The following is a 114,932-nucleotide window of genomic DNA, read 5'->3' on the forward strand; positions in this document are numbered from 1 at the left end:
TGGGGGGCTGCGACGTGGGCGACAGGCTGCACTCGCAGACTATCAGGCTTCCGAAGCGGGCGTTGCCGCAACCCGTCTTGCCGTCGCGGCGCAGACTGCCGATATCTATATCACCCTGCGCGGATTACAGACACGGCTGTCCATTGCGGAGAAACAGGTCAGTACGCAGCAGGAACTGCTGGAAAAGGTACAACTCCTGAACGCTAAAGGACTGGCGCCCGGGTATCAGGTTCGCCAGACCGAAGGGGAACTGGCGCAGGTTCAGGCAACCGTACCGGTTCTCCGTACGGGGCTTGATGCGGCCATAAATGCATTAGACGTTATGCTTGGCACGCCGCCCGGCACCCATCGCGCTGAGTTAGCGTTGCCGGGGGCCATTCCGCAGGCTCCGCAAATCGTCTCAACGGGCACACCTGCCGACCTGCTGCGCCGCAGGCCTGACATTATCGTGGCGGAACGTCGTCTCGCCGCCTCAAGTGCACGCATCGGCGTGGCCATCAGTGAGTATTATCCGAAGTTTTCACTCAGTGCACTGCTCGGCAGCGCAACCGCCGTGTCGGGGAATAACCTGTTCTCCGGCGGAGCCAGCCAGTCGGCAGGCGTGCTGGGACTGCGCTGGCGGATCTTCGATTTCGGTCGTATCAACGCCCAGATAAACCAGGCAAAGGGCCAGGAACAGGAGGCGCTCGCCGCTTATCGTCTGTCGGTATTACGCGCTACTGAAGACGTCGAAAATGCCTTCTCCGCTCTGATCAATCGCGAAACACAGGCAGCCACGCTGACACGGGGTGAAACCGCGCTGGCCAGCGCGCGCGAATCGTCATTCATTGCCTTCCAGCAGGGAACAGCCAGCCTGATTGACGTCCTGCATAACGATGAAACCCTGTTGCAGGCTTCCGATGCCAGAGTACAGGCCCAGACAGAATCCGCACGCGCCGCTGTCGCTACGTTCAGGGCGCTCGGAGGGGGTTGGCAGCCCCCGGAAGCGGCCCCAAAGCGTTCATAAATCGCGTGTCCGGGGACACACGGGCAAAGACATGACGAACCTTCTACCGCGGATAGCATCAGGTAACCGTACTGATAACCGGTGGTATGGATGAAAAAAACAGGTACTCCTGGCGTTAATACGTTAACCGAAGAACGGATCTGAGCACGTTTACCCGCCGGTGGTTGTGATGAGGAAATCAATCAATGTCTTTACTCGTTTCGTTTTACCCGCGCTTTTCGGGTAATAGACATAAACCGGTGGGTATGTTTTCCAGTAGCGCTCCATCACGGGGATCAGTTTTTCCCGATCCGGTTGTAAGCGGTGAATGGGTTCAAATAACCTTCCAATCCCCAGCCCGTTACGTATTCCGTCAGCCATCACCTCAATATCATTGCTGATTAACTGGCCGGGCATCTCAACGGTCAACTGCTCCCCGTGGTCATCCAGGATCAGGGGCAGAATTCGGTTGTTGGTGATGAAGCGATACCCGATAAGCTTGTGCTGATAGAGATCGGCGGGTGCCTCAGGCGTACCGTACTCGGCAAGATAGGCAGATGAGGCATACAGCCCTTCCCTGAAGGGCTTCATTAACGGGCGTGCCACTACGCCGCCATCCAAAATATCGCCAAAGCGGATCCCCAGGTCGAAGCGATCGTCAATGATATTCACTGTGCCGTCGTAAACTGAAATCTCTAGCTGGATACCCGGATACTGCTGACAAAACGCGGCCATCACGGGTTTGAGTATCAGCAAATACGCGAAGCGAGAGAGGGTAATCCTCACCAGACCTGACGGTTCCTGATTCTGATCGCGGATGCTTTGCAACGATTGCTCAAGCGAATCCATCGCTACTGCGGTTCGCTCAAGCAACTGCTGCCCGATATCGGTCAGCTCAATGCGCCGCGTGGTTCGTACAAAAAGCGGATGCCCAATGTGTTGCTCCAGCAACTTCAGGGCATGGCTTACTGAGGGAGGGGTAATTTCATGCTTACGAGCGGCCGCTGAGATACTGCCTTCCCGGGCAATACTTTGAAAAATACGTATCTGGTTATAAATGGCGTTATTCATAGCGTCACCCTCAAACAATAGCCACCTGATTGTTAGATACAGACTAAATATCCTTAAGTCAATGATGGCCTAATCTTCCCGAAAAAGTGAACTTATACTTCTCATCTGTTCAATCTGAGAGTCAGTTCGGGAGACTGAAATGCAAGTTCTATGTTTGGATAATTGGGGGCTGATATGCGGGATTATCGTGACAACCAGGATGCGCAACGCATTATCGGTGAGGTGTACAAAAGCGAATGAATAATATTCTGATCATTTCCAGCCATCCTGACCTGAGTTCATCCATCGGTAATGCAACCATTCTGCGAGAAGTGGCTGCTGCCAGGTAGGCAGTTTATCGCACGACTGAAAAAGTGATTTTCCGTTATATGAATATTAACCCTCGATGATAAAGGTTATCTGTGAAAAACATTGGCGTAATGACCCTCAGTCTGATGATGAGCAGTTCCGTCATCGCGAAAGCAACGAATTCTCCGCACAGCCCGGTAATGAGCATTTTTGAGCTCAGCGTGAAACCCGATAAAAACCCGCAATATGATGAAATGGCAAGGGACACGATTTCCACGTCACTCGACGAGGAAGCGGGGACGCTGGCGATGTACGCCCTCAAGCATAAGGATCATCCGCAACAGGCTTACATGGTTGAAATATATAAAAACATAGAGGCTTATCACCATCACCTTAATTCTGCGCAATATAAGAAATTTATTGCCCATGCCCCTGAAATAATCAACCAAAAGCATCAGATAAAGTTAACACCACAATTTCTCAGCGATAAGCCCGTGATACAAAATTCAGGAACCATCAATAATCTGGTGGTTGTCGATGTGAAACCTGAATTTCAGGAGGCATTTAAACGTATTGTTCTTCCTGAAATGGCGGAGTCCATCAGAATTGAGCAAGGCGTTCTTGCTATGTATGCCGCAACGGATGTGAACAATAAGTACCGCTGGTATTTTTATGAAATTTACGCCAGCGAGGCGGCTTATCAGCAACACAGGCAGACGCCGCACTTTCGGGACTACATCGCGCAGACAGCACACATGGCCGTCAGCAAAGAATCCCTCCCTGTCGCCCCGCTCTCTCTGCGAAATAAAGGCGAAATACGGTTTGTTGAGTGAGGCTTCAGCTTAGCCGTTCAGACAACAGGAGAGGCGCTAACATGAAAAAGGTCATTGCGGCAGCGGCAATGTCGCTTGTACTTGCAGATGTGACGAATGCAAATGAAAAAAGAGGATTAATACGCCTTACATGAGGGGTGGAGGGTTGTAGTACAACAATGAATTGATTCAACTAAAAATTAACCGTCAGAAACATTTCATGTAACCTAAGCGCACTTTTTTCAAATGGATAGCGGATACCCCCTACCGGAGAAATGCTCAGTGATTGATGATTCTGCACGGCGCTGGTTGCTCGCGCTTTCAGCCCCGATGGTGGCGATAAATGCCGGAGCGGGTGCCGCCTACGACTGCGATCAGTTTTATCCGTTTGATACCGGCGTGGATCTGAGTGACAGCTGGGGCATTGATTCCCGTGAAGAGCTGTTTGAGATGATTGTCAGGATGAGCGACAACGGCCACGCGGACGATCTGGCCCATTACTTCAGGCTCTGGCACCGCCTGAGCCTGAGCGAGTGGCAGGATTATGCGGCGCATCAGGCGCCGGACGTACAGCCCCTGCTGGCACTCGTGGCTGACAGCGCCGTGATGTGCGGTGACGGCGGGATCCGCGCCTGGGATTTGGCAAGAATGGGCTTCCTTTGCCGTATCGCGCTGCTTAACGGCTGGATAACGCCTGAAGAAAACCTGTGGTTGCACAGCCGTCTGGCAGCGCGAGCCCGTTACTATTACACCAGCTGGCAGCGCTATAATGCCGGGTTTATCATCGGAAGGCTCTACTGGCAGTCACTCAACGCTTCCAACGCCGATGCCCGGCGTTATGCCTTGAGCGCAGACGCCGGTAGCACCACCAATATTGAATTAATGCGCCAGCTTTACACGCATCCGGATAGCCCGGTATCCCAACTGCCGTGGCACATCGCGATGAATGAAATTGAGAAACCCGCATCATTGCCGGAGATGGATCTATGAGTAACCCGTCATGTTGGGAAACCCTGGGCATTGAACCGACGCAGGATCAGCAGGTGATTCGCCAGGCCTACCGCGACCTGCTGCCCACCTGCCACCCGGAAAGCAATCCGGAAGGATTTAAGCGTCTGCGTGAAGCCTATGAACAGGCGCGGAAAGGCGTGGATGAACCCGCCGCCCTGATGCCATTTGAACCACCAGCGCCCCCGCCAGAAGCGCCAGCCGCCGATCCCACGGGCTTGCTTGATACCTTCAGCCAACTGCTCACCTCCCCCGCTGAGCGTTATCTGCCGATCAACTGGCTGCGCTTTATCAGCCAGCTCGACGCTCACCCGGTTGCCACCATCGACCAGCTCCGCTGGCCGTTACTGGAGGCCGTTTTGCAGGTGAACTTTGTCTCTGCCGACTGCCTGTTACTGCTGGCTAACCGCCTGCAATGGCGGATGCGTCTGCCGGAACTTGATCAGGACATGGGCGCACGAGCGGACGGACTGCTGAACTTTGCCGAGGGTGGCGACATTTTCGACCTTTCCACGCTGGCCCCTCTCAGTCTGGCAGCGCAGGACGAAACGCTGGGTTATTTCCATCAGATTCGTCACTTTTACTGGGAACAACCGGCGGGCTGGTTGCGATATCTGCTGCAAGAACCGCGTGTGATTTACTGGCCCTCGTGCCCACGTCTGATGAAACAGATAGCTCGCTGGTTTAATGTCGCTGCCGAGTCCAACGCGGAGGTGCGTGACTACTGCCTGCAGCAACAGGAACGGCATCCCGATGACCCGGAGTGGCTCTATCTGAGCGCCAGCCACTGCGGCATGATGGGCGATAATGAAACAGCCTTGCCGCTGTGGGTCATCCTGCATGAACAGTACCAGCATGCCGAAGCCGAACAGTGGCTGCTGGCGTGGTGTGCCAGCGATTCTCCGGATTACCTGCCCCTGCTGATTCAGGCCTTTGACCGCCCGGATGTTCCGCCAGCGGCCTCCGCCACCGGCGAGGAGGAAACCGCTTATCGGCCGCAGGCACAATCACCTCAAACGCTGGTGCGCTGGGCCGAAACGATACCTGTGGATGTGTCCCCTGTCGCCACTGACTTCATCAGCTGGAAATCAGGCCGCTATCGCGCGCAGGTGATGTTCCCGCATCTTTTGCAGGTCGATGGCTCGGATACACTGCTGCACCTCTACTGGCAGGCCAGCATGTTAACGATGGGCAATGAAGCCTTATTACAGGCGATCCTTGACCAGCCGCTTCCCACGGCACCGCTGGAAGCGCTGATCTTACGCGGTCTGCAGCGCCAGGCCGCACAGCGCCTGGCGTGGCTTCAGGATTCACCGGTGCTGGCAGCGTTCAGCGCGTGGTTATCTGCGCCAGAAGAGACGCCGCTGCCTGAGATTTTCGCCGACGGCGAGGGTGCCGCCTGGAAACAGAGCATCGCCTGGTTGTGGCACTGGCGCCCGCTTCCCCCTCACAGCCTGTCCAGGCTGGCGCAACATCCGGCGTATGGCGAGAGCGTGTTGCCAGCGCATACCAGCTGGCTGTGCTATCTCCTCGGTCATGCCAATATTGCCTTGCCGGAAGAGGACCAGACGCCGCCGCACGATGCGCTGCGTCAGGTGATGCTGCTGGAGACAATGCTCGAACTGGATATCGGCAACATTTCCCTGCTCAGCCAGCTGAAGAATTTCCCGCTGGATGAACAGCACCCCTTCTGGTCGATGTATCAGGTATTTACCCAAATTGACCCGGCTCAGGGTGATGAAGTTGGCCAGCTCAAAAGCCATCTGGACCTGAACAACTCGCTGCATTTCAACTGCTGGACCCGGCTGCCCGTCAGTATCGAAGAGTATATTGCGCGGCGTGAAGAGATCTCCTCCAACTCGGCCCACTACTTCTATCGGTATCAAGCCGAGTGGCAACCACGGCTGGCGCAATCCCCCTTCGCATATCAGGCCCTGTACCACGCGGTTTTCCTGTCGCATGACAATGCGCAGTATGCACAGGAAAATCTGGATGCTCTGGAGGCCCTCACCGCCAGCTCGCCAGAAGAAGCCGCGTTTAAGCAGCAATTGCTGTTACGCCAGTTGCCGGTATTCCCGACAGACGACACGGTTGCCAGCGGGGCAAGCAACGCGTCGGCGATCGCCCTGGGGATCCATCAGCTTGGCAGCAATCCGGAATATTTGCTGGACGCCAAACTGAGTGCCGCTGCCGGGCACTGTGCTGACGATCCCGCAATGGATATTGCGTTGCGCTTAGCGGCAGCGACGATGCTGCAAGTCAATACCCGCCGTCAGAATGCGTTCGAGCAGTACCCGCAGCGCCGCAGTTATTTCTGGCAGTTCTGGCGGGTTAATTCACGCCTGGGTCGGGTGGGGTTGATATTGCAGATTGTGCTGGGGAGCGAGCTCGCTATCCTGCTGGTAAACGCGATTGTCGCTGAAGGGCAGCTGGCGAATACCGCGCTGTCAGCGCTGCTGGTGGTGATGAACGTTTACAGCGCGATCGTGCGCCGTGGACGAGATTTGGGCCTGGCCTCTGCGGATAAACTGAAAGAGATTAAAATTCCGGTGCTGAAACTGCTGGGGATGTATCTGTTCAAACGCGGGATGCCTGAGCCAAACCGCTTTGGCCCTCCGCCCGGCTGGCGGCGAAAGAAATAGTCGGAAAGGTGTGTATGCCGCCCTGGTTCACGGGCGGCATATTTTTTTGGTTTTACAGCGTCATGTCCTTGAGCATGCCTTCCAGTTGCTGACGCAATGGCGCGATACGGCTTTCCTGTTGGCTGGCTAACGCCATTTCAAACTCTTCTAACCACAGGCCAATCTGTCCACGGGTATCGCCCAGCGATTGCGCCCAGGATTTCTCCAGACGCGCCAGCAAGTTGCGGTTCACCAGCGTGTCGCGGGGATGAATTTTCACCGCTGTTAACCGTTCACGGCTGCGCTGCTGCTGTTCCGGGCTGAGGCCAATCGGGCTGTGGTCGATCACTTTACTTAGTGACTCACCGCTTTCGGGCAAATGCACATCCACTTCCAGCAATCCGTTAATGTCATAACTGAAGCGCACGTCGATATTCTGTAACGCGCCGTTGGGTTTGACCGGCACCTGTAATTCATCGATAAAAATGTTGTTGGCGACCAGGGGATTCTCACCCTGATAGATAGCAATGCGGATAAACGTCTGTTCGACGTGACGGGTCGTGAACGTCTCCACCCGTGACGCCGGTACAACGGTATTACGCTCAAGGATCGGGGAAAATATCCCGCTCCTTTGCTCGCTGGCGGTGGCAATACCGAGCGTATAAGGGCAGACATCGGTGAGGATCACCTCTTCAATATCTTCATTACGCAAGCGACAGGCGGCCTGTGCGGCGGCACCGAGCGCAACAATGGTGGCAGGGTCCAGATGCTGGTGAGGCAACTTCCCGAACAGTTTCACCACCAGCTTCTGAATCACTGGCATACGCGATGCACCGCCGACCAGGACCAGATGATCAAGCTGCTCCGGCCGCAGACGGGCATCGTGCAGCGCCTGTTCTATCGGGGCTCGCAGACGCGTCATCAGCGGCAACCAGATCTGTTCAAGTTTCTCTTCATCAAACAAGAGCGTCCACGCCTTATCCTGCCACTGCCAGCTCAACTGATTCGGGGCATTATGCTGACCGAGCTGGCATTTTAGCTGTTCAGCACAATCGGAGAGGCGCGCCAGTTCGGTCGCGGGGATTGTCTCCGCGTTGAGCTTCCACTCACGGAGACAGGCATCAATCATCGCCTGGGTAAAATCTTCACCGCCCAGATAATTGTCGCCAGCCGAACCATGCACCTCGATCAGCGGCAGATCGTATTCCAGCACCGTGACGTCAAAGGTTCCCCCGCCGAGATCAAAGACCAGCGTGCGGCCGGTATTTTGGGTATGCAACCCGTAGGCCATGGAGGCGGCGGTCGGTTCGTTAATCAGCCTGACAGCATTGAGCCCTGCCAGTTCTGCGGCAAAGCGGGTCTGTTTGCGTTGTTCGTCGCTGAAATAGGCAGGCACCGAGATCACCACGTCGGAAATGTCATGACCAAGGTAAGCCTGAGCATCCGCTTTCAGGGATTTCAGCACCAGCGCCGATAACTCGGGCGCATCAAAGGTTTGTGTCTCAAGCCGAAACTGTTTCTTACTGCCCATAAAGCGCTTAAACAGCGCCGCTGAGCGCTGCGGATGGGTGGTCAGACGCGACAGTGCCGGGCGGCCAATCAGCATTTGTCCATCGTCATCCAGGCTCACCACCGACGGTGTTAAATATTCATTCAGCGCATTGGGGATCAGCCGTGCCTGGCCGTCCTGCCAGACGCTGATCAAACTGTTGGTGGTGCCTAAATCAATACCGATCGCCGGGACAGCCATCTTCAGTTCCGTCATGATTCTTTCTCATCAATGATGTGTTCCATCGATTTTATTCAATCATATTGAATTATAGAAGCCTTTGTCACACAGCAGAAGCACCATACTGTATCAAGCCGAGTGAAATTACCGGTGCTCGCTAGCCATCTGATGTTAGGTTCAGGGAGGTAACAGGGTGACAGTGGCCCACAAGAACGTGGACCCGGGGGTTTATCTGGCGTTATGCTCATCACGCTTTTGTTTCAGAGTACAGGAAAGCCATTCCAGGAAGCCAAGAAGTGTTGGTATGTGATATCTCGTATCCCCCACAGACCCGTCGGTAAGTTCATTCAGGGCAACAACTGCGGATTCATTATCCGGGTAACATTGGCGGAAGTCGTCAATATTGGTAATCAGGTTATCGAGATAATGACCACCATCTTCAACATAAATCTTAAAAGCAGAATCGACAATCTCTTGATAAGTTTCGCCATATTCATCGCTATCCTGTCCAAAAAAAAAGATAAAAAAGGTACTGATAGTTTTGAATTTTTTTAATTTTTAAAGCACCGGGTAAGCTGTTGCTATGTAGTAGGGTTTATTATTATATCGTTGTTTCTTCATTACCGATTCATTCTCCATGACTGCGGCCAGTTGCACCGGGGTCATGGCAATACAAAAACCGTTTTCCATCACATTTCCCTGTTATTAAACAATCCAGGGCTGAGGGTAAATAAGTGGGAGGACGCGGTAAATATTATCCTGTGCGCCATCCTCTTTTTCATAAAAACACTGACACGGCACTGTCAGGTCACACGTTCCCAGGGGTGAGCAAAAAGCCACGGCGCTCGCTGGCGGCGTTTATTTTCCTGATGCTGCGGGTCGGCAAAAGGAATGCTGTCGATCAGCGATCGCGTATAGTCACTGGCAGGCCGGGAGAACAACTCACTGACCCGCCCCTGCTCAACCACATGACCGTCTTTCAATACCAGCGCCGACTGGCACAGGCTGCGCACCACCGCCAGGTCGTGGCTGATAAACAGGCAGGCAAACTGATACTCCTTTTGCAGATTGCGCAGCAGTGTGAGGATGCTTTCCTGGATAGAGACATCCAGTGCCGAGGTGGGTTCGTCAGCAATTAATAGCTGCGGGTTCAGTGCCAGCGCGCGGGCAATCGCAATGCGCTGGCACTGCCCGCCTGAAATCTCATACGGATATTTCTGCTGCCATTCGGCGGGAAGCCCAACCTCCGTGATTAATGACGTCACCCGCTTGAGGATCGCCGCCTCTTTTAACGTGGTGTGCGTGCGCAAGGGTTCAGCAATCGACTGGCCGAGCGTCATGCGGGGATTCAGCGAGCTAAGCGGGTTCTGGAAAATAGCCCCAACCTGCGATTTAATCGCTTTGCTGCGCGTGCGGCTGGGATGATAAATCGCCTCGCCCGCCAGCGTCAGCGTTCCCTGGTGCGGTTTAATGATGCCCAGCAGGCTGCGACCCAGGGTGGTCTTCCCCGATCCGGACTCCCCCAGCAGGCCGAGGAACTCGCCTTTGCCGATGTTAAAAGAGACGCCATTAACAATATTATGGCGCTTGCCAAACCCTGCCGGATAACTGATGTGCACGTCATCCACCCGCACCAGTGCCTCAAACGTTTCCTCAACGGCGACCGGTGTTGATGTGGATGATGGGATCGCCGCCAGCAGCTGGCGGGTATAGGCACTTTCAGGCGCGCGGAACAGGGTTTTTGCCGCACTGTTTTCCTCTATTTTCCCGTGCCGCATTACAATCACCCGCTGTGCAATATCAGCGACCACGCCCATGTCGTGGGTGATCAGCAGCAGCGCCATACCGGACTGCTGGTTCAGGCTGAACAGCAGGTCGAGTATTTCCTGCTGAGTGGTCACGTCCAGCGCAGTGGTCGGCTCATCGGCAATCAGCATCTTCGGGCGTCCGGCCAGCGCCATCGCGATCATGATGCGCTGGATCTGGCCACCTGAGAATTGATGAGGGTAGTTCTTCAGGCGTTTATCCGCCTGCGGAATGCCCACCTGCGACAGCAGCTCAATGGCACGCGCCTTGCGCTGTGCAGCCTTGAGTGACGGATCGCACAGGGCAATCGACTCATCCAGCTGGGTGCCGACGGAGAAAACCGGGTCGAGCGATGACGTCGGGTCCTGAAATACCATCGCGATCTCCCGCCCTCTGAGGGTGGAAAGTTCAGTACGATTTAACCTCAGCAGATCGATACCCTGAAACAGGATCTTGCCGGAAACGATGGCATTCGCCGGTAATAATCCCGGGATCGCCTGCGCAATGGCCGATTTTCCAGCCCCCGACTCGCCGATGACGGCCAGTATTTCTCCGGCAGCGAGACTCAGGCTGACCTGATCCACTGCGGTCACGCCTGCGTCCTGCCCCGGATAGCACACGGACAGCCCTTCAATGCGGAGTAACGGTGTGTTATCCGGCATTGTCGATTAATCCCTGCGCCAGCCAGCTGTCTAACCGCGGAATGGCGATCGCATAGACTTTAAACGCGCGCTTCAGGTTTTCAATCGACACAAACTCGTCAGGGCCGTGCGGAGAGCCATGCCCATCAGGGATAAAGTCAGGGCGCTCGCTGACGTTTTCACCGTTAAACAACGCCGATGCACCCCGGCCAAATCCCGGGCCAAAGGTGATGGCGTTCGGCAATACCCGCGCATGGGTGCCGCCGCCCATGGTGTAAGGGTCGGTTTTGGCGTCCGCTATCGCGTCATAGGTTTGCTGCAAGCGCTGCACCAGCAGGCTGTCTTTATCCACATGCATCGGCACGTCGTCACGCAGGATCGTTAAGCTGCCGTTCAGCGGCGCAATGGTCTGTTTCAGCGTCGCCAGCAAACCGTCTTTATCGGTCAAAATCGGATAGCGAATATCCAGATAGATCGCCACACCGTGCGCATTCGGCATCGCTAATCCCCCGTTCAACGTCAGCTTACCGGTCTGCTCATCTTCAAAGGCAATACCCGCTCCGTGCCCCCAGGGATCGGCCAGCAGCTGCGCAATCAGCGTGGCCGCATTGAGATCTGCATCAACCAGCAGCCCGGCACCCACGGCGGCATTCAGCAGCAGCGGGATGGCATTTTGCGTGTTTTCAGGAAAGGCGGCGTGCCCGGATTTGCCATGCGATACCAGCAGCACATCGCTGCCGTCAGGCGTAATCGACAGCGATTCGCGCAGCCCGGCCGGTAATCGGGCAAGCGCGCTGTCAACGGTGGCAATGTCCGTCGCGGTCAAACGCAGTGTCGCACTGGCCGGAACGGCATTTTCCGCCACGCCCGCCGACAGACGGGATAACACCGGGCCGGTCGGGATCTGTAAAATCAGGTTCAGACCGCCTTTTTGCGCATAGTTGACGGGGAATGCGCCATCGGTGATCACGGAAAAGCGCGGAACCGGCCCGTTTTTCGCGAAGTATTTCATGTCGCCCATACCAATTTCTTCTGCGCCCCCGTAGATCACGCGCAGCTTGTGATGCAGGGAGACGCCGAGATCGCGGAAGGCACGCAGCAGGTAGAGGTCCAGCAGCGCCGGGCCTTTGTTATCCGATGCCCCGCGGCCAATAACGAAACCCTGTTTGTGGAACGGTTCGAACGGCGCAAAGGTCCAGTTATCGCCAGGTGGCACAACATCAAGATGCGAGATCAGCCCCAAATCCTGGGTCGCGTTGCGGTTATCCGCCAGCACAGACAGCGCGTGCCCCTGATGCGCTTCGGTGGCAAAGCCCAGCTTCTCCGCCTGCGCTTTAACGTGCTGGAAAATCGCTTCCACCTCGTTACCATAGGGTTTGCCGTCCTGCGCTAATTTCTCATCGGCAATGCTCGGATAAGCCACCCATTGCAGCAGGTCCTGAATGAATTCTTCACGGTGTTGCTCAAACCACTGTTCAATTTTTTCCGAAAAAGCGGTCTCCTCTGCGGAGAGATTTCCGGTAAAGCCTTTTTCCTGCAGTGACTGACTCATGCGCTTTTCCTTTTTTGGGAGAGTTTCAGCGAGTGAAGGTGGATATCTTTCACCGGGACCGCAGGCCGTGGATTTAACACCCGGGCAAGCCCCTCGCCGATAAAGTTGATCGCCAATACCATCAACACAATGGTTAAGCCGGGGGGGATCCACAGCCACCATTCGTCATCAATGACTCTGATACTTTGCGCCGCCGACAGCATGTTGCCCCATGACGGCTGCGGCTGTTTGACGCCCAGCCCAATAAAGCTCAGCGCGGCTTCGGCAAGAATCGCATTCGCCACCGCGAGGGTAAGATTTACGACGATGGGCGCGCAGGCATTCCTCAGCAAATGCCGCCAGACAATCGTGAAGCTGCTCACGCCCATGGATTTTGCGGCCTGAACATAGCCGCTTTCGCGCAGCGACAGCAGTTCAGCGCGCACCAGCCGGGCGATGCCCGTCCAGTGAAGCACGCCGATGATCAGAATCACGTTCCAGACGCTGGCACCCAGCAGGGCGGCGAGAGTTATCGCCATCGCGTAAAAGGGAAAACACATGATGATGTCGGTGATGCGCATAATGATCATATCGGCCACACCGCTTTTATAGCCCGCGATGCTGCCGAGTACGATGCCGATCGCCGCCTGAAAGAGCACCGCGGCCAGCGCGACCATGATGGATACGCGGCCGCCGTAGAGCAGCCGCGAGAAGACATCGCGGCCAATCTCATCGGTACCCAGCCAGTGTTCGCTGCCGGGCGGTGCCTCAATATTGTAGAGGTCCATATCATCGGGGTTGTAGGGTGTCAGCCAGGGCGCGAAGAGGGAAAAAGCAGCAAGCAGCGTCAGTAGAATCAATCCACTGACGAAATAGTGATCCTTCAGCAGGGGATGCAGCCGGGTTCGCGGCCGCAGAGCCGCGTCATCATGGTTCAGCATCATCGGGTCAGCCTTACTCGCGGGTCGGCGAGTGCATAGAGAATATCCGCGAGGATATTGATGGCTAAAGTGATCACCGCCAGAAAGAGCACAATGCCCATCAACAGGGGAAAATCGCGTGACTGGATAGCATCAAAACTCAGACGTCCGATGCCCGGCCAGTTAAAGATAATCTCGGTCAGCAGCGTTGCCGAGAGCAGCGCCGGGATCTCCATCCCCACCACGGTAATCAGCGGTTTGGCGGCATTTTTCAGCAAATGCGGATAGATCACGCCCGATCGCCTCATTCCCCTGGCGAACAGCGCCTTGATAAAGTTCTGGTTAATTAACTCGCTGATGCTGGAACGCAGGTAACGGCTAAAAATAGCGATGTTGCCTAACGCCAGCGTGACTGCGGGCAAAACAAGGTGTTTAGCCACATCGACAATATGATCAAAACCGGTAAGGTGACTGCCCAGCGTAGAGACGCCCGAAACGGGAAACCAGCGCAGATTCATGTCAAAGACTTTCACCAGTAAAATGGCAATAAAAAATACCGGAATGGAGAGGATGACAAAAGACAACAGCGAGACCGCGATATCCACCGTAGTACCACGACGCAGACCGAGATAAATCCCCAGCGGCAGCGCCACGATTAAGGTGATCAACAGCGAACTCCCCGCCAGCAGCAGTGTATTGAAGACCCGTTCACCGATAAGCGTGAGTACCGGTGCCCCACTCTGCAGGGAGTAACCGAAGTCACCCACCATCGCTCGCGAGGCCCAGCGCAAATATTGCACCCATATCGGGTCGAGGTAGCCGGCCTGACGCAGCATATCCTGTTTCTGCTCTGGCGTTGTTTCGGGCGAGATCATGCCGACCAGCGGATCGCCGGGCTGTAATTGTATGAGGAAGAAGACCAGCAGCGAGATGCCGAAAAGCACCGGAACAGCGATCAGTAACCTGTGAAAAATAACCCTGAACATAAAAAATCCCGTACTGAAGTGAACGGGTTTTACAGAAGTGGTGCTCTGTAAAACCCTCTACCGTGCAATGCGTTACTGTTTTACGCTCCAGTCAGCGACATCGGCGAAAGGTTCATAAGGGTAAGAGTGGTAGCTTGTTACCCGCTTACTCAGGGCGTAGCCGATATTGGGAATGTAGAGCCAGACGTGCGGCACTTCTTCATTAATCCCGGTTAACCACCCGCCAACGCTGGTCTTGAGGGCGTCACGGTCGATGGTGGCATTAAACTGACTGGCGAAAGCGTCCAGCTGTGGGGTGGAAAATCGTTCCCACCAGAAGTTGTTATCATATTCGCCAGGCCTGAAAGTCCCGCCCATCAACACGCCATCGTAGACTTTCGCTTTGTCCTGCAAAATGGAGAGCGTGGCGTTGAAGTCGGCGACGTTAAGCAGCACGTTGATACCGATTTTTTTCAGGTTTTGCTGAATAATGGGTGCGGTGAGTTCGCGGGTGCGGTTCCCTGTCGGGTAGTTAATGGTCAGGGTGAAATCTTTGCCGTCTTTATCCACAATGCCATCACCGTTGGTGTCTGCCCAGCCGGCTTCTTTTAATAACGCCTTCGCCTTTTCAGGGTTATAGGCATAATTATCTAACGCTTTAGGGTAGTAAGGGCTGTGCGGATTATCTTTGGTATTGAATATCTGAGCGTGACCGTAGAGTAATTTATCGACAATCGCCTGTCGGTCAATGCCATACACCAGCGCCTGTCTGACCCGGCGATCGGACAGATTTTTATTGCGCGTATCCAGTGATAAATACTGTGCACCTACGCCCGGCTGCTCAATAATCTGAATGCCGGCATTTTTATACGTCTGTAAATCGCGGCCATTCCATGATGAGAGTTCAGCAATATCAACGTCGCCATTGATCAGCTCATTCTGTACCGTCTGTGCGTTAGAGACTTTAAATATCAGCGTTTTGGTTTTCGGTTTTCCGCCGTAATAGTCGTCGTTGCGTTCCAGCTTGACGTACTGATCCGGGAGAAACTCGACAAACTTGTAAGGGCCGGTGCCGACCGGGTTGCGCAGCAGGTCAGTCGCTTTATTCCACTCTTTAACCGGGACTTTGCTCCAGATATGTTGGGCCAGCACGGGACGGTCGGCAAAGTGAGAGAAGGCCGCAGCATACGGGGCGACAAAGGTGAAGCTCAGGGTTTGTGCATCAATCACCTTGATGCCCGCTAAACGCTCCGTTTTACCCGTATGGTAATCCTCGTAACCCGCCAGATGTTTGACAAAGCCAGGGGTGTCTTTCGGGAAGCCCGCATCGGCTTCGGTGGCATAGGTAAAATAGACATCTTCCGCGGTAAATGCGGTGCCATCATGCCATTTCACGCCCGGTTTTAAATGCAGCGTCAGCGTTTTTCCGTCAGCCGAGTAGTCATATTTTTCAGCGAGAGACGGTTTTGGGTTTTGCTGTTCATCGAGGGTAAACAAGCGGCCAAACAGAGTGAATATAACCGCGCGATCGTAGTCAGTAAAATAAAGCGTGGGATGGAAGTTACCGCTGGGATTGCTCCATATTGCGTAGCGAATAATATTATTACTGTTGTTATTCTCTGCCGCTGCAACGTTAAACGCCGTCAGGCTCATTGCCGCAAAAGCAATGGCTTTTGAAAATCCCTTCATTCCCACCCCAGATAAAGTTGTCATAATTCACCCCGTCATTTCACTTCCAGAGGTAAATTAATAATAAGACCATCGTTAATACGCTATTTTTAACAACGTTACTGTTTGAAACAAACACAAGCAAATAGAATGATTGGTAATGGTTATCTGATTATGTTCCAAGTGAGATGACGGCACACTGACGCCCACGGGCGCACAGCCAGATTCGCCAGTTGGCTGAAAATTCGTTATTATCCGCTCCCACTCGCTACCGGGGCAGTCTGATGTCTGTGATTTTCGATACCTTTATTGCCCCACCCTGCCATGACAAGATTGAAGTCCTGTATCAGGACGATCACCTGGTGCTGATCAATAAACCCGCCGGGCTGCTCAGCCTCTCGGGGAAAAATCCGCTCAATCTCGATTCAGTGCATCACCGGCTGGTACAGATTTTCCCCGGCTGCACCCTGATCCACCGGCTTGATTTCGGCACTTCCGGGCTGATGGTGATTGCGCGCAATAAGGCGATCAATGCCGCCCTTTGCCAGCAGTTCAGCCAGCGTACGGTAACCAAGGTGTACAGTGCACTGTTGTGCGGGCATCTGGATAATGATGAAGGGATCATTGATGCGGCGATTGCCCGCGATCCGGCGCTGTTCCCGCTGATGTCGATTTGTGCCATCCACGGTAAACCCGCCCGCTCCCGCTATCGGGTCGTTGAGCGCATTGTTCAGGAGCAGGAAGACGGGACGTTACTGCCTGTGACGCGGGTACAGCTCACCCCGGAGACCGGGCGCACCCACCAGCTACGCATTCACTGCCAGCAGCTGGGCCACCCGATTCTGGGCTGCGATCTGTATGGCGGTCGCCTGTTGCCAGGCACCGAACTGACGCCGCGGATGATGCTGCACGCCAGTGAATTACATTTTGTTCATCCGATCAGCGAAGCGCCGATCAACGCCTGCAATGCCTCGCCGTTCTGATTTACCACATCAAATCATCAGGTACTTTGAAATCAGCATACGGATCGTCTTCGTTTTGCTCTTCCAGGCTCAGGGCGCTATTTAACACAATGCTGCCTGCATCGCGCTGCGCAATCTTATCGGCGACCACGGCGGGAATGATGACGTATTCGCTTTCGCCGCTGTTGCCCAGTAAACGTGCAATGGCGAGGCGACCGCTGATAAGCTGAGCTTGCGTGGCCTTATCGACGGCGATTTTCTTAATCAGGTTGTTATCGGTGAAATTAAAATCAATGTTGCCTTTGGCAATGTCGACTTTGTTCATCTCAATCAGCTGCTTCACCTGCGCTTTATACTCTTTCGATAACGCCGCCTGCTTCTGCTGTTCACTGAGCAACTTATCCCGCTCAATCTGCGCTTTTTTATTCTCTTCTACCGCTTCTCTGGCCTCACGGGCCTGAGCCTTAGATTTTTTGACCGTTCTCTGAACTTTGGCCATTTTTTTGCTGCTGACTAATCCCGCTTTCAGCATCTGCTCTTGTAAGGTGAGTTTTGTCATGTTCGCTTCTAAATCCGGTGAATAATGCGGGGGATTATACCTTTAATTTTTAGAGCTGTACCAGGTTGCGCCAAAATAGCCAGCCTTGCCGGATGGCCCCACAGGCTGTTTACTCTGCTACTGCGCCCTCTCTGCAAACGGCACTTTCACTTCCCGACTGACGGTGGTCGTTATCTCAGACTTATCGGTAAACGACGGCCAGTCGGAAGATTTGGTGATGAACTCCCAGGCATAGTACGCCTTCCCCTGGTCCAGTATTTTCAACTGCAAAACACGCCAGCTCTCATCGTGACAATGGGACTTGCGGGCATAATCCTGTTCAGAGAAACAGGCCCGGATCATTTCACGGGAGGAAAACAGAATATCTTTGAAGGCGGCGTTGTAACTTCCGTCATCATTCAACTGCATAAAGTCGGCGTAATTTTCTTCACGCCCGCCGCCCGAATACCCCGTCGACCATTGCGACACCAGGGCCACCGCCTGCTGGCTTTTACTCAGGGGATATAACGCGGGGTAGAGTGTGACACCGTTTGCAGACAGCTCATCATCACCCTCGTTCTTATCACTGTGACTGTGATGATACGGGCTAAAATCCCACGTTCCTTTCACGAGCCAGGTGCTGCCCGTTTTCTCAATCTTCATCAACTCGGGGGAGGAATTGATTAAATAGACGGTGTTCGCATCGGCCTTGCTGTTCCATAAGGTGGTTTCTTTCCCGGCGTTACAGCGATCTTTTAAAGCGGCACACAAACTGTTGTACTGATCGCTGCCGCTTTTCACCGCCGTCAATGCCAGCGGCCTGATGGAAGGTGGCACCTCAGCCGCCAGGACGGATGCCGATGCCACGGCCAGAAACGGAACCCAAAACCTGATCATAGTGCTCTCAAATAATGATGGCGTATCAAGGGATTATGAAGAATACGCCAGGCAATGCAAAGCAGTAATCAACGCAGGCGCGTCAGATGTCGATATAACGCAGTCGCCTGCGCGTGCGTGAGGGGGGCTCCAGGGCCGCCTTCGCTATCGCCGCACCAATGTCCGCACTGACAGTAATACCCTGCACAAACGGCCGATCGTGCATTAAATAAGGCAAGGCACCGAATGCAATGCGCCCCCGAGCACTCTCCGGCGACAGCAATGTGTAATCGTTACCGACGTCAGGAATATCATCCCCACAGGACTGCAACTGGGCGCGCAACGTCGGAAATGGCAGGTCACGGGTCTTCAGCGGTTTTTGCCCGCGGGCATCAATAAAGACATCAAACACCCGCGTTTGCCCTTCAGCGGAAATCACGGTCTGGTTGTCATCTTCGTGCAGATGATAATCCTGCCCGAGGGCCTGGATGCTGATGATCCCGGCCTCGCGCAGCGCCAGCAGTCGACGGATCGACTGTGATGGAATAGCGGCATAATTATCGATAAACACACGGGCCAGACCACCGTTGAATCTTTTCGCGTCTTTGTCATTGAGAAAAGGGACGATTTCTTCAACGGCTTCGTGTAAACGCAGCACGGTATAACGCCAGGCCACCGTGTGTTTTTCGCGCTTATTGCGCTCGACTTCATTAAGATTGGCGCAGGCCCAGTGAAAAGGGTCATGCTGATGCCGATCGGCGAACCAGGCTGCGGAAAAACCGTCGACGTCCAGCGTCCGCAGTGAGATATGTTGGCTCCAGGCCGGATCGCTTTGTGCCATCTCCTCAACCATCAGCCCGAACACCCGGTCAAGCAGGCCGTCCGCTCCCTCCGCAATGGCGTTTTCGATGGCCTCTGGCGTGACGATGCTCAACGGTTCATAAGGGATCGGGCAATAAAAATCGGCCTCCGGCAGGATGCCTGTGCGCGACATCAGCGTGATGTTCAGCCGCTCACTTCCCTTATTCAGTCTGAAGGTTATCTGTTCGTCATCGCCTTCTTTAAACGTCCCATGCTGAGCCACCACTGCCATTGCCGCATCAATGCCACTCAGCGACGTGCCCATAATGCCGACTTCACAGGGGGGAATACGGGCGTCCATAAGCCCGGACCAGGGGCTGGGGAAAAAGGTGCGGGTCGCCTTGCTGTCATCAGGCCAGACATGCCCTGTGGCAATCACCGCAAGATCAAACAGCGCCGGGATGCGTTCACCCTGCGCCCAGATATGCACGCCCTGGGAGGTGGCTTCCAGATCGGTCACCTGGCACGCTTCGTGGATATTGACTTCAAAACCCTGGCGTTTAGCCTGAGCGACGATTTCCAGAAACTGGTGGCGGAAATATTCACCCAGCAGGATCCGCGGCAGGAACTGCCGCACATGCAGGGAAGAAGCCTCGACGCCATAGCGGGCCAGATGGCTGTCACTCAGGGTGCGCAGCCACGCAATATAGGTGATAAAAACAGGCGGAATTTCAATACTGGCGATATTGGCCAGCATCATCCGCGAGTTATCTTCATCGCTGTAGGGCATGCCGACGCCCGCCTCGGCGGCCTGCTCATAGACAGAGATAGACAGCGGTTGCGGATTGCCCAGCAGTGCATAAAACGTATAAATGCCTGTTGGCCCCGCCCCGATGATGGCTATCTTTTTCATTGCCGCTCCCGCCTTATTATTGTTGTTAAATCCAGCTATTTTCCGGGAATACCTCTTTTCTGAATGAATGCCATTCCCCCCCTTTCCTGAACAACGCTCATCAGCCGGTAGATCAAGTCTATATGACTATTTTCGTTGTGCGCGTGGTCAGTGCCATTACGGCACTGGCCAGGGTAAAAAATGCGATAATCCAGCCCATGGTCCAGGGCGTGCCATCGCTAAACAGCGCCAGTAGCAGCGATGAGATAATGCCGCTGCCGTACTGCAACGATCCCACCAGTGCCGATGCCGAACCCGCCATCTCCGGCGCAGCATCCAGCGCAGCTGCGGTCGATGTTGCCGCGATAATGCCGTTCATGGAGAAGAAAACGAATACCGCCGCGATAATCAGGCCTATCCCGCCCATGCCAGACCCGGTCGCCACCGCTAATAGCATTGCGGCGAGTGCGGCGACGGAGGCGGCACACTTGAGCAAGGTTTCCAGCGGATAGCGATGTACCAGCCGTCGGTTCACCATACTGACCGCCATTAATCCGACAATATTCACGGCAAACAGCCAGCCGTAATGCGCGGGTTCAACACCAAAATACGAGATGTAAACAAAGGGTGAGCCGGTAATAAACGCATAGGCCGCGACATAATAAAACGTCACGCAGAGCGTGAAGCGCATAAAGGTGGCATGCGTCAGTAAGCGGTAATAATTGCGAAAGGCACCGGACAGGGAGGCTTTCACCCGTTTTGATTCAGGCAGAGTTTCAGGCAGCCAGCCGATTGCCAGCAGCATCACGGCACCGATTATCGCCAGCAGCCAGAAAATGGCATGCCAGGAGGCGATGTGAATCATCTGCCCCCCCAGCAGCGGCCCGGCTATCGGGGCAATGGCCATGACGATCATCAACGTGGACATCATCTGTGCCGCACGGGTACGGCTGTAGAGATCGCGGATCATCGCCCTGGCCAGCATCGGCCCGGTACAGGCACCCAGCGCCTGAAATACCCGCCAGAAGACGATATGCACGATATCAGTGGATAAGGCACAGCCCACCGACCCCATCACAAACAGCACCATACCGATGCACATCGGCAAACGCCGACCGAAGTGATCGCTGATCGGTCCCCAGATCAGTTGAGCTATACAAAACCCGATTAAAAAGCCGGTGATGGTCAACTCCGCATCGCCCTGTAAATCTTTCGCCATCACGGGCATGGCGGGCAGATAAATATCGGTCGATAACGAGGTAATAGCCATTAGTGCACTGAGGATCAGTACAAAGGTAAAGCCGGTGGTTTTTGGGGTGGCTAACGGCGTATGCGCCTGAGAGTCAGTCATGACAATCCATCGGGACAGAAAGGGAGAACGGTAGAGTAGCGGTTTGCCATCAGAAGATAATGTCAGGTAATCAGGTCGTCGTTATGAGCTGAATTCATAAATGGCGATAGCGGATAATCGCACATCAACGAATTTCCAATAAAATACGCCGTTGTTATGCTTGAGCATCAGTGATGACTTATGGATAAACTCAGGGATATGTATGCCATATGAAAATCAATAATCCCCTCCTGCCCACTCTTCTCTCTTTATTACTGACTGGCTGCTGGTTGGGGGATCACTTCCCGCCGTATGAAGTCGGACAGGTTTCCAGAACGGACGCTGGATTCTGTTTCCAGATTAACAATGCCGGCGACTATTACGTACATTATCTTTCCATCAGAGACAGACATGCACCTGAAAGATCGGGTTTCAACCGCAAGTTACCTGCTTTAAAAGTTGCTAATAATCAGCTATGCATCCCAGACACTTACTATCAATTTCCGGAGTCCGGTGAGTTAAACGTGGAGATCTCATTACGTTCACCCACCGAGAGAAGGATGATGCGCCGCATTATTGTTTCTGAGTTCATGATGATAAAAGGTGTACCGCATCCCTTCGCGCCGCGGGATTATTCAGTGATAACAGAGGATTATAGCCGGGAGAGTGAAAACAACGACGGCTGACCAGGCCCCTGATGAATCCCCACAAAAATGAGTGGCTGATCATTCGGCTTCAGGTCTGAGGCCAGTTTGAGCACGCCGGATCGGCAACTGCCGCATCCCTGCGGGCCTCGGCACGCGACGTCCTGTCGCGTGACGTCCGGCTTACCTCAAACTGGCCCCATCCCCGCAGCACCGTTGCTCGCTGTTAGTTTTAAAACTGCCACAATATGGCGATCTCTGCGGTGTATTTGGGTGAGGACATCCCACCTTAGTGGGACGTAAAATGCCGCTCAATACTGTCCAGCATATTGCTGGCACTGTAATAATCCAGACGGAACGTATCCGGGCCCATTGCATAGACCCGCTCAGCCGTTACCGGCTCCAGATGCTCAAGGAAGGGATTGGCCCTTACGCGCCCCACCGTCTCGTCGTCTGCTGAGAACAGCAACATACTCTTCCCAGTGAGACCGGCCGCCATATTCTCACCTGACAGCTGAATAATATCGTTACGCTTACCCATGCTGGTGCCGCCCTGCACGTCCGCGGGTGGCATCGCCAGCGTAAAGCCCAGTTCCGACAGCAGCTTGCCCTGCGCTGATGCCAGGGTCCACAAATTCACACCGCGGCCATCTTCATAATAAACCAGCGCGGAAACCGGCTGGGGTGGCAGTGTGATCGCCTGTTTCACCGCCTGCACCCGTTGCTCAAAACGGTCAATCACGGTGCTGGCGTCTTTCTCATGCCCGGTGATCTCCCCTAACTGCACAGCCAGCTGTTGCCAGCTTTTATCACCGTAGTCGATCACCAGCGTCGGGGCGATAGCCGACAGCTGATCGTAGAGCTTTAACGCTGAATCACCGCCCGTGGCGGCAATCACAATCAGGTCCGGCGCCGCAGCGGCAATCGCCTCGGCGTTCGGTTCAGAAATGTAGAGGGGTTTCAGATGGGCCTGCTTCGCCACTGCACTCCATTGTTTAAAAAAACCCTGGTCATCGGACACCGTGCTGTTACGACTGGTGCCGCCGGAACCGACCAGCGGCGCATTGATAGCCAGCAGCGTTCCGGTAATGGTCACGCTGGTGGAGACAATACGTTCCGGGGCCTTAGTCAGAGTCAGTGGCCCTTTAGGGGTTTGCAGCGTACGCGGCCAGCCCTGCTGTGCGCCTGTTGGCGCAACAGCTGCGGCCGCAGCCGGTGGCGAGGCGGGTTGCGACTCTGAATACTGAGTTGAACAGCTGCGGACGGATACAACAAAGATCAGTGCGGCAGCCACCAGCAGTGCACACAGCACCGGGAAGGAGAACAGTTTTTTCATCTTAGCCATTTCATTGAAAATGAGTCTTATTATCATACATTTAATGGCGGGGAATTTAAATCGCTTATGACAACGGAGAAGAGGCGGGAAAAAATGGCTTACGCTAAAAAGGCCGGGCAAGCCCGGCCTCAGTGAAAACTATACCTTCATCCAACGCCCTTCGGCGGCAGAGAGGGCAATCGCCTCCAGCACTTTCGATACCTGCAAGCCTTCAGCAAAGTCTGGCCACATACGGTCATCGGCGGCAATGCCGTTAATCAAATCGCGCACTTCCACCGTTTTCTGATCGTTAAAGCCAATACCGTGCCCGGCAGAAATACAGAACGCCGCATAATCCGGGTGCGCCGGGCCAGTCAGAATGGTTTTAAAGCCCTGGCGACCGGCCGGGTCATCATGAATATACAGCTCCAGCTCCGCCATGCGCTCCTGGGTGTAACGGATGCTGCCTTTGGTGCCGGTCACCACGTAGGTCAGGCCCATTTTGCTGCCGCAGGCGATACGCGAGGTTTCAATCACGCCGTGTGCGCCGTTAGCAAAACGCAGCAGTGCGCTGGCCTGATCTTCGTTTTCCACATCGCGCAGCTGGGACAGATTTTTCGGGTCCGGGCGCTGCTTGATGACCGTCATCATATCGCCGCTGACCTCATCAATGTTGCCCACCAGATAGTGCGCCATGTTGACAATATGCGCGGCCAGGTCGCCCAGTGCTCCGAGGCCCGCCAGTGCTTTCTGACAATGCCAGTCCAGCGGGGTGTTCGGATTCGCCAGGTAATCTTCATTGTGCGTGCCGTAGAAGTGCACCACCTCGCCGATTTCGCCACGGGCAATAATCTCTTTCGCCAGCTGGCTGGTCGGGTTTTTCATATAGTTGAAGCCCACCAGCGTTTTCACCCCGGCTTTTTCGGCTGCACGCACCATCTCTTCAGCATCGGCGACATCCAGCGCAAGGGGTTTTTCGGAGTAGACGTGTTTGCCGTGGCGAATGGCTTCCAGCGCCATCTCTTTATGCAGGAAGTTAGGGGCACAGATATCAACAACGTCGATATTTTCATCCGCAACCAGTTCACGCCAGTCTCCGGTTGAACGATTGAAGCCGAGTGTGGCCGCCTGCGCGCTGGCCAGTTCCGGGTTCACTTCCGCCAGCATCTCACGAACCAATTCCCCTTTCAGGTTGAACACGGTCGGCGCCTGAGAGTAGGCAATCGCGTGGCAGCGTCCGATATAACCGGTACCGATCAGGCCAATTCTGACTTTTTTCATGATAAATCCTTAGATGTAGGGAACAGGAAATGGAACAAAAATTCAATATTGATGAAATGTATATTTCGCAACACTGTGATTCAACGTCAAAATGAAACAAACGTGATCGCCCTGGCGAAAATGAATGTAACGCCGCTGCAAGTCCCACCGCATCCTGCAACGCAATACGCAAAAGCACGATTTTTGTGGTAAAAATCACATAGGCTTGTTCAGTATGCTGCTTTATTCAGCAGTTGAACCAAAAGCGTGAAAACAGCCTTTGACATCCCCTGCCCTGCTGGATATCATGCGCCCCGTTCCAACAATTCCTCTGTAGTTCAGTCGGTAGAACGGCGGACTGTTAATCCGTATGTCACTGGTTCGAGTCCAGTCAGAGGAGCCAAATTTAAGAAGCCCGCTCAGGGAAACCTGAGCGGGCTTTTTGTTGTTAATGATTTCGTGCCGCCGGATGACAGGCAGTGGGGAAATGTGTGAAGGGGACGTTCTCAAAGGCCGTCAGCGATGCCGAAATCCTTCCGCTCAATGGCGCAGGATTTCGGCACAGGGATCAGTCCGGATGGTGTCAGACCTTAAGCAACTTCACCGTGCTGTCGATGTCGATCTCATCTTCCGAGAAGATCAGGGTTGTTCCCTGGAAAGTGGTGATCGCCAGTTTTTTTACCGTACGCATTTCACCCGGCTGAGTGGCTGATTTTGGCCGGATGCTGTTCATCAGTATGCCCACAGATAGCACCGTATTTTCTTTATCAATGCGGGTTTCCGCAGGGACTTCTTCGCTGTACACCAGGTAAGACTTGATCGAGGTGAGCTTCAGGCGCTCCCCCGCGATATAGATGTAGGAACTTTCGGGTATCACTTTCACATCATAAGCTGACAGCCCTTTGCTGTTGGTGGTGGGCTCGAAAGTCACCGCCGCATCTTTCTTAATCAGCTCAGGATTGGCGATTTTAATCACATGGACATAACGGTTATCGCCGTTTTCATCTTTGATAAATCCAAAGCCTTTATCTTTAAACCAGGTTGTGATCGTGCCGTTCATCGCCATTGTCGCCTACTTAATCGTTAATCTACTCAATTTTCAGCGCGCAGTGTAAAACACAATGCCTGCGCAGACTATGCCTTTGCGGTAAGTCTGGACGATAAATTGCGGGTACGCGAGGAACAGCAGGCAGGTGACAGCGGATAAGAGGCAAAGTGGGGCGTGGAATGTGAGTGAACCCGGAGCGGTTGGAGAGTATGATGAACTTCCGCTCACCTCTTTCCTTCTTCTACCCGCGATCATGAAAATCGCTCATGTTGCTGTGAAATTATATCACTTCCCCTCACCCAGTGACTCTGGCATAAAATATGCACTATAGAATGTGTGCAGACGGCTGAATGTTGGAACCTGAAAAGAAAATTGCAGCTTCATGAAAAGTGCAAGAAGTAAGCTCAGGTTTGTAGCGGAAATTAGGATACCAGATTACGATGAATAATAACTTTGCGTTTACCATAAAAAAAATCTGTTTCGATGAGAATTATAATCCATCCGAAAATACGCGTATCACAACCAACTTTGCTAATCTGGCCAGAGGTTCAAAACGCCAGGAAAACCTGCGCAACGCCTTAGTGATGATGAACAATCGCTTTAATTCCCTGGCGCATGGGGATAATCCCAAAGGGGATCGTTACGCTGTCGAACTGGAAATCATCTCCGTTGAGATGAATATTGCTGTCGAAGGCAATAACGATAGCTTCCCGGTGATTGAAATTTTGAAAACCAATATTATTGATAAAAAAACAGATGAACGCATTGAAGGTATCGTAGGAAATAACTTTTCCTCTTACGTGCGGGATTATGATTTTAGCGTGGTATTGCCAGAGTATAATAAGAACCAACCCGAATTTAGCATCCCCGCTAACTTTGGCGACCTGCATGGCAATATCTTTAAACGCTTTGTGGATTCAGATATCTACAAAGAAAACTTCGCTAAACCACCGGTGATTTGCCTGAGCGTCTCAAGCAAAAACACCTATCATCAGACGGGTTATCAGCATCCTGCTCTGGGCATCGAATACCAGCAGAATGAACTGTCCCTGACCGATCACTATTTCAATAAAATGGGCTTACAGGCGCGCTATTTCATGCCTGCAAACAGTGTTGCGCCGTTAGCTTTTTATTTCGTAGGGGATCTGGTGAATGATTACACCGATCTGGAGCTTATCGCCACCATCAGTACGATGGAGACGTTCCAGAAGATCTACCGACCAGAGATTTACAATGCGAATTCTGCAGCAGGAAAGCATTATCAACCCAACCTGACGCAGCGAGACCATTCATTAACGCTCATTACTTACGATCGCGAAGAACGTAGCCAGCTGGCTGTTGAACAAGGAAAGTTCACTGAAGAGAAGTTCATCAAACCATATCAAACTCTTCTTGAACAATGGTCTGCTGATCCCGTTCTTTGATTAAACAAATACAAGGTTTCTATTATGAAAAAGTTATTGCCCACGTCCACGGCTGGCAGCTTACCTAAGCCTTCATGGATTGCACAACCTGAGCAACTCTGGTCCCCGTGGAAATTGCAGGATCAGGAATTAGCCGACGGCAAAAAAGATGCGCTGCGTTTGTGCCTGGACGATCAACAGCAGGCCGGTATTGATATCGTCAGCGACGGTGAGCAAACACGCCAGCATTTTGTTACCACGTTTATTGAGCACCTTGAGGGTGTTGATTTTGAGAAACGTGAGATCGTTAAAATTCGCGATCGCTATGATGCAAGTGTGCCCACCGTTGTCGGCCCTGTCAGCCGCAAGAAGTCAGTGTTTGTTGAAGACGCTAAGTTTTTACGTCAGCAAACCGATAAGCCGATCAAATGGGCCTTGCCGGGTCCAATGACGATGATCGATACGCTGTATGATAACCACTATAAAAGCCGCGAAAAACTCGCCTGGGAATTTGCCAAAATTCTCAACGAAGAAGCCAAAGAGTTAGAGGCTGTCGGCGTTGATATTATCCAGTTTGATGAGCCTGCATTTAATGTTTTCTTCGATGAAGTGAATGACTGGGGTATTGCCACCCTGGAACGCGCCATCGAAGGACTGAAATGCGAAACCGCTGTCCATATTTGCTACGGCTACGGCATCAAAGCCAATACCGACTGGAAAAAAACGCTGGGCACCGAGTGGCGACAATACGAACAGATTTTCCCGAAACTGCAAAAATCTAATATCGATATCATCTCACTCGAATGTATGAACTCGCATGTTCCTATGGAGCTGATGGAACTCATTCGCGGTAAGAAAGTGATGGTTGGTGCCATTGATGTGGCAACCAATACCATTGAGACGCCAGAAGAAGTTGCCGCGACGCTGCGCAAAGCCCTGCAGTATGTTGATGCCGATAAGCTCTATCCTTGCACCAACTGCGGCATGATCCCGTTACCGCGTGGCGTTGCACGCGGCAAGCTGGATGCATTAAGTGCAGGCGCAGAAATCGTGCGTAAAGAACTGCTGGCGAAATAACGGCGTCAGCCCGTCATCATTTGAAACAACGCAGTCCGGATTGGGCGATCTGATCAATCCGGACTGTGCCCTCCCCCCAGCGCCTCCCTGCACTTCCCTGTTTGATTTCTCCTTCGCTTCGATTATGGGATATATTGAAGGCACTCTCGTTAAATGCTCCCTTTAGAACAGGTAATATCGGCAATGGCTCTGATCCCCAAAAACTATGCGCGGCTGGAAAGCGGCTACCGTGAGAAAGCACTCAAAATCTATCCGTGGGTCTGCGGGCGCTGCGCGCGCGAGTTCGTTTATTCCAACCTGCGCGAATTAACGGTTCACCATATGGATCATGATCACACCAATAACCCGGAAGATGGCAGTAACTGGGAGTTGTTGTGCCTGTATTGCCATGACCACGAACACTCGAAGTACACCGAAGCTGACCAGTACGGCACCACCGTTGTGGCAGGAGAAGATGCGCAAAAAGACGTGGGTGCTGCCACCTATAATCCTTTTGCGGATTTACAGTCGATGCTGAATAAGAAGAAGTAACAGCTGACCCGTTAGCTTTTGGAACCCTACGGACTGCCAGCATATTCAATGTGAGCGGGCAGTCCGATCATTTCACCGGATGAATAATGATAATGAATATCACTATCCGATCAGCGCGAGTTTCTGATGTAGAGCGTATTTTCGACGTCAGAACCTCGGTTATTGAAAATCATCTGAGTCGTGAAGAAATGCGCCAGATGGGGATCACTGAAAGCCTGGTGGCCGATATGATTCAGAACAGCCCTTGCGCCTGGGTTGCGGTTGAAAGCGAAAAAATCATCGGTTTCTCCATTATTTTGCCGGATGAAGGCTGCCTGTTTGCGGCATTTGTTCTGCCAGAATATGAAGGCAAGGGAGCGGGACGCAGACTGGTGATGGCCGCTGAGCAGGAATTATTTAAACACCATGATATCGCCTGGCTGGAAACCGATAAGAACAGCCGTGCTGCGAACGTTTACCTGCATCTTGGCTGGGGCAATAAAACGGATATTAATGACACTGATATCCGTTTAGAAAAGGCCAGAGGATAACGCTCTGTCAGTTAAGGATACGCATTGCGCCGGGAGACTTGCCTGTTACACGCTTAAAAGCCCGGCTGAAAGCGGCCTGTGAGGAGTAGCCCAGCCGCTGGGATACCAGATCGACGGTGATTTTTTCTGACAATAACCAGCGGACAGCGAGGTGCATCCGCACTTCCGTGGCATACCGCAACGGTGGGATACCGATGGTGGTCTGAAACCTTTCGGCGAAGGCGGATCGGGATATATGCGATTCAGCGGCGAGTTCTGCCACGCTCCAGTCGCGGCCCGGTTCGCGGTGAATCGCCAGGATGGCCCGAGCCAGACGCGGATCGCGCAGTGCTGCAGCGAGCCCCTGGCTGGTGCCGCAACCACCCTCCACCCACCCTCTGATAAACATCGCCGCAACCACATCGGCCAGCCTGGCAAGAATCCCGGCATAGCCCACGCGCCCGGAACATATCTCACGCTTCATCGCATCCAGGATATGCATCAGTCCCGGCCAGTTAGCCCCCTTCGCATCAGCACGCATAACCTCAGGCATCACGCCTGCCAGTCGTTGCATGCTTCCCAAATCAATTTCCATGCAGCCAAAGAACAGCACGGCACCTGGCGTTTCCTGGGTGCTGGGACAGGTATCAATCCCACTCACGTTTTCATCCAGGGGTACCGTTTCAAAGTCATCGATATCCATCACGTCAGCGGCTGTTGCCGACATTAGCTGGTGCTCTCCGCCGTGAGGAATAAACAGGGCTTCCCCGGCTGAAAGCGAGAAACAATCGCCGTTTGCCGTCTGAAGCACCGCGTCCCCCACCGCGACATAGTGCAGGTAAGCATGGCCGGGGCGGCTGGGGAAATTCACACCAAACGTATTGCCCGTTTGAATACGCTGATACCGCACACCGTTAAGTCGCAGGCCAGAAAGCAGTTCACTGATCAGTTCAGATGAGAGGGCAAAAGGTGAAGTCATGACCATATTCGGGTTTTCGGGTAATAAAGGAGGTTTTTAGAGCATAGCTCATCCAGCGACACCTGAATAGACTTCATCCTTTAACCCCTTTACCTGGAAACTCAGTCATGACCAATGAAGCCTCTATCAGGCAGCACAAAGCCGTATTAACCACCGATGAGCCAATCCGGCCCGCCTGGCGGGCGGTGTTTTCGTTAACCATGGGCGTTTTTGGCCTACTCACCGCTGAATACCTGCCTGCCAGTTTATTAACCCCCATGGCTCAGGATTTTGGTGTGTCCGAATCTCTTGCCGGACAGGCCGTCACGGCGACGGCGGTCATTGCGTTATTTGCCGGATTACTGGTCCCGCGATTTACGCGTGCGTTTGACAAGCGCGCCGTATTGTTGAGCTTCACTGCGCTGATGGTCTTTTCAAACCTGCTCGTGGCGCTCTCTTCAGGCATTGTCATGCTGCTGGCAATGCGCGTCTTGCTGGGTATCGCACTGGGTGGATTCTGGAGCATGGCTGCGGCGGTGGCGATGCGCCTGGTGCCAGAAAGGCTGGTGCCGCGCGCCCTGTCGATCATTTTTAGTGGTATCGCGGTAGGTACGGTGGTTGCCGTGCCGCTGGGAAGCTATCTGGGGGGGATTTGGGGCTGGCGTAGCGCCTTTATTGCCGCTGCCGCGGTGGGTGTCGTCACTTTGCTTTTCCAGTATTTCACGCTGCCCGGAATGCCACCGCTGATTCGGAGTAAAACGGCATCGGTCTTTTCTCTGCTGCGACGGCCTGGTGTTAGCATCGGTATGATGGGGTGCGTGCTGGCACACACCGGCCAGTACGCGCTATTTACCTATATACGGCCTGCGCTGGAAGGTCTCGTACAGGTGGATGCCGAAGGGCTGGCGTTACTGTTGCTCGGATTTGGGCTGGCTAACTTTTGCGGGACGCTGTCGGCGGGATGGCTGATGGAACGCAGCTTGCGTTTGACGCTCATCATGATGCCCGCTCTGGTGGGTGCAGCCGCACTGGGCATGATCATCATGCCACTATCGATAGTGGGGCTCACGATGCTGGTGATGCTGTGGGGTCTGGCATTTGGCGGCGTACCGGTGGCGTGGTCAAGCTGGGTTGCACGGACGCTTCCAGATGAAGCAGAGAGTGCGGGAGGTATGGTGGTCGCCGCCGTTCAATCCTCCATTGCTGCCGGTGCGGCCATCGGTGGCCTGATATATGGCATCAACGGCGTGACGGGGGTATTTATCACAGCGGCATGCATCATGTTCAGTGCCGCGCTGATTATTGCCTTCCGGGTCAGAGTCTCTTCATCACCGACAGAAACGCAAAGCAGGACATTTCACTGACACGTTAACCACGCCGGGGAGATTTCCTCCGTTCAGCTAGCGGAGCAGCTCACAAGCCGTTATTGATCCGTCCAATCACAGCGCGCTTTTAATGTGATGGATAAAAGCAGAAAAGGCGGGGTCTGCTTTTATCCTTGTGACAACGGAATCTATACGGTCAGTATCACACTTCCTGTTGTGCGTCCGGCTTCGAGGTCAGCGTGTGCTTTCGCCGCCTGCGTCAGGGAATATTCCGCTCCGACGGGATTTTCCAGCCCATTCTGCAGGGCCGCCATGAGGTCGCTGGCCCCCTGTTTGTAGAGATCGGGGTCGTCAGCATAGGCAATGGAACTTGGCCGCATCAGTGCGATTGAGCGGGCGAAGCTAAGATCCTCTACACGCACCGGTGGAATAGGCCCGGCAGGCTGACCCAGGCTTGCGACAATGCCAAAAGGGCGCACCACGCCGAGCGTTGCAGCAAGCATGTTTCCTCCAATCCCATCAATGGCAAGATGCACCCCGCGACCCTCCGTAATTTCGCGCACGGTTTCCGCCCATGCCGCATCGGTATGAAGCAGCACTTCAGCGGCCCCTGCATTCTGCACAATGTTCACTTTAGCAGCGGACCCCGTTGTCCCAATCACCCTGGCACCTTTCATGGTTGCCCAGCGGGTAACAATCTGGCCCAGACCGCCCGCGGCAGAATGAACCAGCAGCCAGTCACCCGCTTTAACCTCCCTTACCTTGTGAAGCAACATATGTGCGGTAAGCCCCCTCAGCATCGAGCTTCCGGCGGTCCGAATCGTTACCCCATCGGGTATTTTAATGAGCCGACTGGCAGGGATATTCCTGAGTGCTGTATAGGCTCCCATCGGGTTCCCGGTATAAGCAACGCGGTCCCCGGGGGTAAAGGCGCGAACGTTATGCCCCACGGCCGTTACCACTCCGCCCCCTTCAAAGCCGGGCACTGTCGGGGAAGAGGACAAAGGGTAAAGCCCTGAACGGAAGTAAATATCCACAAAGTTGACGCCGATCACCTCATGCTGAATCTGAACTTCATCGGGGCCCGGTTCATTCAGCGTCATTTCAAGGGCTTTAAGGACGTCGGGACCGCCCGGCTGACTGATAACGATGGCTACTGACATATTGCTGTCCTCACTGTTTACGTGAGAAAAATTATAAAGTCGTTTATGTCAGGAAAAATACGGGTATAAAAGAACCATGTATGTGTAAAAATGCACAAGGAAAGAGTGAATGGACTGGCAGGATTTACATTACTTTCTTGCTCTGGCCCGCTGGGGTTCCATGTCCGCTGCGGCAAAAGAGCTTCACGTTGACCATGCCACCGTAAGCCGCCGCATCGCCGCCCTCGAAACGTCGCTCGGCCTTCGTCTTACTGAGCGGCTGCCCCGGCGTACCGCGCTGACGGAACAAGGCAAAGTCATCGCCTCTTTGGCTGATGAAATGAACAGGATTGCCGACCGGGTGGGTATACAGGCGAAGTCGCTGTCTGCTGCGCCAGCGGCGGCTGTCAGGATCAGCGCATCCCCCGCGGTGGCTGCACAGCTGATTGCACCGGCCGTGGCTGAGTTTACGCAGCGTCACCCGACTATCTCACTCTCATTATCAGGCGTATCCCATCATGTTCAACTGAACAAAGGCGAGGCTGATATCGCGGTCCGTCTGACAAGACCGGATGATCCCGATTTGCTGACGCGCCGTATCGGGACGATGCGTTTCGGTCTGTATGCTTCACCTTGCTGGCTGGATAAGCCGCCCGACAGTTGGGTATTCATTGCCTACGAGAACTCGCTGGATCATGTGACGCAGCAGCAATGGCTGGAATCCCTGCTGGACGGAAGGCGGATTATATTCAGGGCCAGCGACCTGATGGCACAGCAGCAGGCTGCAAGGAGTGGGCTGGGCGTGGTGACGTTACCCTGCTTTATGGGGGACAATGACAGCTCGCTGATAAAACTGCCTGTCAGTTCGCGCCCCCCAGGCAGGAGCATGTGGCTGGTTGCCTATCCAGAGTACAGACGCGATCCCTTCGCGGTGATGGTCATGGAATTTCTGGCTGATGTTATTGGCAAGGCATGTCCGCCTGACAGAACGCCCTGAACCGTGATGTGGGTGACTTCTTCCATGGAGTATATTGACCAGCCCCCGGGTTATTAACGTATCGCGATGTTGGCTGTGAATTCAACCGATGGATCCAACACAATAAACCGTTGAACTCACATAACATTTGAGACATTAATAACAATATCCTCCCAACTCCCTGCCCGGACGGGCCATCAGCCCAACTTCTTTAACCAGCATCGCCGAACCATCAGAAGAGGCGTTTCGGGCCTCTGCGGAGGGGTCTTATGGCAAGGGCACAGAGCTTAGATGCGCAGCTCTGTTAACTCTCTCAGGTTATGACTCAAGAGTGCCTCCGAACATGCGCATAGTATTGAGCTGATCGATGCTATAAGGCCGGGAAATCCAGTCACTGTCGAACTGCTCAACGCCGAATTCTTCATGATTAATACCATTTATGGCAATAATTCGACCATTAGGAAGTTCAACCTGATAGTTAGGCCTGACGCCTGTTCCTGACATACCGATACGTATACAGATATTCTTGTCATTTACTTTCGGATCTTCAGATTTTCTGCGTCGTTCCGCAAGATCGCGTGCAGCCGACTTCATCTTTTCGAAATGATCTAAAGGGATATCCTTAAAATTACCGTCCCATGACTTATCCATACAGCCTCCTAAAACTCAGATTAATGCGCCGCATTTGCAGCAATGTCGTCAGGCGCGAATGATAACTTCAATACTATCGACTGAAACCTCATACTTTTTAGATAACAGTATCTTCGCTTGCTGAATTGTTATCCCTTCTGGGAAAGGATCTTCCTCAAGTACAGCCTTAGGTGGCTCAATCGTCACTTCAGGCATCTTTTTGAATTTTAGTTTATTTTCCTCAATACCCAATTCAAAAAGTGATGAGTAAGCAACGGGGTTTCGAGCGCCATCCCACATGTCCGGGTATGCTACTTCAGCGTACTGGCTGACTTTGACTAGCCATCTTTTAGGATGCTTTCCATCCCATTCAGGGGAAAGTAGGACGTCCGATATCATGCCAACAAAAAAGGCGTATTTGTGCGGGGCGGTTACGGTTCCCCAGTCGTCATTATGATTATCAGCAGGGTCTCTGTTCTGTACACAAACCACGTATTTACAACGCGATGCACGTTTTTCACTGAGAACCCAGGCGCTAGATCCTCCATCACTTATCAGACGATCAAGACCACGGGCAGTGAATACAACCAGAGCTGAATCGCTCATATACATCTCCTTAGTAAAGTATTAGTCAACTATATACATAAAAATAGATAGTCAAAATAATGCAATAAAAAGTATATAAATGCATGTGAAAGTATCTTGGAGCAAGCCATTAAACTGGTTTTAAGCAGGAGTTCTGGACGTCGTGGTTAGAATTTGTGGGTTTCTGACACTTACCGTCAGACTCGTAAGCTTCACTGAACCGACAGATGCGGCGTTTCAATCTGGTGGCAGAGGTCTGAAGGTTCATTCAGAACGCTCAGCGCAACAGGCATAGCATCCCTGTTTCGCATTGTGTATCTGGATATAACTAATCAGCGGATCGGCAAAAAAAAGGCCAATAAGATTTTCAGAAAATTGTCCCTCACAGATATCTGCCCGTCTTAAAAAGTGATTTTCATCATAGGCCCGCAATGACAGCACTCTGGTTTTCATCACCTCAGGTAATTCATTGAGGTAAATGCCTTGTTGGGTACATCCCTCCCATATATAGATGGCATGAGAGCCGAAATAAGGGGTATCTGCAGGCTGGTAGATGTGGTTGATCAGAAGCGCGGTTTCGCCAGCAGGGATATCGCACAACGAGATTCTGTCGGGATAGCCGGGGTAGCTCACTACCGTTTTTCTGATGGCACCGTATCTTTTTAGATAGGTATCGCTCTGTCCAAAAAGATGGGTAAACTGCTCGGCTCTCAGGCCAGAAATTCGGTATTTCATCATGTCTCCTGTGGTTTTCAGCATGACATTAGCGGTTATTTGCAGGAGGAACTCGCTGTTATCGGTCAGGGAAATTATCACTTAGCTTTAACCGAGGCGCGGACATCCCCTTCTTACCGTCCCTGCCCTACGCTTTCACTCATCAATGATGTACTCAAATTTTTGGATGACATCATTGTGAGCGACTGGCACAGGCCCAACGACAGACTTTTCGGAAGCCATCATGGACAAGAAAGCAAAGAACATACTGTTCAAAACATATTGGAGCAGCAGCGGCTGGCTCTCTGAACAAAAGACCGCCCCCGACGACTTCGCTTATGCCAAATCCCAGGGGATGATGTTCGATCCGGTCAACGTGACCCACGACGAATGTCTGGAGAAAGTCCTGGCGATGGCGAAACGGATGTCGCCAACCAAAGCGGCACACGCCTTTCTGGCCAGTCTGTCGGCAAAAAGACTCGACTGGCGGTCAGGCATCGCCTCATACAACCTCGCCCGTCAAATGGTTCCACATCAATACGCGCCGGTTATCAGCGGGCAAAGTTTTCGGCCGGACGGTTCCATAGAGAGCACGAGCCATACCTGCAGCGTTTGCCGGGATGTCGTACCCGGCCTCACGATTGGCGCTGAGCGCTATGAGCATGAGGATCTCAACGTCCTCAATTTCGAACGCATTAAGTGGGGCGGCGTCCGTCACGGCCAGCTGATCTATACGTGGTTTGATCTGCAAGAGTTGGAACGCGCCGATATTCCAGAGCCGACGGAGGAGGACATCGTGATCCTCCAGAGCATCCTCTCGACCATCGAATCAAGCCAACCGACCGACCATGCGGGTGCGCTAGAAAAGCGACTGGCTGCCGCCGTTAAATCGTCGAAGGACGAGCGACGTACAATCATCGACATCCTTGCCCACCTGGACGTGCTCAGGCCTGCATCCTTTGAACGCCCGATTCACGGCAAGAGCGACTGGTCAGCGGCGGCCGCAGCATGGCGCGGCGAGGACAAATATGACAGGGAGGCTGTTCGCCTCTACTTTGGGGAATGGTTGTATCGCTGATTCAGGCTCTGTCGCGTTAACGGATGAACGATGAAAATCGGGGTCGTCGGCGTTTTAGACGACCAGCAGATAACAGGAGCCCTTAGTTTTCAAGTGCAGCCAGGATAGCAGCTTCCATTTTCTCGGGGGAGGTGAACGGGGCAAAACGCTTCAGCGGTTTGCCGTCGCGTCCGATCAGGAACTTAGTGAAGTTCCACTTGATCCGCCCACCCAGCACGCCGGGCAAGGCGTCTTTCAGGTAACGAAACAGCGGGTGCGTAGCGTTTCCGTTGACCTCCACTTTCCCGAACATCGGGAAGCTCACGCCGTAGTTGATGTGACAGGTCTGCGCGATGTCGTCAGCACCGCCGGGTTCCTGCTTACCGAACTGGTTGCAGGGGAAACCCAGCACCACCAGCCCCTGTGCAGCATACTTCTTGTAGAGCGCCTCAAGGCCTGCGTATTGTGGCGTGAAGCCGCAATGGCTGGCGGTATTCACCACCACAACCAGCTTGCCAGCGTAGTCGGCCATAGAGATAAGTTCGCCACCCAGACTGGTGGCGGTAAGTTGGTGAAAGGCGGTCATATCGGGATCCTCAGATCGTCTCTTGTTCAGGCTGACGTGAATTAAAAACGTACCGGCTAAACATCAGCCAGATGAAAAGAGCACAGAGCGCAATGCCTGCCAAAATCATATAGGCGAAGCTCCAAGACGTATGGCTTACGATGACGCCAGCCAACGCCGGACTGAATGAGGCACCCAGCCCCTGGAGCAACATAACCAGCCCAAGCGCTGCGTTGATATGTCCTGAGCCATTAAACAATGAGGCGATAAGTCCGGGTACGGCCACGCCCAAAATTCCCGCACCGACACCGTCTAACGCCTGGACTGGAAATATAACAAATTCATTGCCCCAGAAAGACGCAATCGCGGCACGAACAGGTAATACGATCAACGCAATGACGATAAGCCTCGCGTAGCCATACTGTGCGGCATATCTTGCCGTGAGCAATGCAACGGGAATCATCACCGCCTGAGAAATCGCGACCGTCAGGGCGGCATAGGTGCCAGGCGTAAACAGGGAACCCGAGGGAGAGGAGGCGACCTGCATGCTTAACATCGGCAGTTGTGCCGCATTGGCCAGGTGGAAGAGGAGCAGTGTCACCCCCGTTACCGCCAGTTCAGGTCGCTTTAGTAACGCCAGAACAGAGACCGAAACCGTCGGACCTTCGTGTTTTTCCACCCCTCTCGCGACATCATGGTCAATATCGTTTTTATTAATCGCTAATGTACACATCACGGCGCATACCGCCATCGTGGTCATCAGTAAAAACACGGAACCCGTGCCCCAGACCCAGCAGGTTATCGCTGCCAGCACCGCCACCGCCATATTCCCGCTATGGTTGAAGGCTTCATTTCGGCCCATCTGCGACAAAAAACCTTTCTGACCGGCGATGCCTAAGGTGATGCCGGCAATGGCTGGCGCGACGATAGCGGCCGCGATACCGGTAATGATTTGCGATAAAATCACCACGACGGAAGTCGGAAAATACCAGAGGGCAAGCGCGCTCAAGGTAATGAGCAGGGATGAAGTGATAATTAACAGACGTTTGTAACGCGTGGCATCGACGATCATCCCTGAGGGGAACGTGGATAACAATCCGGCCAGGCCCCCCACCGTCATCACCAGACCAATTTCTTCTGCCCGCCAGTGATGGGACACCAGAAATATACCTAAAAACGGCCCCAGCCCATCGCGGACATCCGCGATAAAAAAGTTGAGCAAACAGAGAACTTGCAGTGAACGTAATCTCATCAACATTCGCCCCAGAAAGAATCGTCATCACGAAAAACCCCGGCACGATGGCCCGGGTTAATTTGCCTGGCTTTTGATTGTTCAGTACTTGAAGAGCCTTGCTGTTTATACGCGTGAACCCGGCTCAAAAATAGTGCTCATCTCCTGCCCCGTCAACGTCATTGCCACAATGGGACGACGAGAAGATGGGGGAAATGGCGTTAAGGGTCAAGGGGGCATGGGGAATGTCGTCGGAACAGGGTACATTCCGCAGATGGAGAGGAGAACTAAAGGCCAGCTTTGAGTGAAGAGCGGACGTGCCACCTTCACATCCGGGGGGCACCGTATGTGCTGGTAACCTGCAAAACCACCCGGATTGAACATAACATCCGCCGTTGGTACCGGTGTTACATGAGATCTATACCGAAGCGGCGAAGCACAAGCGCATACCCCCAAAAAATCACCACAGTCATGAAGCAGGACGCCAGCAGCGCGACCCAGAATCCCCACCGCTGATACATGAGGGGGAAGCAAAGAAACATCGGAAGCGTCGGGACCACATACCAGAATGTATACCACGCATGGCTCGCAATCTTTTCCTGCGTTTGCCCCTCAATCTTCATCCATATCAGCACTAAAACAGTGACCAGCGGCAATGCCGCCAGCAGACCACCGAGCCGGTCGCTTCGCTTTGCCACCTCAGAGACAAGCACAATCATTCCTGCGGTCAGCGCATATTTCACTATCAGCCAGAGCATTTTATTCCTCTTTCCCCGGTACCTCCGATTTACCATGACATTTGCCTGAAGAACTTTAGCGCACTCGTCATGGACGGTCTTCGACCCTCACCCCTCAGCCCCAGATAGACTCAGTCACGCTTGAGTAACAATTTAATCCATATCGCTTTTTTTGAATTCATCATCAGAAATGGCAACGTCATTTTCGACCAGAAATTCCAATAAGTTAAACTGTATTTCTATACGTTCAACCTCACCCAATTTCTCACTAATGAGCATATTTTTTATCAACTCACGAGTGACGACATGGCGAGGATGCTTTCTCAGCGTATCGAGCCATTTGGGCATTTTATTTATAATTTCTTGTTGCCTTCTGATTGGCAGTGAATCAATCCCTCCGCCAGCACCCACAGGCATCACTTTCTTTGAATGCTGTAGTTCTTCAAACACGTTAGTGAGTTTTGTCAGCGCATTACCAAGCGCGATTTGTGATAAAAACCTGAAAACCATTTTTTACCTCGAGTAGATGTTACCAGATACAGTGCTCCGGTTTTTGGTACCCGCAGACCATTGGTATTTACCATACCACCAGTTCTGGCAAGCCTCATGGTTCCACGGCACAATAATTCGCTATGATGATAAAAATGAACAGGATATCGAAGATGAAAACAGTCGAATTTTTGCTGTACACCCTAAAACCCGGCACAGGGAAAGACTTCCACAGGATAATGACGGAGGAGAGTGCTCCACTTCACCGTTTAGCGGGTATGGATATCATTTCTTTTGGTATATCAGCCCATGACGACGATGCTTACTATTTGATCAGAGCTTATGACAGCCTCTCCCAGCTGAAATCCTCTCAGGAATCTTTTTATAACAGCGAAGAGTGGCGTCTTGGCCCGCGGCAGGCCATTGTCGACAGAATCAGCGTCAGCGTTAAATCCGTGCTCATGCTTAGCAACAATGCCATTGAGAATTTGCGATCCAGCTGATTGTTCAGCGTGGGCTGACTGCCCATCACAGCTATAAAGGATGGAACTGTCGTCACATTGTTTGCGTGGCGAAAGGAAGTCTGATTGACGTCCGTATGGATGATCACAGAGTCGACAATACGGGGCTGACTTTCCGATGGAAAAATGGAAACATCCTACGCTAAGCCTATTTCTTAGGCAGGCATGACAGGCAACTTTGATCGACAAGCGGACATGTATCAAGGGATACATGTCCCTATATTTAACGTAAATCAGAATGTAAAATTATAAAAAACCCCAATCACAATCATAGAAATAAATCTCATTAAAAACTGATCCTGGACAGTAATAAATCGGGTAACAAAAAATTATTGACTATATTGCTCGCTGTAGAATTTCACCTGGCAAACCATCAAAATCCCTGAACTCAACGGAAACGAAATCATGGTTCGTCAGAATTTTTCTCGAAGCCGCATTTGCAGGATCAATAATGGCGATGAGTGTGGATATTTCAAGATTTTTACTGGCTTTCTCAATCAGTAATCTGGTGACACGGCTGGCGATACCGCGCCCCCAGAATTCAGGTAATAGCATGTAACCAAGCTCGGCGGTCTGAGGTTTTTCACTAATCTGCACCAGTTTAGCGAGGCCGATAAAATTACCTTTATTAGCATCTACAATCCTGAAACAGCCTAATTCTGCATTCCGTGCATTGTCATTAAGCATCTTTTCAAAATCATGGCATGCCTCATCATAGGGAATCGCACGCTCTGTGATCATAGCCATAACATCTACGCTACTGACAAGTCTGAAATAATCGGGAAAACACATTTCTGTGAAATCTTCAAGTAAGATATCCATTTAACGCCTCATAGAACAGATTGCAGATAATTGTTAAGTAAGAAAATGGCGTGGTGTTGAATCCAGAATGGAACGAAAAGCTGCGGTGAATGCAGCCGGGCATGAGAAACCCAGTTGGTATGCGACCTGCTTAACTGATATGCCATTGGCGAGAAGATCTAATGACGCACAAATTCTTGCTCTTTGCTTCCAGGTTCTGAAGCTGAACCCGGTATCTTTAATGAACAGTCGCGAGAAAGTGCGTTCAGACATGTTAGCAATATAGGCCAGATCACTTAGCGACGCTTCCCAGCGGTGGCTGACCAATAACTCGTTGGTTGCCCGACATAAGCGCTCATCACGCGGCACAGGAAGCTCCGCGGCCAAAGGTGTTGCCTCACTAAGAATTTCCAAAATCAACAGCACCATTTTACGTTGGCTCGGTGCACTGTAGTTGGCACTGAAAAGCCCGGCTATCAGCTCTTTCACCAGTGCTGTGGCTGTAATCACATGCACATGGCTACTCTTGGTAAAATTTTGGCATTCTTCGATAAGACTGCGACTGAAATAAATGGCTCTTAAGTCAGTCTGTGATAGCAGGTTGTAGCTGTGTATCTGGAGAGGCGGTAGCCATAATGCACGTTGAGGTGGTATCACCCAACGATTGCCCTCTGTTTCAACCAGCATAACGCCTCTGGTAGCAAAAAGTAGTTGTCCTTCAATATGATGATGGGGAGGGTCTGTCTCTCCGCGTTGATAGCCTATGGAGGTGCCAGACCACCCGGTCGCGTCATCATGTCTTGGCGCTTTATCTATGCTACCTGGCATCTTAAATTCAGTTCCTGCCTTTATCCTGACTAAGTAGAACTCACCCGCTCCAGAAACATCCTGGCAGGGTAACACTTGAAACAAACTCATTATCATAAGCATAACAGGGGCATATGCAAATGCGCGTACATTTCCTTATCCATGAAAGTTTTGAGGCACCTGGCGCCTATGAGGCCTGGGCCAGAGGCCAGGGCCATCACGTAACCTGTACACGGGTTTATGAAGGCGAGTCGCTCCCGTCCAGCGTGGATGACATTGATATTTTGATCGTCATGGGCGGCCCACAGGATCCGTCCACCACGCCTGAAGAATGCCCCCATTTTGATGCGAAGGCTGAACAAGCCATCATCGCTGCCGCGGTCCGTGCCGGAAAAGCCGTTATCGGTATCTGCCTGGGTTCCCAGCTGATCGGTGAAGCACTCGGTGCTCCCTTCAGCCACAGCCCGGAAAAAGAGATTGGTAAATTCCCTGTTTCCCTGACGGAAGCCGGGCGCCAGCATGCGCTGTTTACGCATTTCGGGCATACGCTTGAAGTCGGACACTGGCATAACGATATGCCTGGTCTGACGCCGGATGCAACAATCATCGCCTACAGCGAAGGATGCCCGCGACAGATCGTGGCTTACAGCGATCTGGTCTATGGTTTTCAGTGCCACATGGAGCTGACGCCGGAGGTGGTCGAACTGCTGATCGCCCACTCCGAAGAGGATCTTAGCCGTGCAGCCAAATTCCGCTTTGTGCAAACCCCAGCGGAGTTGCGTACACATGATTATCGGGAGATGAATCAGACACTGTTTACTTTCCTGGATAAGCTGGCTAAACGTTACCGTCAGAGCCGCCAGTCACCCTCTCCCCGCCTGTTCGTCAGTTAACGGTGAGCGAAAAATGACAATGAAAGCCCTCTTGCGCTATCTCGGTTTTATCACTGTTTTCCTGGTGCCAGGTGACGCCCCCGCTGCTTTATGCCACTGCCGCGAGCCACGTCACAATACAGGATGTGAAACTGGTCGGCACCATTGACCAGCATGTTGACAGCCAGGATCTGAGAAATAATCAGATTGGCCTCTTTTTTAACTGCAGTGGGGACCCAACTATCGGTGAAAAAACCGGCTGCAGTGATATCACCCTGCAGAATGTTGAGGTGGAGAACAGCAGCGACGGGGTCCACATTAAAGGCGCCAGTCGTGTCACGGCGACAGACCTGAAGCTGCATAACAACGGCAACACCGAAAAGGACTATTTTCATAATATCTACCTTCGTCGGGTGGCAGAAATTCGTTTGATCCAAACCGAAAAAAACAGCGGCGGTTTTTATGCCAGCCCGCGTGGCCACGGCATCCGTGGTTCGCACCTGATCAACGTGTATATGAGTGATCTGGAGGTGTATGACAATGCCGATTACGGTATCCATATGGACACCGTCTTTAATGTCAGACTCCATAACATGCACGTTTATCACAACTGCCTTAGCGGGAAGCCTGGCTGCCAACAGATAAAATGCTTTGGCCCTCAGTGTGATGTAGAACTCACAGCACAAAGCGGAAGTTCTTCATTCTGGGGGTCTGTCTGGACTTTTAGTTAACCCCATCTTCCTGCATCAGACCCGGCACTCGCGCAAAATGCCTGTCGTCATTCGTCAACAGAATAACTCCCCTGCGATGGTGTGCACGGAAACCTCCGTGCCATTTGCGGGCAGGGCAGCATTGATTTCCGTCATGGCATCTACCTCTGGCAGATTCCAGGCCAGAACCGCATCGAGACGGGTGACAAATGTATCTACCATGTGCTGTACGGCTTGACTTGTCTCAAGCGCGGCCAGTTGAAATTCGGCACAGGTTATTACCTGGCCCACACTCGTAAAGTTACCGATCAACGCTCATAACGGATATATGTCCGTTCTTTTCCAGAATGGCGAACTTGATTTTTTCAAGCTCATGGATACCCTGATTTGTCCTGGCAGAGACCATAATATCGTCCAGCGTGATGCCCGTTTTCTTCATTTTTTCTTCCTGGGGGGAACCATACTCCACCAGTATCACCGGTGATCCATCAAGCATGTTGTCTACCCAGGTTGTCTTTTTCTTGATATAGCCGAGGACGATATCCAGTACGACCAGGGTAATAATTGTCAGAGCCGCTCCGGTGACTGAAAAGTCATCACCCAGCAGAGCCTGCTGTGTCGCCTCACTGATAATCAACAACAGAATAAGGTCAAACGAAGTCATTTGAAGAAGCGCGCGCCTGCCCGCAATTCTGAACACAATCAGCAAAACTAAGTAGATGCCTATCGCACGAAATACAGTCTCCACGTTTTGCTCCTTTTAAGGATAAACCAGTTGGAAAAACGAGATGGGCGCACCATCTCCTAAGGTTACGATGGTGCGCCCCACGCCCGCCCTGCGCGGCTGTAAACCGAGCCAGACGCTCTGACTGTGGGACGATGGCACCTGCTGAAATTCCAGAATGAGTTTAGTACCGTCGGTCAAAGCCCGCAGTGGCTGGGGATGCAGCGTAAGCAACTCATAATTTTCAGTGAAATCCCCGCCCAGCGTAACGCGGGTGACGCCGATGCCTGTAGGAGTGAAGGTGATTTTCATATCTGCGTCGCTGATCACTCGCCCAAATCGTTCGTACTCGATCGTCATCGTTCCTGCTCTGTCAGAAATGTGCCCCTCGCTCAGATATCCTTTTGAAAATAGACCCGCCATTCCGCAGAGTACAAAAAGGATCAGAAACCAGGAACCGCATTTTTTAAGGCGGTATTCAAAGTTTATCCACTGCTTTTTTTCATGAACAATTTCATTTTCGCGACGCTCATTTTTTTCAGACATCATATGAGTCCTGTTGATATCAGCGGGTCAGTTTTAACCGGCTTCTTTAAAGAGTATGGAGCAGATTTTTCTTCCGGCCAGAACCGTTCAGAATCAGTAATCTCTCAAAGTTTCCTGATAACCCTTTTCAAAGCAGCATTAAAAAGCGTCAATTTTATGCATGAGACTAAGTACAACGGCCCAATATTTAGGATAAATCCTGAATTCTGATTAGGCCGTACCTTACCTATATGTATTTTACACAGGTAGTTAAAAAGGAAAGGCCGCGCGGTGGCCATCGTTTTTTCAGGCGAGGGTGCGGACGTGGTTATCAACTATTTGCCAGCAGAAGAGGAAGATGCTCAGGAAGTGGTGGATCTCATCCGAGCTGAGGAAGGGAAGGTTATCGCCATTACCGGTGACATCCGCGAGGAGGCATTCTGCCAGAAACTGGTGACACAGGCTGCTGAAGGACTGGGGGGCCTGGATATTGTGGTTAACAATGCCGGCCGACAGCAGTTCTGCGAGTCGATTACTGACCTCAGCACTGACGATTTTGACGCCACGTTCAAAACCAACGTTTACGCGATGTTCTGGATAACCAAAGCGGCAATGAAGTATCTCTCACGCAGCGCATCCATTATCAATACCTCCTCCGTTCAGGCCATTAAGCCCAGCGATATCCTTCTGGACTATTGCCAGCCCAAGGCGGCTATTGTGGCTTTTACCAAATCACTGGCCAAGCAGCTGGGCCCGAAAGGCATCAGGGTAAATGCCGTCGCACCGGGACCTTACTGGACTGTACTCCAGTGTTGCGGGGGGCAGCCACAGGAAAAATTGAGCAATTTGGTGCGTCTTCACCGCTCGGCCGTCCAGGACAACCTGCTGAAATAGCCCCTCTCTACGTAACGCTGGCGTCATCGGAGAGCAGCTACGCCTCGGGGCAGGTATGGTGCAGCGATGGTGGGACCGGTACGTTGTGATTCTGGCGGGAAAAATGAGTATCCTCAGGCAGCCTTCTTCGCCTGCCTGAGGCATTCTTCTGACATCCCTGAGTCTGCGACCTCGTACCCAGCAGAAATGACAGACAATACCCTACGTTGCAGCGCCGAACCGGACTGTTCTGTAATTTTATAGATCACAGAGGTGGCTTTCATTGGCGTCTGTCCTGGCGACTGCACCGCATTGAGTTAAGAAACATCCTGATATTTCCTCCTTTCATCGCGACAGTTATCACGCAAGCTAAACTTTACTGATCCCCCGGGCAGCAATTTTTTACCGTAGACAAAGAGGAGAAGGTTATGAAAGCAGTTATCTATAACGGCCCCTATGATGTCAGAGTAAAAGACGTACCTGATGCAAAAATTGTCCGTCCCACCGATGTCCTTGTCCGCATCACCACAACCAACATTTGTGGGTCAGACCTGCACATGTATGAGGGCAGGACCAGCTTTGAGGAGGGGCGTATTCTGGGTCATGAAAATCTGGGTGAAGTGGTCGAGGTTGGCTCAGGCGTTGAACGTATTAAGGTGGGTGACTATGTTTGCCTGCCGTTTAATGTCGGTTGTGGCTTTTGCGAGAACTGTGAGAAAGGTCTGACTGGTTTTTGTCTCACGACCAATCCGGGTACGGCTGGAGCCGCCTACGGGTTTGCTGAAATGGGACCATGGGAAGGCGGGCAGGCAGAACTGCTCCGGGTGCCATTTGCCGACTTCAACTGCCTCGTACTCCCCCCCGATGCGGCAGAGAAAGAAGATGATTATGTGATGCTCTCCGATATTTTCCCCACGGGATGGCATGCAACAGAGCTTGCCGGGCTGAAGCCCGGAGAAAGCGTGGCCATTTATGGCGCCGGGCCGGTCGGACTTATGGCAGCACATTCGGCAATCATTAAAGGCGCATCTCAGGTGTTTGTAGTGGACACACACAAAGATCGGCTGGCTCTGGCAGAAAAAATGGGGGCAACTGGCGTCAATGCAACGGGAGATACTGCGGTACAAAAAATTCTCGATCTGACGGATGGACGCGGTACAGACTGTGGTTGTGAGTGTGTCGGGTATCAGTGCTGTGACAAGCATGGCCATGAGGATAACTCGGCCACCATGAATAGCCTGGTGGCGTCAACAAAAGCAACGGGAGGGATCGGTGTGGTAGGCGTGTTTATCCCTCAAGATCCCGGAGCTGAATCGGACCTTGCCAGAGAAGGGAAGATGCCATTTGATTTCGGAAGTTTCTGGTTTAAAGGCCAGGTCATACGCACCGGACAAGCGAACGTCAAAGCCTATAACCGTCAGTTGGCCCGCCTCATCCATCGAGGTAAAGCCCGCCCGGGCGAGATAATTTCACATCGCCTTTCGCTGGAAGAAGCGCCTGTCGGTTATAAACACTTCGACGACCGGGACGACGGATGGACAAAAGTTATCCTTAAACCTTAGGTCTGGCTGTTATTGATTTCATAAAACGGCGAAGGCAGGAAGTTTGCCGTTTCACGCAGCGCGTTTGTTTGTTAAGACAGGGCGCTGCGTGCTTATATGACTAGCTACCGAGTGAACATCATCCCGGCTGAAGTCACTGAGTAATACGGGCAGTCGCGGTTAAGGCGACTAAAAAATTACATATCACTGATAAGTGTGAAATTCTTAATGCTCTGGTTCAGGGGGTAAATAATTGTGGCTTCGGCATGTCAGTTAAAAGGCTGGCCAGCGTAACGGACATCCCTTAAAACCAATTAATGGATGATCACAATAAACTAGCAGGAGGAGGGATGGGGGAGATGAACAGGCAAGGGCTGTCCTGGTATAGGTGTGCAAATTAATATTTAATTAAACATAACTTGTATTATGTACATCAAGGTTGTTACTCCAACGCGATAATTGCATCGGAGGCGGCGCCTCCGATTCGCACAATCGTGGATCCTCTATTAGGGTTAATTGATTGCAGATTAACGGGAGAAAAGGCGATGGCTGAAGAATCAGTGACCAACGACCTGGCGCTGCTGGATAAATACTGGCGTGCGGCAAATTATCTTTCAGTGGGACAGATTTACCTGATGGACAATCCACTGCTACGTGCCCCTCTTTTGGCAGAGCATATTAAACCTCGCTTGCTCGGGCATTGGGGTACCACACCGGGCCTTAATTTTATTTATGCACATCTGAACCGCATCATACGTCATCGCGATCTCAACCTTCTTTTTGTTTGTGGCCCTGGCCACGGTGGGCCCGCAATGGTGGCCAACACCTGGCTCGAAGGTAGCTACAGTGAAATATATTCCCAGGTCAGTGAAGATGAACTCGGTATGCAGAGACTGTTTAAACAGTTTTCTTTCCCCGGCGGCATACCCAGCCATGCAGCACCTGAAACGCCAGGTTCAATAAATGAAGGAGGCGAACTGGGATACTCGTTGTCACATGCCTTTGGAGCCGCTTTTGATCATCCCGACCTGATTGTGCCGTGTGTGATTGGTGATGGCGAAGCGGAAACAGGCCCGCTTGCTTCCAGCTGGCAGGGTATAAAATTTCTCAATGCTCAACGAGATGGGGCAGTACTGCCCATATTGCATCTCAATGGTTACAAAATTGCGAGCCCTACCCTTCTCGGACGCAGCAGTGATTCTGATTTGAAACAGTTATTCAGCGGCTATGGCTACGAGCCGCTTTTTGTGTGTGGTCACGAACACACCGACATGCATCAGAAAATGGCTGCAGCTCTGGATTCGGCTTTCACTAAAATCGCCATCTTTCAGGAGCAGGCGCGAAGCGGTAATGCTCCTGATACCGTTCCGCGATGGCCCATGATTGTGTTACGTAGCCCAAAGGGCTGGACAGGACCACAGGAGGTGGAGGGTAAAAAGGTGGAGGATTTCTGGCGTGCGCATCAGGTACCCGTTTCTGCCTGCAGAGAGGATGCGTCCCATCGTCAGGTTCTTGATAAGTGGATGCGCAGTTATCAGCCGCAGGAATTATTTAACGCTCAGGGCAGTTTGAAACCTGAATTACGGGCCCTGGTACCTGAAGGTACTAAGCGCATGGGGGCGTCTCCTTTTGCAAATGGAGGTCACCTTCGCCGTGAGCTTGTCACCCCTGACATACACGAATTTGCGCTGGAAATCGGTCTGCCGGGTAGCACTCCTGGTCAGGCAACCGAACAGTTCGGTCGTTATCTTTGTGAAATATTTCGGAGAAATAAAGATAATTTTCGGCTGTTCGGTCCGGATGAAACCGCCTCAAATCGGCTGTCACCCGTATTTGACATCACCGACCGTGCATGGATGGAACCCATGAAGGACTATGATGAACAGTTAGCTCGCGACGGGCGGGTAATGGAAGTTCTTAGCGAACATCAGTGCCAGGGCTGGCTGGAAGGTTATCTGCTCACTGGCCGTCACGGCCTGTTTAATTGCTACGAAGCTTTTATTCATATCGTTGATTCCATGTTCAACCAGCACGCTAAATGGCTCAAGGTGACACGCAAACTGGGCTGGCGAAAACCTGTTTCATCTCTTAATTATCTTCTTTCTTCACACGTCTGGCGGCAGGATCATAATGGTTACAGTCATCAGGATCCCGGTTTTATCGATCATGTCGCCAATAAGAAAGCTGATATCGTACGAATTTATCTGCCGCCGGACGCCAACTCGCTCCTTTGGGTTGGCGACCACTGTTTACGTACGTGGGATAGAATCAATGTGATCGTGGCAGGAAAACAGCCTTCACCTCAGTGGCTGGATATGCAAAGCGCGATTGAGCATTGTGAAGCCGGTATGGGTGAATGGCGCTGGGCCAGTTGTCAGGGTGAACCCGATGTGGTCATGGCGTGTGCCGGAGATGTACCGACGATGGAAACGCTGGCTGCGGTCGACCTGTTACGCTCCTGTCTGCCTGATTTAAAAATCCGCTTAGTGAATGTGGTTGATCTGATGGCGATGCAAACGCAGGAACAACACCCTCATGGAAAATCTGAAGCTGAATTTGATGCCCTTTTTACCCGCAATAAGCCCGTCATCTTTGCTTTCCATGGCTATCCCAGTCTGATCCATCGACTAACCTATCAACGCAATAATCACTGTAATTTCCATGTGCACGGCTTCAATGAAGAGGGAACCACCACAACACCTTTTGATATGACAGTGCTTAACGAGCTCGACCGTTATCACCTTGCACGGGCAGCAATACTTCACGTGCCGGGGCTGGCCGATCGTCATTCAGACGTGCTTGATCATCTGCAGCAACGCCTGACAGAGCATCACCGCTACGTTCGCGAACATGGAGAAGATTTACCGGAAGTTCAAAACTGGAGCTGGCCTGCGGGAGTAAATGAATCGCCAGACGGGGATTAAAGGTGGTTTTTCCCACCAAGATCCGCGTTGCGTTCCCGCATGCAGTGATCACTTTCATCGCTGGTGAGAGCACCATTCCATTTTTGCAGCACAGAAACGTTAATCATCTTTTGAGGATCATGATATCTCACAGTGATTTTAAGCATAGTTATGCTTTCAGCACAGTATGGTACGCAGGCATTTTTCAAGGATTTATCCTTTCAAAAATGTCTTTTTTTGCAAGAAGTTACAATAATGAGCTTATAACGAAATATGGTTTAAAGGATGGCGAATTTGATTTTTCCTCGTTGGCATACAGGCTATTGTTACGACATTTTTCCGGCGCTGAAGAAGTGTTGTGGAGACTCACATTATGCCGTTCCTCATTAATAAAACCCTTATTCCTGGTTCGCTGAACCTTGGCGAAAAAAAGTTAAACGCTGCAAAGGAAGCTATCGATAACGCCATGATAAAAATAACCTCAGATCATGGCGTTCCAGACCATAAGGAGATGTTCTCGCACTTTCTTAAGCTGCTGGGAGAAGAAAAGGATATTGCTCTACAGGAGGTCTGGCGGATAGCTCTCCAGTTAGTGGTTATGCAGGTGCCGGATGATAGTTAAAAATAAAAAGACTTCAGCAAATACACTCCCACTGATAATGACCTTCATATCCATATTGCTGAGTACTCTGCCAAACCTTTCATACTCAATTTCGACAGAGTGATCTCTGCTGGCTGCAACACCTTCACTCAGGTAATCCTTTAAGAAAAGAACGCCATAATCGCAAAGGTGAAGATCAAAAGTAGCAGCCTCCCCATGTTTTCAAATGATCCTCAAAACGGATCCACACCGCTTTTTCCTTTACTTCCTGGCGTGTGTCTGCTCTGTTCCTTTTACCCTATAGTCATCTTTAACGGGGTTAATCACAACTGTGAAGATTTTTTTATCAGCTTTAATCTTCTTTACCGGTACAAAAAAAAGCCAGTTTGTTTCCGTCGGGGTCACGAAGGTAGGCAACGTAAAAATTACGGCTATATCTTTCACGGATACCCGGCTGCCCTTCACTGGTCCCACCCTCCAGGAGGCCGGCTCTGTAGATCTGTTCAACAATGTGGCGGCCGGGAGCGCGAAAACCTGGCATTGTTCCGTTACCCGGTAAAGCCGGCTCGCCATTCCACGGCTTCGCTATGAATACCGCACCCGGGCCGTTGTGGCGATCGGGGATATCTGGCAGCGAGAATATAAGCTGTTCATTTTCCACATCCTTTATATAGCCCAGAGGAAACAAAACGGCTTCATAGAACTTTTCGGAGGTACTGACATCATTACTGCCAATAAACACATAACTCATCATCTCGCATCACCTTATAAAAAAAGGGAAAATGACCGCTTCGGGCATGGTCAGTTTCGCCTTTGGGCGGATGGACTTGCCCCTGCTTATCAGGGTTCATCGAGCCTCTCAACGCTGATTGTGATGTTTTTCCCCTGTCCGGATACTCGGCCACTGATACGGACAAGATCGGAAGCATCAAACGTTCTGTCTTTCCATACCGGTTGCCGGATGAGAACGGTCAGTGTTCCTGTTTTATCCCGGAAGGTATATCGGTCAGGGGCATCTTTCTCAATGAGGTTCCCCTCAAGGGTAACCCAGCTACCTTCTTTCAGGTTTTGCAGCGCTTTCACCTGATTTTCTGTCGTGTCTTCTGTTCCTTTATAGCCTGCATCCTGTTTATGTGCCGGCGGGGCCTTTTCACCGGTTTTAAAACCACCCTCCTGGGACATTACAGGGCACGCCAGGGTTAAAAGTATCGTTGCTGTAATAAATTTATTCATACATCCACCTTAATTACGTACGGAGTGTTAATCATGGCACACCGTTCAGCTACAGAATCAGGAAGCAGGTATACTTATCTCGTGAAATTAATTTTTTCAGATTTATCCTGGCTCTGAGGTTTCGCGATTTACGCATTATTCATTTTACATACTTCGCATTCGCTCTATAATTAATAATTGACTGTAATACGTTAAACATACCAGCATTGCATATATCTTTGTTATATATCGCTTACTAAATACCTTATATAAAGAGATGGGGGGGGGAATGAGACGGGATGTATTGAGTGAAGAATATTATGATGAAGTTTGCCGGGTAATTGGTGATGCTGTCATTGTACTCGCCGAAGAGGGAAAAACCACTCAACGCAGTACGCTCACAGCCTTACTTCAGCAGACCCTGAAACTCAGAGCGGATGCGGGACGAGAAGAGCAAAAGGTTCTTGAACATGCCATCCGGCTCATCCGACCGACCACGTCATGACAAACCAAATGCTTTCAGCCAGTGTTACAGGCCTGGTAACTAAACCGGGAAAGGGTCCGGTGGGATTGTGTATTTTACCGGGCCAATCCGAAGCGCTGACTTGCGCCCTTCCGTGGCTTAAAACAGCAGGCGTTTTCTCCCGGTAATCTGGTTCACTTTCTTTGTCGAGGCCGTTAAGTCCATATTTACCTCGTAAAATTCACTTACAAGACTCATCGCACCATGCGAAAAGAACGTTCAATGAAATACTCCAGGAAAATGCATGAGGTTATTCAAGAACGGCTTTCTGCCTCCAGCCTGGGTTCCTTCCGTGCGCAACACCGTGGCGCTGTTCGGCATACTCCTCGTCATCGCCGTTATCGGCATCAATTTGTGGTCGCTGAATAAGTCCTGGCAACAGACGAAATATTCCGCTGAGGAAAACGCCGTCAACCTTTCGCTTTCACAGGTACGTCAGGCCGAGGATACCTTTGTGCAAACCGAAATGACGATCAGAAATATTCAGCGCGACCACCTGTCGGAGCTTTCTGGAGGAGCCAGGGGCAACGGCCTCAGCCGCGCCATGCGTGAGTTACAGAGCAGGCTTCCTCAACTCCATGGACTATTTTTCTACAACGCTGAAGGTAAGTGGCTGGCAACATCTGCAAACCGTATTCCGTCAACGGTCAACAATGCCGACAGGGATTACTTCATCTATCACCGCCAGCATGATAATCAAAACATCCGAATCGGCGCCGTTGTTCACAGTCGCAGTACCGGGGAACTGGTCATACCGGTCTCTGTCAGGGTTAACGATGCCGCTGGCGTTTTTGCAGGGGTACTGCTGGCCACCGTCAACGTGGATTATTTTCGCCATTTTTATGGCTATTACGAGCTGGGTAAACGGGACATTCTGGTCCTCATGCTTGCCGATGCCACAGTGCTTTATGCCCGGTCTCAGTCAGAGGGGTATATCGGTAACAATTTATCGTCGAGCCAGCTCTTCACTGAAATGCTAACCCGTAAGGACCGTGGCACCGGCGAATGGCGTTCTGCTCTTGACGGTAAGAGGAGGATTTTTGGCTTTGCCCGCTCTATGCATTATCCACTGGTTGTCGCTGCCGGGTTCGACAGGGATTCGCTCAAAGAGCGTTGGCTGGCCAGCAAATGGCCCGATATCTCGGTGAACCTGGCTTTGCTGGGTGGCGTGGTGTTAATGGGCACCTTTATCCTCCGTCAGGCAGGAAAGAGTTACCGCGACCAGGTCGAACTTATCCGCCTGCGTGATGAACTCACCCTGTTAAATCAGTCCCTGCACGTTATGGCCCTGATTGATGCCCTGACCGACCTGGCCAACCGGCGGCAGTTCGACCTGTTTCTCTCTCTCAGCCTGAAAAATTCGGAGAAGAATAGCCTCCCGGTGTCGCTGATAATGCTGGATGTCGATTATTTCAAGCGCTATAACGATATCTACGGGCACGTCGAGGGAGATAACTGCCTCCGTAAGATCGGTGCCCTGCTGAAATCCCTGCCGTTCAGAGAACATGCCCTTGCGGCACGATATGGTGGTGAAGAGTTTGCCATCATACTGCCGAACGCATCCCTTGCCACAGCGCAGAGACTCGCACATCAGCTCTTAAACAAAACCAGGGAAACGGCTATTCCTCATTCGGGCACGTTACTCAAAGAGAAAACGGTGACGCTCAGCGCCGGATGCCATACGGTGACTGGAACCCGGGATAATGACGCCGATATCCTTCTTCTCACCCAGGGGGCCGACAGGGCGCTTTATTCGGCAAAAAAGGCGGGGCGTAATCGGGTCAGTCCGGAATACTGACACTGCCCTCCTTCTTCACAGAAGAAAAATGATACCGACAGATTTGTACATCTGTCTTCCGTAAAGGCCATCATTAAAAAGGGGATTTTAATGGATAAACACCTATTAAAAGCAGCCGAAGAGCTTGGCTCGGCGTTAAAAAAACAGGGTCTCCGCCTCTCCATCGCTGAATCCTGTACTGCCGGGCTGGTCTGTACCTCACTGGGCGCGGCTTCAGACAGCAAAGCATTTTTTACCTCTGGTTTTGTCACTTACAGCGATGAGGCAAAACACCGGATGTTGAACGTCAGTTATGACACACTGAAAGTTTACAGCGCCGTAAGCGAGCAGGCGGTAAGGGAGATGGCAACAGGTGCGAGGGATCACTCGGGTGAGGCTGTCAGCCTGGCCATCAGCGGCTATGCCGGGCCGGACGGCGGAACGGACGGCACCCCCGCAGGAACAATCTGGTTTGCATGGAGCCTGCCGGGAAAACAGCTTTACAGCTGCGTAAAACTCATTGAAGGCGAACCCGAAGACGTTATCCATGCGGCTGCGCTGTACGCGCTGTGTCGGCTCACGGAGTTACTCACAGGGTCAAAGCCTCATTGGTGAAGGGGTCCCCGTGAGCGGTAAGGTAATGGTCTGTTTGACAGTGCCTCATAAGAAAAGCCTCCCTGAGGAGGCAGAAAAGTCGTTGCAGGGACCTGAACTGTTCAAAAGACCATCAGAAAAGGGACTCGGCCCGGCGACCTGCCCATTGTTTACAGCGGATCTTATTCGCGTCGCGATGAATGAGGGCCCTTTACATGGCCGAGCGCGGCCACATGCCGGGCAAAACTCTCTTTCATCTCAGGACTTCCAACGTTGGCGCTGACGTTCCCGTCTTCATCTATCAGTATCAGCTCCTTTTCCCTGCGCGCCTCCCGCATGTCATCCCGGGACATGACATTTAGCAGTTTTTCCGGGCTGTTAAACACATATTTAAAAAGATGAAACACGTACATTCTCCTGAAAAAACGTCAGCCATCATCACGCTCAACCCGTTTTATTTACTGACCGGCTTACTCTCTTTTTCAATGGGCGGAACCGCCCCTGCATCTGCGCCAGTGACTGGATTAACCGATGCGTCTGAGGCGGTTCTCACGTTCATATTATCCACATCGGCCTGCTGCTCAGGCGGCAGGGATACGCTGGCTGAACCGTCACCGCCGTCAACGGCTGGCTGGGGATCGTCCACGTAGTGGAAGTTCTCATCAGCATTCCAGCTGCCCCTGACATCCCCCCCGTGCGACATGTTGTAATAAACGCCCGCATATTGCTCCACCGGCGGCAACTTGCCGGGCGGGAAATTATTTCGTATGGAATAGAGTGCTTTTTCAAAGGACATCTGGTGTGCAACTTCACGCGTCATCAGAAAGCCCAGTGCGTCTTTGACGCCCGGGTCATCAGTCACGTTGATAAGGCGCTCATAGAGGATTTTAGCGCGCGCTTCTGCCGCAATATTCGAACGCAGATCGGCCGTGACTTCACCGATGGTATCGATATACGCTGCGGTCCATGGTACGCCTGCCGAATTAGTGAGCGGAGGGCCGCCGCCGTAAAGCAGCGACGTCAGATGGCTGTCATTACCGTTGCCGGTAATGCCGCGGTACAATTCCCCTTCTTCCTCCGTACCTTCAGCCAGCCTGCCTTTTGCGCCCTTGTTTAACATTCCCACGAGCGATCCGATAATCTCAAGATGACTCAACTCTTCAGTGGCGATATCCATCAGCATATCTTTACGCCCGGGATCGTCATCGCCCAGGCCCTGGGTGAAGTAACGGCAGGCGGCCGCAAGTTCACCCTGCGGCCCGCCGAACTGCTCGAGAAGAAGGTTAGCCAGCCCCGGATCGGGCGCCGCTACCCGAACCGTGTACTGTAACTGCTTAACGTGTCTGAACATGGCTCACTCCCGTTTTCAGAACACAGCCTGCCCAAGGCAGGCTGTGAAGGATTTATTTTTTTGCTTCCACGCCGGGCGTCGCAGAACGCACCAGGAACTGTTCGGTGACGTCCGGAAGATGGTTAAGCGCCCAGTCTGCCATGGCGATCTCCTGTTCGCGGATTTGCTCAAAAATATGGGCGCCTTCGGCATCTCCTACTAAATTGGCCGCTGCAATTAACGAGGTATAGCTGGCTATTTCAAAGTTTTCGAAGACGTAGCCACTGATGGCTCCCTTCACCACTTCATCATCAGCCATCATTCCCCCCATTGCCTGTCCCAGGGCCGCAACTTTCCCCATGGTGTCTTTCAACACAGACGCTGAGGTGTCGTATCGGTCTATAACGCTCTGAACCAGCGCCTGCTGTTGGCGGGTTTCTTCAATATGCTGCTCAATTCTGGCTCTCAGGTCAGGATAGTGCTCAAGGCGGGCAGCCATTTTTTCGAGCATGCTTTCCGCCTGTTTTTCCATTGCGTGGGCGTCTTTAACCCAGGAAAGATAATGTTCTTCATAGTTCATAAAATGATCCTCATCAGCCGGGCAGTATCGTATGCGAACGCCGGGGCCCCTCGCTTAACGATAAACTTCGCCCGTTTAGCTTTACCGGCCATCTCAGCCAGCACATCAAATGAAGGAAAGGTCATACCCAAAAAAGCACGTCCGCCGTGCGGGGTTTGCGGAAGACATACCCAAGGTCCTGTCCTGACGCCCTTCACCGTTTTTACCTTCGCGAACATAACAAAGCGGGGTAGTGAATGAACAACACCTGCTTTCCAGCCGGTTCAGCCGTTCATGCCGCGTTGCGCAGATCATGCATAGAAAAACCGCGCGTTATCCCTGTTTTTCAGCGATACCCGTCAGTTTTTCATCGGTGGCTTTTTCTTCTTTAAGCGTTTCAGCCAGCAAACTGGCGGCCTCTTTGTACCCAAGTTTCAAGGCCATGGCATGAAGGGTGCCGTAGGCGGCTATTTCATAGTGTTCCACCTTCTGAGCGGCACCTATCAGTCCGGCGTCACGCACGGGGCCTGCTTCTACAGCTTCAATAATTTCCTGTGCTTCTTCTACCAGACCTTCAAGCGCGTGGCATTTTATTCGCTTGATCCGCACCCCTTCTGTTGCTTCTACAAGCTTATCAAGCCGCTCTATCTGGCCCTGAGTTTCTTCAAGGTGGTCTTTGAAAGCCGCGACCAGTTTCTCATCGGTAGCCGCCCGGGCCATTTTAGGTAGAGCACGTGTAATCTGCTTTTCGGCACTGTAAACATCAGAAAGGTCATGAACAAAAAGTTCTTCCAGCGTCGTAATTTTCATTATTGAATCCTGTTGGTTGTGGATTAAAGAAATGAAACCATTAATAACGAAATTTAAGTTTAGCCTAAAAAAATCAGATAATGAGGACTATAAAAAAAACTTTTATAAGAATAATCCGAATATCCATCTGCGCGGTTGTACGTTTTCCCAATATTATACAAAAATTTATTTTTTGTATAAATTGCTTTTTTCCAAATTATGAGCAGAATAATGAATCGTGTTAAGAGAGGTTGCTGAAACAAACAATTAATAGATTCCGGGATTGGATTTCATTCAGGGTAACTGAATGTATTTGAAGAGAATGGTATCGGAGCGAGCTGGTTAAGGCAGGTGAGTTAGTTAGCCTCGAAAAACCCGGAATAAGAAAACAGATTCTTTATACTGCCAGGGCCAGAGACCCTGTCCGGTGAATCCGGGTTACGTTAATAATCACCTTGAGGCGTTAATGAAGAGACATCGTATCTTTTGGCTGATGTCAGCCTGGCCCCAACTCAATTTCGTTGCTGTGAAGGTCATTCGAGCTCCTGCTGTCACAGCCGGGCATAGTGCTGTTGATATATATCTTACTGATAACAAAGAACAACCCTGTCATCTTTTTGTCTGTCAGGTACCTGATAACGAAGTAGAAATGTGGGTAGCGAGGCTCAGTTGCTGGATGAAAGAATATGCCGTGCAGCTGTCAGTCACTTCAAAAGAGACGACAGTAAAGACACCGGAAAAGGCATCCGGTATTCATATTCATCCTGTCCCGAAAAGTGATCATTGCATCGGGTCAATTAATTTTTAAGAAAAAATCCATGAATGCTGAATGACTTTTTCTGGAGGTGGATAAGACAATAACACAGACGTGATACGCTAGCTGGCAATACGATATCGTTCCGGTTGGGTCAATATACAAGGCCGGCTTTTACAGGACCAGATTTACTGGTATATAATGATCTAAGGGAGGAATTGTTGTCGGATTTTAAAAGAATGAATCCTGCAGTAAAAGATTTTGCATGGGCGCTTCTTGTCGCGGTAAATCTTTTCCATCAGAAGGGCCGTTGTTCTGTTCTTGAAGAACATATATTCATTATGCGCTGGCTTGAGCAGGCCAAAAGAAAGAAAATCTTTCCTGTAAGCATCGCTCCAGAGATTGCATTTTTTCTCAGAGAAGGTAAGCGACTTCATTATCGTGCGGGGCTGAGAGCCAAAGCAGAATATATATGGAAAACCTGCACCGCGGATATGGAAGGGCAATCCGATCTTCGAAAAGTAACCTCGTTCTTTGAAGCAATGCAGATGCTCGGCTGGCATGACGTACTGGTGCCTGACAGTGAATGGGATAGGATGACGCCTAAAGGCGTACAGGTCACTACCGTTTATCTGCGTAAGTCGGCTCTGCGGCTGGGCTTCGATCTTAACGAAATGATGTTGCACCCGCTGACCGTACGTCTGAGCTGTGAGTTCCCCGGTCTGTTGTTGCTGGCTGAGGATGCCCGGCTCACTGCCAGGCTGTTCACGGACGAACGCGGCTTTCACAGCGCCACTGTTTTCAGTTCTTCACGGGTGGCAGAGTAATTATTCGCTCTGCGCTGTCCCGGACGTTCTCTTTCGGTAATACGGTCCCGTTATCCATCTTCGGGACCGCACTATCAAGCACGGACGTAATCCCTGTTATTCGAAACGTTAATGAAGCTCAGAACTCAATTCTTTTGTGGGCGTTTCTACTGCGAATAGCTGAGCGCGCGTGATATCCGGAAGGTGCTCAAGAGCCCATCGGACCATATTGAAATCCTTTTGAATGATTTTATCCAACAAGAGAATAGCTTCCTGGTCGCCCAATGCCTCTGCTGCCGCAATTAACGGCGTAAGGCAGCCTATTTCATAGGCCTCCAGAAGATAGCTTCCGATAAAATTATTCACCGGCTCGGGAGACATCAGCAATCCGTTAATGCCCTGAATGCAATTTTTAAAATGAGAAAAACGTTCCCCACCTAAAACGACAGAATCTATCTGGCGCCTTTGCATGAACTCACTCAGCATGGAAATATTTTCCCGCGTTTCCCGCAAATGATTATCTACACGAGCCTTCATCTCAGGCCATGGGGTAAGATGCTGCGTTAATTCATTAAGCGCAACTTCGGCGTGTCGTTCGATAGCGCAGGCGTCGCGGAACCATGTGTGATAGCATTTTTCTGGCTGCATTTAACTCTCCGGAATAAATATGCCGTAAGGCAGGATCTCGAAAAATCAACGCCGAGATCATTCGTTATCTTTAAAAATAACTGAGCATGGAATAAATAAGGGGGTGCAGCACCTGCTCAGTTAAAATAATCTTCAGGCCCCGTAACAGGTCATACGGGAGTCACGGGGCCTTATTACTACTACCACTGACTAATCCTGGTCATTGCGATGGCTGTTTTGCCCGCCTTTACGGCCGGCCTCAGCGGCACGTTCCGGATCGTTTTTAAAGTTCCCGCCACTGTTCTGACCACCTTTATGGCCCGCTTCAGCGGCACGTTCCGGATCGTTTTTAAAGTTCCCGCCACTGTTCTGACCACCTTTATGGCCCGCTTGTGACGCTTTCTCTTTATCTTCTGCAAAATTGCCAGATCCACCACGATGTTCAGTCATAATGATTTCCTTTTATTTCAGATGAGAGAGTTTCCTTATTTCGTTACGTAGCGCTTATCCGCTATCATTCCGTGTGCCTCTAAAGCTAGACAAAGCTAACTTAATCTGCAAATGAAAAATAAATTAAATTACCAGGATTTTACTGGCTACTGGCTACCTGTTTAAAATAAAAGGATTTTATATTTCATTATGAAATTTTCATTATGGACGCTTCAGCGCGGAAACTTATACAGCAAAATATTGAATGTATAAATACATGCCATATAACACCTTCTCACCTCCAAACTCAGCGGGTAAGAAAAGCGCCTAAATACACATTAGGAATAATCTTAAAAAATATCACATCCAAAAATATTGGGTAGAATTAAAATTCTATTTTTTAAATGCTGCTGGATGATGTATTTCAGCCTCATGCCCGCGTAATAAATTGACGTGGATCACAAAACAAATTTATTTCCATCTGGCAATTTCCCGATATTGCAGGAGTAACAATGGCATACAGAAAAACACTCAAGCATATTGAAAGGATTTACCGAAATGAAAAGGAAATGGCCGCCACGCTATGTGAAATGGCTTCCGTCCCGGATACCCCCCCCGAATTGCAGCGGGAAATCCATGCACTTGTACAGAGTAATAACAGCCGACTACGTGAGTTGCAGACATTACTTCTCCTCCATGCGTTGTCAACTCTGCCTGTGAGGCGTTATTTCCGCTCCGCTTCGTTATTATCTGAATGCGGCGTTGCGACGCCCGACAGACCCCCGATAATTCTTTCTATAATACCAGTCAAAAAATATACAGCTGATGTATTGAGGTAGAGCAGAGATGAATTTCCAGAATTTCCTGATCGCGGTTGTCAATCATCGCATTACGGATCCTTCTGAGGTATGAATCTTCTTTACAGCACATTTCCCTGCTGACGTTGCAAATATGTGCGTTGGGCGGCCTGGAATAACCATGCTAACCACCTTGTAACGGGTTTTCCGGTGTACGGAACGCCCTGAAACGTATCCATCGTCCTCTCAAGGAGCCCTATGCGAATACATCATCTTAACTGTGGTTGCATGTGCCCTTATGGCGGCGCGTTGTACGATGGTTTCAGCCACGGAATAAAGGCTCATCTGGTGTGCCACTGCCTGCTTATTGAGACAGATAACCATGGCCTGATACTTGTCGATACCGGCTTCGGTCGCGAGGATGTCAGAATGGCTGACAGCCGAATTTCAGCTTTCTTTCGCTTTATGAATAATATCCAGCATAAGGACAATCTCACCGCCTTATCCCAGGTCGAGTCCATGGGATATTCAGCCCGGGACGTCAGGCATATTATCCTGACTCACCTGGATTTCGATCATGCAGGGGGGATATCCGACTTTCCCGATGCCAGGGTTCATCTTATGCAGCAGGAAATTAACACCGCCCAGACGCGCGAGGGCTGGATATCCCGTGCACGATATCGTCCTGCCCAATGGCGAGGGTCCTCTGACTGGGTAGGCTATGAAATTCGGGGGGAAAAGTGGTTTGGGTTTGATTCAGTGACCGGTCTGAACGGATTACCTCCAGAAATACTTCTTATTCCGCTTGCCGGTCATACACCTGGACATGCGGGCGTTGCCATCAATACCCCGAAAGGCTGGCTGCTTCATGGCGGGGACGCCTGGTTTCACCACAGCGAAATGTACGACCTTCAGCGGCACTGCACGCCCGGACTGCGTTTTTACCAGTGGCTGATGTCTGCTGATGCAGTGGCCCGCAAAACTAATCAGCAGAGGTTAAGAGAGCTGGCGTGCTCTTCTTCTGCGAACGTGACTCTTTTTTGCAGCCATGATGCCCGGGAGCTGGCTTCTTTCCCATCCCTGAAACAGTCACATCCCTGAACACGCGGAGGCGATGATATGAGCTGCCCGCTTTTTTTTAAACCCTGTCACGAGGATATTTCTATGTTAGATATGAATCAGCATTGCATTACGGCCTGTCTGACCTGCCTGGCCGCCTGCGAACGGTGTGCCACCCGGTGCCTGCAGGAGCCTGACCCTCAACATCTCACGAACTGCATACGCCTTGACAGACAATGCGCTGTTTTATGCGGCATGACCGCACAACTGCTGGCCATGGAGAGTGAATACAGCCCGGACGCCTGCAAACTGTGCGCTGATGCATGTGAAAAATGCGGGCAACAATGCACTATGCATGAACATGATCATTGTCAGAATTGCGCCACAGCCTGCTTTGAATGCGCTGAAAGCTGCCGGAGCATCGCCATGAGGTTGCCGTGAGGGTCAGAAACCAGCCCGGCCTTTTTGATGGCACAGCCATGCTTTCTCTGAGGTCCGCAAAGAGCGAGGAGCGGACCTTACCTGATTATTCCTTCTCAAATTGGCTGAATGAAAGAGTCAGCGGGTACTCATAACAAGCTGAACGGCATTTTTCCAGCTGATTCTGAATACAGGGGCATTATCTGATGAAGGCATATCGGATACTGTATGCTCGGTGATAACTCCGCCTAGCCTTTGGTAAAAATTGGTTGCCCTGACGTTATCTTCAAAAACCCATAGGTAAAGCGGTGAGTTATTATCTTCGCTGCATACCCACTCTGCTGCATGATGGAGCAATTTTTTTCCTGCGCCCTGGCCTCGCAGTGCCGAACTGACATGCAGGCTGTCAATGTACGCCCCCCATTGGGCATCCTTCTTTAGCATTACGCATATAACCCCTTCAATGTTCTCTTCATTTTCTGCAACAAAGACTGCCACATCTCAGTTGCACTGGTTCAACAGAGACTGCCAGGGGAAAAAGCGCTCATTTTGCGCATGATTTTCAAGAAAGTCTGAAGACATCACATTTCCATAGGTATCTCGCCATCCGGCTGCGTGGAGATGTGCAATTGCATCGGCATCACTGTATTGAGCTTTTCTTAACTGAATCACGTATTTTCCTTGTCTCAAATCATTATGATGAAAAAGCGATTATGGTTTGGCAATTAGATGAATATTGATCTTAGAAAACAAGACGTGATTAACAAATTGCCACCATTCTGAGAACGTCCGCTTCTGACATAAAGCAAACCGTCTAAGCGGATGCCCCTGACAACCAGAAGCAAAGCCTCGCCTCACAACGAAAACTCTCTCCTGGATGATTTCAGTCAGCTACGATAGAGCTGGCTATCGTGAAGAAACCTGAGTGGTTTCAGCATCAACGTCAACCCCCCTCTTATCCCGATCGCTAATCCTCAGAATCGTAAGTCGGCACTGAATACTCATCCGCAGTGAAGGGCTGCGGCACGCCCTTCACCATTCTGAATTCAGACACAATATCGCGGCGTTTCATCTTTTGCGTTGGTGAACGTAAAGCAATATCAACGCGTACCTCACCGGAGTCCGGGAATGAATAATAAGTCTCAGGGATACAGAACTGGCTGTGGTCAATCTTTATCGCAGGGTGCAACTTGTTGAATCCAGACCTCTCGGGCGCATTACGATCTCTGATCGAGAGGTAATAAGCGTAATAATCACCAGATTTTTTAATCGGGAAACAAAATCCATCATCAGTCCTGGAAACCGGTGCCATTTCATCCGAGGGAATATAGTCGCCCATCAATCCGCAACTGGTGAGAAGTGAGCTAAAAAGAGTCAAAAGCAGCATTTTTCTGATTATCATGAAAACTCCCTGGGAATGATCCCTATTTATCCTGACCGCTGGTGTCGTTGATCCTCAGCGGATAGTAATGGGAAAACGTATTGTCTGTCACGCCCCTCCCCGGCATACTGAAATCACACCCTTTCACTGCAACAGCCATCTAACCTCAGGGAAAGACTGGGAATGAAACCCACGCCAGGCGATATCTATTGTGTTTTTTATCCCAAGCTTCAGCAGTACGTAGCCTGCCAGATCACTGCGCTAAAAGAGGGCAACCTGGTCGCGGTGCTGGATCTCGACTGGTCAGGCGATGCCTTACCCGATGAGGGCGCGCTGGCCGCGATGCAGCCGCTGGTCTGTGATTTCTTTTTCTGGCGGGGCCGCTACGATCACACCTTTCTCTCCGACAGTGTCCCATCCCATTACACGCGGGTCGGGAATATTCCGCCTCTGGTGAATGAAGAGGTGAACAGCTACGGCGGCGGCTGGAATGTTGGCAGCAGCCTGTATCAGCAGCGCAGCTGGGATCGGATTGACGCGGAAAAGCGCGCACGTTTTAAAGCCGCTTCCCGCGACCGTCAGGTGACCGTGCCCGCAGGCGTACTGCCTGAAAATACCAATAAAATTGGCGATACCTTTCTGCAGGGCATCACGGATTATGCCGAACTGGACCGGCTGCCTTGCCTCACCTCACTCGACACAACGGAGGGTAACGCCAGGCTGGCGGAGTACGTTAATCAGCATGCCTTTATCTATGAACTCCACTGGGCATCCTCCAGCGTGACAACGCTCGATCTCAGCAGTAGCCAGCTGCAACGCCTGATCGTTGACCCTACGGGGCTGGTATCCCTGTCGCTCAACGACAATCTTAAGCTGCTCTCTTTCACCCGCCCCCCGGCGGCGGAATTGCAAATCAACAGCCGCTATCTTGGCCGTGACCTGACCGTTCAGCACAGGCAAACGCTGGCTGAACTGCAGGGGCTGGATGCGCTGGGTGGGTTGCATTTAACCGAGGTGGCAGACGTCGATATCGCGATAATTGCCGATCGTTACCCGACGTTAAACACCCTGCGCCTGTGGGGTAAGCCGGGCATGGTGAGCAATATGGCCAGCCTGTCACGCCTCGCGGATTTGCAAATGATCACCACCGTTGATCTGTTTGGCTTCGGCCCGGAGGAGTTTCCTGCGCCGCCGCAGTTACCGCATCTGTCGCTACTGTGGATGAACAGTTTGCCTGCTGACGCGGCGAGTGCCATTAAAAAAGCCTGGAAGAAAGCCGCGTTATCGGGTGTGGATCTGGCGATCAAACAGGCGCGTAAACCGGCATGGCTGGCAGAAAACCTGAATAACCCGTTCCGGGACTGGGATGGCCGTGAATATATCAGTGCCGCCAACGCGAAAAAGGCCGCCACGCTGTATAAAAAAATGCTGGCCTCGCTGCGCACTATTGATGCCTCGAGCGAAGCGGCCAGTGTTAACGCCCTCGCTGAAGCCATGGTGCGTGGTTACACCGAGGCGTTTAATGCCATGGATCGCCGCAGCAACATCATTGAAACGATAGAGCGTGAAGAAATTGGTGAGGTGCTTTATGGTCTGTTATCCCTGATTGAGCAACAAACTGCAGGGGCATCAGAACCGTTCGATAAAGACCCGATGATGAATCTGTTCGATGAGTTACGTGATTTTTAACCTGACGATGAGGAGTTGAAATGAAGCTGATCGGTATGCTGGATTCGCCGTATGTGCGGCGCGTAGCGGTTTCACTGGCGTATTACGGCGTGGCGTTTGAAAACCAGCAGCTGTCGGTTTTCAGCACGTTTGACGCGTTTGCCCAGCTTAATCCGGTGGTGAAAGCCCCCACGTTGATTCTCGACGATGGCACGCAGTTGATGGATTCGTCACTGATCCTCAGCTATTTCGAGGCACAGGCTGACGCACAACATCAGCTACTCCCCTCAGCACCTGCCGCGCTGGCAACCGATTTAGCGCTACTGGGTGTGATTCTGGCTGCCAGTGAGAAAGCCGTGCAGCACGTCTATGAGCACAACCTGCGCCCGGCGGAGAAGCAACATCAGCCCTGGACCGATCGTGTTACCGGGCAGTTGCTGGCGGCCTGTCGCAAGTGGGAAGCCGCGCTGAGCATCCGCTCCACAGCGCGAGAAAAACCCGACCAGGTGGCGATCACCAGCGCCGTCGTATGGAGCTTTATTCAGCTGATGATACCTGATGTGGTGAAAGCAGATGCGTTCACGGCGATTGCCGCCCATGCAGAGAAGTGGGAAGCGCTGGACGCGTTCAGGGAATATCCGCAGAAATAATGTCACCGTCGTGGCGGTGTTAAAACCGACAGCGAGCATACATTCTGCGGGGGCACTGCCTTTACAATGCAGGGCGTGAGACGTGCTCGGCCGCCGCACGGTTAGCGTTGCTGACGGCAGTCGCCAGCGGCGCGCCCTGTAATAACGTGGTGCACAGCATGCCCATAAAGCAGTCTCCTGCACCGTGGGTGCTGACCAGCGTCACTTTCTCTGCCGGCAAGGACTGGCTGGCACCGCCTTTCTCACAGAACGCCACGCCATGTTCGCCAGCGGTTACCACCACGGCCGGGAAGCTCTGCCCCAGGCTTTCGGCAGCAAGGCACGCCGCAGACAGATCCGGCACCGCAATCTGGCTCAGATCGCGCGCTTCAACCGCGTTCACCACCAGCAAATCAACGCTTGCAAGCATCTGTTCGCTGACCTCGCGCGCCGGGGCGGCGTTATAGCACACCAGAATGCCGCGCTTCTTCGCTTCGGCAGCGGCCTGATGGTTAACGGCGTCCGGCACTTCATTTTGCAGCAGCAACATACTCACCTGTTGCCACAAACGGTCATCGCTGAGGGCATCGGGAGCAATCAGGTTATTGGCGTTGGACACCACCACCGCACCGTAGTCGCCCTCTGCATCCTGAATCGCCACGCTCATCCCGGACGGCACACCCGCCTTCACCGCCACATCCGCCGTGTTCACGCCATGTTGCTGGAGATACGTCAGCAAAAACTGCCCCTGCGCATCATCCCCCACGGCCCCGGCAAAATGCACCTTCGCGCCTGCCAGCGCCGCCGACACGGCCTGATTACCGCCTTTGCCGCCAAATTTATAGGCACAACTGCTGCCAATCACCGTTTCACCTTTTTCCGGGCGATGGTGTGCCGCCAGCATAATGTCGTAATGGAGACTGCCGATGACTAAGATGTGACTCATATTAGTATTCTCTGAGATCCTGGACTGCCTGCTGGGTTTTCTTCAGGTTCTTCTCCGCCGTCTTCAGATCCTTCTGCGCTATCGCCACAAACAGTGCATCCAGAATATTTAACTGGGCAATGCGTGACGCGGCGTTTTCCCCCAACAAATGCGAGCCCTGAGAGGTTGAATTGAGCACCACATGCGCGCTGCGCGCAATGGGCGACTCGGCATAGTTCGTAATCGCAATCACTTTGGCTCCGTTACGTGCTGCCAGTTTTATCGGGTCATTCACCGCACGCGTGGCGCCGGAATGACTGATGGCGATCACTACGTCGTCATCCGATAACACTGCCGCTGACATCAGCATAATATGCGCATCATCGTACACCGTGGTTTTAATCCCAATCTTCAACATCTTATGGGATAAATCCCGTGCAACGGCGGCAGAGCCGCCGACGGCATATAAATCGATATGTCGCGCCTTAAAAATAATATCAGCCGCCCGGTTGAATTCAGACACATCAAGAATAGAGCGTGTTTCTTCTATTGCCTGAATGGAGGTTCTGAAAACTTTTGCCAGTAATTGCTCCGACGAGTCATCCGCTTCAATTTCCGCATGCATCCCGGCGACTTCAGAATAGTTATAATAAATCAGACTACTTCTGAAATCTCTGAACCCCGAGAAGTTTAATTTCTTGGCTATTTTCACCACCATGGCTTCGGAAACATTATTTATCTGGGCAATTTCTTTAATTGATGTTTGCTCAGTTAAATCTGTTTTCGACGTAACAGAATCCACGACTTTCCTTTCCAGTGGCGTCAGGCTGGGTAAACGCATGCGTATTTGAGCGCCTATGGCTCGCGGGTCTTGCTTCATTACTTGCCTCGTGTCGCTCTGTCAATCAACATGGCTATGATAATAATAAGGCCTGTAGCAAGCAATTGATAAAACGCCTGAATATTGAGAAGCGTCAGACCGTTACGTAATGCACCGAGGATGACCGCCCCGATCAACGTACCGATAATACTGCCCTTTCCGCCCATCAGCGACGCTCCGCCAATGGCCGCAGCGGCAATCGCATCCAGTTCCCACAGGTTTCCGATGGTCGGTTCTGCGGCCCCCAGGCGGGCAATCAGGATCAGTGCAGCCAGCGAGGCCAGCACCCCGGAAATCACAAACACGGTGACTTTGGTGCGTTTAACGGGCACCCCGGCCACACGCGCCGCTTCTTCATTGCCGCCCACCGCCAGAATATATTCACCCAGCGGGGTTTTGTTCATCACCACCCACAGGAAAACGGCAATCACCACCACCACCACAATCGGCGTGGGCACGCCAAATACAGTACTGTTGATCAGATTACGGAACTCCATCGGAATCCCAAAGATCGGGTTGCCGTTGGTGAAGATCAGGGCTAAAGCACGGAACAGGGACAGCCCGCCCAGCGTCACGATAAACGGCTGTAATCCGGCATAGGCCACCAGCGTACCGCTGAACACACCGCACAGTGCACCAACGCCCAGCGTGGCCATTACCGCCAGCGGAACCGGCACCCCGGCCACCATCAGCGTGGCACCCAGTACGGCTGAAAGTGCCGCCGTCGGCCCCACGGAGAGGTCAATCCCGCCGGAAATAATCACCAGCGTCATACCAAGGGCAATAATGGCATTGATGGAAGACTGCTGAAGAATATTAAGCAGGTTAGGCAGCGTCCAGAATACCGGTGACAGCAGTGAAAACGTCACCACAATAATAAATAAACCAATCAGTGTTCCCGCATCGCGCAGATTAAATTTAAACAGCGCCGCTGACGGCACGTTAGGTTGCGTTTTATCTTGCGTCATCATCTTGATTACCTTCATTCGTTCTTAAGCCAGATCGTTAATCGCATAACGGGCGATGTTTTCTTCGGTGATAGCCTCACCGCTCAGTTCTCTGGTGATTTTCCCTTCACGCATAACCAGTACCCGATCCGAAATACGCATAATTTCTGGCATTTCAGAAGACACCACCACAATGGCTTTTCCCTGGCGGGCTAATTTTTCAATCAGATTATAAATTTCTGATTTGGCACCTATATCAATTCCCCGTGTTGGCTCATCAAAAAGAAACACTTTATTATCCGCGGCCACCCAGCGTCCGATAATCACTTTCTGCTGATTACCACCGCTCAATGTGCCAATCGGCTTTTCAATATTCAGGGGGCGCAGGTTGAGGTCGCTCATTACCTCCAGCGCCACTTTATCAAGCTGGCGCTGACGCAATATTCCCGCGCGGGTAAATTTCATCATCGATGGCAGCGCCATATTCATTTTCACTGCGCGCTGCTTAATGATGCCCTCTTTTTTACGATCTTCCGGCACCAGACCGATGCCGGCCTTAATGGCGCTGCTGACGTTGAGCTTTTTCACCGCCACACCGTCAACCAGCACGCTGCCGCTGGTACGGGTATCAATCCCGGCAATCAGCTTCAGCAGTTCGGTTCGCCCTGCCCCGACCAACCCGGCAATCCCCAGCACTTCACCGGCATTTACGCTGAAGCTGGCAGGCTGAACCGCACGGTCGCGCCCCAGCCCCTCCACCCGCAGCACCTCTTTATCGGTGATATGCGACTGATGATGTACCTTCTCAATTTTGCGGCCGACCATCTTGGTGACAATGGTCTCTTCCGTTTCATCAGAGATGTTCACCACGCCAACTTGCCTGCCGTCACGCAGAATGGTGGCGCGGTCGCAAACCTTAAAAATCTCGTTCATCTTGTGTGAAACGTAAATCAGCGCCACGTTCATCGACTTCAAATCAGAAATCAGTTCGGCCAGCCGGTCAAACTCACGCGGTGTCAGGCTGGACGTCGGCTCATCCATCGCAATGATTTTGGCTTCATCCAGCAAGGCACGGGCGATCTCGACAATCTGCTGCTGCGATACCTTCAGATTCTTAATCGGCTCGTCCGGGTCGATGCTCGGGTCCAGGCGGCGCAGAATGGCGATCGCCCGCTTACGCTGTGCCTTACGGTCAACAAAGCAGCCTTTGAAACGCGTCAGCGGCCTGCCGAGAAACATATTTTGGGCAACGGAGAGCTCAGGAACATGCTGCAACTCCTGGTGGATCATGGCGATCCCGGCCTGGCGCGCAGACAGTGGATTCTTCATCTGCACCACCACGCCGTTAACGCTGATCTCCCCGGAATCAGCGGAGCGCACGCCGGAGAGGATATTCAGCAGCGTGGATTTCCCCGCGCCGTTCTCACCGATTAATGCGTGAACCTCTCCGGGTCTGACGGAGAAATCCACACCCTGTAGAGCGGCCGCACTGCCGTAGGTTTTATTGATGCCGCGCATCGTCAGGCAAAACTGTTCCATACACCCTCCTGCCTTGATTACTGCTGAGCTAACAGCTGGCGCAGCTTGTCGTTATCTTTCGTCGAGAAGGCATCGGCATTATCTTTGGTGATCAGCGCCTGCGGAGTGGAGACCACGCGTGACAGCTTCTGACCATTAATCAGACGCAGCATCACTTCCATCGCCACTTCCCCCGTCAGAACCGGGAAGCTGTCGACGGTGCCGGTCAGCTCGCCGCGTTTGATAGAGGCATAGGCATCTGAAATCCCGTCGGTGCCAAACACCGCAGTCTGCGCCGATTTGCCCTGTGAACGCACGGCTTCCACCACGCCCAGCGCCATGCCGTCATTGTTAGCGTAGAAGCCAATCAGGTCCGGGTGCTGTTGCAGAATGGTTGAGGCTGCGTTGTAGGCATTTTCGCGGCTCCAGTTGGCCGGAACGCTGGCTACCAGGCTGAATTTGCTGTTTTTCGCGATGGTTTCACGGAATCCTTTGGTACGCTGCGCGGCGGCGTAAACCCCAGGCTGGCCTTCAATCACCGCCACTTTGCCGCCCTTCGGATAGTGCTGGATAAACCAGTTCGCCACGCGTACGCCGTTGTCTTTCTGCACGTTACCGACGTAGTTCGCCACGTTTGGCATCACGGCATCATTAACGTTGACCACCGGAATGCCTTTGCTTTTCGCCACTTCATAGGCGGGTTGCATGTTGGCGTCCGTTTGCGGGGACACCAGCAGGCCATTGAAGCCCTGAGAGATCAGGGTTTCCGCGATTGACAGCTGCCCCAGCTGATCGTCCTCGTTAGCGGCCGCCTGGTACTCCACGGTGAAACCGTATTTCGCTGCGGCGGTTTTGTAGCCCTCACCCAGCGAACGCCAGTATTCGTTGGTCAGCGTTTTTGATACGCCGCCAATTTTCAGGGCTTTGTCCGGTGCCGGCAGTGGGCCGTACTTTGCCGTGAGCTGCGTCCAGTCGGTGCGATCGGGTTCAGTATCCGACTGCAACGGCGGCAGATCAGCGGCATAAACGGTTGAGCAGAACAGCGTAGCGGTGAGTACAGAGAGCAAGTGTTTTTTCATAATCTATCCTGTTATTTTTATAGGGTTTAACACCCGGAGAGACGTTTATTGCGCCAGCATAATGTCGTTAACAATCTGCTGGGAGGTGACGGCATCCTGACGGCTGATGGCGTCCAGCAAGGCAGGGTTATTGTCGAGCTTGTCGCACAGTTTCAGTAAACGGATCACGGTGGCGATGTTGGTTTCGGCTTCACGCACCGGGTCAAGGCCGCTGGCATCCGGGAAGGTGTCGAAGTAATAGGCGCCGTTGTAACCGTCACGCTTCATCTGCCAGAGGAACTCCAGCGTGGCACGCGGATTCACCGCAGCGACCATCAGGCCGTCATCGCGCTTGCCCCAGCCATCATTCAGGTCCAGGCCCAGCAGACGGGAACGGCGGGCAACCATCGCGGCAGCGTAAGCCGGGATTTCATTGGCGTAGAGCACATGTGCGAAGTCGAGGGTAATCCCCAGGTTCGGGCAATCCGCTTCTTCCACCGCCAGCAGACAGGTGGTCACGTTCGGGAAAATGGCAAATGCACGTGGCTCATTGGGTTTGTATTCGATGCTGACATCCATATCCCCGGCGTATTCCGCCACTTCACGCACTGCGCTTACCGCATCTTCCCAGATTTTTTTGTAGTCAGCCTGGAAGCTGTAATCAAACCCGTCCTGCCCCATCCACAGCGTCATGATGCTGGCACCAAATTCACGACCGGCATCAATGCCGCGTTTGGTCAGCTCAATCGCCTGGCGGCGGATTTTGGCATCCGGATTGGTGTAAGCACCGATTTTGAATTCCGGTGCATCCCAGCGCATCTGCATACCGTTTACCGCCAGGCCGACATCTTCAATTTTCAGACGCATGGTTTTCACATCGTCGGTGATGTGCTGAGGGTAGTTCAGATCCAGATGGGTCAGGCCTTTCGCCGTGGCAGCGCGCTCAATCATTTGCAGCACGGAAGGCTTGCCTTTCAGTTCAGGCCAGTAGCGAAAAGCGCCGGAAGCAAAGGAGTTAAGGCGTGTGGCAAATTTAAGTTCTGACATAGTTGATGTCCCTGGTCGTTGGCTTGTGAATTACTTTACAACTTCACATTTATTTGTGAATAAGTGCATTTCTATCATCAACGATAATCTGCCGCAACACAGCGTGCGGTTTTAATCAGCAATTTGAGACGCAATTCACGAAATTTTGACTGGCGCGGCAGGAAAAACAAAAAAGTCACGCAACTGTGTGACAGGTCGCATTTTGCACAATTAACACAGAGTGAGCGGGTCTCTCCCCGTTGTGTGATGCAAACGAAAGATTTACTGTTCATTTAATGACAGTAAATTACCAGCGCACCCGCACAGGATGGAGACGTCAATGCAGCAAACCAAAATCACCCTCAGGAAATCCTTTTTCAGCACCACTCCGGTGGACATCGTCAGCACCGATGGCTGCCGTGCCGAACTGTTCACCTTCCCTTCCGGTATTGAAGCCGTGCGCCTCAGCAACCGGCGCGGGCACCTGATTATCCTGCCCTGGTACGGGCAGATGATCTGGCAGGCGGTGTTCGATGGCGTCGACCTCACGATGGAGAGTCGCTTTCGCGAGCCACGCCCGGCAAAGGATGTCGTTGGCACCTACGGGTGTTTTATGTATCACTCAGGCCTGCTCCGTAACGGCAACCCCGGCGAGCATGACAGCCACGCCCTGCACGGCGAGATGCCGCTGGCCCCGATGGATAGCGCCAGTATTGAAACCGGCGAAGATCAAGACGGCCCGTGGATGGCGCTGGCCGGTGAGCGTGAATACCTGATGGGCTTTGGCGACCACTACATGGCACGTCCGCGTGTGATGATCCGGCCTGACGATGCCACCTTTGGGATTCATATGGCGGTGGAAAATCTCGGTCAGGATGCGATGGATTTGATGTACATGTGCCACGCCAACTTTGCCTTTGTTGAAGGAGGCCAGATCGTGCAACCCACCGGCTTCAGTCGTGATGATCTGGTGGTGCGCACCTCGGTGCCCGCCATCGTCAAGTCTGATGACAACTACCTTCAGCAGTTAGAAAAAATGCAGGAAGACCCCTCTGAAACAGCGGTGATCAGCACGGCTCTCGGCGTTGACCCTGAGCTGGTTTTTTATCTGAAAAACCTGAAGACCGCGCAGGACGGAAAGGTGCACGTAATGCTGCGCAGACCAGCAGGTGATGCATTCACCGTGAGTTACTCCCCGGATGAATTCTCGCATCTGGTGCGCTGGATTCTGGCTAACAACAAGCAAAAAGTGTGCGCCTTTGCCATGCCGGCCACCTGCGGCGTTGAAGGTCACTTCGCAGAACAACAGCAGGGCAATGTCCGATCGCTGGCCGGGGGTGAGCACGCCCGTTTCCACGTACAGCTGGGCTATCTGAATGCCGCTGAGGCGAAGATGAAAGACGCGATCATCCGCACTTCGCGTTAGCGTTTTTGCCGAAATTGCAAAACGGAGGTGTGAGCTGAATCAAATAAGGACACTTTGGTAGAGCAATAAATTTACTTTGAAGGTTTTTTCAGTAAAGTCGATGTCGTCAGACGGACATTTAATGCGGTTTGTTCCTGGCACAAAGAGAAGACGTGTTCGTTTTTGCCCTACACGCTAACGACGCGCACACCTCGTCCTGAAAGGTTAATTTTTGCCGATATCAACAATAAATAAGTGGGTTAAAAATGAATCGTCGCATCCTTGTTAAATTAATGAGTTTATCTGTCCTGATATCCATGACCACAGGGATTGGCTGGTCAGGCATCGCTGCCGCTGCCGAGACAAAAACCATGGTTACCGTCGTGAAGACCGTGGGCGTTCCGTGGTTCAACATCCTCAACCAGGGGCTGGAGGAAGGCGGCAAACAGTTCAACCTCAAAACCTCCATGGTTGGCCCGACCCGTGCCGACCCGGCACAGCAGGTCAAACTGATTGAGGACCTGATCGCCAAGAAAGTGGACGTGATAGGGCTGGTCCCGCTGGATACGAAAGTGACCGCGCAGGTGGTGAAACGTGCACGAGATGCCGGGATCATGGTGATTACCCAGGAAGGGCCAAACCAACCGGGGAAAACCTGGGATGTGGAGCTGATGAGCGCCCAGGCCTATGGTGAAGCACAGATGAAAGCGCTGGCACGTGAAATGGGTGAAAAAGGGGATTATGTCGTGCTGGTCGGCACGCTGACCACCACCGGTCATAATCAGTGGGCCGATGCCGCCATCGCTTATCAGAAAGCGCACTACCCTGATATGCGTCTGGCCGCCGACCGTTTCCCGGGGGCTGACTTTATCGATGAGTCTGAGCGTGTCACCCAGGATATTTTGAAAGCCTATCCTAAAGTCACAGGCATTATGTCGATGGGGTCCAACGGGCCGATCGGTGCAGGTAACGTGCTGAAAAAACGCCATTTAGAGAAGAAAATCGCGCTGGTGGGAACCACCATCCCTTCCCAGGCACGGGCCTACATTCTGTCGGGCGTGATCCGCGAAGGCTTCCTCTGGAACCCGAAAGAAGCCGGGCTGGCGATGACATCCGTGGCACGACTGGCGCTGGATAATACAAAATTTGAAACCGGTATGACTATCCCGGGCCTGGGTAAAGCCACGGTCGATACCGAAAACAACGTGGTGATGGTGGATCGAATTCTGATGATCACCAAAGATAACATCGCGGACCTGATCAAGCTCGGACTCTAAAACACACCGTTCATTATTGACAGGCATCGGGCTCCAGGGAGCCCGATGCCGATCCCTTGTACCCTAAATTAATGAAAGGGGTAGCCTGATGTCCGTTTTTTTACAGCTGAATGGAATATCAAAAATATTTGGCGGGGTTCATGCCCTGTCGAACGTCAATCTCACGCTTGAAAAAGGCGAGGTGCACTGCCTGTGCGGGCAGAATGGCTGCGGTAAATCCACGCTCATTAAAATCATGTCCGGGGTGCATCAACCTGAACCCGGCGGGCAGATTACCATTGCCGGGGATCGCATCAGTCACCTGACACCGGTAGAAAGCACCCGCCTTGGCGTTCAGGTGATTTATCAGGATCTGTCACTGTTTCCCAACCTGACCGTGGCCGAGAACATTGCCATTGGTCTGCACGCGGGGGGCCTGCGCCAGGTGAACTGGAAACAGGTTCATCAGCTCGCCCGCGATGCCATGCAGCGCATCGGCGTTTCGCTGCCACTCGGCGACAAAGTGGCCGATATTTCTATCGCGCAACGCCAGCTGGTCGCTATCTGCCGGGCAATGGCTGCCGATGCGCGGCTGGTGATTATGGATGAACCCACGTCCTCGCTGACGCGTCACGAAGTGGATGCCCTGCTGAAGCTGACACTGCAACTGAAAGAACGCGGTATCACCATCGTTTTTGTCAGTCACCGTCTGGATGAAGTGCTGGAAATTGCCGACCGGGTCACCGTGATGCGCGACGGCAAAATGCTCGGTACCTATGATGCCAGGGAGATGTCCGACCGCAAGCTGGCCACCCTGATGACCGGTAAAGAGTTCAGCTACCAGTGTGCCGCCAAAGATCGCCCGGAAACCGACACCGTGCTGGAGGTTCGCGGGCTGTCCCGCAAGGATGAATATCACGATATTACCCTTGATGTCCGCCGGGGCGAAATCCTTGGTCTGACCGGGTTACTCGGCTCCGGGCGCACTGAGCTGGCCCTGTCGCTGTTTGGCCTCACCCGCCCTGAACAGGGTGAGATTATCGTGAATGGTGAAGTCGCGGTAATGCGATCCAACAGGGATGCCATTCAACGCGGCATCGCTTATCTGTCAGAAGATCGCCTGGCTCTCGGGCTGGTGCTGGAACAGTCCATCAGCACCAATATCACCCTGTCGGTGATTGAAAAACTGGTCAACAAAATCGGTTTTATTCGTGATGATCTCTATGCCGACACCGTGCGTCACGGCATCGACGCCCTGACCATCAAAGCAGGCAATCCTGAGAACAAAGTGAAAACGCTGTCCGGCGGAAACCAGCAGCGCGTGGTGCTCGCCAAATGGCTGGCGACAAATCCCAGCCTGCTGATCCTCGACAGCCCGACCGTCGGCGTGGACATCCACGCCAAAGACGGAATTTACGCCGTAATCAGAAACCTTGCCGCACAGGGCATTGCCATCATCATGATTTCGGATGAAATCCCGGAAATTTACTACCACAGCGATCGCGTGCTGGTAATGCGTGCCGGGCGGCTTAACGGCGAATATATTCCCGGTCGCTGCTCGGAAGAAGAATTGAAGGAGGCGGTCAATGCGTGATTTTTTCCAGCGTTTCATCCATACCCACGAGTGCCGGTTGCTGATTGTTATCACGCTGATGGTGATCTTTCTCACCCTGTTCACCCCGGAGTTTGCCTCGCTGCAAAACCTGGTGGATGTCCTTGGGGCAACGTCATTTATCGGTATCCTCGCCGTCGGCCTGCTGGTGGTGATCATCACGGGAGGCATTGATATCTCCTTTGCGGCCACGGCCTCGATTACTCAGTTTGCCGCACTGACGGTGGCCAACCACTACGGCATCGGCTGGGTGGGGGTTTTCGCCATCGCTGTCGGGCTCGGGGTCGCACTTGGGCTGATTAACGGCCTGCTGGTGAATTCGCTCAGAACCTCGGCGCTGATTATCACCATCGCCACACTGAACGTGTTCTTTGGCATTTTACTGACCGTCACCGGCGGTGCCGACATCTTCGCCCTGCCGGACTGGTTTACGGCGGGCTTTGAATTTGTTTTTCATACCGATGCTGACGGCATTCCTTACGCCGTGAACTTCCAGATTATCGCCATGTTCCTGGCCTTCCTGCTGACGTGGCTGCTGCTTAACCGCAGCAATGTAGGCCGTCAAATCTATGCCATGGGCGGCAATCCTGATGCGGCGCAGCGCGTGGGGTTTAACGTTTACCGATTGAATATGCTGGTCTACGGCTATATGGGGGCGCTGGCAGGCATTGCGTCACTGGTGCAGGCGCAGCTGGTGCAATCCGTATCGCCTACCGCGCTGGTCGGGCGCGAACTGGATGTGGTGGCGGCCGTGGTCATTGGCGGTGCCAGTCTGACCGGCGGTTCCGGTACGGTGCTGGGTACCGTACTCGGGCTGGCGCTGATCGCGATTCTGCAAAATGGGCTGATCCTGCTCGGCGTCTCGTCGTACTGGTCGCTGTTCAGTACCGGTCTGGTGATCATCACCGCGATGATCATGATGGCAAGAGAAACGCGCAAACGTCACAAGCTGGCAGAACCCGGAGTGGCATCATGACAAATCATAACAACGGCCTGTTAGATAACCTGCATCACCGCGTGGGGGCGACCAATGCCCGCCTGCTGGTGATGCTGGCCCTGATGGTCATCGGCCTTGGCCTGCTGGAAGGCAACAAACTGTTTGGCATCGCCGGGCTGCAGTCGATGGGCTTTCAGCTCCCCGAGCTGGGATTCCTGGCGCTGGCCATGATGATCCCGATGCTGTCTGGCGGTATCGACCTGTCGATTATCGCCACGGCTAACCTGTGCGCGCTGACGGTGGCCTATATGCTGGCCGCTCTGATCCCTGAAACTCAGGGTGTGGCCTGGGGCATGGTCCAGTTTGCGGCGATCGGTGCCGGGCTGGTGGTCGCCGCGCTGGTAGGTTTGCTCAACGGCATACTGGTGGCGTACGTGCGAGTGCCACCGATGCTGGCCACCCTCGGCACCATGACCGCGGCGAAAGGGCTGGCGATTGGTATCAGCCATGGCAATGTGATCTCCGGTTTCCCTGAGCCGATTGTCTTTATCGGTAATGGCACGCTGCTTGGCATTCCCGTGGCGCTGCTTATTTTTGCAGCCGTCATCGTCCCGTTAAGCATCTTCGTCAATAAAACCCCGCTGGGTAATGCCATTGCAATGATAGGTTCCAACGAGCGGGCAGCACAGTATTCCGGTATCAATACACGACGCAGTCTGGTCTGGGTCTACCTGATCGCTTCCCTGTTAGCCGGTGTCGCAGGGATCATCATGATGGCACGCTTCGACTCGGCTAATGCGGCCTATGGTGAAAGCTACCTGCTGGTGGCGATCCTCGCAGTGGTGCTGGGTGGCGTAGATCCCTTGGGGGGATTTGGCAGGGTCAGCGGCGTGATCCTGTCGCTGCTGATCCTGCAACTGATGTCGACGGCATCCATCCTGCTCGATCTCAGCCAGTTTATTACGCTGGCGCTGTGGGGGGCGATCCTGCTGCTGGCCTCCGGCGGTCTGGTGCTGAAAGAGTGGATGTCTGAACGCGCGAAAGCGAAGACGGCGACACGGGCTTATAAGGTCTGACGACCCCTCATGAATGTACAGATGACCCACATTGATCGTCACACGATCAATGTGGGAAATCATTACATTAGCCCCACCCTATGGGTCATGATATGTTTACGCGTTAACACACTGAGTAAGGAAATAAGGTGTCTCATGGTCAATTCTGCCGATGATGCAAGTTCGATTGGCCCCCGGTTACGCATGATGGTGTCGCTGCTGACCCCGCTTGAAACGAAACTGGTCAACGCGGTGCTCTCAAACGACTTTCACGAACGGGTTGCCCTGAAAGACGTGGCCAGCCAGTGCGACATGTCTGAAGCCATGGTGGTCAAAACAGCAAAGAAACTGGGCTTCAGTGGTTTTAGAGAGTTGCGCAGTAAAGCGGCGGAATATAATCGCCTGCCGATCACCGAAATGCATCAGGAAGTCTCCCCGACGGATACGGCAGCGGAAATTGTCACCAAGGTGTTTCGCACTTCGGCGCAGGCGCTGGAAGAAACCCTGGCGATCCTCGATATGAAAGCCTTTGAACGTGCTGCCGAACTGCTGGCGAAAGCGCAACAGCGTGATTTTTATGGCTTCGGAGGGTCAGCACAAATCGCCCGCGATGCGGTGCATAAATTTCTGCGTATTGGCGCGCGCGCCACCGCCTGGGATGATCCCCATATGATGCTGATGTCAGCCTCATTACTGGGTAAAAATGATGTGGTGCTGGCGATTTCGCATTCCGGCCAGACCAAAGATATTCTCGAAGCCGTTAAAGCCGCACAGGCCAACCAGGTGCCGGTGATCGCTATCACTAATTATTCCGGTTCGCCGCTGGCCAATCTGGCCGATACGGTATTGTGCTCCACGGCACGGGGGTCTCCGCTCACCGGTGAAAACGCCGCCGCACGCGTCGCCCAGCTCAACATTCTGGATGCCCTGTTCGTGGTGGTGGCGCAAAGCGATTATGCTCATGCCGAGCAACAGCTCAACCGCACGATGATGTCTGTCGCCCACAAAAGAAAATAATCCGGCCGCTAGCCGGACTTATTCTGTATAGGGCAGATCCTCATCCGGCGTCACAATGCGCACCAGATGAATAATCAGATACAGCAGCTCATCGTTGGTTAATGACACCTGCAACAGGTTAAACACATATTCGCCAATCAGCTGACTGGCGCGATAGTGATCGGGATATTCAGCCTTGACCTGGGTGAAAATAAAATCGTCTTTATTGGCGATCTGCCGCCCCTCCACCATCCGTTGAATAAAAAATTGCAGGTGCGTCAGGAAGCGCTGGTAGTTCAGGGAGTCCCGGTTGATCTCCACGCGAAAGTGATACTTGATGATATTGAAAATATCTTTCAGCATCTTCACCGACAGCAGCGTGGTTTCCATGTTTTGCACATCGGTTTGCCCGTTAACCAGATGGAAGGCAATATTCCCGGCCTCCTCCTCCGGCAGGTCAATATTCAACTGCTGGTTAAGCTGCCGTACCGCCTGTTGCGCCACGGCAAATTCACGCGGATAAAAACGTTTTACCTCAAACAGCAGCCGGTTCTGGATGGCAATCCCTTTTGTAAAACGCTCAACAGCAAAGCTGATATGGTCCACCAGCGTAAAAAACAGCTGCTCACTCAGCCGGCTGTTTAACTGGGCGCTGGCACGATCGAGCAGCTCCTGCACCAGCGGCAGCAGAGACTCCGGCGCGTTTTCAATCACCCGCAGATAGTCGCGGCGGGTCTGGCTTCCCTGCACGATAAAGATCTTCTCAATCTGTGACGCATCCAGCGTATCGCCCACCTTGCTGTTAAAGCCGATGCCCTTCCCCATCACGATGACTTCGTCATGGTCAGCGGTGCTGGAGAGCACCAGACTGTTATTCAGCACCTTTGCTACGGTCATTTTATCCATTGTGCTGCCATCCGGCCCCTGTGCTGCTGATTGTGCGCTCTGTTTTACCGGGTCGCGCCGTTGCTGGCAATCACCCGCTGATACCAGCCGAAGCTGGCCTTGCGGATACGCCGTAGATCTTTCACGTCATGCTCGCCGCGATCCACATAAATAAAGCCGTAGCATTTACCATAGCCCTGATGCGTACTGACCACATCGATGGCTGACCACGGGCAATACCCCATCAGCGGCACGCCATCCGCTATCGCCAGCTGCATCTGCGCGATGTGCTGCCGCAAAAAATCGATACGATAATCATCGGCAATGATATCGCCTTCCTCCAGCACATCCGGCGCGCCCATCCCGTTTTCTGTGATCAGAATCGGCAAATGATAGCGTTCCCAGGTTTTACGCAACGTCAGACGCAGCCCGACCGGATCAACCACCCAGCCATACGGTGTTTTCTCCACCCAGGGATTTTCGGCTGCCCGATACACACCCGGTTCACCCAGCATGATTTGCTGGTCACCGGCACGTGCGCTGATATCCGACGCATCACCCTGACTGGCGGCGATGGTGGCGGTCGAGTAGTAGTTAATCGCAATAAAATTCGGTTTACCCTGGCGTAAAATCTCAGCATCCCCGGCGGCCATCTGTGGGGCAAGACCGCGATCCTGCAGATAACGCCAGGCCAGCGCGTTATAGCGCCCGTGCACCGCCACATCAAGAAAACTCCAGCAGCGCAGGGTTTCCCAGTTATGCGCGGCGATAGCATCTTCCGGGCGGCATGTGGCCTGATACATTGACGTGGTATTGATCGCCGGGCCAATTTTGCTGTCGGGCAACATCTGATGACACAGCGCCATCACCTGTGCCTGGGCCAGCATCATATGATGATTTTGCTGCCAGAGGGACGCTGGCGACGGCAGTTCACCACCGGGCGGCAGACCAATGGCGCCCGGATGCAGGATCATGGTGTTCTGTTCGTTGATAGTCAGCCAGTGTTTCACTTTGCCGCCAAAATGGCTGAACAGCGTACGCGCATACTCAACAAATGCCGCTATCGTTGCGCGGTTCTCCCACCCGCCCTGTTCCTCCAGGCACCAGGGCAGGTCAAAGTGATAAAGCGTGGCAATCGGCTCAATGCCGTGACGGTTCAGTTCATCAATCAGTCGCTCATAGAACGCCAGCCCCGGCGCATTCACCTCACCGACGCCGCCGGGAATGATGCGCGTCCAGGCGATGGAGAAGCGATAGGCTTTCAGTCCGAGTTCGGCGAAAAGCTGTACATCTTCGATGCAGCGATGATAGTGGTCGCTGGCAACGGTAAAATCTGCCGTCTCCTGCGGGTGCTGGCACATATCGATAATCGACGGGCTTTTGCCGTCTTCATTCCATGCCCCTTCCACCTGATAGGCAGAGGTGGATGCCCCCCACAAGAAGCCGTCCGGGAAAGGCTGGGATTGTTGATAAATCATGATACGCTCGCTTGTTGTTTTGGGGTCAGGGCCAGCAACGCTGAGCCGCCATTGACCTGGTCTGTAGCCAGATTCTGCACGATCTGATAGTCATCACTGTTGACCACCAGCACCGGGGTAATCAGTTCATATCCCGCGGCGGTAATGGCTGCGCCATCAAAGGTCACCAGCACATCCCCCGTATGGACACGATCGCCCACCTGTAATGAAGAGGTGAAATACGTGCCGTTCAGATTGACGGTATCGATTCCGACGTGGATCAACACCTCTGCGCCACTGTCCGACAAAATTCCCACGGCATGCTTCGACGGCAGAAAGGTCACGACCACCCCATTAACCGGCGAGAGCAGTTCACCACGATCCGGCACAATGGCCACGCCCTGGCCTAACAGGCCCTGAGAAAAAACGTCGTCCGGTACTGCCGACAGCGGCAGCACGCGCCCGCTCAGAGGACTGTGCAGGGTTTCACTCACCTGAGTTGATGGCGAGACGCCTGCTACCTGCACCGGCACAGGTTCGGCAGTCGCTTCATCCGCGGCTTTGGGATCATCAAAACCCAGTATCCAGGTCAGCGCAAAGGCGACGACCACCGCAATCAGGCAGGTCACCAGCGCATGCACAATATTCATCGGGTTTTCACCAATAAACGCCGGCAACGCTGCCAGGCCCGGTGAGACGAAGGCGTAGCGCACCAGCCCACTTAACCCGGCATAGATTCCGGCACAGCCGCCGCCGATCATCGCGGCAATCAGCGGGCGTTTTAACTTCAGCGTCACCCCGTATAACGACGGTTCCGTAATCCCCAGCAGCGCGGTAAAACCGGAGGACGATGCCAGCTGCTTCAGATCTTTATTTTTGGTTTTCAGTGCAACACAGAGCGTCGCCGCCCCCTGGGCAATATTGGAGGCCAGCATACCGGGGCCGTTAATCGTCTCAAATCCCTGGCGGGTCAGCTGCATGGTGGCGATGGGGGTCATCGCCCAGGCGGTGCCGGTGATCACCAGGAAGGGTTGCAGGCCGCCCATCAGCATTGGAATCAGCCAGCTGGCCTTGCCGTTAATCGCCGCCGCGCCGCTCGCCACCAGGTCATTGAGTAAAATCCCAAACGGTCCTATCGCCACCAGCGCCAGCGGTGCCGTCACCAGCAGCACAATCATCGGTTTGATAAAGAAAGTGATCATCGACGGCGACACGCGTTCAGCGAAACGTTCCACCCACGACATGATCCACACGGTAAAGATGATGGGCAGCACGGAACCGGCATAATCGGCCAGACGAACGTCGATCCCGATAAAGGTGATCTCCCCGCCTTTCGCCAGCATTTGCGCCAGGTTGGGGTGCAGCATCGCCCCGGCAATCGTCATGGCAAGGATGGGGTTGCAGGAAAACTTAATCGCCGCACCGTAGGCCAGCAGCACTGGCAGGAAGAAGAAGGCGGCATCAGCAATGGTATCCAGTAGCTGATAGGTGGTGCTGCTGACGCTGATCAGCCCGCACAGTTTCAGAATCGCCAGCAGGGCTTTGATCATCCCGGCGCCGGTGATTGCAGGGATAACCGGGGTGAACGTGGTGGAAATCACGCTGATAATCTGGCTGAAAATTCCGCCTTTTGCCGCCGCAGGTTTGCCGCCTGGTGCGGCATTGCCAATAGCATCCAGCATCGTACGGTAGGTCTGCTGCACCTGGTTTCCAACAACAATCTGGAACTGGCCGCCGCTTTCCACCACGCCGATCACACCCGGAAGTTTTTCAATTTCCGTCTCCTGTACCCGGCTGCGGTCGCTGAACTCAAGGCGCAGACGTGTTGCACAGTGAGTGAGCCTGCTGATGTTATTTTTGCCGCCGCTGAGTGCTAAAATCTCATGGCCGAGTTTTTTATAATCCACGGTATTCCCTCAAAAAAAACCAAAAAAAAAGACCAAAATAAAAATGCGCCTCAATAAAGAGGTCATGCATTTTTATTTTGGTCTTGCCTGCTTTACCAGTGACATGCCGCAATAAAAAATGGGGGCAACCTGTAAAGCCGTTGCGCCGCGATTATCATCATTTCCGGCGTTAACTGGCAATGACTCCCATAACAGAATGGGATCTGGCTCTCATGTTTTAGCGAATAAACGTCGAGGTGCGCCTCTGTTCCGGCAACCTGCTGACCTCAGGGGACCCCACAAAAATGAATGGCTGGCAGTCTGGCTTCAGGTTCGGGGCCAGTTTGAGCACGCCGGATCGGCAAAATCCGCCTCCCTGCGGGCCTCGGCACGCGACGTCCTGTCGCGTGACGTCCGGCTTACCTCAATCTGGCCCCATCCCCGCAGAACCGTTGCTCGCGGTGGGTTTTAAAACCGCAACAACATGGCGCTCTCTGTGCATTGGTTTGGATGTTGACCTGGGTTTTGACGTTGAGGCGGCAATTAAGCAGCGCTGAGGAAGCGCAGTGAACCAGGACGAACCGCCAGGACGGCGGTGAGAGGGAGAGCCGGCACAGGGATGTGCCGTCACGACCAGTCCGTCGGTGAACGGAGCTGACGATGGCACCCGCTGAAAGCGGGCGATGCGCCTGCCGCAAGCCCGGATTCCAAAGGGCGGGGCGACTGCCGCCCTTTGGTCGCTTCGCCCGCACAGCGGGAAAGCGAAACGCCCTTGACGTTGACCTTAACGTTGACCTTAACGTTGACCGTCGTGCAGACCATCCCCCCGGGTCAGGGGAAGTCCCTCCCGTGCTACTCCAGCGGCACGAACTTCAGCTCACTCAGCGGCTGCACTTTCTCTTCACGCACCATTTTGTATTCGGTGTCCGGCCCCAGCCAGCGGTTCCAGATGCGGTCAATTTCACCCCCCTGCTCCATCGCCATCAATCCGGCATTCACTTTGGTCAGCAGCGCCTCATCGCCTTTTTTCATCCCAACGGCGACCGGTTCCAGCGCCATCGGCTCTTTGATCATCGCCAGCTTGATATTGTCAGCCGCAGCGCGGTTAACCAGCTGGGTGGCGGTCATACCGTTGGTGACAAAACCCACGGATTTATTCTGTTGCAGTGCTAAGTAGGCCGATGCGGTATCCTGGAACGTCACCGGCTTAGCCTGCGCCATGCGAATGGATTGTTCTGAGGTGGAACCTTTCGTTGAACTCAGGCGCTTGCCTTTGAAGTCTGCCGGGGTTTTATCGGCATTGGGGCTTTTCACCACCAGCACCTCTTTCGCAATGTAGTACGGATCGCTGAACTGGATCTGCGCAGCACGGCTTTTGGTGTAAGCAAGGTTGGCGATCAGCACATCCACGCGCCCGGTCGTCAGCACCGCGATACGGGCTTCGACGGAAACCGGCATCAGGTTCACCTTGACTCCCAGTTGACCCGCCAGCGCCTGGCACAGGTCAACATCCATCCCCACCAGCTGACGGGTTTTCGGATCCGGTGAGGAGAACGGCGGGACATCAGCGTAAACGCCACAGTTAAGCTCACCACGGCTGGCAATATCAGACAGCGTATCAGCCTGCGCAGGCAGGGTGGCACTCAGCAGTAAGGGCAGGCAGATCGCCCACGACAGCGGAAGTTTCTTATTCATCATCGACAGACTCCGTTAATGTGCAGGTGAGATCAGTGCTGACGCAGATCGGTCAGGAAACGCTGGGCGCGCTCATGTGCGGGCCGGGTAAAAAAGTCTTCAGGGCGGGCTTTTTCGAGGATCTTTCCTTCATCCATAAACCAGACCGTGTCCGCCACTTCGCGGGCAAAATTCATTTCGTGTGTCACGCACATCATGGTCATGCCATCCCGTGCCAGACCGCGCATCACGTTCAGCACTTCCCCGACCATTTCCGGGTCAAGCGCCGATGTCGGTTCATCAAACAGCATCACCGGGGGCTTCATTGCCAGCGCCCGGGCAATCGCCACGCGCTGCTGTTGCCCACCGGAGAGCTGAGCGGGCCAGGCATTGGCTTTGTGTGCAAGACCCACGCGGTCCAGTAAGGCCAGCGCCTGTTGCTTCGCTTCACTGCGCTTCATCCCCAGCACTTTCACGGGTGAAAGCATCACGTTGTCGACCACCGACAGATGCGGGAACAGGTTAAAACTCTGGAACACAAAGCCAATGCGCGCCCGCAGCTTGTTCTGCTGCATGCCGCTGCCGTGAATATCATGACCATCGAACACGATCTGCCCCTCCTGGATCGGCTCCAGGCGGTTGACGGTGCGGATCAGGGTAGATTTGCCAGAACCGGACGGGCCACACACCACCACCACCTCACCGCTGTTCACTTCCGCGTTGAGGTCGGCCAGAGCGTGATACGCGCCATACCACTTATTAACCTGATTAAACCGGATAATCGGATGCATGCCTTACTCCTCAATAACGGGTTTGGTCACCAGCAACGTGCCGGACTGTGAAGAGGCCACCGGATGGCTGCGATTACGTTTCTGCGCAATGCGCCGCTCCAGCCAGTTCGCCAGCCACGTCAGACTGAAACAGATGATGTAATAGCTCAGTGCCACAATGGCAAACACCTGGAAAGGTTTAGTCAGCAGCTGGTTGTTGACCTGGTTGGCCGCAAAGGTCAGCTCAGGAACGTTGATCACATAGCCCAGCGTGCTGTCTTTAATAATCGAGACCAGCTGGCTGACCAGGCTTGGTAACATGTTGTAGAGCGCCTGCGGCAGGATCACCAGACGGAAGGTGCGGGTGTAGCTCATGCCCAGCGCACGTGATGCCTCGTACTGCCCCGGCGGCAGTGCCTGGATACCGGCACGGACGATCTCCGCGATATAGGCACTTTCATAGATCACCAGGGTGATCAGCATGGTGCCGAAGCCGCTCAGGGTGTGCCCCAGTAACAGCGGCAGACAAAAGTAGGTCCAGAACACCACCATCAGCAGCGGGATGCCGCGCAGCACGTACACCCAGGCGGTCGCTGGCCAGCGCAGCCAGCGGTAAGGTGAAACACGTGCCACGCTCAGCAGTACGCCGAGCGGCAGCGCAAACACAATCGCCAGTACTGACACCAGTAAGGTACAGAGCACCCCGCCCAGCGGGCCGTTCGGATACTGTCCCATCAGGAACAACATGCCGTTCTGCTGTAAAATCGTCAGCATTTCCGTCATCAGACGTTACCTCGCATAGACACGTTGGAAACGTTGCGCCAGCAGCGCACCCGCGCCCATCAACAACAGAGAGAAGAACAGGTAACAGAGCGTCGACACCAGGTATGCTTCAAAGGTACGGAAGGTGTAGTTTTCGATTTCCCGCGTCACGTAGGTCAGGTCTGCCACGCCAATCACCATCGCCAGACTGGTGTTTTTAAACAGCAGTACCGTGTGGTTAATCAGCGCAGGTAACGCATTACGAATGCCCTGCGGCAGAATGATCAGATGCATCGACTGCATATATCCCATGCCGAGGGCGCGGGCGGCTTCCGTCTGCCCCTCCGGCGTGGCACGCAGGCCGCTGCGGATGTCCTCGGAAAAATACGCCGCCTGGCACAACCCCAGCGCCACCAGTGAGAAGACAAATTCGGCGTTGAAATCATTCAGCCACATCTGCACCGATTCCGGCAGCAGCGTGGGAATGGCGAAATACCACATCATCAGCTGGATCAGCGTGGGCACATTGCGGTGATACGAGACATAAGCGGCCACCAGCCACTGCAATACGCGCAGGTTACTGAGGCGGATCACCACCAGCAGCATCGCCAGTACCATCGCCAGCAGCCAGGAACCCAGCGCCAGTTGCAGCGTCAGCAGCATGCCGTCGATGATCATCTGCCCGTACTGGCCATGCAGAATGACGCTAAAATCAAGTGAACCGTTCATTGTCGCTTGCCCTCAGTTAATCGGCTTGTCAGCGGATGGCATCACCAGGACGCATGGTTGACAACCCACCCGGCACCTGGAGCGTCGGCGTGATCTCGATATGACCGATATTCACCGCCACCGGGGCGGCCAGCGCGAAGGCAACGGTATCGGCGATATCTTTGGCCTGCGGCAGTTCGAAGCCGTCGATAAACTGACGGCGCGCCCCCTCTTTATCACCGGACACGTTACCGAAGATATCGGTCGCCACCCGGCCAGGACAGATTTCGGTGATACGCACACGTTTGCCATAACAGTCGACGCGCAGCTGACGCGAGAGCGCATGCACACCCGCTTTGGTGGCGTGGTAAATCGAGTTGCCACCGAAGTTGTAGATCGCCGCAATCGACGTAATGTTGATCACATGCCCGCAGTCGCGCTCCATCATGCCCGGCACCAGCAGGCGGCAGAGATGCAGCACGGCACGCAGGTTCACATCCACCTGGGTGTCTACATGCTGTTCTTCGGCACTAAGAATGGAGCCAGGATGTGAAACACCGGCGTTGTTGACCAGAATATCGATCGGCAGGTCGCGGCAGACCTCGGTCAGTGCGTTAACATCCGCAACATCCACTACGTGGGGAATACAACCGGTCCGGGCGGCCAGGCGCTCCAGCTCATCACTGCGGCGTGCCAGCGCATGCACCACAATGCCCTCTTTGCACAGGAGCTCGACGATGGCTTCCCCCATGCCGGCGGATGCGCCGGTGACCAGGGCCGTTTTGTAATCTGAAAAAGGCATAATGCACTCCTGTTATTCTTCTGGTGTTTTGACTCTATCCCCCTGGGCTTACCAGGGGGTAAGAGGTTAAGCCTTTGTGGCAATAAGCCACTCTTATAACCGGGCTTAACGGGCTTTTTGTTGTGACAGCGATCTGATTTCTCCGCCATTTGCCTGGATATCCCGGCGCAGACGCGCAATCAGTGCCAGCGCCCCCGGCGTGTCACCGTGCAACAAAATGGAGGACACATTCATCGGCAGCCGTGTGCCGTCGATGGCGGTGATGGACCCGGAGGTCAGCAGGTCGATCACCCGGCGGCTCACCTCTTCCACATCATGAATAACGGCCCCCGGAGACCCCCGTGGCACCAGCAGGCCATTGGCCTGAAAAGCCCGGTCGGCAAGGAAGGTGCAGGCGACATGCAGCCCCAGCTCGCGTGCGCAGCGTTCAACGGCATTGCCCGGCGTGGTGCTGATAATCAGCGCGGGATCAAAAGCCCGTACCGCCTGTAACAGCGGCCGTGCCAGCGCCTCCTCTTCTGCCGCCATATTGCCCAGTGCGCCGTGAAAACTCATGTGCGTCAGCGGATAGTGGGCAGCACGGGCAAAGCCGGATAACGCCCCCAGTTGATAGGTGACATCGTGTGCAAGCCGGGCCGGATCGATCTGCATCCGGCGGCGACCAAACCCCTGTAAATCCGGGAAACCAACATGGGCACCCAGGTCAACACCGTGCTGTTTCGCCAGCGCAACGCTGCGAGCCATGATCGTGGCGTCCCCCGCATGAAATCCGCAGGCCACGTTCGCCGAGCTGATCAGTGCCATCAGTCCGGCATCATCCCCGAGGGTGTAGTCGCCAAAGCCTTCGCCGAGATCGGCGTTAAGATCGATGCTGCGCATGGCTCTGTTCCTCTGTCTGTGGTTTTTCCTGCGGCAGCAATTGCATCAGCGCCTGGGCGTACTCCACTGCCTGACCTTGTGTCGCCTCAATGCTGGTCAGGATGCCGTCCTGCGGCGCACGGACCGGCAGGCAAAGCGGCCCGGCCTGAACCAGCGCCAGCAGGCAGCCTGCTTCCACCGGCCCGGAAGCGGGGCCGACGTTTTTACCGCTCAACGGGTCCTGTAACCAGAGGCGGCCCGGCATCGGTGCCGTGACGGCAACCGGCATGACGGGCACCGCTGTGGCAGCAACCGGCTCGGGGGCGGCGGCGGGCCGCTGACTTCCGGGCTGACAGGTCATGCGAATGGCATAGTCCGCGCTGTTAATTTGCAGGCTGGTCAGGCCGCTACGCTGCATCTGATTGACCAGGCCCTGTAACTCTCGAAATGCTAACATTCGTTCTCCTTTTATCGGGTCAGCCCGCGCTGCGGCGGTAACGTTCAATCTGATGACACAGGTTATCCAGCCAGCGGTCCTGCTCCTGCTGTGCCTGCTGCGCCTGAAGCAGATCCACTTCCACAAAACGTACCTGGCTGCCCACCGGCACCTGTCCCAACAGCCACATGTCGGCGTCTATCACCGTCCCCAGTTTCGGATAGCCTCCGCTGGGTTGCGCATCACGCATCTGAATAATCGGCTGGCCGCTATGGGTGACCTGGATAACGCCCGGGATGATGCCGTGAGAACGCATCTCCAGCGGCACTTTTGCCACCAGCCCTTCACCTTCCAACCGGTAACCGTAGCGGTTGCTTTGCGGTGTGATGCGCCACGACTGCTGCCAGAAGCGCTGGACAGATTCCGCCGTGAAGCGGGTGTATTCGGCCGCGGGCAGCACGCGGATCTCCGGCACCTGCAATGAGCCTGCTTGCAACGTCAGTCGTGGTGAGGGAATACCGAAGTCAGAGGCTCCGCGATAGTCAGGGGTGCGGGCGTTCAGCCGGTCGCCAGCGCTGAGGCCGCGTCCCTGCCAGCCGCCAAATTCACCGCGTAACTGCGTGCTGCGCGAACCGAGCACCCGGGGAACATCCACCCCACCCGGCAGGTGCAGATAGCTGCGGGCGGAAAAACGCGAGGCATTGAGCGTCAGCACTTGGCCTGCGCTGGCGTGTGCCACCCACCATGCGGGAACCGGCTTGCCGTCCAGCAAGGCCTGGCTGTCACCGCCGCTGAGGGCAAACAGGCCATCGCTATGAAAACGGACACGGAAAGGAAACAGCGGGACTTCAATCACTGCGTCGTCCGGGTGGTTACCCAGCAGCGCATTACCAAGGCGCAGCGCCAGAGGGTCCATCACCCCCGCCGTACCGACGCCGTAATGCAGCGCACCAAAGCGGCCATTGTCCTGCACGCTGGTGAGCGGTGTGGTGCGTTCAATTTCGATCATGCCAGCACCTTTTCCACGCGAAAACGAATGCTGTCACCGGGCTGCAAGCGCACCGGCGGTTCAGCGTGGGCATCAAAGAAGATAAAATCCGTGCGGCCGATGGTGTTCCAGCCGCTCGGTCCGGCGGAGGCGGAAACGCCCGTCTGCACACCGCCAATCGACACTGAACCACCGGGAATGCTCTGCACCGGGGTACTGCGGCGTGGCGTGGCGATCTGCGGGTCCATATTGCCGAGATAGCAGTAACCGGGATGGCTACCGAGGGCATAAACCGGATAGAGGGGTTCGCTGTGGCGCTGAACGATTTCCTGGATCGTCATACCGGTGTGTTCCGCCACATCGCAAATATGCGGCCCCGGTTCGCCACCGTAGATGACGTTCAGTTCGATGATGCGCCCGGAGAAGGTTTTACTCTCCCCCCGCTCCCACTGGCGTAGCAGCTGTTCCGGCAGCAATGCGGCCCCGCACCACTGTGGGTCGAACACCAGCATCAGGTTGTTCATCCCCGGAACCACGCCGCGAATACTGTTCAGCCTGGCGCTGTAGTCTGCCAGCGCCCAGATGCGCTGCTGGTTCACGAGTGAGAGTGCCCCCGGCGCTTCAAACAGCAGAGCGTGGGTGCCCAGCCAGCTGATTTGCGGTGCCTGTAACTGACCTGCTGGATCCATTCCTCATCCTCAACATCATATCCGTCAACGGAAAGCCCGACATAAGGCCACTGTAGCCCGGTCGTTCTGCCAGTCTGTAAGAGGGTTTCGCTTTAGGGGGATAAGACAGACTTATTACTCTTAAGATTTTGCGTGCATGAGGTGCATACCATCAGCACGGGTCGATCGAAAAAGATGATCGACCCCTACAGAGTATCGCCGCCTCCTTCAGAAGATGACCTTACCCCACCAGCGTCAGTGGGCGATTGTCCTGGGTGCGTTCGGCCATCAGCGCCAGCAGGATTTTTTTCACCGCCTCGGCAGGCTGTGAAAGCGGCAGGTGATCTGAGGTACAAAATGAGAGTGGCGCCTGAATGCCCGGATCGACAATCTTCGCCATGCGTGCATGGGCCTGCGCCACCATGTTGCGCGCAATGGACTCCGGCAGAATAGTGGCACCGAGGTTATTATCCAGCGCCAGTGCCAGCGTGGAAGCTGACTCAATTTCACATTTTACGCTGTAAGAGAGGTTTTTCTGCACGAAGGCTTCATCGACCAGTTTGCGCATAATGTTGTAAGGACGCGGCAGGAACAGCTCCAGATGCGCAATCTCTTGCAGGGTAACGGTTTTACCAAAGCTGGCGGTGGCCTGCGGCGTCACCAGATACAGGTCCTCTTTCATCAGCGGGATAAACGCCAGCCCGTGCACCTGACGGTTGCCATACAGCACCGCCATATCCATACGCCCGCTCATGATCAGTTCACTGAGGGTGGTGCCGAAGCTTTCATTAAAATAGAGCAAAATGCCCGGGTGCTGTTTACGCACTTCTTCCATCAGCGGCAGGGCCAGCAGCGAGGCCGCCGTACCGGGCGCCAGCCCGACCGACACCTGCCCACTCAGTGCCTGCCCGGCACCATCAATGGCACTTTGTGCCTGTTCGCACTGGCGCAGGATCGCCTGGGCGTGCGCATAAAGAATATTGCCTGCCTCGGTGGGCGTGACGCCGCGTTTGGTGCGGATCAGCAGTTGCTGTTTGACTTCGCCTTCCAGCGATGCCAGCTGCTGGCTAAGGGCAGGCTGCGCGATGTGCAGAATATCAGCTGCCTGAGTCAAACTGCCGACATCGACAATTTTGATAAAGTATTTGAGCCGCCTGAGATTCATCGTGACCTTCCTCTTCTGCACTGCGCTGCGGTAACCATCGGGTGAAGGGGAATATAGCAAGATCCAGACCACTCTAAGGGTGAGCGCCGACACACCAGGAAAGTTAATATGTAAAACAGTGAGATAGATCTCGATTTTAACCGTTTTTTAACATATTTTCTCTCCGTTCTGTGATGCAGCCCTGCACCATAAAATGGCTTTTGCTTATGGCTCTGCCCCATCCATAAGCTTTCGCTCTTGAATCAGAACAAACTCCTCTTAGCCGAAGCGCGCCGGTGTTCGTAACTTAAGGCTATTACGCCACCGACCGGAGTGTTGCCATGAGTGCCATCCATATTGCTAATCGCGTTACCCGCATTAAACCCTCGCCGAGCAGTACCGCTTCCGACCGCGCCAATGCGCTAAAACGTGCCGGAAAATCGATTGTTAATCTGGTGGTGGGTGAGCCGGACTTTGACACCCCCGCGGTGATCCGTCAGGCCGCCAGCGCCGCGATTGAGCGGGGCGAAACTCGCTATACACAGAACAATGGTACCCCTGCACTGCGTGCGGCGATCGCAGAGAAGTTCCTGCGCGAAAACCGTCTGACGGTGAATGCCGACGATGTAATTGTGACCAACGGGGCCAAGAGCGCCATTTTTAACGCCTTTGCCGCCACGCTGGAAACCGGCGATGAAGTGCTGATCCCGGCACCTTTCTGGGTTTCCTATCCGGATATGGTGCTGGCCTGCGATGGCCGCCCGGTGATTGTCACCTGTAGCGAGCAGGACGGGTTCAAACTGACGCCGGAAAATCTGCGCGCGTCGATTACCAGCCGCTGCCGCTGGCTGCTGATTAACTCCCCTTCCAACCCGAGCGGTGCCAGCTATACGCGTGCCGAGCTGCGCGCACTGGCCGATGTGCTGCTGGATTATCCGCACCTGGCGATCATGACCGACGATATCTACGAGCATATCCGCTATGACAATGCGCCGAATGTGCATCTGCTGGAGGTGGAGCCGCGCCTTGCTGACCGTACCCTGATCGTCAACGGCGTGTCGAAAACCTACGCTATGACCGGCTGGCGTATCGGTTATGCCACCGGGCCGAAAGCGCTGATCGCGGCGATGGGCACGCTGCAATCGCAGTCCACCAGCAACGCCAGCTCCGTCAGCCAGGCTGCGGCACTGGCGGCGCTGAACAGCGGTACCGAATTTATCACCCACAGCCTGGAGGTTTACCGCCAGCGCCGTGACGATATGGCCGCACGTCTGAATGCTATTCCCGGGCTGAGCTGCCGTCTGCCGGAAGGCGCCTTTTATCTTTACGTCAACTGCGGGGGTCTGCTGGGGAAAACCACGGCGGAAGGGCAACGTCTGGCCACGGATAACGACGTGGTGCTGTGGTTGCTGGATACCGCAGGTGTTGCGGTGGTGGCCGGGGCCGCTTACGGCCTGTCGCCTTACTTCCGCCTGTCGATTGCTACCGATTTACCTGCCTTGCAACAGGGCGCGGATCTGATTGCCGCTGCCGTTGCCAGCCTGAACTAAACGAGGATTGTTATGACTGTTGGTAACCGTATTTTCTTACAACGTGATTTACAGGCCGCGCCTTATGTTGAGGCGTTTCGCACCCTGCCTGCGGCTGTAGTTGCAGACTGCATGAGCCGTCTGCCTGCGCTGGCCTGCGATATTCGGCTAATGAGCAATCCGTCCCATTCCACCATGTGCGGTCTGGCGGTCACGGTCAAAGCCCGTTCCGGTTGTAATCTGATGCTGCATAAAGCGATGGATATGGCAGGTGCGGGTGATGTCATCGTGGTGTCGAACGAGGGCGATCGCAGCCAGGCGCTGATGGGGGAAGTGATGACCACCTGGGCACGCCAGCGCAATATTGAAGGACTGGTACTGGACGGCGCGATCCGTGATATTGAGGGCATCAGCAAGATGGATTATCACCTGTACGCTGCCGGCGTCACGCCCGGCGGGCCGTTTAAAGATGGCCCCGGTGAGATCAATGTGCCGATTGCCTGTGGGAATATTCATGTTTCGCCGGGCGATATCATTCTCGGCGATCACGATGGCGTGATAGTGATCCCCAAAGCAGATGCCGCGCAGATTCTGGAAGCCGCGCAGGCTTATCTGATTGTTGATGAGCGCAATTTTGAACTGGCGAAGCGCGGGGAGCTGGAGCGTGAGTGGATCGACCCCTGGCTGGCCGGTAAGGGCGTGGAAGTGATTGACGGGCAGTATTAAGCTTTTGCGATCTGTCGCAGGCTCTGCTGATCTGCACGATTGTCCAGGTCAACGTCAACGTCAACGTCAACGTCAACGTCAACGTCAACGTCAACGTCAACGTCAACGTCAACGTCAACGTCAACGTCAACGTCAACGTCAACGTCAACGTCAACGTCAACGTCAACGTCAACGTCAACGTCAACGTCAACGTCAACGTCAACGTCAAGGGCGTTTCGCTTTCCCGCTGCGCGGGCTGAGCGACCAAAGGGCGGCAGTCGCCCCGCCCTTTGGAATCCGGGCTTGCGGCAGGCGCATCGCCCGCTTTCAGCGGGTGCCTTCGCAAGCGTCGTTCACCGACGGAGCGGTCGTGACGGCACATCCCTGTGCCGGCTCTCCCTCTCACCGCCGTCCTGGCGGTTCGTCCTGGTTCACTGTGCTTCCTCAGCGCTGCTGAATGCCGCCTCAACGTCAAAATCCAAACCCAGGTCAAAAAACCAAATCAATCAGCAGAGTCAGTTACGTCGTCGCTGTTTTAAAACCCACAGCGAGCATTCTCTTGCGGGGAGGGGGCCAGATTGAGGTAAGCCGGACGTCACGCGGCAGGGACGCCGCGTGCCGAGGCCCGCAGGGATGCGGCAATTGCCGATCCGGCGTGCTCAAACTGGCCTCAGACCGGAAGCCAAACTATCCGCGATAAAAAATGCCTGGGGATCCCTCAGAGGTCGACCACTACAAATAATCGCTGACTTATTTTGTGGGGATATTTCTACTCCACGGGCGTGACCGCCCCCTTCCCTGCAAACCATCCCGCCAGATTATCCACCACATTTTGTGCCATCGCCTGACGCGTCTCGACCGTTGCACTGGCAATATGCGGCATCAGAACTGTGTTGGTCAGCGCCGCAAAACGTGTATCAATCGTCGGCTCATTATCAAAGACATCCAGTCCCGCCCCGCGAATGGCATGATTTTGCAGTGCTTCGATCAGGTCATCCTCATTCACTACCGCCCCACGGGCAACGTTAATCAAAATGCCCTCTTTCCCCAGCGCGCTGAGGATATCCGCATCCACCATCTTGCGATTACGTTCATCTCCCGGCACGGCCAGCACCAGGAAATCACTGAACTGCGCCAGCTGATGCAAATCGCCAAAACGCTGCCATCCTGGCTCACTGCTCTGGCGACTGTTGCAGTAACCGACCTGCATATCAAAGCCCGCACAGCGCCGGGCAATAGCGGCACCAATCTTACCCAGCCCCATAATCCCCACGCGTTTACCGCACAGCTTATAACCCAACTGCGGCGGGCGTTCCTGCCAGGCCCCGCTGCGCAGAAACGCATCCTGCGCCACGATCTGTCGTGACACACCAAGCATCAGCGCCAGTGCCAGATCTGCCACGTCATCCGTCAGAATGCCGGAGGTGATGGTCACCGTGATATCGCGATCGCGGGCAGCCGACAGATCGATACCATCGGTGCCAACACCAAAAACAGCGATCAGTTCCAACGCAGGCAGCGCAGCCATCAAATCAGCCGCCAATCCGACATCTCCCCGGGTGGCAACCGCTTTGATCTTGCCTGCATGTTCCTCAAGAAAGGCAGCCACGTCCGTCTGTTCATACAGACGATGACAGTGATAGTGCTGGTGCAGAACCTCGCTCAGTTCCGGCATCAGTGGCTGAATAATCAGAATGTCCTGTTTCATTGCGGGTACCTTTATTATTAACGTCAGGGTAAGAGGAAAAACACGTTAATAACCTGGCAGAGTTTCGCTATCCCTCCAGCAACATTCTACTTATTACCTGATAAGGTGAACTTATTGCTGCGCGGTGCGGGCTGCTGCAATCATGCCGTCCAGCCACGCCTGATGACCATTGATCATCGGATTGGGGCGGGCAGACGCCAGATCGCGGGCAGGTTTACCGTTCTGTGTTTCCTGCGTCAGCAAGCGGACGCGGCCGCCCGGCAATGCTTCAATCAGCCAGGCATGATGCACATCCAGGCGGCTTTCGCTGTCATCACCGCACCAGCCATGCCAGGCGATGCGTCCTGCGCTGCCCGCCAGCGGTGGCTCAAATTCGTTTACTTCGGCCTCGACCGGGAAACCAAAAGTGGTGAAGCGGAAGCGTGCGCCATTCGTCAGACGTGGGCCAGTGTCATCGTGGAAATGTATATCACTGGCATTGCTGTAGTAACCCGGCCATGCCGCCGTATCGGTCAGCTTGTCCCACAGGGCGGCGACGCTGACCCCGGTGATGACCATTTCGTTGGAGGCGAAGTTATCGCTAAAACCGGGAATATAGCCTTGTGGCCAGTGAATGCTGTTCATCGGGAGTGCCTTCATTAAGATTGAATTCACCGCTATGCTGCACCGGCCTGAGACATAAAACCAATCGTCATTTTTTATTTAAGATATTCTATATTCTAATATCTTAATCAGTGAGTCTGCACCATGGCCGATCTCCGAACCCTTGATCTTAACCTGCTGAAAACCCTGGATGCCCTGCTGGATGAATGCAGTGTAACCCGCGCTGCTCAGCGTCTCGCCCTGACGCAACCCGCCGTCAGTGGCATGCTGACCCGGTTGCGCGAATGTTTTAACGACCCGCTGTTTATCCGTAACCGTCACGGCATTACGCCGACTCTGCGTGCGCTGGAGCTGGCCGCTCCGGTGAAGCAAATCCTGGCTGAAGTCAGCCTGCTCCTGCAACCGAAGGTCTTCGATGCTGCCCGTGCGCAGATGTCGCTGCGGATTGCCGCCACCGATTACGCGCTCAGTGCCGTAGTGGTGCCGTTTATTACGGCGCTGCGCCAGCAGGCACCGGGAGTGCGGGTCAGCGTGCAGCCGGTGGTCAACGAACAGCTGGCCGCACAGATGGCACAAGGAGAGGTGGATATGGCGCTGGTCACGCCGGAGACCACGCCACCTGACCTGCATGCCCACCCGCTGTTTGAAGAGCAGTATGTTTGCCTGTTGCGCACCGGGCATCCGGATGCAGCATCGGGTGCGCTCTCACTTGACCGCTTCTGCGCACTCGACCATGCGCTGGTGTCACACAGCGGCACACAGTTTCGTGGTGTGACTGACGAGGCGCTGGCCACATTGGGTCGCGAGCGTCGGGTGACGCTGGCAGTGAACAGTTTTCTGGTACTGCCTGAGATCCTGCGCAGCAGCGATCTGATAGCCGTTGTACCGCAGCGACTGGCGCTTCATACCCACGGTTTGATCCAGCTCGCGCCGCCTTTGACGATCGTCGGGTTCAGTAAAAGCGTGGTCTGGCATGAACGCAGCCATCGCGATCCCGGGCATCGCTGGCTGCGTACACTGTTGGTAAAGATGCTAACCCACTGATACAGCACTCACAGCTTATCGTCCGCCGTATCACGTGCCTTAGTGTGGCGCACTGTTTCCCGTATTTTCTCACTTTACAGGTTGATTATGTCTGCACTGTTTACTCCTTTCACACTGAAAGACGTCACGTTACGTAACCGCATCGCCATCCCACCCATGTGTCAGTACAGCGCCGAAGAGGGCCTGACCACTGACTGGCATCAGGTGCACTACCCGGCGCTGGCGCGCGGCGGTGCCGGGCTGGTCATTGTCGAAGCCACGGCGGTGTCACCGGAAGGCCGTATCACTCCGGCATGTACCGGGCTGTGGAATGATCAGCAGGCTGAAGGAATGGCAAAAATTGCCGCATCGATTAAAGCCGCAGGGGCCGTGCCGGGTATTCAGATCGGCCATGCCGGACGTAAAGCCAGCGCCAACCGTCCGTGGGAAGGTGATGACCATATCGCCGCCGGGGACAGTCGGGGCTGGGCAACCCTCGCTCCATCTGCGGTCGCCTTTGGGCATCATCTGCCTCAGGTGCCAAAGGCCATGACACTGGATGATATTACCCGGGTGAAAAGCGATTTTGTCGCAGCGGCACGCCGTGCACGTGATGCCGGTTTTGAATGGCTGGAGCTGCACTTCGCGCACGGCTATCTGGCACAGAGCTTCTTCTCGGTCCACGCCAACCAGCGTAACGACCAGTACGGCGGAGACTTCGCCGGGCGCAGCCGCTTCCTGCTGGAAACCCTGGCCGCTGTTCGCGAAGTATGGCCAGAAAATCTGCCGCTGACGGCACGTTTTGGCGTGATCGAATATGACGGACGTGATGAGCAGACGCTGGCGGAATCGATTGAACTGACGCGACTGATGCGTGATGGCGGTCTGGATCTGCTGAATGTCAGCGTGGGCTTCACGATTGCTGAAACCGAGATCCCGTGGGGATCGGCCTTCCTGGCGCCGGTGGCCGAACGCGTGCGTCGTGAAGCCGCTTTACCGGTGGCATCATCCTGGGGCATTGAAGCGCCGGACGTGGCTGAGCGGGTGATTGCCGAACAGCAGATGGATCTGGTGATGATTGGTCGCGCACACCTCGCCAACCCGCATTATCCGTACTATCTGGCGAAGAAACTGAACGTTGAGCGCCCATCCTGGGTCCTGCCTGCGCCTTACGCGCACTGGCTGGAACGCTATCGTTTAGGCGAGTAATCGACACGAAAAGAGGTGGCCTGTTTTCGGGCCACCTCACGCACCTTACCCACTGTTGTTTCAACTACGTTCAATCTTTTTCGCTGCATCATCCAGCGCATCAATAATCGCGAACAGCGACTGCTGCGAGATCCCGTCCTGCGACAGGCGAACGTTGAGCGCCGTCTTCATATTGTGGATGGCGCGCTCCACATCCGGTAGACTGCGGTTGTTCACCAGCACTGCCAGCGTGGACAGTCGCTGAATGATGCTGACCAGCGCCGCAGCGTGCTGCTGCAACTGCTCCGCCCCTTTCTCTTCCAGACGATAGGCTTTACGTGTCGCCTGACCGTCCACCACCGCGATGCATTCCATCTCCTCCAGCAGTTGGAGATTAGGATAAATAATGCCCGGACTGGGGCTGTACTCCCCTTTCGACAGCTCCTCAACGGCTTTGATTAACTCGTAACCGTGTGCAGCGTTGTGGCTGAGGAAATGCAGCAGAAGCAGCCGGATATCGCTGGCATCGAGTATTTTTTCCCGACGTTTTCTGCGGTGCCCGGCACGTGCTGCGCCATCGGGGTGCCACACTGGCGGCTCCGTTTTCACGTTACTTCTGATGCCAGTAAGCAACAGCGCGCACGAAGGTCGCGTCACAGCCACGCTGTTCGATAAAGTAATCACTCAGCTTTTTCACAAACTCCGCTTCGCCGGTCAGCCAGATAAAGTAATCCTCTGTCGGAAGCTGAATGCCGTTGAATGTCTCAATCAGTGCAGCCAGATTCTCTGTCTTCATGGCACCGCTGCCAACCCAGGTTGCATCCACGCCGTTCAGGCCGTCCAGATAGGCCTGCCCGGCTGCTTCATCCACATAGGCAAACAGACTGAGCCGCTGACCGCTGAGGGTTTCCTTACGGCGTTTAAATGCTGGCAACCCGCTTTCATCGCAGACATACAGCTGGAAAGCATAGTCTTCCGGCACCACCAGAGAACCACGCGGCCCGCCAATCGCTAAGGCATCACCGGGCTGTGCCTGGGCTGCCCAGTCACTGGCCACGCCGCCGTCATGAATATAGAAATCGAGGGTCAGCGTTTTGGCTACACCATCAAAGAACAGCGGCGTGTAGTCGCGGGAAACCGGCCTGGCACCCTCTTTCCACACCACACCGTCTTCGGTCACTTCCGGTAGATGTAGCGTACCGCTGCTGGCATCGGGGAAAAATACTTTGATATGGTCATCGAAGCCCGGAGAGATAAAACCCGCGAGATCTTCACCGCCAAATTCAATACGCCAGAAACTGTCGGCCACGTTGGTTTTCGCGGTGACCGTCAGCTGACGGAAACGCAGTTCATTACGTACGCGCTGTGGCGCACGGTTTACTTTATGAGAGTCAGTCAACATGCTTGTCCTCGTTAGGATATGAAATCAGGAATCATTCTCATTCGAGGTAAAATATATCTATGATATATCTTGATGGCAACAGAGGCTGACCTTGTTATGCGTAAAAAAAGGGGCAATTTGTGCGCTATTGTTGCTCAGGCTGTGGGCGATACTTCCACAACCAGCGGCCGCTGTTCATTCGATGGTAGAAGAACCACCCACGGATCATCCAGTCCAGCACCATGCCCAGCCAGATACCGACCACGCCGAAGCCCAGCACAATGCCCAACAGGTATCCGGCCACAATACGCCCGCCCCACATGCTTAACAGAGACACCCACATGGTGTAACGCGCATCGCGTGCCCCCTTCAATCCCGCGGGCAGCACCCATGACGCCGCCCAGAACGGCATAAAGGCCGCATTGAGCCAGACCAGCATTTTCACCACATGGATAACTTCCGGGTCCTGGGTATAAAATTGGGCCAGCAGCCCGGCAAAAGGCACCGTCAGCAGTGCCAGCAGGCACAGACCAATGCTCGACAGCCCGAAAATAAAGCGCAGCAGGCGTTCCGGCTGGCCCAACTGACCACGCCCCAGACGGGTACCGACGATGATGGTCGACGCAGAGCCGAGCGCATTACCTGGCAGGTTAATCAGTGACACAATCGAGAAGGCGATAAAGTTACCGGCGATGACATCGGTCCCCATCCCGGCGACAAAAATCTGGGTTAACAGCTTGCCGCCGTTAAACAGCACCGATTCAATGCTGGCCGGAACGCCAATGCCAAGCACTTCGCGCAGAATATTCATATTCAGACGGGTGAAATAGCTTCTTAGCGAAATTTTCAGTGCCGGAACAAAACCTATCACCAGCACGTAAATCACCGCTGCCGCACCGATATAGCGCGAGATCGTCAGTCCCAGTCCGGCCCCGACAAACCCCAGCCCATGCCAGGAGAAACAGCCGTAGATCAGTACGCTACTGATGATGATATTGAGGATGTTCATCCCGCCGTTGATCAACATCGGGATTTTGGTGTTTCCGGCACCACGTAACGCCCCGCAGCCAATCAGGGCGATGGCTGCCGCCGGGTAACTCCAGGCGGTAACTTGCAGGTAGGAAAGCGCCAGCGCTTTCACTTCCGGCTCTGCTTTACCCGCAATCAGATCGATGATCTGCGGGCCAACAAACTCGATCGCCAGCGCCAGCAGAACGGCAAAAATCGTCATGATGATCAGCGACTGACGCGCGGCCGCCACCGCACGCTCCCGGTTCAGCTTACCGAGGCTGAACGCCACCACCACCGTTGTCCCAAGATCGATAGCAGCGAAAAAGGAGATCACGACAATATTAAAACTGTCGGCCAGCCCGACCCCGGCCATCGCCTCTTTACCCAGCCAGCTGACCAGGAACGTGCTCAGCACCCCCATCAGCAAGACGCATAAATTCTCAAAAAAGATCGGCACCGCCAACGGGGTGATTTCACGCCAGAAGAGTACGCGGAAGGAACGTCTTTTCGGATACCAGTCAGTACGTTCTATCGCTTGCTGCAAGGAAACACGAAGGTTTTGCAAGATTGTTACCGCTTTTCTCTGGGAAAGAAATATACGCTAACCAGATGATGGTAAAAGACATGACATTATGCAAAGTCTTTTTATGTTTCAAATTGCAGAAAGACAGGGATGCCTGTTTGAGGCATCCCTTTGACATTACAGCAACGGCCGCTGCAACAGTTTTTCCAGTACCGACAGCGGCGCATTTTGCGGGTTTTTCATTCCGGAAATCGGCAGTAAAAAGGTCTGCTCCAGCATAAACTGGCCACTCATTGCCGCGTGGGGCGTCTGGTCAGCAAAACAGATCCAACTGCTGCCCGGCGGCAGCGTTAGCGCTACCTGTGGCCCCTGTTCCTGATAGTGCCTGTCCGCTTTCATCGCATCATGCAGCCTGAGCATCATATGGTCGTATCCAGTGCGTCGGGATTTGGTCATGCCCAGGCGATGCTGTAGCCAGCTTCCCAACGGGGAATATCCTTTCAGATGTGACATAAATCGTTGTGCCAGCACCGGGAAAGGTTCGCCCACGCGCCACTCACGGCTTTCACCATGCGGATTGATATTGGTGAACATACGCAGAATACGCTCGCCCTGGATGGGGCGTGAAGGGAACGCATCCACATGCAGGCGACTGTCATCTTTACGCCAGGAACTGGCATCACGCCAGGCGGTGACCGGATGCAGGCGCAGGGTATTTGACGGGGAGTGCACCGCGTGGCGGTACTCCGGCAGCAGCGCGTCGAGCAGTTGCAGGCAATGCTGATAATAGCGCGACAGTAACGCGGTCACCTCAGGAGCTTTATCCTGCTGCGCAATGCCCCGCACCTGACTTTTTTGCGGATTAAAGCTGATATTTTTACGTTTGGGATCCACCAGCGCTGGCGTCAATAAAGCCAGCTCTTCCGGCAGCAGCGTAAAGGTCAGGTGAGGCATAAACAGGACATTGCCCTGCTCAAGTGACTCGAGAGCATTGCTATCGTGCTGTGGTTGATTCCAGCCGGTCAGCGGAAGTGTGTGGATCACCCGATCCCGGGATAACGTGTGTTCAGACATGTTATATCCTTATTGTCTGTCAAAAATGAGGTCAGTTCGGCGACCATTATATTCTGCGACATCAATTTTAATTAAACACGGGCTAAACCATAAGGCAGTGTGAAAGGAGGGTGCAGAGCGAAAGATGCGGCTGCGTTTTATTGCTACACTGCGCATTCAAAAACAGGAGTGAACTATGAGAGCCCGTTCCGTAACGCTGGAAGACGTCGCCAGTGCTGCCGGTGTGTCTTATCAGACCGTCTCCCGGGTGCTGAATCATTCGAGCCAGGTGGCAGAGCAGACCCGTATGCGGGTGGAAGCGACGATGCAGGCGCTGAATTATGTGCCTAACCGGGTGGCGCAGCAGCTGGCGGGGAAAAATACCCGTACACTCGGCCTTGCCACCAGCGATCTCGCGCTGCTGGCACCGGCACAGATTGCCTCGGCGATCCAGCAGCGTACCAGCCAGCTGGGTTATCATCTGGTGATCGCGATGGCGGGCAGCGGCGGCGCGCAGCAGGCGGTCAGCGATCTGTTATCCCAGCGAGTCGATGCGCTGCTTATCAATGTGCCGCTTGAGGCGCAGGCCGCGCAACAGATTGAACGCATGGCAGCCTCCCTGCCCTGCCTGTTCTTAGATGTGGCGGAAGATGCCGATGTTGCCGCCTGCACCTTCAGCGCGCATACCGGTGCACGTCAGGGTGCAGAACATCTGCTGCAACTGGGGCACCGCCATATTGCCCTGCTTAACGGCCCGGCAGATTCGGTCGCGGCACGCGCACGCCGCGCGGTCTGGATTGAGGTATTGCAAGAGCATCAGCTGGCACCCTGCAACCAGTTAGAGGGTGACTGGAGTGCTCAATCAGGATTTAAGGCTGTGATGCAACTGGCCGGGCAGGAGATGCCCTCTGCTCTGTTGGTCGCTAACGATCAGATGGCACTGGGCGCAATGCAGGCACTGCATCAGATGGGCGTAGCCGTGCCCGCAGAGATGTCGGTGGTCGGTTATGATGATACGGCAGACAGTGCCTGGTATCAGCCACCGTTAACCACGGTGCGTCAGGATATGCGTCAGTTGGGCGAACACAGCGTACAGTGGCTGACCCGCCAACTGGAGCAGCCCGGCAGTGAAACAGGATTACCCCCGTTTGCAACGTCCCTCGTGGTGCGAGCCAGCACTGCTGCCCCCCGTTACGCGCAGCGTACGCCTCATCCGGTGGCAGAGGAGTTACGCCGTCTGGCACAACAGTTGGATAATGACGTACCATAAAAAAAGCCGGGCATCTCTGCCCGGCTCACTCTATTCACTGATGTCACCACAGGCTATTACGCTTTTGGTTCGCCCAGTGATTTCAATTTTTTCGACAGATCGCGACGTTCTTTCGACAGGTCGGCATTTTTGATGATGTAGTCATCAACGCGATCTTCGTAGTCGCTACGCATGCTGGCGATAATTTCCTGAATGGCTTCGACGCTCATCCCTGGCTTGATGTACTCACCGAGGTTATCGAGCAACAGCACACGCTTCTGGTTATCACGGATTTTCTTTTCATTATCGTGAATTTCACGTTGCAGCTTGTTCTTACGACGGAACATACGCACGAACTCCAGTACGTCCTGAAATGATTGCTTTGCATTTTCCATGAAGACACCTTTCATTTGGGCCTGTGCAAACAGGCATCATTGTCGTGGCTATCAGCTTAACGGCGGGCCGCTGCCGATGGCAATTTTAAACTTACAGAACTGCGCTGTCTCCATCTTACCCTGAACCGAGTCAGCTCGCAGTAAGTTGTTGCTGAATCATTCTATTTTCGCAACGCGAGTCGGATAAGTTCGGTCAGTCTTTCCAACTGACTGGCCATTTCCAGACTGAGCCAGACATAACCGTGAATAGGCGTTTCCACCAGTTCGTCGCTGTCTGACTCGGCAATCAGCTGCCGCAGTTCCCGGGTGATTTCCGCCAGCTCTTCGCTGTTGGCGGCAATTTTCCCGGTATCCCCTTCGACAATCACCTTTGACAGTGCGCGCAGGGTATTTTCGGTCATTTGCTGGGTACGCCGCAGCGCCGGCGCGTTTAGCATAATCAGATGACTCTGACGGGAAGCCCACCAGGCATTGAGCTGGAGTTCCAGCGTGCAAACCAGATTACGGTTCAGCGTCTGGATACCTTCAAACACCGAACGCGGCGTACGTGTTTCCTTGCTGGAGGGTTCGATCAACGCACGCATTTTAATCACGTTAGTTAACAGACGCTGTAACGGGCGTGACAGACGCGGCTTCTCGACGAGGTTGGAGGAAAAGCCAGCGTGATACACCCGCGCGGTCTCCAGCAGCAAATCGGAAAGCTGAATGCGCCAGTGGGTATAGGCTTTCTGCGGATAAATACTGGTAAACAGTAGCGCCAGCAGCGAACCGAGGATCACATCTCCCCCACGCCACAGCGCGGTGGTCATATCGCCCGGAATGCCGCCACAGATCACGGCCAGAGTGATGCCGATCAGCAACGCCATATAAGGGTGCTTACCCAGCGTCAGAAAACCACTGATAAACATCACCGCCGCACACCACACCAGCATGACCGGCATAGAGATCAGTTCCAGTTTGAGCGCAATCAACCCGGAGATTGAACCAAAGAGGGTACCGCCAATACGCTGAACCGCACGGGGGAAGACGTTGCCCCACGAGGAGATCGGCCCCATCACCACCACCAGCGTGATAAGCGGCCAGCTGCCTTCCGGGATCTCCATTATGCGCACCAGCAGGAACGTCAGGATAAATGCCAGAGCGATACGCACACCGTGGACGATGCGGTAATTACGGTACAGGCTGAACTCAAAGGCCGACAGAGGCTTGTCCGGTCGCAAAGGGAGCTCCGAAAGAAGAAAGAATCAGCGGGACATCATACCTGAAGCAGGCTCAGATAACAGGCGAACGAGGGATGTTTCCCCCCGTTTTCTCGCTCATTTCACTGCATTAAGCAGCAGAAAACACTGAGATTACCGCACTGATACAACCCGTTAATCGGCCATTTTCTTCTTGCGGATGTCATTCACATTTCGACAACAAAACAGAGTGTGCTAAAGGCTGCGTTTAACCAGCGGAACGCAGATCAGGAACTCCCAAATACCGCTTTGCGATCCGTCATTCAGATAGTGATCAAAACAGGGCCCTTCTGCACGCTGATAGCCACTGTTCGGCAACCACTCGTCGTAAAAGGCCAGCCAGGGGGTTGAAAAATCGCCGTCGTTGACGGTGACTTTCGCCACGCCATAGGTGCCACCGGGAAGAGAACGCAGTTCAACCCCTTCACTGCCCAGCGGCAAAACGTAGCCATCAGGCACACTGATACCGGTATCAATACGCAACTGTTCGGGGGGGACGATCTCGGGGTTATCGTAATAGATCGCCAGCCAGTCTCCTGCCAACTGATGACGTTCCACCCATTCGCTCAAACGGGCAAAGCCTTGCGGCGCGGTGTCCTGCCAGGGACCGACCAGACGAAAGGCGGCTACATTTTTCGCCTCAAGATGCTTAATCTCGACCTGCATGGTTCTCTCCTCAATGAATTAATCACTGTATAAATAACCATTAAAATCGATTTTTACCAGGCATCTTTCGTTGCAGAGAAATGATTTGTGAGGCGCTGCACAGAGTGGAGGGATGGCCGGGTCATGTTTTTATGCCCGGCCCGCGCAGAGTGAGATTATAACTTCTGTTTGATGTAGTCGCTGATGCGGGTGATAAGCCCCGCCTGCTCAATCGGTTGCAACGCCACCAGCGGGTAGCTGGCCAGCGTTTTGTCCCCTTCGACCAGTTGGATAGTGCCCACCTGTTCATGCAGTTTAATCGGGGCTTCCAGGTCTTTGCGGTCAATCACATACCGGGCTTTCACTTTCTGCACTTGATCACGCGGCAGTGCCAGGAATACATCTTTCTCGCTGCCCAGAGAAACGCGGTGCGGGTTACCGTACCAGACGTTTTCATGGCCAATCTCTTTGCCGGCGTGGAACAGCTGGATGGTATCGAACTGGCTCTGGCCCCAGGTCAGCAGTTTACGCGCCTGCTCTTCCCGCCCTTTAGAACTTTTTCCGCCCATGATCACGGCAATCAGGCGGCGCTGCCCGTCAACACTGGAGGCGATAATATTGAAGCCCGCGCTTTCGGTATGACCGGTTTTCAGCCCATCAACATGCAGTGTTTTATCCCACAGCAGGCCGTTGCGGTTCTGCTGAGTAATGCCATTCCAGGTGAGCGATTTCTCACTGTACATCTGGTAGAAGTCCTGCTCACCGCTAATGATGGCGCGCGATAGCGTGGCCAGATCGCGTGCCGTGGTGAACTGCCCTGGTGCATCCAGTCCATGCACAGTTTCAAAGTGGGTATTGCTCAGCCCCAGTTTATCCACGTACTGATTCATCATGGTAACGAAATTCGCCTGACTGCCGGCCACATAGTCAGCCAGTGCAACACAGGCATCGTTACCGGAATCAATAATCACCCCCCGGCTGAGGTCGCGTACTGAGATTTTCTCTCCCGGTTTAATGAACATCAGTGACGATCCTTTAAATACCGGGTTACCGGCTCCCCAGGCATCGTTACCCACCGTCACCATGTCGTCACGGGTGATGCGTTTTTTATCAATGGCGCGATCCACCACATAGCCGGTCATCAGCTTGGTGAGGCTGGCCGGGTTGCGGCGTTCGTCCGGATTCCCGGAAGTGAGGATTTGTCCGGTGGTGGCATCCATCAGCACCCAGGAGGCGGCATCAATCGCCGGAGCGGTCATCGGGAATGCCAGTGCATCCCCGGCAGGCTGGCCTTCGGCACAGGCGGCGGTACTTAGGACCATAACCACACAGAAACTTGCAAGCTGATGCTTTTTCAACGCTCAATCCTCAACATAGACACAATAAAAAACTGCGCATGTTGTACGGGATCCGTGATGTCTTTGCGTGACTAAATTGCAAGAAAATATGAATAAATCAGGGGATTACAATCATCAATACTAAAATCATGGGGTTGTATCCACAACAAATGGGATGCATTATCCATTACTGCCGATGCCTATTCTATTTTACCTAAATTTCTATGCCTTAATCGAGAGAATGATGCCAACACAAATACATAATACTCCGGCTACATATTGCGTATTGAACTTTTCTCCGAGGAAAAAATAACTTCCGATTGGCACGATAACAAAAGCCAGAGCCATTAATGGATATGCTTTACCTAATTCTATTTTTTGCAATACCCAAACCCATGCTATGGTCGTAAGTCCATATAATACGAATGCAGAAAAAAGAATTATAATTGCTTTCTGTGAAAAAAATGAACCTGCTTTTTCCATAGCACTAGCACTTAATTTAAAAAGTATTTGACCTGTAGATATTCCCAAAACGCAGATTACTGCTATCAGATAAAACATAGTTATCTAAACCTTTTATGGAATGGCCGTTTAGGTGTATTTGAAACATCGTGACCAATGAAAGCAAGAAGGAGTTGAAGGCCAAGAATGATGGGTAGAGCAGACAACATAACAGTACCAGATGTGGTAGTTATACCTGTATGTATGGATTCAGCCCAATTAATCACTCCTGTTACCACTCCAAACGTGAACATAATCAAACCAATAGGTAATTCAATAGATGCAAGAGACATATCACGAAGATAATAATTATAGAACACTCGCTTTAAGAAATTTCTTGAATGCTTGAATAAAAAGTCCCCAATAATTTTTGATATTTTTAGGTTGGACACTTCATCTTCATATTTTGCATCCATGGGTATATCGACAACCACTGCTTTTAGAGTGCTTAATCTAAATAAAATATCCGACTCGAAAAAATACCTTTTACTTATTTTTTCGAGAGGTAAGTATTTGATTAAATCAGTATGAATTGCAGTGTAACCATTTGTAGGATCGAACAAATCCCAATATCCTGTTGAGATTTTGGTCATAAAAGAAAGAACAGCATTACCAAAGAGTCTAATTCCAGGCATTGCGTTTATATTTTCGAGATTAAAAAAACGATTTCCTTTTGTGTAATCAGCCTCTCCATTGATTATTGGTGCAACAAACTCGTTTAAAATCGATGGATCCATTTGCCCATCTCCATCAATTTTTACAACAATATTCACATCATCTTCTAAAGCTTTCTGATAGCCACGCATAACGGCGCCACCAACACCCAAGTTAGTATTGTTTCTCAACACTATTACGCGGGGGTCAGCATTGTGCTGTTCTATAAAATCTCCGGATTTTTCAGGACAACAATCGTCAACTGCATAAATTTTGGTCACTTCTGGCCCGATGCCATTGATTACATCTAATATGTGTTTTTTTACTTTAAAGCAGGGAATAACCACTGCGATAACATTATGTTGTTCCATGTAAGCTCGCTAAACATTCGGGAATGATAACCAATTTTTCCAAGAAGGCGTTCGTTCAGTCTTAATGAACAACTTTTCTCAGAATCATTATTTCTTGAATAATCCTACCACTAATTTTTTGATTGGCAAATAGTTAGGTGATTTTTGTTCGTCACTTTTAATACTTTATCATCGACAGGGTTAATTAATTTCATGTTACCGACCCAATCAATAGTTAAAATCTATTGCTCGTGGATTTTTGAGTGTTTTTTACTTTTCCTGATTGTGTTAAATGACCGTATTTACATCGTTCCGGTACAAGTACAGTGGCAGGCAGTTCTGAAATTTAGTAAAAAAATCGGTTACATCAGGCCAGCTGCATGCGCTTACCTCTACACTGTCAGGATATACAGTTTATTCAAATTTGTGACAGCAATGTTCAATAGAGTCAAGATGGTGGTTTGATGGGGAAATTTTCCCAATGACATCCTAAGACCTCTTGCCTTACTTCCATTTGATGGTAAAATTCACTAAGCACCTAATTTTATGACTATTTTATGCACACACTATCTTTTAACTATGTTTCAACCTGCACAGTCAACACAGCCCCCACCGGCCAAACCTTCTATGACTGGATGCTGCCTGGCTTAGGCAGCATTCAGTCATTTTTTTTTGGCCTATGGTCACAGATAGCTTTTCTATGTTCTCCTCAGCTCAGCTTTCACTTACAGCAAAAGAGCACGCAGTACGATACATACTATGAATGATTCTCATGGTATCGATAGTTGAAACCTCTAGCAGGTTTAGCAAGTGACGCCTTCTCATTATCAAAACCCAGTTTATTTTACGTCCTATTCATCGTTTTAAATAATAAGCGACATACAAATGAAAACACTTACCAGAAATGAATTTGTTTTTTTCTTAGCTTCAATACTATTTTTTATATCATTAAAATCTGTAACACCACCTTTCATGAGTCCTGATGAACCCGTTCACTACTCCAGGGCATATCTCTTGAGTAAAGGATATATAACTCTCGATAATAAAGAAGGAAAACAATCTGGTGGTTATACCGATAAATCTCTTGATGAATTCCTTCAAATAATAAACAACGGACACATAGATAAATTCTCAAAAAAAATGGAAAACGCCATGAGATCTGTTCATTGGTCTAATGATCAGGTTTATAAAGAAATACCTAACACCTCATATTATTTCCCGTTAGTGTACGTTCCTCAGGCAGTTGGAATAATTACCGGTAAAATACTAAACCTTAGCATTTATAACACTTATAATTTATCAACAATCATCTCATTCCTCTCATGCATAATAATAATCGCAATCTCTAATAGAATATTTCAAATCCCTTATCCGGCAATGTTGATACTTGCTTTACCAATGATGATGTTTCAATTCTCTTCTCCAACAATAGACGGGGTAGCGACTTCATTTGCTGTTCTAATGATGTGCATCTTCGCAAGAGGGATGAAAAACAATATTTTCACTCTTAAAGATATTATTTTTCTTTGTTTGTGTGCATTTATACTTGTGTCAAGCCGTGCCAATCTTATACCTGTGCTGCTACTTCCTTTCGTTGCGTCAATAAAATCAAGTCATAAGTTAAAGTATATACTACCTATCATCCCAACTGTAATGTCGCTTCTATGGATAGTTTTTACTGTAACCCATGTTGTTGATGCTGGAAAAAAACACCCAGGCCTATCCCATGGAGATATTATCGTATATTACATTATGCACCCTTTAGAGTTCACCTCTATTATACATCACACTGTATCCAATATGAATTTACTTTCTTTTTACTATAGAAGTTTCATTGGGATTCTAGGGTGGCTAGACATAAGGTTGTCAAGTTATTTTTATATTTACTCAGGCATTGTCATCTTGACGCTAGCAGGGTTGAATACACGAATCAGCTTTTTGAAGAGTAATAAGGTATATGCGGGATCAATATTTTTAGTTTCACTATGCTCTATTTTCCTTATTTTCTTTGCACTTCTTGTCCAGTGGTCTCCATTCCCAACAACTACAATAGTTGGTGTGCAAGGGCGATATTTCACAATACCTGTACTGATACTCACCTTCATCATGTATAAGCATGATGGGAAGTTCGATAAAATCTCCTCAGTTATTTTACTTTCATATGCAATTATTGCATTACATTCCATGATGACGGAAATAGTTAATAGGTATTATCTTTAAGAGGATAGCTGTTATAAATAACACTTAAAAATGTTGCATTAGAATTTATTCTCATAAAATCACATCACTTTGCGAATTCGGGATTGATATCAGCCCCGAATTCTATCGTGGTTCGTCACGTTGAACCCAGAAACACATGTTTCCATGCTGTGCTGTAATTAATTTAATTTTTTCTGTGCTGGATAATTTTTATATTTTTTGAAAGACCGCCTACTGCCGAAATATACAACCTAACTTAAACTGGTACTTTGTAAGAATGACTGGATAAATCCTTACTCATATACTGGAAAGGCTGGGAATGAAAAAGTAAAATTTATATTTCTTTTGCCGTCATAGTACATAAAGCTCCACCTTAAATCGGTTAGCAAGCAAGTTAAAAACTTTCTTATTATTATATCAACATGCAAACCAAATATGGTATAATTATCGAATACTGAGTAACATCATCATGCTTATCGGTTCATTTCTAATATGAAAGGCAAAGTTATAAAATGAAAAAAGAGTTTTTGCGAAACTTTGCAGGCCTTGCATCATCCAACCTGATAAATTTATTGATCCCGTTAGTTACAATGCCCTATCTGTCAAGAGTTTTAGGTTCTGATAGTTATGGTGTTGTGTTATTGTTTAGTAGCGTTACTATTTTTACGATGATTATAACAGATTATAGTACAAACATTACAGGTGTTCGTGACTGTGCTGAAGCGCTAGGCGACCATGATAAAATAAGATTAGTTTATGAAAAAAATCAAAACACAGACTAATTCTTTCATTTTTATTATTACTACTATCGATTATTTACATCCATTTTTACATGTCCTCAATCAACCTCTATCTGGCAACAGAGTTAATAATTGTTACTTCGATTGGATATTATCTCTCCGCACCATGGTTCCATCAAGGCACATCATCCTTACATGTTTTTTCAGCGATAAATGTCACACTTAGAATTTTACAACCATTTGCAATATTTTTATTTATTAAAACGCCAGATTCATTTTCATTAGTCATGCGATTCAATGCGTATTCTACTTTTATTGCAGGATTTTTAATTTTCTTCTACCGAGCGAATAAATTTAAAATATCTGAAAAAAGGACACTAAAAATGTACAATAACACCTTGAAATCAGGAGCAAATTCTTTCATTGGTGATTTTTCCCCCAACTTCTATAGCAATATACCACCATTAATAATTGGTGCGAATGTTAGTCCGGTTGTGTTCGCATGCTATTCAATGGCGATTAAACTAATAAATATATCAGGAATGTTCCAAACAATTGCTGCACGATCCATTTATCCAATTATTGTGAAAGGTGCTGCTGGGCTACGAAACATTATGATAATAAATATTTTAATTTCATTAGTACCCTTCCTCGCTTTAATGTTTTTCGGAAGCTACATCGTAAGGGTTCTTCTTGGTCCTGGCTATGACTTATCTGTAGAATTCATCAATATTGGCGCTATAAGCATATTATTATATTCTGTCATCTGTTCTTACACATATGGCTATTTTTTCCCAAAAAGAAAGACGTGCTGTTCAGGAACATATCCATTGTATGCTCTATAGTTCCAGCTTTAATCGGCTATCCGTTAATGTATCATTATGGTGCTTATGGTGCTGTAATTATGTTGGTTATAGCACGAGCAATGTTTATGATTCTGTTTGCGTATTATCATAAAAAAGATTCAGCACGTTAAATAATTTATCCAATGCGGGGAACTACATTATGCTGCTATTATTACAATAGTACCTGCCATATCAACCGTGAAGTGCGTTTTTTTTCCGCTGACGTACATAACATGCGAACTACATTTATCGTATGAACCTCTTTCAAGATGAAAAAAAGTACCGACACTGTAAATGCTATCACGTCTTTGGCGATACTCGTACATAGTGGCCATCGGCGACTTCTGACCTGTCCGAATATGGTTTACCATGTATCAAGCGAAGTTTAGAGTCGCAGATAGCCATAATAGATTCTGTACGTGTGGTTTCAGGGATTCTGTACCTACCATGTACACAATACGGTATGGACTAAAGCGAACCGCAACTATCATCAGTAAACACATGCGAACGAAGCAGGGTTTAGACATTATGCTAAACACTACATTTTCAGAGAGTTAACGGACAGAAGTGGACAGCGAAACAGTGAAAGACAAAGCCAACCAACCCACCTTCCTTTTCCACGATTACGAGACCTTCGGTAAAAGTCCCTCGCTGGACCGCCCTGCGCAGTTCGCGGGCATCCGTACCGATATGGATTTCAACATCCTGGGCGAGCCGGAGGTGTTTTACTGTCAGCCTGCGGACGACTATCTGCCGCAGCCGGAAGCCGTGATGATCACCGGCATCACGCCGCAGATTGCACGTGCTCGCGGTGTCACTGAAGCGGAATTTACCCGTCGTATTCATCAGCTGTTCAGCGAACCCAACACCTGTGTGGTGGGCTATAACAATGTACGCTTTGACGATGAAGTCAGCCGCAATCTGTTCTATCGCAACTTTTACGATCCCTACGCCTGGAGCTGGCAGTACGGCAACAGCCGCTGGGACCTGCTGGATGTGATGCGTGCCTGCTATGCGCTGCGACCGGAAGGGATCGAATGGCCTGAAAACGAGGACGGCTTCCCCAGCTTCCGCCTTGAACACCTGACCAAAGCCAACGGTGTTGCCCATGAAAACGCCCATGATGCGATGTCGGATGTGTATGCCACCATTGCGATGGCAAAACGGGTCAAGGAGAAGCAGCCACGCCTGTATGACTTCCTGTTCAGCCACCGTAATAAGCAAAAAATCAGCGCGCTGGTTGATATTCCGCAGATGAAACCGCTGGTGCATATTTCCGGCATGTTTGGCGCTGCTCGCGGTAACACCAGCTGGATTGCCCCGCTGGCCTGGCATCCCGATAATCGCAATGCCCTGATCACCTGCGATCTGGGCGGTGATATGACCTCCCTACTCACCCTGAGCGCCGATGAACTGCGTGAGCGGCTGTATACACCGCGCAGTGAGCTGGGTGATGCCGCCCCGGTACCGCTGAAACTGGTACATATCAACAAGTGCCCGGTGGTTGCCCCGGCGAATACCCTTCGCCCG

At 52.7% G+C, this 114,932-nt stretch carries 113 protein-coding genes, 1 tRNA gene and 3 pseudogenes (2 of these 117 cut by a window edge); 44 read left to right on the plus strand and 73 right to left on the minus strand.

All coding sequences use genetic code 11. The annotated features are described in order from the left end of the window. Positions 1-1,006: the 3' portion of an efflux transporter outer membrane subunit gene (locus tag LJN55_RS14475; protein ID WP_227534700.1), read on the plus strand. 452 nt of this gene lie to the left of the window's left edge; 1,006 of the gene's 1,458 nt are visible here — the last part of the coding sequence; the start codon falls outside the window, past its left edge; the stop codon is at positions 1,004-1,006. A gap of 150 nt (positions 1,007-1,156) precedes the next feature. On the opposite strand, the gene LJN55_RS14480 is transcribed toward LJN55_RS14475, so the two are convergent. After that, entirely contained in the window at positions 1,157-2,056 is a 900-nt protein-coding gene (locus LJN55_RS14480; RefSeq protein ID WP_133841641.1) for a LysR substrate-binding domain-containing protein, read from the minus strand. A gap of 401 nt (positions 2,057-2,457) precedes the next feature. Between LJN55_RS14480 and LJN55_RS14485 the strand changes: the two genes are divergently transcribed. The 3 genes from LJN55_RS14485 to LJN55_RS14495 all read left to right on the plus strand — a co-directional run bounded on the left by LJN55_RS14485 (position 2,458) and on the right by LJN55_RS14495 (position 6,806). Next, positions 2,458-3,177 (plus strand): putative quinol monooxygenase, encoded by a 720-nt coding sequence (locus LJN55_RS14485; protein WP_227534701.1) that lies wholly within the window; start codon positions 2,458-2,460, stop codon positions 3,175-3,177. Between the two features lie 261 nt (positions 3,178-3,438). Next, a complete protein-coding gene (locus LJN55_RS14490) occupies positions 3,439-4,146 on the plus strand; it encodes a DUF1266 domain-containing protein (RefSeq protein ID WP_227534702.1) in 708 nt (235 codons plus the stop codon). Continuing rightward, positions 4,143-6,806, plus strand: a complete 2,664-nt coding sequence (locus LJN55_RS14495; RefSeq protein ID WP_227534703.1) for a DnaJ domain-containing protein — start codon at positions 4,143-4,145, stop codon at positions 6,804-6,806. Before LJN55_RS14490 ends, LJN55_RS14495 begins: the two co-directional genes overlap by 4 nt. Positions 6,807-6,858: 52 nt before the next feature. Here the strand turns inward: LJN55_RS14495 and LJN55_RS14500 are convergent, their stop codons facing one another. The 7 genes from LJN55_RS14500 to LJN55_RS14525 all read right to left on the minus strand — a co-directional run bounded on the left by LJN55_RS14500 (position 6,859) and on the right by LJN55_RS14525 (position 16,090). Further along, a complete protein-coding gene (locus LJN55_RS14500) occupies positions 6,859-8,541 on the minus strand; it encodes an Hsp70 family protein (protein ID WP_374760142.1) in 1,683 nt (560 codons plus the stop codon). 531 nt (positions 8,542-9,072) lie between these two features. After that, a complete protein-coding gene (locus LJN55_RS23925) occupies positions 9,073-9,204 on the minus strand; it encodes a hypothetical protein (RefSeq protein ID WP_259151368.1) in 132 nt (43 codons plus the stop codon). Between the two features lie 113 nt (positions 9,205-9,317). Next, positions 9,318-10,982, minus strand: a complete 1,665-nt coding sequence (locus LJN55_RS14505) for a dipeptide ABC transporter ATP-binding protein (protein ID WP_227534704.1) — start codon at positions 10,980-10,982, stop codon at positions 9,318-9,320. After that, a complete protein-coding gene (locus tag LJN55_RS14510) occupies positions 10,972-12,513 on the minus strand; it encodes a Sapep family Mn(2+)-dependent dipeptidase (RefSeq protein WP_227534705.1) in 1,542 nt (513 codons plus the stop codon). The genes LJN55_RS14505 and LJN55_RS14510 overlap by 11 nt, the downstream gene beginning before the upstream one ends. Continuing rightward, positions 12,510-13,436 (minus strand): oligopeptide ABC transporter permease, encoded by a 927-nt coding sequence (opp4C, locus tag LJN55_RS14515; RefSeq protein WP_205945486.1) that lies wholly within the window; start codon positions 13,434-13,436, stop codon positions 12,510-12,512. The genes LJN55_RS14510 and opp4C overlap by 4 nt, the downstream gene beginning before the upstream one ends. After that, entirely contained in the window at positions 13,433-14,398 is a 966-nt protein-coding gene (locus tag LJN55_RS14520) for an ABC transporter permease (RefSeq protein ID WP_227534706.1), read from the minus strand. The genes opp4C and LJN55_RS14520 overlap by 4 nt, the downstream gene beginning before the upstream one ends. A 72-nt stretch (positions 14,399-14,470) precedes the next feature. Next, positions 14,471-16,090, minus strand: coding sequence for an ABC transporter substrate-binding protein (locus tag LJN55_RS14525; protein WP_227534707.1), 1,620 nt, complete (start codon positions 16,088-16,090; stop codon positions 14,471-14,473). A gap of 239 nt (positions 16,091-16,329) precedes the next feature. On the opposite strand from LJN55_RS14525, the gene LJN55_RS14530 reads away from it, so the two are divergent. Then, positions 16,330-17,028 carry an RluA family pseudouridine synthase gene (locus LJN55_RS14530; protein ID WP_227534708.1) on the plus strand — a complete coding sequence of 233 codons (699 nt, stop codon included), beginning with the start codon at positions 16,330-16,332 and terminating at the stop codon, positions 17,026-17,028. 1 nt (position 17,029) lies between these two features. Here the strand turns inward: LJN55_RS14530 and LJN55_RS14535 are convergent, their stop codons facing one another. The 4 genes from LJN55_RS14535 to LJN55_RS14550 all read right to left on the minus strand — a co-directional run bounded on the left by LJN55_RS14535 (position 17,030) and on the right by LJN55_RS14550 (position 21,465). Continuing rightward, positions 17,030-17,566 carry a DUF2058 domain-containing protein gene (locus tag LJN55_RS14535; protein ID WP_133841633.1) on the minus strand — a complete coding sequence of 179 codons (537 nt, stop codon included), beginning with the start codon at positions 17,564-17,566 and terminating at the stop codon, positions 17,030-17,032. Between the two features lie 117 nt (positions 17,567-17,683). Next, positions 17,684-18,442 carry a hypothetical protein gene (locus LJN55_RS14540; RefSeq protein ID WP_227534709.1) on the minus strand — a complete coding sequence of 253 codons (759 nt, stop codon included), beginning with the start codon at positions 18,440-18,442 and terminating at the stop codon, positions 17,684-17,686. A gap of 82 nt (positions 18,443-18,524) precedes the next feature. Continuing rightward, entirely contained in the window at positions 18,525-20,135 is a 1,611-nt protein-coding gene (locus LJN55_RS14545; protein WP_227534710.1) for an FAD-NAD(P)-binding protein, read from the minus strand. A 118-nt stretch (positions 20,136-20,253) separates the two neighbouring features. Beyond that, a complete protein-coding gene (locus LJN55_RS14550; RefSeq protein WP_227534711.1) occupies positions 20,254-21,465 on the minus strand; it encodes a multidrug effflux MFS transporter in 1,212 nt (403 codons plus the stop codon). Between the two features lie 209 nt (positions 21,466-21,674). On the opposite strand from LJN55_RS14550, the gene LJN55_RS14555 reads away from it, so the two are divergent. Then, complete coding sequence (locus LJN55_RS14555) at positions 21,675-22,130, plus strand: putative T6SS immunity periplasmic lipoprotein (RefSeq protein ID WP_227534712.1); 456 nt, start codon at positions 21,675-21,677, stop codon at positions 22,128-22,130. Between the two features lie 247 nt (positions 22,131-22,377). Here LJN55_RS14555 and fepB read toward each other — a convergent pair whose 3' ends face one another. Further along, positions 22,378-23,424: a Fe2+-enterobactin ABC transporter substrate-binding protein gene (fepB, locus tag LJN55_RS14560; RefSeq protein ID WP_227534713.1), complete on the minus strand. Its 1,047-nt coding sequence runs from the start codon at positions 23,422-23,424 to the stop codon at positions 22,378-22,380. A 138-nt stretch (positions 23,425-23,562) separates the two neighbouring features. After that, the gene (locus LJN55_RS14565; protein WP_133841626.1) at positions 23,563-24,684 is read right to left on the minus strand and encodes a Gfo/Idh/MocA family protein; all 1,122 of its coding nucleotides are present in this window, start codon (positions 24,682-24,684) and stop codon (positions 23,563-23,565) included. Positions 24,685-24,990: 306 nt separating this feature from the next. Here LJN55_RS14565 and LJN55_RS14570 point away from each other — a divergent pair. After that, a tRNA-Asn gene (locus LJN55_RS14570) sits at positions 24,991-25,066 on the plus strand. 180 nt (positions 25,067-25,246) lie between these two features. Here the strand turns inward: LJN55_RS14570 and LJN55_RS14575 are convergent. Continuing rightward, on the minus strand, positions 25,247-25,729 hold the full coding sequence (locus tag LJN55_RS14575; RefSeq protein ID WP_133841625.1) for a cold-shock protein: 483 nt from the start codon (positions 25,727-25,729) through the stop codon (positions 25,247-25,249). 422 nt (positions 25,730-26,151) lie between these two features. Here LJN55_RS14575 and LJN55_RS14580 point away from each other — a divergent pair, with 422 nt between their 5' ends. The 4 genes from LJN55_RS14580 to LJN55_RS14595 all read left to right on the plus strand — a co-directional run bounded on the left by LJN55_RS14580 (position 26,152) and on the right by LJN55_RS14595 (position 29,252). Continuing rightward, the gene (locus LJN55_RS14580) at positions 26,152-27,135 is read left to right on the plus strand and encodes a DUF1852 domain-containing protein (RefSeq protein ID WP_227534714.1); all 984 of its coding nucleotides are present in this window, start codon (positions 26,152-26,154) and stop codon (positions 27,133-27,135) included. Positions 27,136-27,159: 24 nt separating this feature from the next. After that, a complete protein-coding gene (locus tag LJN55_RS14585) occupies positions 27,160-28,191 on the plus strand; it encodes a methionine synthase (protein ID WP_227534715.1) in 1,032 nt (343 codons plus the stop codon). 183 nt (positions 28,192-28,374) lie between these two features. After that, the gene (gene yajD / locus LJN55_RS14590) at positions 28,375-28,722 is read left to right on the plus strand and encodes an HNH nuclease YajD (protein WP_133841622.1); all 348 of its coding nucleotides are present in this window, start codon (positions 28,375-28,377) and stop codon (positions 28,720-28,722) included. 92 nt (positions 28,723-28,814) lie between these two features. Continuing rightward, positions 28,815-29,252, plus strand: coding sequence for a GNAT family N-acetyltransferase (locus LJN55_RS14595; protein ID WP_227534716.1), 438 nt, complete (start codon positions 28,815-28,817; stop codon positions 29,250-29,252). 7 nt (positions 29,253-29,259) lie between these two features. Here the strand turns inward: LJN55_RS14595 and LJN55_RS14600 are convergent, their stop codons facing one another. Continuing rightward, positions 29,260-30,210, minus strand: coding sequence for an AraC family transcriptional regulator (locus tag LJN55_RS14600; protein ID WP_227534717.1), 951 nt, complete (start codon positions 30,208-30,210; stop codon positions 29,260-29,262). A 107-nt stretch (positions 30,211-30,317) separates the two neighbouring features. Between LJN55_RS14600 and LJN55_RS14605 the strand changes: the two genes are divergently transcribed. Further along, a complete protein-coding gene (locus LJN55_RS14605; RefSeq protein ID WP_227534718.1) occupies positions 30,318-31,553 on the plus strand; it encodes an MFS transporter in 1,236 nt (411 codons plus the stop codon). Between the two features lie 149 nt (positions 31,554-31,702). On the opposite strand, the gene LJN55_RS14610 is transcribed toward LJN55_RS14605, so the two are convergent. Further along, a complete protein-coding gene (locus tag LJN55_RS14610; protein WP_227534719.1) occupies positions 31,703-32,677 on the minus strand; it encodes a quinone oxidoreductase family protein in 975 nt (324 codons plus the stop codon). 109 nt (positions 32,678-32,786) lie between these two features. Between LJN55_RS14610 and LJN55_RS14615 the strand changes: the two genes are divergently transcribed. Further along, the gene (locus LJN55_RS14615; protein WP_133841617.1) at positions 32,787-33,653 is read left to right on the plus strand and encodes a LysR family transcriptional regulator; all 867 of its coding nucleotides are present in this window, start codon (positions 32,787-32,789) and stop codon (positions 33,651-33,653) included. A 297-nt stretch (positions 33,654-33,950) separates the two neighbouring features. On the opposite strand, the gene LJN55_RS14620 is transcribed toward LJN55_RS14615, so the two are convergent. The 3 genes from LJN55_RS14620 to LJN55_RS14630 all read right to left on the minus strand — a co-directional run bounded on the left by LJN55_RS14620 (position 33,951) and on the right by LJN55_RS14630 (position 35,582). After that, positions 33,951-34,283, minus strand: a complete 333-nt coding sequence (locus tag LJN55_RS14620; RefSeq protein ID WP_171149178.1) for a hypothetical protein — start codon at positions 34,281-34,283, stop codon at positions 33,951-33,953. 48 nt (positions 34,284-34,331) lie between these two features. Next, positions 34,332-34,868: a hypothetical protein gene (locus tag LJN55_RS14625; RefSeq protein WP_171149177.1), complete on the minus strand. Its 537-nt coding sequence runs from the start codon at positions 34,866-34,868 to the stop codon at positions 34,332-34,334. A gap of 243 nt (positions 34,869-35,111) precedes the next feature. Continuing rightward, a complete protein-coding gene (locus LJN55_RS14630) occupies positions 35,112-35,582 on the minus strand; it encodes a DUF1203 domain-containing protein (protein ID WP_133842121.1) in 471 nt (156 codons plus the stop codon). Positions 35,583-35,805: 223 nt separating this feature from the next. Here LJN55_RS14630 and LJN55_RS14635 point away from each other — a divergent pair, with 223 nt between their 5' ends. After that, entirely contained in the window at positions 35,806-36,639 is an 834-nt protein-coding gene (locus tag LJN55_RS14635) for a hypothetical protein (RefSeq protein WP_227534720.1), read from the plus strand. Positions 36,640-36,721: 82 nt separating this feature from the next. On the opposite strand, the gene LJN55_RS14640 is transcribed toward LJN55_RS14635, so the two are convergent. From LJN55_RS14640 to LJN55_RS14655, 4 genes are all read right to left on the minus strand, one after another. Continuing rightward, entirely contained in the window at positions 36,722-37,204 is a 483-nt protein-coding gene (locus tag LJN55_RS14640; protein WP_227534721.1) for a glutathione peroxidase, read from the minus strand. Positions 37,205-37,214: 10 nt separating this feature from the next. Next, on the minus strand, positions 37,215-38,435 hold the full coding sequence (locus LJN55_RS14645) for an MFS transporter (protein WP_227534722.1): 1,221 nt from the start codon (positions 38,433-38,435) through the stop codon (positions 37,215-37,217). Positions 38,436-38,821: 386 nt separating this feature from the next. Continuing rightward, positions 38,822-39,172: a DUF3147 family protein gene (locus LJN55_RS14650; RefSeq protein ID WP_133841612.1), complete on the minus strand. Its 351-nt coding sequence runs from the start codon at positions 39,170-39,172 to the stop codon at positions 38,822-38,824. A gap of 132 nt (positions 39,173-39,304) precedes the next feature. After that, on the minus strand, positions 39,305-39,661 hold the full coding sequence (locus LJN55_RS14655; protein WP_227534723.1) for a hypothetical protein: 357 nt from the start codon (positions 39,659-39,661) through the stop codon (positions 39,305-39,307). 152 nt (positions 39,662-39,813) lie between these two features. Here LJN55_RS14655 and LJN55_RS14660 point away from each other — a divergent pair, with 152 nt between their 5' ends. Beyond that, the gene (locus LJN55_RS14660) at positions 39,814-40,143 is read left to right on the plus strand and encodes an NIPSNAP family protein (RefSeq protein WP_133841610.1); all 330 of its coding nucleotides are present in this window, start codon (positions 39,814-39,816) and stop codon (positions 40,141-40,143) included. 354 nt (positions 40,144-40,497) lie between these two features. On the opposite strand, the gene LJN55_RS14665 is transcribed toward LJN55_RS14660, so the two are convergent. Then, entirely contained in the window at positions 40,498-40,983 is a 486-nt protein-coding gene (locus tag LJN55_RS14665; RefSeq protein WP_227534724.1) for a GNAT family N-acetyltransferase, read from the minus strand. Positions 40,984-41,016: 33 nt separating this feature from the next. Then, positions 41,017-41,790, minus strand: a complete 774-nt coding sequence (locus LJN55_RS14670; RefSeq protein ID WP_227536399.1) for an AraC family transcriptional regulator — start codon at positions 41,788-41,790, stop codon at positions 41,017-41,019. Positions 41,791-41,909: 119 nt separating this feature from the next. Between LJN55_RS14670 and LJN55_RS14675 the strand changes: the two genes are divergently transcribed. After that, positions 41,910-42,662, plus strand: a complete 753-nt coding sequence (locus LJN55_RS14675) for a type 1 glutamine amidotransferase (RefSeq protein ID WP_171149170.1) — start codon at positions 41,910-41,912, stop codon at positions 42,660-42,662. Positions 42,663-42,712: 50 nt separating this feature from the next. Here the strand turns inward: LJN55_RS14675 and LJN55_RS14680 are convergent, their stop codons facing one another. The 4 genes from LJN55_RS14680 to LJN55_RS14695 all read right to left on the minus strand — a co-directional run bounded on the left by LJN55_RS14680 (position 42,713) and on the right by LJN55_RS14695 (position 44,624). Beyond that, positions 42,713-43,201, minus strand: coding sequence for a hypothetical protein (locus LJN55_RS14680; protein WP_227534725.1), 489 nt, complete (start codon positions 43,199-43,201; stop codon positions 42,713-42,715). Positions 43,202-43,426: 225 nt separating this feature from the next. After that, positions 43,427-43,573 carry a hypothetical protein gene (locus LJN55_RS14685; RefSeq protein WP_227534726.1) on the minus strand — a complete coding sequence of 49 codons (147 nt, stop codon included), beginning with the start codon at positions 43,571-43,573 and terminating at the stop codon, positions 43,427-43,429. 79 nt (positions 43,574-43,652) lie between these two features. After that, positions 43,653-44,099, minus strand: coding sequence for a DUF421 domain-containing protein (locus tag LJN55_RS14690; RefSeq protein ID WP_227534727.1), 447 nt, complete (start codon positions 44,097-44,099; stop codon positions 43,653-43,655). 12 nt (positions 44,100-44,111) lie between these two features. Next, positions 44,112-44,624, minus strand: coding sequence for a hypothetical protein (locus LJN55_RS14695; RefSeq protein ID WP_227534728.1), 513 nt, complete (start codon positions 44,622-44,624; stop codon positions 44,112-44,114). A gap of 258 nt (positions 44,625-44,882) precedes the next feature. Here LJN55_RS14695 and LJN55_RS14700 point away from each other — a divergent pair. From LJN55_RS14700 to LJN55_RS14715, 4 genes and pseudogenes are all read left to right on the plus strand, one after another. Next, positions 44,883-45,583 (plus strand): annotated as a pseudogene (locus LJN55_RS14700) (SDR family oxidoreductase); the annotation flags it as partial. A gap of 318 nt (positions 45,584-45,901) precedes the next feature. Beyond that, entirely contained in the window at positions 45,902-47,035 is a 1,134-nt protein-coding gene (locus LJN55_RS14705; RefSeq protein ID WP_227534729.1) for a glutathione-independent formaldehyde dehydrogenase, read from the plus strand. A gap of 524 nt (positions 47,036-47,559) precedes the next feature. Continuing rightward, on the plus strand, positions 47,560-49,938 hold the full coding sequence (locus tag LJN55_RS14710; RefSeq protein ID WP_227534730.1) for a phosphoketolase family protein: 2,379 nt from the start codon (positions 47,560-47,562) through the stop codon (positions 49,936-49,938). Positions 49,939-50,290: 352 nt separating this feature from the next. Next, entirely contained in the window at positions 50,291-50,539 is a 249-nt protein-coding gene (locus tag LJN55_RS14715; protein ID WP_227534731.1) for a biofilm development regulator YmgB/AriR family protein, read from the plus strand. Positions 50,540-50,870: 331 nt separating this feature from the next. Here the strand turns inward: LJN55_RS14715 and LJN55_RS14720 are convergent, their stop codons facing one another. Beyond that, positions 50,871-51,272 carry a VOC family protein gene (locus LJN55_RS14720; protein WP_227534732.1) on the minus strand — a complete coding sequence of 134 codons (402 nt, stop codon included), beginning with the start codon at positions 51,270-51,272 and terminating at the stop codon, positions 50,871-50,873. 86 nt (positions 51,273-51,358) lie between these two features. Next, positions 51,359-51,751 (minus strand): YgiW/YdeI family stress tolerance OB fold protein, encoded by a 393-nt coding sequence (locus LJN55_RS14725; RefSeq protein WP_227534733.1) that lies wholly within the window; start codon positions 51,749-51,751, stop codon positions 51,359-51,361. A 268-nt stretch (positions 51,752-52,019) separates the two neighbouring features. Between LJN55_RS14725 and LJN55_RS14730 the strand changes: the two genes are divergently transcribed. From LJN55_RS14730 to LJN55_RS14740, 3 genes are all read left to right on the plus strand, one after another. Next, positions 52,020-52,235: a DUF2767 family protein gene (locus LJN55_RS14730; RefSeq protein ID WP_227534734.1), complete on the plus strand. Its 216-nt coding sequence runs from the start codon at positions 52,020-52,022 to the stop codon at positions 52,233-52,235. A 262-nt stretch (positions 52,236-52,497) separates the two neighbouring features. Further along, positions 52,498-54,051: a sensor domain-containing diguanylate cyclase gene (locus tag LJN55_RS14735; RefSeq protein ID WP_227534735.1), complete on the plus strand. Its 1,554-nt coding sequence runs from the start codon at positions 52,498-52,500 to the stop codon at positions 54,049-54,051. Between the two features lie 90 nt (positions 54,052-54,141). Next, on the plus strand, positions 54,142-54,645 hold the full coding sequence (locus LJN55_RS14740; RefSeq protein WP_227534736.1) for a CinA family protein: 504 nt from the start codon (positions 54,142-54,144) through the stop codon (positions 54,643-54,645). A 161-nt stretch (positions 54,646-54,806) separates the two neighbouring features. Here LJN55_RS14740 and LJN55_RS14745 read toward each other — a convergent pair whose 3' ends face one another. The 4 genes from LJN55_RS14745 to LJN55_RS14760 all read right to left on the minus strand — a co-directional run bounded on the left by LJN55_RS14745 (position 54,807) and on the right by LJN55_RS14760 (position 57,323). Further along, a complete protein-coding gene (locus LJN55_RS14745; protein WP_227534737.1) occupies positions 54,807-55,031 on the minus strand; it encodes a hypothetical protein in 225 nt (74 codons plus the stop codon). A gap of 47 nt (positions 55,032-55,078) precedes the next feature. After that, entirely contained in the window at positions 55,079-55,975 is an 897-nt protein-coding gene (locus LJN55_RS14750) for a manganese catalase family protein (RefSeq protein ID WP_227534738.1), read from the minus strand. A gap of 52 nt (positions 55,976-56,027) precedes the next feature. Next, positions 56,028-56,534: a ferritin-like domain-containing protein gene (locus LJN55_RS14755; protein WP_227534739.1), complete on the minus strand. Its 507-nt coding sequence runs from the start codon at positions 56,532-56,534 to the stop codon at positions 56,028-56,030. 312 nt (positions 56,535-56,846) lie between these two features. After that, a complete protein-coding gene (locus LJN55_RS14760) occupies positions 56,847-57,323 on the minus strand; it encodes a YciE/YciF ferroxidase family protein (RefSeq protein WP_227534740.1) in 477 nt (158 codons plus the stop codon). Positions 57,324-57,768: 445 nt separating this feature from the next. Between LJN55_RS14760 and LJN55_RS14765 the strand changes: the two genes are divergently transcribed. Together LJN55_RS14765 and LJN55_RS14770 are read left to right on the plus strand one after the other, a co-directional pair. Beyond that, positions 57,769-58,110 (plus strand): hypothetical protein, encoded by a 342-nt coding sequence (locus tag LJN55_RS14765; protein WP_227534741.1) that lies wholly within the window; start codon positions 57,769-57,771, stop codon positions 58,108-58,110. A gap of 167 nt (positions 58,111-58,277) precedes the next feature. Next, positions 58,278-58,883 carry a DUF2913 family protein gene (locus LJN55_RS14770; RefSeq protein ID WP_227534742.1) on the plus strand — a complete coding sequence of 202 codons (606 nt, stop codon included), beginning with the start codon at positions 58,278-58,280 and terminating at the stop codon, positions 58,881-58,883. A 108-nt stretch (positions 58,884-58,991) separates the two neighbouring features. Here the strand turns inward: LJN55_RS14770 and LJN55_RS14775 are convergent, their stop codons facing one another. The 3 genes and pseudogenes from LJN55_RS14775 to LJN55_RS14780 all read right to left on the minus strand — a co-directional run. Further along, positions 58,992-59,510, minus strand: a complete 519-nt coding sequence (locus LJN55_RS14775) for a DUF892 family protein (protein WP_227534743.1) — start codon at positions 59,508-59,510, stop codon at positions 58,992-58,994. Positions 59,511-59,699: 189 nt separating this feature from the next. Next, positions 59,700-59,753: pseudogene (locus LJN55_RS23930) on the minus strand (KGG domain-containing protein); the annotation flags it as partial. A 24-nt stretch (positions 59,754-59,777) separates the two neighbouring features. Next, positions 59,778-59,939 (minus strand): annotated as a pseudogene (locus tag LJN55_RS14780) (general stress protein); the annotation flags it as partial. A gap of 1,064 nt (positions 59,940-61,003) precedes the next feature. Between LJN55_RS14780 and LJN55_RS14785 the strand changes: the two are divergent. Together LJN55_RS14785 and LJN55_RS14790 are read left to right on the plus strand one after the other, a co-directional pair. After that, positions 61,004-61,816, plus strand: coding sequence for an MBL fold metallo-hydrolase (locus LJN55_RS14785; protein ID WP_227534745.1), 813 nt, complete (start codon positions 61,004-61,006; stop codon positions 61,814-61,816). 309 nt (positions 61,817-62,125) lie between these two features. Further along, positions 62,126-62,215 (plus strand): four-helix bundle copper-binding protein, encoded by a 90-nt coding sequence (locus tag LJN55_RS14790; protein ID WP_227536400.1) that lies wholly within the window; start codon positions 62,126-62,128, stop codon positions 62,213-62,215. A gap of 117 nt (positions 62,216-62,332) precedes the next feature. Here LJN55_RS14790 and LJN55_RS14795 read toward each other — a convergent pair whose 3' ends face one another. From LJN55_RS14795 to LJN55_RS14805, 3 genes are all read right to left on the minus strand, one after another. After that, positions 62,333-62,638 carry a GNAT family N-acetyltransferase gene (locus LJN55_RS14795; RefSeq protein WP_265105958.1) on the minus strand — a complete coding sequence of 102 codons (306 nt, stop codon included), beginning with the start codon at positions 62,636-62,638 and terminating at the stop codon, positions 62,333-62,335. A gap of 57 nt (positions 62,639-62,695) precedes the next feature. After that, entirely contained in the window at positions 62,696-62,866 is a 171-nt protein-coding gene (locus LJN55_RS14800) for a hypothetical protein (protein ID WP_227534747.1), read from the minus strand. Positions 62,867-63,161: 295 nt separating this feature from the next. Beyond that, positions 63,162-63,596 (minus strand): putative T6SS immunity periplasmic lipoprotein, encoded by a 435-nt coding sequence (locus tag LJN55_RS14805; protein ID WP_227534748.1) that lies wholly within the window; start codon positions 63,594-63,596, stop codon positions 63,162-63,164. Positions 63,597-63,758: 162 nt separating this feature from the next. Between LJN55_RS14805 and LJN55_RS14810 the strand changes: the two genes are divergently transcribed. Both LJN55_RS14810 and LJN55_RS14815 read left to right on the plus strand, forming a co-directional pair. Continuing rightward, a complete protein-coding gene (locus tag LJN55_RS14810; RefSeq protein WP_227534749.1) occupies positions 63,759-65,264 on the plus strand; it encodes a hypothetical protein in 1,506 nt (501 codons plus the stop codon). A gap of 20 nt (positions 65,265-65,284) precedes the next feature. Beyond that, positions 65,285-65,893: a glutathione S-transferase gene (locus LJN55_RS14815; RefSeq protein WP_227534750.1), complete on the plus strand. Its 609-nt coding sequence runs from the start codon at positions 65,285-65,287 to the stop codon at positions 65,891-65,893. A gap of 61 nt (positions 65,894-65,954) precedes the next feature. On the opposite strand, the gene LJN55_RS14820 is transcribed toward LJN55_RS14815, so the two are convergent. From LJN55_RS14820 to LJN55_RS14845, 6 genes are read right to left on the minus strand one after another with little or no spacing between them, the layout of a single operon-like run. Further along, a complete protein-coding gene (locus LJN55_RS14820; RefSeq protein WP_227534751.1) occupies positions 65,955-66,818 on the minus strand; it encodes a ribokinase in 864 nt (287 codons plus the stop codon). A gap of 1 nt (position 66,819) precedes the next feature. After that, complete coding sequence (locus LJN55_RS14825) at positions 66,820-67,677, minus strand: MurR/RpiR family transcriptional regulator (protein WP_133841603.1); 858 nt, start codon at positions 67,675-67,677, stop codon at positions 66,820-66,822. Further along, entirely contained in the window at positions 67,677-68,648 is a 972-nt protein-coding gene (locus LJN55_RS14830) for an ABC transporter permease (protein ID WP_133841602.1), read from the minus strand. The genes LJN55_RS14825 and LJN55_RS14830 overlap by 1 nt, the downstream gene beginning before the upstream one ends. Before the next feature lie 21 nt (positions 68,649-68,669). Next, complete coding sequence (locus LJN55_RS14835) at positions 68,670-70,163, minus strand: sugar ABC transporter ATP-binding protein (protein ID WP_227534752.1); 1,494 nt, start codon at positions 70,161-70,163, stop codon at positions 68,670-68,672. Between the two features lie 17 nt (positions 70,164-70,180). Next, a complete protein-coding gene (locus LJN55_RS14840) occupies positions 70,181-71,221 on the minus strand; it encodes a sugar ABC transporter substrate-binding protein (protein ID WP_133841600.1) in 1,041 nt (346 codons plus the stop codon). A 45-nt stretch (positions 71,222-71,266) separates the two neighbouring features. Then, entirely contained in the window at positions 71,267-72,247 is a 981-nt protein-coding gene (locus LJN55_RS14845) for a TIM barrel protein (protein WP_227534753.1), read from the minus strand. A 319-nt stretch (positions 72,248-72,566) separates the two neighbouring features. On the opposite strand from LJN55_RS14845, the gene LJN55_RS14850 reads away from it, so the two are divergent. From LJN55_RS14850 to LJN55_RS14875, 6 genes are all read left to right on the plus strand, one after another. Next, the gene (locus tag LJN55_RS14850) at positions 72,567-73,652 is read left to right on the plus strand and encodes an aldose 1-epimerase family protein (RefSeq protein WP_227534754.1); all 1,086 of its coding nucleotides are present in this window, start codon (positions 72,567-72,569) and stop codon (positions 73,650-73,652) included. A 272-nt stretch (positions 73,653-73,924) separates the two neighbouring features. Further along, positions 73,925-74,908 (plus strand): substrate-binding domain-containing protein, encoded by a 984-nt coding sequence (locus LJN55_RS14855; protein WP_227534755.1) that lies wholly within the window; start codon positions 73,925-73,927, stop codon positions 74,906-74,908. Between the two features lie 88 nt (positions 74,909-74,996). Then, positions 74,997-76,481 (plus strand): sugar ABC transporter ATP-binding protein, encoded by a 1,485-nt coding sequence (locus LJN55_RS14860; protein WP_227534756.1) that lies wholly within the window; start codon positions 74,997-74,999, stop codon positions 76,479-76,481. Continuing rightward, on the plus strand, positions 76,474-77,475 hold the full coding sequence (locus LJN55_RS14865; RefSeq protein ID WP_133841595.1) for an ABC transporter permease: 1,002 nt from the start codon (positions 76,474-76,476) through the stop codon (positions 77,473-77,475). The genes LJN55_RS14860 and LJN55_RS14865 overlap by 8 nt, the downstream gene beginning before the upstream one ends. After that, positions 77,472-78,512, plus strand: coding sequence for an ABC transporter permease (locus tag LJN55_RS14870; RefSeq protein WP_212815504.1), 1,041 nt, complete (start codon positions 77,472-77,474; stop codon positions 78,510-78,512). Before LJN55_RS14865 ends, LJN55_RS14870 begins: the two co-directional genes overlap by 4 nt. Before the next feature lie 135 nt (positions 78,513-78,647). Further along, positions 78,648-79,508 carry a MurR/RpiR family transcriptional regulator gene (locus tag LJN55_RS14875; RefSeq protein ID WP_133841593.1) on the plus strand — a complete coding sequence of 287 codons (861 nt, stop codon included), beginning with the start codon at positions 78,648-78,650 and terminating at the stop codon, positions 79,506-79,508. An 18-nt stretch (positions 79,509-79,526) separates the two neighbouring features. On the opposite strand, the gene licT is transcribed toward LJN55_RS14875, so the two are convergent. The 13 genes from licT to nac all read right to left on the minus strand — a co-directional run bounded on the left by licT (position 79,527) and on the right by nac (position 92,546). Then, on the minus strand, positions 79,527-80,384 hold the full coding sequence (gene licT, locus LJN55_RS14880; protein WP_200644129.1) for a BglG family transcription antiterminator LicT: 858 nt from the start codon (positions 80,382-80,384) through the stop codon (positions 79,527-79,529). Between the two features lie 53 nt (positions 80,385-80,437). Beyond that, complete coding sequence (locus tag LJN55_RS14885) at positions 80,438-81,850, minus strand: glycoside hydrolase family 1 protein (protein ID WP_227534757.1); 1,413 nt, start codon at positions 81,848-81,850, stop codon at positions 80,438-80,440. Then, positions 81,847-83,736, minus strand: coding sequence for a beta-glucoside-specific PTS transporter subunit IIABC (locus tag LJN55_RS14890; RefSeq protein WP_227534758.1), 1,890 nt, complete (start codon positions 83,734-83,736; stop codon positions 81,847-81,849). Before LJN55_RS14890 ends, LJN55_RS14885 begins: the two co-directional genes overlap by 4 nt. Positions 83,737-84,567: 831 nt before the next feature. After that, positions 84,568-85,410, minus strand: coding sequence for an ABC transporter substrate-binding protein (locus tag LJN55_RS14895; protein ID WP_407647812.1), 843 nt, complete (start codon positions 85,408-85,410; stop codon positions 84,568-84,570). A 32-nt stretch (positions 85,411-85,442) separates the two neighbouring features. Then, the gene (locus LJN55_RS14900; RefSeq protein ID WP_133841589.1) at positions 85,443-86,180 is read right to left on the minus strand and encodes an amino acid ABC transporter ATP-binding protein; all 738 of its coding nucleotides are present in this window, start codon (positions 86,178-86,180) and stop codon (positions 85,443-85,445) included. Between the two features lie 3 nt (positions 86,181-86,183). After that, a complete protein-coding gene (locus LJN55_RS14905) occupies positions 86,184-86,942 on the minus strand; it encodes an amino acid ABC transporter permease (protein WP_133841588.1) in 759 nt (252 codons plus the stop codon). Positions 86,943-86,948: 6 nt separating this feature from the next. After that, the gene (locus LJN55_RS14910) at positions 86,949-87,650 is read right to left on the minus strand and encodes an amino acid ABC transporter permease (protein WP_133841587.1); all 702 of its coding nucleotides are present in this window, start codon (positions 87,648-87,650) and stop codon (positions 86,949-86,951) included. Positions 87,651-87,678: 28 nt separating this feature from the next. After that, positions 87,679-88,431, minus strand: coding sequence for an SDR family oxidoreductase (locus LJN55_RS14915; protein WP_227534760.1), 753 nt, complete (start codon positions 88,429-88,431; stop codon positions 87,679-87,681). Positions 88,432-88,536: 105 nt separating this feature from the next. Further along, positions 88,537-89,310, minus strand: a complete 774-nt coding sequence (locus LJN55_RS14920) for a LamB/YcsF family protein (protein WP_133841585.1) — start codon at positions 89,308-89,310, stop codon at positions 88,537-88,539. Beyond that, on the minus strand, positions 89,291-89,746 hold the full coding sequence (locus LJN55_RS14925) for an acetyl-CoA carboxylase biotin carboxyl carrier protein (protein WP_212815509.1): 456 nt from the start codon (positions 89,744-89,746) through the stop codon (positions 89,291-89,293). Before LJN55_RS14925 ends, LJN55_RS14920 begins: the two co-directional genes overlap by 20 nt. 19 nt (positions 89,747-89,765) lie before the next feature. Continuing rightward, on the minus strand, positions 89,766-90,734 hold the full coding sequence (locus LJN55_RS14930) for a 5-oxoprolinase subunit C family protein (protein ID WP_227534761.1): 969 nt from the start codon (positions 90,732-90,734) through the stop codon (positions 89,766-89,768). Next, a complete protein-coding gene (gene pxpB / locus LJN55_RS14935; protein WP_191932851.1) occupies positions 90,731-91,402 on the minus strand; it encodes a 5-oxoprolinase subunit PxpB in 672 nt (223 codons plus the stop codon). Before pxpB ends, LJN55_RS14930 begins: the two co-directional genes overlap by 4 nt. 220 nt (positions 91,403-91,622) lie before the next feature. After that, a complete protein-coding gene (gene nac, locus LJN55_RS14940) occupies positions 91,623-92,546 on the minus strand; it encodes a nitrogen assimilation transcriptional regulator NAC (protein WP_171149156.1) in 924 nt (307 codons plus the stop codon). Between the two features lie 320 nt (positions 92,547-92,866). Here nac and LJN55_RS14945 point away from each other — a divergent pair, with 320 nt between their 5' ends. Both LJN55_RS14945 and LJN55_RS14950 read left to right on the plus strand, forming a co-directional pair. Continuing rightward, the gene (locus tag LJN55_RS14945; RefSeq protein ID WP_200643499.1) at positions 92,867-94,075 is read left to right on the plus strand and encodes an aspartate transaminase; all 1,209 of its coding nucleotides are present in this window, start codon (positions 92,867-92,869) and stop codon (positions 94,073-94,075) included. A 12-nt stretch (positions 94,076-94,087) separates the two neighbouring features. Beyond that, on the plus strand, positions 94,088-94,780 hold the full coding sequence (locus tag LJN55_RS14950; RefSeq protein WP_200643500.1) for an RraA family protein: 693 nt from the start codon (positions 94,088-94,090) through the stop codon (positions 94,778-94,780). 748 nt (positions 94,781-95,528) lie between these two features. Here the strand turns inward: LJN55_RS14950 and LJN55_RS14955 are convergent. Beyond that, positions 95,529-96,467 carry a 2-hydroxyacid dehydrogenase gene (locus tag LJN55_RS14955; RefSeq protein WP_159336352.1) on the minus strand — a complete coding sequence of 313 codons (939 nt, stop codon included), beginning with the start codon at positions 96,465-96,467 and terminating at the stop codon, positions 95,529-95,531. A gap of 111 nt (positions 96,468-96,578) precedes the next feature. Further along, positions 96,579-97,091, minus strand: coding sequence for an SRPBCC family protein (locus tag LJN55_RS14960; RefSeq protein ID WP_227534762.1), 513 nt, complete (start codon positions 97,089-97,091; stop codon positions 96,579-96,581). A 123-nt stretch (positions 97,092-97,214) separates the two neighbouring features. On the opposite strand from LJN55_RS14960, the gene LJN55_RS14965 reads away from it, so the two are divergent. Next, a complete protein-coding gene (locus LJN55_RS14965; protein WP_227534763.1) occupies positions 97,215-98,114 on the plus strand; it encodes a LysR family transcriptional regulator in 900 nt (299 codons plus the stop codon). Between the two features lie 87 nt (positions 98,115-98,201). Then, complete coding sequence (locus LJN55_RS14970; RefSeq protein WP_171149144.1) at positions 98,202-99,302, plus strand: NADH:flavin oxidoreductase/NADH oxidase; 1,101 nt, start codon at positions 98,202-98,204, stop codon at positions 99,300-99,302. A 60-nt stretch (positions 99,303-99,362) separates the two neighbouring features. On the opposite strand, the gene LJN55_RS14975 is transcribed toward LJN55_RS14970, so the two are convergent. The 4 genes from LJN55_RS14975 to LJN55_RS14990 all read right to left on the minus strand — a co-directional run bounded on the left by LJN55_RS14975 (position 99,363) and on the right by LJN55_RS14990 (position 103,270). After that, on the minus strand, positions 99,363-99,890 hold the full coding sequence (locus LJN55_RS14975; protein WP_227534764.1) for a PadR family transcriptional regulator: 528 nt from the start codon (positions 99,888-99,890) through the stop codon (positions 99,363-99,365). A gap of 1 nt (position 99,891) precedes the next feature. Further along, entirely contained in the window at positions 99,892-100,683 is a 792-nt protein-coding gene (locus LJN55_RS14980) for a siderophore-interacting protein (RefSeq protein ID WP_227534765.1), read from the minus strand. Positions 100,684-100,807: 124 nt separating this feature from the next. After that, positions 100,808-102,238 (minus strand): EmmdR/YeeO family multidrug/toxin efflux MATE transporter, encoded by a 1,431-nt coding sequence (locus LJN55_RS14985; protein WP_227534766.1) that lies wholly within the window; start codon positions 102,236-102,238, stop codon positions 100,808-100,810. A 135-nt stretch (positions 102,239-102,373) separates the two neighbouring features. Next, positions 102,374-103,270, minus strand: coding sequence for a Kdo hydroxylase family protein (locus LJN55_RS14990; protein WP_227534767.1), 897 nt, complete (start codon positions 103,268-103,270; stop codon positions 102,374-102,376). A 175-nt stretch (positions 103,271-103,445) separates the two neighbouring features. On the opposite strand from LJN55_RS14990, the gene LJN55_RS14995 reads away from it, so the two are divergent. Continuing rightward, positions 103,446-104,519, plus strand: a complete 1,074-nt coding sequence (locus LJN55_RS14995) for a LacI family DNA-binding transcriptional regulator (protein ID WP_227534768.1) — start codon at positions 103,446-103,448, stop codon at positions 104,517-104,519. A gap of 56 nt (positions 104,520-104,575) precedes the next feature. Here the strand turns inward: LJN55_RS14995 and LJN55_RS15000 are convergent, their stop codons facing one another. The 6 genes from LJN55_RS15000 to LJN55_RS15025 form a co-directional block, all read right to left on the minus strand. Then, positions 104,576-104,893, minus strand: a complete 318-nt coding sequence (locus LJN55_RS15000; protein WP_133841570.1) for a DUF496 family protein — start codon at positions 104,891-104,893, stop codon at positions 104,576-104,578. A gap of 161 nt (positions 104,894-105,054) precedes the next feature. Further along, the gene (locus LJN55_RS15005; protein WP_227534769.1) at positions 105,055-106,113 is read right to left on the minus strand and encodes an FUSC family protein; all 1,059 of its coding nucleotides are present in this window, start codon (positions 106,111-106,113) and stop codon (positions 105,055-105,057) included. A 213-nt stretch (positions 106,114-106,326) separates the two neighbouring features. Next, a complete protein-coding gene (sbmC, locus tag LJN55_RS15010; RefSeq protein ID WP_133841568.1) occupies positions 106,327-106,797 on the minus strand; it encodes a DNA gyrase inhibitor SbmC in 471 nt (156 codons plus the stop codon). 155 nt (positions 106,798-106,952) lie between these two features. Continuing rightward, positions 106,953-108,098 carry a serine-type D-Ala-D-Ala carboxypeptidase DacD gene (gene dacD, locus LJN55_RS15015; protein WP_227534770.1) on the minus strand — a complete coding sequence of 382 codons (1,146 nt, stop codon included), beginning with the start codon at positions 108,096-108,098 and terminating at the stop codon, positions 106,953-106,955. 237 nt (positions 108,099-108,335) lie between these two features. Beyond that, positions 108,336-108,674 carry an EamA family transporter gene (locus LJN55_RS15020; protein WP_227534771.1) on the minus strand — a complete coding sequence of 113 codons (339 nt, stop codon included), beginning with the start codon at positions 108,672-108,674 and terminating at the stop codon, positions 108,336-108,338. 2 nt (positions 108,675-108,676) lie between these two features. Next, positions 108,677-109,639: a glycosyltransferase family 2 protein gene (locus tag LJN55_RS15025; protein WP_227534772.1), complete on the minus strand. Its 963-nt coding sequence runs from the start codon at positions 109,637-109,639 to the stop codon at positions 108,677-108,679. Positions 109,640-110,503: 864 nt separating this feature from the next. On the opposite strand from LJN55_RS15025, the gene LJN55_RS15030 reads away from it, so the two are divergent. The 4 genes from LJN55_RS15030 to sbcB form a co-directional block, all read left to right on the plus strand. Further along, a complete protein-coding gene (locus LJN55_RS15030; protein WP_227534773.1) occupies positions 110,504-111,838 on the plus strand; it encodes a DUF2142 domain-containing protein in 1,335 nt (444 codons plus the stop codon). 491 nt (positions 111,839-112,329) lie between these two features. Next, on the plus strand, positions 112,330-112,599 hold the full coding sequence (locus LJN55_RS15035) for a lipopolysaccharide biosynthesis protein (protein ID WP_227534774.1): 270 nt from the start codon (positions 112,330-112,332) through the stop codon (positions 112,597-112,599). A gap of 50 nt (positions 112,600-112,649) precedes the next feature. After that, positions 112,650-113,402, plus strand: a complete 753-nt coding sequence (locus LJN55_RS15040) for a polysaccharide biosynthesis protein (RefSeq protein WP_227534775.1) — start codon at positions 112,650-112,652, stop codon at positions 113,400-113,402. Positions 113,403-113,984: 582 nt separating this feature from the next. After that, positions 113,985-114,932, plus strand: the 5' portion of a protein-coding gene (gene sbcB / locus LJN55_RS15045; RefSeq protein ID WP_227536402.1) for an exodeoxyribonuclease I. 480 nt of this gene lie beyond the right edge of the window; 948 of the gene's 1,428 nt are visible here — the first part of the coding sequence; its start codon is at positions 113,985-113,987; the stop codon falls past the right edge of the window.

The sequence above is a fragment of the Erwinia rhapontici genome (genome assembly GCF_020683125.1).
GTDB classification, from domain to species: domain Bacteria; phylum Pseudomonadota; class Gammaproteobacteria; order Enterobacterales; family Enterobacteriaceae; genus Erwinia; species Erwinia rhapontici.

Bases quoted from the DNA above. Each gene is read 5' to 3' on its own strand.
- LJN55_RS14480 (WP_133841641.1), bottom strand. From the start codon at position 2,056: ATGAATAACGCCATTTATAACCAGATACGTATTTTTCAAAGTATTGCC.
- LJN55_RS14495 (WP_227534703.1), top strand. From the start codon at position 4,143: ATGAGTAACCCGTCATGTTGGGAAACCCTGGGCATTGAACCGACGCAG.
- LJN55_RS23925 (WP_259151368.1), bottom strand. From the start codon at position 9,204: ATGGAAAACGGTTTTTGTATTGCCATGACCCCGGTGCAACTGGCCGCA.
- LJN55_RS14505 (WP_227534704.1), bottom strand. From the start codon at position 10,982: ATGCCGGATAACACACCGTTACTCCGCATTGAAGGGCTGTCCGTGTGC.
- LJN55_RS14510 (WP_227534705.1), bottom strand. From the start codon at position 12,513: ATGAGTCAGTCACTGCAGGAAAAAGGCTTTACCGGAAATCTCTCCGCA.
- opp4C (WP_205945486.1), bottom strand. From the start codon at position 13,436: ATGATGCTGAACCATGATGACGCGGCTCTGCGGCCGCGAACCCGGCTG.
- LJN55_RS14520 (WP_227534706.1), bottom strand. From the start codon at position 14,398: ATGTTCAGGGTTATTTTTCACAGGTTACTGATCGCTGTTCCGGTGCTT.
- LJN55_RS14525 (WP_227534707.1), bottom strand. From the start codon at position 16,090: ATGACAACTTTATCTGGGGTGGGAATGAAGGGATTTTCAAAAGCCATT.
- LJN55_RS14530 (WP_227534708.1), top strand. From the start codon at position 16,330: ATGTCTGTGATTTTCGATACCTTTATTGCCCCACCCTGCCATGACAAG.
- LJN55_RS14535 (WP_133841633.1), bottom strand. From the start codon at position 17,566: ATGACAAAACTCACCTTACAAGAGCAGATGCTGAAAGCGGGATTAGTC.
- LJN55_RS14540 (WP_227534709.1), bottom strand. From the start codon at position 18,442: ATGATCAGGTTTTGGGTTCCGTTTCTGGCCGTGGCATCGGCATCCGTC.
- LJN55_RS14545 (WP_227534710.1), bottom strand. From the start codon at position 20,135: ATGAAAAAGATAGCCATCATCGGGGCGGGGCCAACAGGCATTTATACG.
- LJN55_RS14550 (WP_227534711.1), bottom strand. From the start codon at position 21,465: ATGACTGACTCTCAGGCGCATACGCCGTTAGCCACCCCAAAAACCACC.
- LJN55_RS14555 (WP_227534712.1), top strand. From the start codon at position 21,675: ATGAAAATCAATAATCCCCTCCTGCCCACTCTTCTCTCTTTATTACTG.
- fepB (WP_227534713.1), bottom strand. From the start codon at position 23,424: ATGAAAAAACTGTTCTCCTTCCCGGTGCTGTGTGCACTGCTGGTGGCT.
- LJN55_RS14565 (WP_133841626.1), bottom strand. From the start codon at position 24,684: ATGAAAAAAGTCAGAATTGGCCTGATCGGTACCGGTTATATCGGACGC.
- LJN55_RS14575 (WP_133841625.1), bottom strand. From the start codon at position 25,729: ATGGCGATGAACGGCACGATCACAACCTGGTTTAAAGATAAAGGCTTT.
- LJN55_RS14580 (WP_227534714.1), top strand. From the start codon at position 26,152: ATGAATAATAACTTTGCGTTTACCATAAAAAAAATCTGTTTCGATGAG.
- LJN55_RS14585 (WP_227534715.1), top strand. From the start codon at position 27,160: ATGAAAAAGTTATTGCCCACGTCCACGGCTGGCAGCTTACCTAAGCCT.
- yajD (WP_133841622.1), top strand. From the start codon at position 28,375: ATGGCTCTGATCCCCAAAAACTATGCGCGGCTGGAAAGCGGCTACCGT.
- LJN55_RS14595 (WP_227534716.1), top strand. From the start codon at position 28,815: ATGAATATCACTATCCGATCAGCGCGAGTTTCTGATGTAGAGCGTATT.
- LJN55_RS14600 (WP_227534717.1), bottom strand. From the start codon at position 30,210: ATGACTTCACCTTTTGCCCTCTCATCTGAACTGATCAGTGAACTGCTT.
- LJN55_RS14605 (WP_227534718.1), top strand. From the start codon at position 30,318: ATGACCAATGAAGCCTCTATCAGGCAGCACAAAGCCGTATTAACCACC.
- LJN55_RS14610 (WP_227534719.1), bottom strand. From the start codon at position 32,677: ATGTCAGTAGCCATCGTTATCAGTCAGCCGGGCGGTCCCGACGTCCTT.
- LJN55_RS14615 (WP_133841617.1), top strand. From the start codon at position 32,787: ATGGACTGGCAGGATTTACATTACTTTCTTGCTCTGGCCCGCTGGGGT.
- LJN55_RS14620 (WP_171149178.1), bottom strand. From the start codon at position 34,283: ATGGATAAGTCATGGGACGGTAATTTTAAGGATATCCCTTTAGATCAT.
- LJN55_RS14625 (WP_171149177.1), bottom strand. From the start codon at position 34,868: ATGAGCGATTCAGCTCTGGTTGTATTCACTGCCCGTGGTCTTGATCGT.
- LJN55_RS14630 (WP_133842121.1), bottom strand. From the start codon at position 35,582: ATGAAATACCGAATTTCTGGCCTGAGAGCCGAGCAGTTTACCCATCTT.
- LJN55_RS14635 (WP_227534720.1), top strand. From the start codon at position 35,806: ATGGACAAGAAAGCAAAGAACATACTGTTCAAAACATATTGGAGCAGC.
- LJN55_RS14640 (WP_227534721.1), bottom strand. From the start codon at position 37,204: ATGACCGCCTTTCACCAACTTACCGCCACCAGTCTGGGTGGCGAACTT.
- LJN55_RS14645 (WP_227534722.1), bottom strand. From the start codon at position 38,435: ATGAGATTACGTTCACTGCAAGTTCTCTGTTTGCTCAACTTTTTTATC.
- LJN55_RS14650 (WP_133841612.1), bottom strand. From the start codon at position 39,172: ATGCTCTGGCTGATAGTGAAATATGCGCTGACCGCAGGAATGATTGTG.
- LJN55_RS14655 (WP_227534723.1), bottom strand. From the start codon at position 39,661: ATGGTTTTCAGGTTTTTATCACAAATCGCGCTTGGTAATGCGCTGACA.
- LJN55_RS14660 (WP_133841610.1), top strand. From the start codon at position 39,814: ATGAAAACAGTCGAATTTTTGCTGTACACCCTAAAACCCGGCACAGGG.
- LJN55_RS14665 (WP_227534724.1), bottom strand. From the start codon at position 40,983: ATGGATATCTTACTTGAAGATTTCACAGAAATGTGTTTTCCCGATTAT.
- LJN55_RS14670 (WP_227536399.1), bottom strand. From the start codon at position 41,790: ATGCCAGGTAGCATAGATAAAGCGCCAAGACATGATGACGCGACCGGG.
- LJN55_RS14675 (WP_171149170.1), top strand. From the start codon at position 41,910: ATGCGCGTACATTTCCTTATCCATGAAAGTTTTGAGGCACCTGGCGCC.
- LJN55_RS14680 (WP_227534725.1), bottom strand. From the start codon at position 43,201: ATGGATACCGTAATCGGCATTGTCATACACCTCCAGATCACTCATATA.
- LJN55_RS14685 (WP_227534726.1), bottom strand. From the start codon at position 43,573: ATGGTAGATACATTTGTCACCCGTCTCGATGCGGTTCTGGCCTGGAAT.
- LJN55_RS14695 (WP_227534728.1), bottom strand. From the start codon at position 44,624: ATGATGTCTGAAAAAAATGAGCGTCGCGAAAATGAAATTGTTCATGAA.
- LJN55_RS14705 (WP_227534729.1), top strand. From the start codon at position 45,902: ATGAAAGCAGTTATCTATAACGGCCCCTATGATGTCAGAGTAAAAGAC.
- LJN55_RS14710 (WP_227534730.1), top strand. From the start codon at position 47,560: ATGGCTGAAGAATCAGTGACCAACGACCTGGCGCTGCTGGATAAATAC.
- LJN55_RS14715 (WP_227534731.1), top strand. From the start codon at position 50,291: ATGCCGTTCCTCATTAATAAAACCCTTATTCCTGGTTCGCTGAACCTT.
- LJN55_RS14720 (WP_227534732.1), bottom strand. From the start codon at position 51,272: ATGATGAGTTATGTGTTTATTGGCAGTAATGATGTCAGTACCTCCGAA.
- LJN55_RS14725 (WP_227534733.1), bottom strand. From the start codon at position 51,751: ATGAATAAATTTATTACAGCAACGATACTTTTAACCCTGGCGTGCCCT.
- LJN55_RS14730 (WP_227534734.1), top strand. From the start codon at position 52,020: ATGAGACGGGATGTATTGAGTGAAGAATATTATGATGAAGTTTGCCGG.
- LJN55_RS14735 (WP_227534735.1), top strand. From the start codon at position 52,498: ATGAGGTTATTCAAGAACGGCTTTCTGCCTCCAGCCTGGGTTCCTTCC.
- LJN55_RS14740 (WP_227534736.1), top strand. From the start codon at position 54,142: ATGGATAAACACCTATTAAAAGCAGCCGAAGAGCTTGGCTCGGCGTTA.
- LJN55_RS14750 (WP_227534738.1), bottom strand. From the start codon at position 55,975: ATGTTCAGACACGTTAAGCAGTTACAGTACACGGTTCGGGTAGCGGCG.
- LJN55_RS14755 (WP_227534739.1), bottom strand. From the start codon at position 56,534: ATGAACTATGAAGAACATTATCTTTCCTGGGTTAAAGACGCCCACGCA.
- LJN55_RS14760 (WP_227534740.1), bottom strand. From the start codon at position 57,323: ATGAAAATTACGACGCTGGAAGAACTTTTTGTTCATGACCTTTCTGAT.
- LJN55_RS14765 (WP_227534741.1), top strand. From the start codon at position 57,769: ATGAAGAGACATCGTATCTTTTGGCTGATGTCAGCCTGGCCCCAACTC.
- LJN55_RS14775 (WP_227534743.1), bottom strand. From the start codon at position 59,510: ATGCAGCCAGAAAAATGCTATCACACATGGTTCCGCGACGCCTGCGCT.
- LJN55_RS14785 (WP_227534745.1), top strand. From the start codon at position 61,004: ATGTGCCCTTATGGCGGCGCGTTGTACGATGGTTTCAGCCACGGAATA.
- LJN55_RS14790 (WP_227536400.1), top strand. From the start codon at position 62,126: ATGCATGAACATGATCATTGTCAGAATTGCGCCACAGCCTGCTTTGAA.
- LJN55_RS14795 (WP_265105958.1), bottom strand. From the start codon at position 62,638: ATGCTAAAGAAGGATGCCCAATGGGGGGCGTACATTGACAGCCTGCAT.
- LJN55_RS14805 (WP_227534748.1), bottom strand. From the start codon at position 63,596: ATGATAATCAGAAAAATGCTGCTTTTGACTCTTTTTAGCTCACTTCTC.
- LJN55_RS14810 (WP_227534749.1), top strand. From the start codon at position 63,759: ATGAAACCCACGCCAGGCGATATCTATTGTGTTTTTTATCCCAAGCTT.
- LJN55_RS14815 (WP_227534750.1), top strand. From the start codon at position 65,285: ATGAAGCTGATCGGTATGCTGGATTCGCCGTATGTGCGGCGCGTAGCG.
- LJN55_RS14820 (WP_227534751.1), bottom strand. From the start codon at position 66,818: ATGAGTCACATCTTAGTCATCGGCAGTCTCCATTACGACATTATGCTG.
- LJN55_RS14825 (WP_133841603.1), bottom strand. From the start codon at position 67,677: ATGAAGCAAGACCCGCGAGCCATAGGCGCTCAAATACGCATGCGTTTA.
- LJN55_RS14830 (WP_133841602.1), bottom strand. From the start codon at position 68,648: ATGATGACGCAAGATAAAACGCAACCTAACGTGCCGTCAGCGGCGCTG.
- LJN55_RS14835 (WP_227534752.1), bottom strand. From the start codon at position 70,163: ATGGAACAGTTTTGCCTGACGATGCGCGGCATCAATAAAACCTACGGC.
- LJN55_RS14840 (WP_133841600.1), bottom strand. From the start codon at position 71,221: ATGAAAAAACACTTGCTCTCTGTACTCACCGCTACGCTGTTCTGCTCA.
- LJN55_RS14845 (WP_227534753.1), bottom strand. From the start codon at position 72,247: ATGTCAGAACTTAAATTTGCCACACGCCTTAACTCCTTTGCTTCCGGC.
- LJN55_RS14850 (WP_227534754.1), top strand. From the start codon at position 72,567: ATGCAGCAAACCAAAATCACCCTCAGGAAATCCTTTTTCAGCACCACT.
- LJN55_RS14855 (WP_227534755.1), top strand. From the start codon at position 73,925: ATGAGTTTATCTGTCCTGATATCCATGACCACAGGGATTGGCTGGTCA.
- LJN55_RS14860 (WP_227534756.1), top strand. From the start codon at position 74,997: ATGTCCGTTTTTTTACAGCTGAATGGAATATCAAAAATATTTGGCGGG.
- LJN55_RS14865 (WP_133841595.1), top strand. From the start codon at position 76,474: ATGCGTGATTTTTTCCAGCGTTTCATCCATACCCACGAGTGCCGGTTG.
- LJN55_RS14870 (WP_212815504.1), top strand. From the start codon at position 77,472: ATGACAAATCATAACAACGGCCTGTTAGATAACCTGCATCACCGCGTG.
- LJN55_RS14875 (WP_133841593.1), top strand. From the start codon at position 78,648: ATGGTCAATTCTGCCGATGATGCAAGTTCGATTGGCCCCCGGTTACGC.
- licT (WP_200644129.1), bottom strand. From the start codon at position 80,384: ATGACCGTAGCAAAGGTGCTGAATAACAGTCTGGTGCTCTCCAGCACC.
- LJN55_RS14885 (WP_227534757.1), bottom strand. From the start codon at position 81,850: ATGATTTATCAACAATCCCAGCCTTTCCCGGACGGCTTCTTGTGGGGG.
- LJN55_RS14895 (WP_407647812.1), bottom strand. From the start codon at position 85,410: ATGAATAAGAAACTTCCGCTGTCGTGGGCGATCTGCCTGCCCTTACTG.
- LJN55_RS14900 (WP_133841589.1), bottom strand. From the start codon at position 86,180: ATGCATCCGATTATCCGGTTTAATCAGGTTAATAAGTGGTATGGCGCG.
- LJN55_RS14905 (WP_133841588.1), bottom strand. From the start codon at position 86,942: ATGACGGAAATGCTGACGATTTTACAGCAGAACGGCATGTTGTTCCTG.
- LJN55_RS14910 (WP_133841587.1), bottom strand. From the start codon at position 87,650: ATGAACGGTTCACTTGATTTTAGCGTCATTCTGCATGGCCAGTACGGG.
- LJN55_RS14915 (WP_227534760.1), bottom strand. From the start codon at position 88,431: ATGCCTTTTTCAGATTACAAAACGGCCCTGGTCACCGGCGCATCCGCC.
- LJN55_RS14920 (WP_133841585.1), bottom strand. From the start codon at position 89,310: ATGCGCAGCATCGATCTTAACGCCGATCTCGGCGAAGGCTTTGGCGAC.
- LJN55_RS14925 (WP_212815509.1), bottom strand. From the start codon at position 89,746: ATGTTAGCATTTCGAGAGTTACAGGGCCTGGTCAATCAGATGCAGCGT.
- LJN55_RS14930 (WP_227534761.1), bottom strand. From the start codon at position 90,734: ATGATCGAAATTGAACGCACCACACCGCTCACCAGCGTGCAGGACAAT.
- pxpB (WP_191932851.1), bottom strand. From the start codon at position 91,402: ATGGATCCAGCAGGTCAGTTACAGGCACCGCAAATCAGCTGGCTGGGC.
- nac (WP_171149156.1), bottom strand. From the start codon at position 92,546: ATGAATCTCAGGCGGCTCAAATACTTTATCAAAATTGTCGATGTCGGC.
- LJN55_RS14945 (WP_200643499.1), top strand. From the start codon at position 92,867: ATGAGTGCCATCCATATTGCTAATCGCGTTACCCGCATTAAACCCTCG.
- LJN55_RS14950 (WP_200643500.1), top strand. From the start codon at position 94,088: ATGACTGTTGGTAACCGTATTTTCTTACAACGTGATTTACAGGCCGCG.
- LJN55_RS14955 (WP_159336352.1), bottom strand. From the start codon at position 96,467: ATGAAACAGGACATTCTGATTATTCAGCCACTGATGCCGGAACTGAGC.
- LJN55_RS14960 (WP_227534762.1), bottom strand. From the start codon at position 97,091: ATGAACAGCATTCACTGGCCACAAGGCTATATTCCCGGTTTTAGCGAT.
- LJN55_RS14965 (WP_227534763.1), top strand. From the start codon at position 97,215: ATGGCCGATCTCCGAACCCTTGATCTTAACCTGCTGAAAACCCTGGAT.
- LJN55_RS14970 (WP_171149144.1), top strand. From the start codon at position 98,202: ATGTCTGCACTGTTTACTCCTTTCACACTGAAAGACGTCACGTTACGT.
- LJN55_RS14980 (WP_227534765.1), bottom strand. From the start codon at position 100,683: ATGTTGACTGACTCTCATAAAGTAAACCGTGCGCCACAGCGCGTACGT.
- LJN55_RS14990 (WP_227534767.1), bottom strand. From the start codon at position 103,270: ATGTCTGAACACACGTTATCCCGGGATCGGGTGATCCACACACTTCCG.
- LJN55_RS14995 (WP_227534768.1), top strand. From the start codon at position 103,446: ATGAGAGCCCGTTCCGTAACGCTGGAAGACGTCGCCAGTGCTGCCGGT.
- LJN55_RS15000 (WP_133841570.1), bottom strand. From the start codon at position 104,893: ATGGAAAATGCAAAGCAATCATTTCAGGACGTACTGGAGTTCGTGCGT.
- sbmC (WP_133841568.1), bottom strand. From the start codon at position 106,797: ATGCAGGTCGAGATTAAGCATCTTGAGGCGAAAAATGTAGCCGCCTTT.
- dacD (WP_227534770.1), bottom strand. From the start codon at position 108,098: ATGGTCCTAAGTACCGCCGCCTGTGCCGAAGGCCAGCCTGCCGGGGAT.
- LJN55_RS15020 (WP_227534771.1), bottom strand. From the start codon at position 108,674: ATGTTTTATCTGATAGCAGTAATCTGCGTTTTGGGAATATCTACAGGT.
- LJN55_RS15025 (WP_227534772.1), bottom strand. From the start codon at position 109,639: ATGGAACAACATAATGTTATCGCAGTGGTTATTCCCTGCTTTAAAGTA.
- LJN55_RS15030 (WP_227534773.1), top strand. From the start codon at position 110,504: ATGAAAACACTTACCAGAAATGAATTTGTTTTTTTCTTAGCTTCAATA.
- LJN55_RS15035 (WP_227534774.1), top strand. From the start codon at position 112,330: ATGAAAAAAGAGTTTTTGCGAAACTTTGCAGGCCTTGCATCATCCAAC.
- LJN55_RS15040 (WP_227534775.1), top strand. From the start codon at position 112,650: ATGTCCTCAATCAACCTCTATCTGGCAACAGAGTTAATAATTGTTACT.